Source organism: Rhizobium sp. A22-96, assembly GCF_053521805.1.
On record NZ_JBNWDQ010000001.1, the window covers coordinates 1,204,518 to 1,318,839 of the forward strand.

At 59.9% G+C, this 114,322-nt stretch carries 103 protein-coding genes (2 of these 103 only partly in view); 52 read left to right on the top strand and 51 right to left on the bottom strand.

Going from position 1 to position 114,322, the window contains the following annotated elements:
• Together ACQZ6F_RS05375 and ACQZ6F_RS05380 are read left to right on the top strand one after the other, a co-directional pair.
• Nucleotides 1–382, top strand: partial view of a sugar ABC transporter ATP-binding protein gene (locus ACQZ6F_RS05375; RefSeq protein WP_449092945.1) — the end only. The gene continues 1,100 nt to the left of window position 1, outside the view; only the last 382 of its 1,482 coding nucleotides appear in the window; the start codon falls outside the window, past its left edge; it ends in the stop codon at nt 380–382.
• A complete protein-coding gene (locus ACQZ6F_RS05380) occupies nt 382–1,416 on the top strand; it encodes an ABC transporter permease (protein ID WP_449092946.1) in 1,035 nt (344 codons plus the stop codon). The genes ACQZ6F_RS05375 and ACQZ6F_RS05380 overlap by 1 nt, the downstream gene beginning before the upstream one ends.
• A 130-nt stretch (nt 1,417–1,546) precedes the next feature.
• Here the strand turns inward: ACQZ6F_RS05380 and mgrA are convergent, their stop codons facing one another.
• Nucleotides 1,547–2,590, bottom strand: a complete 1,044-nt coding sequence (gene mgrA, locus ACQZ6F_RS05385; protein ID WP_449092947.1) for an L-glyceraldehyde 3-phosphate reductase — start codon at nt 2,588–2,590, stop codon at nt 1,547–1,549.
• Between the two features lie 403 nt (nt 2,591–2,993).
• Between mgrA and ACQZ6F_RS05390 the strand changes: the two genes are divergently transcribed.
• From ACQZ6F_RS05390 to ACQZ6F_RS05420, 7 genes are read left to right on the top strand one after another with little or no spacing between them, the layout of a single operon-like run.
• On the top strand, nt 2,994–4,028 hold the full coding sequence (locus ACQZ6F_RS05390; RefSeq protein ID WP_449092948.1) for an ABC transporter substrate-binding protein: 1,035 nt from the start codon (nt 2,994–2,996) through the stop codon (nt 4,026–4,028).
• Between the two features lie 5 nt (nt 4,029–4,033).
• Nucleotides 4,034–4,846, top strand: a complete 813-nt coding sequence (locus ACQZ6F_RS05395) for an ABC transporter ATP-binding protein (protein WP_449092949.1) — start codon at nt 4,034–4,036, stop codon at nt 4,844–4,846.
• Nucleotides 4,843–5,676, top strand: coding sequence for an ABC transporter permease (locus tag ACQZ6F_RS05400; RefSeq protein WP_449092950.1), 834 nt, complete (start codon nt 4,843–4,845; stop codon nt 5,674–5,676). Before ACQZ6F_RS05395 ends, ACQZ6F_RS05400 begins: the two co-directional genes overlap by 4 nt.
• Nucleotides 5,677–5,706: 30 nt before the next feature.
• Nucleotides 5,707–7,065, top strand: coding sequence for an FAD-dependent oxidoreductase (locus ACQZ6F_RS05405; protein WP_449092951.1), 1,359 nt, complete (start codon nt 5,707–5,709; stop codon nt 7,063–7,065).
• Nucleotides 7,062–8,219, top strand: coding sequence for a CaiB/BaiF CoA transferase family protein (locus tag ACQZ6F_RS05410; RefSeq protein ID WP_449092952.1), 1,158 nt, complete (start codon nt 7,062–7,064; stop codon nt 8,217–8,219). The genes ACQZ6F_RS05405 and ACQZ6F_RS05410 overlap by 4 nt, the downstream gene beginning before the upstream one ends.
• Entirely contained in the window at nt 8,216–8,992 is a 777-nt protein-coding gene (locus tag ACQZ6F_RS05415) for an enoyl-CoA hydratase-related protein (protein WP_449092953.1), read from the top strand. Before ACQZ6F_RS05410 ends, ACQZ6F_RS05415 begins: the two co-directional genes overlap by 4 nt.
• Nucleotides 8,993–9,027: 35 nt before the next feature.
• The gene (locus tag ACQZ6F_RS05420) at nt 9,028–9,951 is read left to right on the top strand and encodes a LysR family transcriptional regulator (RefSeq protein WP_068395504.1); all 924 of its coding nucleotides are present in this window, start codon (nt 9,028–9,030) and stop codon (nt 9,949–9,951) included.
• Between the two features lie 163 nt (nt 9,952–10,114).
• On the opposite strand, the gene ACQZ6F_RS05425 is transcribed toward ACQZ6F_RS05420, so the two are convergent.
• Nucleotides 10,115–11,668: a diguanylate cyclase domain-containing protein gene (locus ACQZ6F_RS05425; protein WP_449092954.1), complete on the bottom strand. Its 1,554-nt coding sequence runs from the start codon at nt 11,666–11,668 to the stop codon at nt 10,115–10,117.
• 224 nt (nt 11,669–11,892) lie between these two features.
• Here ACQZ6F_RS05425 and ACQZ6F_RS05430 point away from each other — a divergent pair, with 224 nt between their 5' ends.
• Nucleotides 11,893–12,135 (top strand): hypothetical protein, encoded by a 243-nt coding sequence (locus tag ACQZ6F_RS05430; RefSeq protein WP_449092955.1) that lies wholly within the window; start codon nt 11,893–11,895, stop codon nt 12,133–12,135.
• A gap of 18 nt (nt 12,136–12,153) precedes the next feature.
• On the opposite strand, the gene ACQZ6F_RS05435 is transcribed toward ACQZ6F_RS05430, so the two are convergent.
• The 6 genes from ACQZ6F_RS05435 to ACQZ6F_RS05460 all read right to left on the bottom strand — a co-directional run bounded on the left by ACQZ6F_RS05435 (nt 12,154) and on the right by ACQZ6F_RS05460 (nt 18,113).
• A complete protein-coding gene (locus ACQZ6F_RS05435; protein ID WP_449092956.1) occupies nt 12,154–13,044 on the bottom strand; it encodes a dihydrodipicolinate synthase family protein in 891 nt (296 codons plus the stop codon).
• Between the two features lie 21 nt (nt 13,045–13,065).
• Nucleotides 13,066–13,407, bottom strand: coding sequence for a ferredoxin (gene fdxA / locus ACQZ6F_RS05440; RefSeq protein WP_449092957.1), 342 nt, complete (start codon nt 13,405–13,407; stop codon nt 13,066–13,068).
• A 184-nt stretch (nt 13,408–13,591) separates the two neighbouring features.
• Nucleotides 13,592–15,880: a xanthine dehydrogenase family protein molybdopterin-binding subunit gene (locus tag ACQZ6F_RS05445; RefSeq protein WP_449092958.1), complete on the bottom strand. Its 2,289-nt coding sequence runs from the start codon at nt 15,878–15,880 to the stop codon at nt 13,592–13,594.
• Nucleotides 15,877–16,860, bottom strand: a complete 984-nt coding sequence (locus ACQZ6F_RS05450; RefSeq protein WP_449092959.1) for an FAD binding domain-containing protein — start codon at nt 16,858–16,860, stop codon at nt 15,877–15,879. The genes ACQZ6F_RS05445 and ACQZ6F_RS05450 overlap by 4 nt, the downstream gene beginning before the upstream one ends.
• Nucleotides 16,860–17,333 (bottom strand): (2Fe-2S)-binding protein, encoded by a 474-nt coding sequence (locus ACQZ6F_RS05455; RefSeq protein WP_449092960.1) that lies wholly within the window; start codon nt 17,331–17,333, stop codon nt 16,860–16,862. Before ACQZ6F_RS05455 ends, ACQZ6F_RS05450 begins: the two co-directional genes overlap by 1 nt.
• Nucleotides 17,334–17,654: 321 nt before the next feature.
• Nucleotides 17,655–18,113, bottom strand: a complete 459-nt coding sequence (locus ACQZ6F_RS05460; RefSeq protein ID WP_449092961.1) for a hypothetical protein — start codon at nt 18,111–18,113, stop codon at nt 17,655–17,657.
• 86 nt (nt 18,114–18,199) lie between these two features.
• Between ACQZ6F_RS05460 and ACQZ6F_RS05465 the strand changes: the two genes are divergently transcribed.
• From ACQZ6F_RS05465 to ACQZ6F_RS05480, 4 genes are all read left to right on the top strand, one after another.
• The gene (locus ACQZ6F_RS05465) at nt 18,200–18,919 is read left to right on the top strand and encodes a CDP-diacylglycerol diphosphatase (protein ID WP_449092962.1); all 720 of its coding nucleotides are present in this window, start codon (nt 18,200–18,202) and stop codon (nt 18,917–18,919) included.
• Nucleotides 18,920–19,211: 292 nt separating this feature from the next.
• Nucleotides 19,212–19,673 carry a (2Fe-2S)-binding protein gene (locus ACQZ6F_RS05470; protein WP_077470176.1) on the top strand — a complete coding sequence of 154 codons (462 nt, stop codon included), beginning with the start codon at nt 19,212–19,214 and terminating at the stop codon, nt 19,671–19,673.
• On the top strand, nt 19,670–21,934 hold the full coding sequence (locus ACQZ6F_RS05475; RefSeq protein ID WP_449092963.1) for a molybdopterin cofactor-binding domain-containing protein: 2,265 nt from the start codon (nt 19,670–19,672) through the stop codon (nt 21,932–21,934). The genes ACQZ6F_RS05470 and ACQZ6F_RS05475 overlap by 4 nt, the downstream gene beginning before the upstream one ends.
• Nucleotides 21,935–22,060: 126 nt before the next feature.
• Nucleotides 22,061–23,410 carry a c-type cytochrome gene (locus ACQZ6F_RS05480; protein WP_449092964.1) on the top strand — a complete coding sequence of 450 codons (1,350 nt, stop codon included), beginning with the start codon at nt 22,061–22,063 and terminating at the stop codon, nt 23,408–23,410.
• Nucleotides 23,411–23,549: 139 nt separating this feature from the next.
• Here ACQZ6F_RS05480 and ACQZ6F_RS05485 read toward each other — a convergent pair whose 3' ends face one another.
• Complete coding sequence (locus ACQZ6F_RS05485) at nt 23,550–25,040, bottom strand: ATP-binding protein (protein ID WP_449092965.1); 1,491 nt, start codon at nt 25,038–25,040, stop codon at nt 23,550–23,552.
• The gene (locus tag ACQZ6F_RS05490) at nt 25,037–25,762 is read right to left on the bottom strand and encodes a response regulator (RefSeq protein ID WP_449092966.1); all 726 of its coding nucleotides are present in this window, start codon (nt 25,760–25,762) and stop codon (nt 25,037–25,039) included. The genes ACQZ6F_RS05485 and ACQZ6F_RS05490 overlap by 4 nt, the downstream gene beginning before the upstream one ends.
• An 804-nt stretch (nt 25,763–26,566) precedes the next feature.
• Between ACQZ6F_RS05490 and ACQZ6F_RS05495 the strand changes: the two genes are divergently transcribed.
• The 6 genes from ACQZ6F_RS05495 (at nt 26,567) to ACQZ6F_RS05520 (ending at nt 33,863) form a co-directional block, all read left to right on the top strand.
• Nucleotides 26,567–27,145: a flavodoxin gene (locus tag ACQZ6F_RS05495; protein WP_449092967.1), complete on the top strand. Its 579-nt coding sequence runs from the start codon at nt 26,567–26,569 to the stop codon at nt 27,143–27,145.
• Nucleotides 27,146–27,850: 705 nt separating this feature from the next.
• Nucleotides 27,851–29,371, top strand: a complete 1,521-nt coding sequence (locus ACQZ6F_RS05500; protein WP_449092968.1) for an ABC transporter substrate-binding protein — start codon at nt 27,851–27,853, stop codon at nt 29,369–29,371.
• A 20-nt stretch (nt 29,372–29,391) separates the two neighbouring features.
• The gene (locus ACQZ6F_RS05505) at nt 29,392–30,333 is read left to right on the top strand and encodes an ABC transporter permease (protein WP_077470362.1); all 942 of its coding nucleotides are present in this window, start codon (nt 29,392–29,394) and stop codon (nt 30,331–30,333) included.
• Entirely contained in the window at nt 30,330–31,190 is an 861-nt protein-coding gene (locus ACQZ6F_RS05510) for an ABC transporter permease (RefSeq protein ID WP_068395528.1), read from the top strand. Before ACQZ6F_RS05505 ends, ACQZ6F_RS05510 begins: the two co-directional genes overlap by 4 nt.
• Before the next feature lie 2 nt (nt 31,191–31,192).
• Nucleotides 31,193–33,004, top strand: a complete 1,812-nt coding sequence (locus tag ACQZ6F_RS05515; protein ID WP_449092969.1) for an ABC transporter ATP-binding protein — start codon at nt 31,193–31,195, stop codon at nt 33,002–33,004.
• A 211-nt stretch (nt 33,005–33,215) separates the two neighbouring features.
• Nucleotides 33,216–33,863, top strand: a complete 648-nt coding sequence (locus ACQZ6F_RS05520; RefSeq protein ID WP_449092970.1) for a hypothetical protein — start codon at nt 33,216–33,218, stop codon at nt 33,861–33,863.
• A gap of 47 nt (nt 33,864–33,910) precedes the next feature.
• On the opposite strand, the gene ACQZ6F_RS05525 is transcribed toward ACQZ6F_RS05520, so the two are convergent.
• From ACQZ6F_RS05525 to ACQZ6F_RS05535, 3 genes are all read right to left on the bottom strand, one after another.
• Nucleotides 33,911–35,098, bottom strand: a complete 1,188-nt coding sequence (locus ACQZ6F_RS05525) for an arabinose transporter (RefSeq protein WP_449092971.1) — start codon at nt 35,096–35,098, stop codon at nt 33,911–33,913.
• A 196-nt stretch (nt 35,099–35,294) separates the two neighbouring features.
• Nucleotides 35,295–35,927 carry a TetR family transcriptional regulator gene (locus tag ACQZ6F_RS05530; RefSeq protein WP_449092972.1) on the bottom strand — a complete coding sequence of 211 codons (633 nt, stop codon included), beginning with the start codon at nt 35,925–35,927 and terminating at the stop codon, nt 35,295–35,297.
• 384 nt (nt 35,928–36,311) lie between these two features.
• A complete protein-coding gene (locus tag ACQZ6F_RS05535; RefSeq protein WP_077470360.1) occupies nt 36,312–37,172 on the bottom strand; it encodes a WcbI family polysaccharide biosynthesis putative acetyltransferase in 861 nt (286 codons plus the stop codon).
• Between the two features lie 709 nt (nt 37,173–37,881).
• Between ACQZ6F_RS05535 and ACQZ6F_RS05540 the strand changes: the two genes are divergently transcribed.
• The gene (locus ACQZ6F_RS05540) at nt 37,882–38,559 is read left to right on the top strand and encodes an O-methyltransferase (protein ID WP_449092973.1); all 678 of its coding nucleotides are present in this window, start codon (nt 37,882–37,884) and stop codon (nt 38,557–38,559) included.
• A gap of 77 nt (nt 38,560–38,636) precedes the next feature.
• Here the strand turns inward: ACQZ6F_RS05540 and ACQZ6F_RS05545 are convergent, their stop codons facing one another.
• From ACQZ6F_RS05545 to ACQZ6F_RS05555, 3 genes are all read right to left on the bottom strand, one after another.
• Complete coding sequence (locus tag ACQZ6F_RS05545; RefSeq protein WP_077470162.1) at nt 38,637–39,266, bottom strand: ParB-like protein; 630 nt, start codon at nt 39,264–39,266, stop codon at nt 38,637–38,639.
• Nucleotides 39,267–39,379: 113 nt separating this feature from the next.
• The gene (locus ACQZ6F_RS05550) at nt 39,380–39,547 is read right to left on the bottom strand and encodes a hypothetical protein (RefSeq protein ID WP_449096325.1); all 168 of its coding nucleotides are present in this window, start codon (nt 39,545–39,547) and stop codon (nt 39,380–39,382) included.
• 264 nt (nt 39,548–39,811) lie between these two features.
• Nucleotides 39,812–40,585 carry a phosphatase PAP2 family protein gene (locus ACQZ6F_RS05555; protein WP_449092975.1) on the bottom strand — a complete coding sequence of 258 codons (774 nt, stop codon included), beginning with the start codon at nt 40,583–40,585 and terminating at the stop codon, nt 39,812–39,814.
• Nucleotides 40,586–40,782: 197 nt separating this feature from the next.
• On the opposite strand from ACQZ6F_RS05555, the gene ACQZ6F_RS05560 reads away from it, so the two are divergent.
• Together ACQZ6F_RS05560 and ACQZ6F_RS05565 are read left to right on the top strand one after the other, a co-directional pair.
• On the top strand, nt 40,783–41,475 hold the full coding sequence (locus ACQZ6F_RS05560; protein WP_449092976.1) for a response regulator: 693 nt from the start codon (nt 40,783–40,785) through the stop codon (nt 41,473–41,475).
• Nucleotides 41,472–42,644 carry an ATP-binding protein gene (locus tag ACQZ6F_RS05565; RefSeq protein ID WP_449092977.1) on the top strand — a complete coding sequence of 391 codons (1,173 nt, stop codon included), beginning with the start codon at nt 41,472–41,474 and terminating at the stop codon, nt 42,642–42,644. Before ACQZ6F_RS05560 ends, ACQZ6F_RS05565 begins: the two co-directional genes overlap by 4 nt.
• A gap of 38 nt (nt 42,645–42,682) precedes the next feature.
• Here ACQZ6F_RS05565 and ACQZ6F_RS05570 read toward each other — a convergent pair whose 3' ends face one another.
• Nucleotides 42,683–43,633, bottom strand: coding sequence for a DUF535 family protein (locus tag ACQZ6F_RS05570; RefSeq protein ID WP_449092978.1), 951 nt, complete (start codon nt 43,631–43,633; stop codon nt 42,683–42,685).
• 183 nt (nt 43,634–43,816) lie between these two features.
• On the bottom strand, nt 43,817–45,475 hold the full coding sequence (locus tag ACQZ6F_RS05575; protein WP_449092979.1) for a chemotaxis protein: 1,659 nt from the start codon (nt 45,473–45,475) through the stop codon (nt 43,817–43,819).
• Between the two features lie 318 nt (nt 45,476–45,793).
• Here ACQZ6F_RS05575 and ACQZ6F_RS05580 point away from each other — a divergent pair, with 318 nt between their 5' ends.
• The 15 genes from ACQZ6F_RS05580 to ACQZ6F_RS05650 all read left to right on the top strand — a co-directional run bounded on the left by ACQZ6F_RS05580 (nt 45,794) and on the right by ACQZ6F_RS05650 (nt 61,965).
• A complete protein-coding gene (locus ACQZ6F_RS05580) occupies nt 45,794–46,774 on the top strand; it encodes an AraC family transcriptional regulator (RefSeq protein WP_449092980.1) in 981 nt (326 codons plus the stop codon).
• A 226-nt stretch (nt 46,775–47,000) separates the two neighbouring features.
• The gene (locus ACQZ6F_RS05585; protein WP_449092981.1) at nt 47,001–48,086 is read left to right on the top strand and encodes an HD-GYP domain-containing protein; all 1,086 of its coding nucleotides are present in this window, start codon (nt 47,001–47,003) and stop codon (nt 48,084–48,086) included.
• A complete protein-coding gene (locus tag ACQZ6F_RS05590) occupies nt 48,083–48,409 on the top strand; it encodes an STAS domain-containing protein (RefSeq protein ID WP_068395553.1) in 327 nt (108 codons plus the stop codon). The genes ACQZ6F_RS05585 and ACQZ6F_RS05590 overlap by 4 nt, the downstream gene beginning before the upstream one ends.
• Nucleotides 48,406–48,774: a response regulator gene (locus ACQZ6F_RS05595; RefSeq protein ID WP_077470156.1), complete on the top strand. Its 369-nt coding sequence runs from the start codon at nt 48,406–48,408 to the stop codon at nt 48,772–48,774. Before ACQZ6F_RS05590 ends, ACQZ6F_RS05595 begins: the two co-directional genes overlap by 4 nt.
• Nucleotides 48,771–50,795 carry a chemotaxis protein CheA gene (locus tag ACQZ6F_RS05600; protein WP_449092982.1) on the top strand — a complete coding sequence of 675 codons (2,025 nt, stop codon included), beginning with the start codon at nt 48,771–48,773 and terminating at the stop codon, nt 50,793–50,795. Before ACQZ6F_RS05595 ends, ACQZ6F_RS05600 begins: the two co-directional genes overlap by 4 nt.
• Entirely contained in the window at nt 50,792–51,304 is a 513-nt protein-coding gene (locus tag ACQZ6F_RS05605; RefSeq protein ID WP_449092983.1) for a chemotaxis protein CheW, read from the top strand. Before ACQZ6F_RS05600 ends, ACQZ6F_RS05605 begins: the two co-directional genes overlap by 4 nt.
• 27 nt (nt 51,305–51,331) lie before the next feature.
• Nucleotides 51,332–53,041: a methyl-accepting chemotaxis protein gene (locus tag ACQZ6F_RS05610; protein WP_449092984.1), complete on the top strand. Its 1,710-nt coding sequence runs from the start codon at nt 51,332–51,334 to the stop codon at nt 53,039–53,041.
• A 190-nt stretch (nt 53,042–53,231) separates the two neighbouring features.
• Complete coding sequence (locus ACQZ6F_RS05615; RefSeq protein ID WP_449092985.1) at nt 53,232–55,061, top strand: methyl-accepting chemotaxis protein; 1,830 nt, start codon at nt 53,232–53,234, stop codon at nt 55,059–55,061.
• Complete coding sequence (locus ACQZ6F_RS05620; protein ID WP_449092986.1) at nt 55,062–55,571, top strand: chemotaxis protein CheW; 510 nt, start codon at nt 55,062–55,064, stop codon at nt 55,569–55,571.
• A 12-nt stretch (nt 55,572–55,583) separates the two neighbouring features.
• Nucleotides 55,584–56,435, top strand: coding sequence for a CheR family methyltransferase (locus ACQZ6F_RS05625; RefSeq protein ID WP_449092987.1), 852 nt, complete (start codon nt 55,584–55,586; stop codon nt 56,433–56,435).
• Between the two features lie 5 nt (nt 56,436–56,440).
• Nucleotides 56,441–57,523 (top strand): protein-glutamate methylesterase/protein-glutamine glutaminase, encoded by a 1,083-nt coding sequence (locus ACQZ6F_RS05630; protein ID WP_449092988.1) that lies wholly within the window; start codon nt 56,441–56,443, stop codon nt 57,521–57,523.
• 143 nt (nt 57,524–57,666) lie between these two features.
• Nucleotides 57,667–58,386, top strand: a complete 720-nt coding sequence (locus ACQZ6F_RS05635; protein WP_449092989.1) for an AAA family ATPase — start codon at nt 57,667–57,669, stop codon at nt 58,384–58,386.
• A 130-nt stretch (nt 58,387–58,516) separates the two neighbouring features.
• Nucleotides 58,517–59,245 carry an SDR family oxidoreductase gene (locus ACQZ6F_RS05640; RefSeq protein WP_449092990.1) on the top strand — a complete coding sequence of 243 codons (729 nt, stop codon included), beginning with the start codon at nt 58,517–58,519 and terminating at the stop codon, nt 59,243–59,245.
• 3 nt (nt 59,246–59,248) lie between these two features.
• The gene (locus ACQZ6F_RS05645) at nt 59,249–60,946 is read left to right on the top strand and encodes a GMC family oxidoreductase (protein WP_449092991.1); all 1,698 of its coding nucleotides are present in this window, start codon (nt 59,249–59,251) and stop codon (nt 60,944–60,946) included.
• 125 nt (nt 60,947–61,071) lie between these two features.
• The gene (locus ACQZ6F_RS05650; RefSeq protein ID WP_449092992.1) at nt 61,072–61,965 is read left to right on the top strand and encodes a hypothetical protein; all 894 of its coding nucleotides are present in this window, start codon (nt 61,072–61,074) and stop codon (nt 61,963–61,965) included.
• Nucleotides 61,966–61,983: 18 nt separating this feature from the next.
• On the opposite strand, the gene ACQZ6F_RS05655 is transcribed toward ACQZ6F_RS05650, so the two are convergent.
• From ACQZ6F_RS05655 to ACQZ6F_RS05665, 3 genes are all read right to left on the bottom strand, one after another.
• Nucleotides 61,984–62,754: an SDR family oxidoreductase gene (locus ACQZ6F_RS05655; RefSeq protein WP_449092993.1), complete on the bottom strand. Its 771-nt coding sequence runs from the start codon at nt 62,752–62,754 to the stop codon at nt 61,984–61,986.
• Between the two features lie 80 nt (nt 62,755–62,834).
• Nucleotides 62,835–63,677, bottom strand: a complete 843-nt coding sequence (locus ACQZ6F_RS05660; RefSeq protein ID WP_449092994.1) for an alpha/beta fold hydrolase — start codon at nt 63,675–63,677, stop codon at nt 62,835–62,837.
• Between the two features lie 57 nt (nt 63,678–63,734).
• Complete coding sequence (locus tag ACQZ6F_RS05665) at nt 63,735–64,445, bottom strand: alpha/beta fold hydrolase (protein WP_449092995.1); 711 nt, start codon at nt 64,443–64,445, stop codon at nt 63,735–63,737.
• Between the two features lie 165 nt (nt 64,446–64,610).
• Here ACQZ6F_RS05665 and ACQZ6F_RS05670 point away from each other — a divergent pair, with 165 nt between their 5' ends.
• Nucleotides 64,611–65,225, top strand: a complete 615-nt coding sequence (locus tag ACQZ6F_RS05670) for a CGNR zinc finger domain-containing protein (RefSeq protein ID WP_449092996.1) — start codon at nt 64,611–64,613, stop codon at nt 65,223–65,225.
• A 100-nt stretch (nt 65,226–65,325) separates the two neighbouring features.
• Here the strand turns inward: ACQZ6F_RS05670 and ACQZ6F_RS05675 are convergent, their stop codons facing one another.
• On the bottom strand, nt 65,326–66,483 hold the full coding sequence (locus ACQZ6F_RS05675; RefSeq protein WP_077471466.1) for a patatin-like phospholipase family protein: 1,158 nt from the start codon (nt 66,481–66,483) through the stop codon (nt 65,326–65,328).
• Between the two features lie 35 nt (nt 66,484–66,518).
• The gene (locus ACQZ6F_RS05680) at nt 66,519–67,265 is read right to left on the bottom strand and encodes an acetoacetate decarboxylase (RefSeq protein ID WP_077471467.1); all 747 of its coding nucleotides are present in this window, start codon (nt 67,263–67,265) and stop codon (nt 66,519–66,521) included.
• A 208-nt stretch (nt 67,266–67,473) separates the two neighbouring features.
• On the opposite strand from ACQZ6F_RS05680, the gene ACQZ6F_RS05685 reads away from it, so the two are divergent.
• Nucleotides 67,474–68,262 (top strand): 3-hydroxybutyrate dehydrogenase, encoded by a 789-nt coding sequence (locus ACQZ6F_RS05685; protein ID WP_077471468.1) that lies wholly within the window; start codon nt 67,474–67,476, stop codon nt 68,260–68,262.
• Nucleotides 68,263–68,359: 97 nt separating this feature from the next.
• Complete coding sequence (gene ppk2, locus ACQZ6F_RS05690) at nt 68,360–69,274, top strand: polyphosphate kinase 2 (protein ID WP_077471469.1); 915 nt, start codon at nt 68,360–68,362, stop codon at nt 69,272–69,274.
• 61 nt (nt 69,275–69,335) lie between these two features.
• Here the strand turns inward: ppk2 and ACQZ6F_RS05695 are convergent, their stop codons facing one another.
• Nucleotides 69,336–70,115, bottom strand: coding sequence for a class I SAM-dependent methyltransferase (locus ACQZ6F_RS05695; protein WP_449092997.1), 780 nt, complete (start codon nt 70,113–70,115; stop codon nt 69,336–69,338).
• 344 nt (nt 70,116–70,459) lie between these two features.
• On the opposite strand from ACQZ6F_RS05695, the gene ACQZ6F_RS05700 reads away from it, so the two are divergent.
• Nucleotides 70,460–71,743 carry a cystathionine gamma-synthase family protein gene (locus ACQZ6F_RS05700; RefSeq protein WP_449092998.1) on the top strand — a complete coding sequence of 428 codons (1,284 nt, stop codon included), beginning with the start codon at nt 70,460–70,462 and terminating at the stop codon, nt 71,741–71,743.
• Nucleotides 71,744–71,804: 61 nt separating this feature from the next.
• On the opposite strand, the gene ACQZ6F_RS05705 is transcribed toward ACQZ6F_RS05700, so the two are convergent.
• From ACQZ6F_RS05705 to ACQZ6F_RS05715, 3 genes are all read right to left on the bottom strand, one after another.
• Nucleotides 71,805–72,410, bottom strand: coding sequence for a hypothetical protein (locus tag ACQZ6F_RS05705; protein WP_449092999.1), 606 nt, complete (start codon nt 72,408–72,410; stop codon nt 71,805–71,807).
• Nucleotides 72,411–72,488: 78 nt separating this feature from the next.
• Entirely contained in the window at nt 72,489–73,346 is an 858-nt protein-coding gene (locus ACQZ6F_RS05710; protein WP_449093000.1) for a MurR/RpiR family transcriptional regulator, read from the bottom strand.
• A gap of 54 nt (nt 73,347–73,400) precedes the next feature.
• Nucleotides 73,401–74,444 carry a polyamine ABC transporter substrate-binding protein gene (locus ACQZ6F_RS05715; RefSeq protein ID WP_077471472.1) on the bottom strand — a complete coding sequence of 348 codons (1,044 nt, stop codon included), beginning with the start codon at nt 74,442–74,444 and terminating at the stop codon, nt 73,401–73,403.
• 164 nt (nt 74,445–74,608) lie between these two features.
• Between ACQZ6F_RS05715 and ACQZ6F_RS05720 the strand changes: the two genes are divergently transcribed.
• The 4 genes from ACQZ6F_RS05720 to ACQZ6F_RS05735 are packed head-to-tail and all read left to right on the top strand — an operon-like array spanning nt 74,609 to nt 78,590.
• Nucleotides 74,609–75,703, top strand: a complete 1,095-nt coding sequence (locus tag ACQZ6F_RS05720; RefSeq protein ID WP_449093001.1) for an ABC transporter ATP-binding protein — start codon at nt 74,609–74,611, stop codon at nt 75,701–75,703.
• Nucleotides 75,703–76,602, top strand: a complete 900-nt coding sequence (locus ACQZ6F_RS05725; RefSeq protein ID WP_068395600.1) for an ABC transporter permease — start codon at nt 75,703–75,705, stop codon at nt 76,600–76,602. Before ACQZ6F_RS05720 ends, ACQZ6F_RS05725 begins: the two co-directional genes overlap by 1 nt.
• A 10-nt stretch (nt 76,603–76,612) precedes the next feature.
• A complete protein-coding gene (locus ACQZ6F_RS05730) occupies nt 76,613–77,443 on the top strand; it encodes an ABC transporter permease (RefSeq protein WP_449093002.1) in 831 nt (276 codons plus the stop codon).
• A 1-nt stretch (nt 77,444) separates the two neighbouring features.
• Nucleotides 77,445–78,590: a DmpA family aminopeptidase gene (locus ACQZ6F_RS05735; protein WP_449093003.1), complete on the top strand. Its 1,146-nt coding sequence runs from the start codon at nt 77,445–77,447 to the stop codon at nt 78,588–78,590.
• Between the two features lie 121 nt (nt 78,591–78,711).
• Here ACQZ6F_RS05735 and ACQZ6F_RS05740 read toward each other — a convergent pair whose 3' ends face one another.
• The 6 genes from ACQZ6F_RS05740 to ACQZ6F_RS05765 form a co-directional block, all read right to left on the bottom strand.
• Nucleotides 78,712–80,916, bottom strand: coding sequence for a DUF1217 domain-containing protein (locus tag ACQZ6F_RS05740; RefSeq protein ID WP_449093004.1), 2,205 nt, complete (start codon nt 80,914–80,916; stop codon nt 78,712–78,714).
• Nucleotides 80,917–81,099: 183 nt separating this feature from the next.
• Nucleotides 81,100–82,038: an ROK family protein gene (locus ACQZ6F_RS05745; RefSeq protein ID WP_449093005.1), complete on the bottom strand. Its 939-nt coding sequence runs from the start codon at nt 82,036–82,038 to the stop codon at nt 81,100–81,102.
• A gap of 13 nt (nt 82,039–82,051) precedes the next feature.
• Nucleotides 82,052–82,753 (bottom strand): ribulose-phosphate 3-epimerase, encoded by a 702-nt coding sequence (locus ACQZ6F_RS05750; RefSeq protein WP_449093006.1) that lies wholly within the window; start codon nt 82,751–82,753, stop codon nt 82,052–82,054.
• Nucleotides 82,746–83,567, bottom strand: a complete 822-nt coding sequence (locus tag ACQZ6F_RS05755; RefSeq protein ID WP_449093007.1) for an alpha/beta fold hydrolase — start codon at nt 83,565–83,567, stop codon at nt 82,746–82,748. Before ACQZ6F_RS05755 ends, ACQZ6F_RS05750 begins: the two co-directional genes overlap by 8 nt.
• A complete protein-coding gene (locus tag ACQZ6F_RS05760) occupies nt 83,564–84,409 on the bottom strand; it encodes a sugar phosphate isomerase/epimerase family protein (protein ID WP_449093008.1) in 846 nt (281 codons plus the stop codon). The genes ACQZ6F_RS05755 and ACQZ6F_RS05760 overlap by 4 nt, the downstream gene beginning before the upstream one ends.
• Entirely contained in the window at nt 84,409–85,485 is a 1,077-nt protein-coding gene (locus ACQZ6F_RS05765) for a Gfo/Idh/MocA family protein (protein ID WP_449093009.1), read from the bottom strand. The genes ACQZ6F_RS05760 and ACQZ6F_RS05765 overlap by 1 nt, the downstream gene beginning before the upstream one ends.
• A gap of 174 nt (nt 85,486–85,659) precedes the next feature.
• Between ACQZ6F_RS05765 and ACQZ6F_RS05770 the strand changes: the two genes are divergently transcribed.
• Nucleotides 85,660–86,859, top strand: a complete 1,200-nt coding sequence (locus ACQZ6F_RS05770; RefSeq protein ID WP_449093010.1) for an ROK family protein — start codon at nt 85,660–85,662, stop codon at nt 86,857–86,859.
• 54 nt (nt 86,860–86,913) lie between these two features.
• Here ACQZ6F_RS05770 and ACQZ6F_RS05775 read toward each other — a convergent pair whose 3' ends face one another.
• The 10 genes from ACQZ6F_RS05775 to ACQZ6F_RS05820 all read right to left on the bottom strand — a co-directional run bounded on the left by ACQZ6F_RS05775 (nt 86,914) and on the right by ACQZ6F_RS05820 (nt 100,218).
• Complete coding sequence (locus ACQZ6F_RS05775; protein ID WP_449093011.1) at nt 86,914–88,647, bottom strand: pilus assembly protein TadG-related protein; 1,734 nt, start codon at nt 88,645–88,647, stop codon at nt 86,914–86,916.
• On the bottom strand, nt 88,647–89,069 hold the full coding sequence (locus ACQZ6F_RS05780) for a TadE/TadG family type IV pilus assembly protein (RefSeq protein ID WP_068395620.1): 423 nt from the start codon (nt 89,067–89,069) through the stop codon (nt 88,647–88,649). Before ACQZ6F_RS05780 ends, ACQZ6F_RS05775 begins: the two co-directional genes overlap by 1 nt.
• Nucleotides 89,070–89,412: 343 nt before the next feature.
• Complete coding sequence (locus tag ACQZ6F_RS05785; protein ID WP_449093012.1) at nt 89,413–89,622, bottom strand: hypothetical protein; 210 nt, start codon at nt 89,620–89,622, stop codon at nt 89,413–89,415.
• Between the two features lie 73 nt (nt 89,623–89,695).
• Nucleotides 89,696–90,496: an ABC transporter permease gene (locus ACQZ6F_RS05790; protein ID WP_449093013.1), complete on the bottom strand. Its 801-nt coding sequence runs from the start codon at nt 90,494–90,496 to the stop codon at nt 89,696–89,698.
• Nucleotides 90,493–91,347, bottom strand: coding sequence for an ABC transporter permease (locus ACQZ6F_RS05795; RefSeq protein WP_449093014.1), 855 nt, complete (start codon nt 91,345–91,347; stop codon nt 90,493–90,495). Before ACQZ6F_RS05795 ends, ACQZ6F_RS05790 begins: the two co-directional genes overlap by 4 nt.
• 103 nt (nt 91,348–91,450) lie before the next feature.
• Nucleotides 91,451–92,623, bottom strand: a complete 1,173-nt coding sequence (locus ACQZ6F_RS05800; protein WP_077471583.1) for an ABC transporter substrate-binding protein — start codon at nt 92,621–92,623, stop codon at nt 91,451–91,453.
• Nucleotides 92,624–92,670: 47 nt separating this feature from the next.
• Nucleotides 92,671–93,765, bottom strand: coding sequence for an ABC transporter ATP-binding protein (locus ACQZ6F_RS05805; RefSeq protein ID WP_449093015.1), 1,095 nt, complete (start codon nt 93,763–93,765; stop codon nt 92,671–92,673).
• A gap of 1 nt (nt 93,766) precedes the next feature.
• On the bottom strand, nt 93,767–95,830 hold the full coding sequence (locus ACQZ6F_RS05810) for a hydantoinase/oxoprolinase family protein (protein WP_449093016.1): 2,064 nt from the start codon (nt 95,828–95,830) through the stop codon (nt 93,767–93,769).
• Nucleotides 95,827–97,506: a hydantoinase B/oxoprolinase family protein gene (locus tag ACQZ6F_RS05815; RefSeq protein WP_449093017.1), complete on the bottom strand. Its 1,680-nt coding sequence runs from the start codon at nt 97,504–97,506 to the stop codon at nt 95,827–95,829. Before ACQZ6F_RS05815 ends, ACQZ6F_RS05810 begins: the two co-directional genes overlap by 4 nt.
• Nucleotides 97,507–97,620: 114 nt before the next feature.
• Entirely contained in the window at nt 97,621–100,218 is a 2,598-nt protein-coding gene (locus ACQZ6F_RS05820) for a LuxR C-terminal-related transcriptional regulator (protein WP_449093018.1), read from the bottom strand.
• A 435-nt stretch (nt 100,219–100,653) separates the two neighbouring features.
• On the opposite strand from ACQZ6F_RS05820, the gene ACQZ6F_RS05825 reads away from it, so the two are divergent.
• Nucleotides 100,654–101,949, top strand: a complete 1,296-nt coding sequence (locus tag ACQZ6F_RS05825) for a DUF882 domain-containing protein (RefSeq protein WP_449093137.1) — start codon at nt 100,654–100,656, stop codon at nt 101,947–101,949.
• 132 nt (nt 101,950–102,081) lie between these two features.
• On the opposite strand, the gene ACQZ6F_RS05830 is transcribed toward ACQZ6F_RS05825, so the two are convergent.
• Nucleotides 102,082–102,570: a RidA family protein gene (locus ACQZ6F_RS05830; protein WP_449093019.1), complete on the bottom strand. Its 489-nt coding sequence runs from the start codon at nt 102,568–102,570 to the stop codon at nt 102,082–102,084.
• Nucleotides 102,564–103,289, bottom strand: a complete 726-nt coding sequence (locus tag ACQZ6F_RS05835; RefSeq protein ID WP_449093020.1) for an SDR family NAD(P)-dependent oxidoreductase — start codon at nt 103,287–103,289, stop codon at nt 102,564–102,566. The genes ACQZ6F_RS05830 and ACQZ6F_RS05835 overlap by 7 nt, the downstream gene beginning before the upstream one ends.
• Nucleotides 103,290–103,468: 179 nt before the next feature.
• On the opposite strand from ACQZ6F_RS05835, the gene ACQZ6F_RS05840 reads away from it, so the two are divergent.
• A complete protein-coding gene (locus tag ACQZ6F_RS05840; RefSeq protein WP_449093021.1) occupies nt 103,469–104,371 on the top strand; it encodes a LysR family transcriptional regulator in 903 nt (300 codons plus the stop codon).
• Nucleotides 104,372–104,439: 68 nt separating this feature from the next.
• Here ACQZ6F_RS05840 and poxB read toward each other — a convergent pair whose 3' ends face one another.
• From poxB to ACQZ6F_RS05870, 6 genes are all read right to left on the bottom strand, one after another.
• Nucleotides 104,440–106,176, bottom strand: coding sequence for a ubiquinone-dependent pyruvate dehydrogenase (gene poxB, locus ACQZ6F_RS05845; protein WP_449093022.1), 1,737 nt, complete (start codon nt 106,174–106,176; stop codon nt 104,440–104,442).
• 242 nt (nt 106,177–106,418) lie between these two features.
• Complete coding sequence (locus ACQZ6F_RS05850; RefSeq protein ID WP_449093023.1) at nt 106,419–107,123, bottom strand: ABC transporter ATP-binding protein; 705 nt, start codon at nt 107,121–107,123, stop codon at nt 106,419–106,421.
• On the bottom strand, nt 107,120–107,944 hold the full coding sequence (locus tag ACQZ6F_RS05855) for an ATP-binding cassette domain-containing protein (protein ID WP_449093024.1): 825 nt from the start codon (nt 107,942–107,944) through the stop codon (nt 107,120–107,122). The genes ACQZ6F_RS05850 and ACQZ6F_RS05855 overlap by 4 nt, the downstream gene beginning before the upstream one ends.
• Nucleotides 107,937–108,794 (bottom strand): ABC transporter permease, encoded by an 858-nt coding sequence (locus ACQZ6F_RS05860; protein ID WP_449093025.1) that lies wholly within the window; start codon nt 108,792–108,794, stop codon nt 107,937–107,939. Before ACQZ6F_RS05860 ends, ACQZ6F_RS05855 begins: the two co-directional genes overlap by 8 nt.
• A complete protein-coding gene (locus ACQZ6F_RS05865; protein WP_449093026.1) occupies nt 108,791–109,873 on the bottom strand; it encodes an ABC transporter permease in 1,083 nt (360 codons plus the stop codon). The genes ACQZ6F_RS05860 and ACQZ6F_RS05865 overlap by 4 nt, the downstream gene beginning before the upstream one ends.
• Nucleotides 109,874–111,460 carry an ABC transporter substrate-binding protein gene (locus ACQZ6F_RS05870; protein ID WP_449093027.1) on the bottom strand — a complete coding sequence of 529 codons (1,587 nt, stop codon included), beginning with the start codon at nt 111,458–111,460 and terminating at the stop codon, nt 109,874–109,876.
• A gap of 341 nt (nt 111,461–111,801) precedes the next feature.
• On the opposite strand from ACQZ6F_RS05870, the gene ACQZ6F_RS05875 reads away from it, so the two are divergent.
• From ACQZ6F_RS05875 to ACQZ6F_RS05885, 3 genes are all read left to right on the top strand, one after another.
• Nucleotides 111,802–112,902: an LLM class flavin-dependent oxidoreductase gene (locus ACQZ6F_RS05875; RefSeq protein ID WP_449093028.1), complete on the top strand. Its 1,101-nt coding sequence runs from the start codon at nt 111,802–111,804 to the stop codon at nt 112,900–112,902.
• A 140-nt stretch (nt 112,903–113,042) separates the two neighbouring features.
• Entirely contained in the window at nt 113,043–114,230 is a 1,188-nt protein-coding gene (locus ACQZ6F_RS05880) for an acyl-CoA dehydrogenase family protein (RefSeq protein WP_449093029.1), read from the top strand.
• An 84-nt stretch (nt 114,231–114,314) separates the two neighbouring features.
• Nucleotides 114,315–114,322, top strand: partial view of a DsbA family protein gene (locus ACQZ6F_RS05885; protein WP_449093030.1) — the 5' portion only. Its footprint extends 595 nt past the window's final position; the window shows 8 of its 603 coding nt (coding positions 1–8); it begins with the start codon at nt 114,315–114,317; its stop codon lies off the right edge, out of view.

Here is a 114,322-nt window from a genome sequence, read left to right on the forward strand (position 1 = left end):
ATCCGGCTTCCTCTTCTCCGGGCGAGAGACCCGCGAAGCGGAAAAGGCAATCAGGCGACTTGGCATAAAGGCGGCAGGCCCGGACGCATCGGTCTGGTCGCTTTCGGGCGGCAACCAGCAGAAGGTCGTACTGGCGCGCTGGGAGGCCGAGCCGAGCCGGCTGCTGCTCCTCGACGAGCCCTTCCAGGGCGTCGATGTCGGCGCACGTCAGGACATCATCGCGGCCATACGCGCCCATAGCGACCGCGCCACATTGATCGCTACTTCCGATCCGGAGGAAGCACTTGAGGTCGCCGACCGCGTGCTGGTGATGGAACATCATCGCCTGAAGGACGTCGCTTCCGCGACCGCCGGCGGCCGGCAGAATGAGGAATACGCCTGATGAGTGAAGGTACCGTCCAGATCGAGGAAAAAGGCAAATCTGCAAGCGCCCCGATTTCGCTGAGAGAAATCGTGCGCAAAGGCGCGGTGTTTTTCCTGCTCTTTGCCCTTTTCCTCATCTTCAGCGTCGCCCAACCGGCCTTCATCAATATCAACAATCTGATGAGCGTCCTGCAGGCGGTTTCCGTCGTTGCCATCATTGGCGCGGGTGTCACGGTGACGCTCGCTATCGGCGGTTTCGACCTATCCGTCGGAGCAGTGGCAGCTTCAAGTGTCATGGCCGCCAGCTACGCCATGATCGTGCTCGATCTCAATGCCTATCAGACCGTGCTGCTGGTGCTCACTTTCGGCGCATTGGTCGGGCTTACGAACGCCCTGCTGATCGTCAAGTTGAAGGTGCCGGATCTGCTCGCCACGCTTGCGACCATGTTCCTGTTGACCGGTCTCCAGCTCATCCCGACGGCGGGGCGCTCGATTTCCGTAGGGTTGATCCTCCCCAATGGCACAGTGGCAACGGGCAAGGTCGATCCGGCCTTCCTGACTATCGGCCGCTCGAGTCTGTTCGGCACTATTCCCGTGCCTGTCATCCTGATGCTCGTCGTCGCGATCGTCCTTTATGTCCTGACCGAGCGCACCCGGCTTGGGCGTCTGCTCTACGCAACAGGCGGCAATGAAGCCGCGACGCGGCTGGCGGGAGCCAACATTGCTCGCCTGAAGACCTTCGCCTATGTGCTCTCAGGCGTTCTTGCCTCGCTCGGCGGCATTGTCATCGCCGCCCGCGTCGGCCGTGGCGATGTGTCGTCCGGTGGCTCGCTGCTGATGGATTCCGTGGCAGCCTCTCTCATCGGCTTTGCGGTGCTTGGCCTGCGTCGGCCAAACGTTCTCGGGACGACGATCGGCGCCGTCTTCGTCGGCGTGCTCCTCAACGGGCTGACGATGCTGAACGCGCCCTACTACACGCAGGACTTCATCAAGGGTGCCGTTCTCGTTGGTGCGCTGGCGCTTACCTATGGCATCAGCCGCGCCAGGAATTGATACCAGTCCGATCGTCTATTCCAAGTCTAACGACTTACCCGCAACATGATGCGAGCAACTGGCCGCGATTGATGATCCATCGCCACCACTGCCCGAGACATCCGCCTCGGGCAGGCTTTTGCGGATCAGATCACACAATCTCGTCGTGCGCTGGTTTTTCCCAGAGATTGATACCGCCTTCCACGGCATGGCGATCGATCTCGGCCAGCTCTTCCGGACTGAATGTCAGGTCGTTGAGTGCCGCCACATTCTCCTCCACCTGACGCGCCGAGCTTGCGCCGATGAGCGCCGAGGTGACGCGCGGATCTCTCAGGACCCAGGCAATGGCAAGCTGGGCAAGCGATTGGCCGCGGCGCTTGGCGATCTCGTTGAGCGCCCGTGCGCGGTCGATATTTTCTTCCTTCAAATGCTCCGGCCGCAGGAAATCGCCGCCGGGACGATTGACGCGCGCATCCTCTGGAATGCCGTTCAGATACTTGTTCGTCAGCAATCCCTGAGCAAGCGGCGTAAAGGCAATGATACCTGCGCCAACTTCGTCGGAAGCCGCAATCAGGTCCTTCTCGATCCAGCGATTGAACAGATTATAGGCCGGCTGGTTGATCAGCAGCGGCACCTGCCGCTCCTTGAGTAGGCCGGCAATTTCGCGCGTCTTGTTGCCGGAATAGGAGGAGACGCCGACATAGAGCGCCTTGCCTTGCCGGACAGCCTGCGCCAAGGCATCGGCGGTTTCTTCCAGCGGCGTCTCGGCATCGAAGCGGTGGGAATAGAAGATATCGACATAGTCGAGGCCAAGGCGGCTGAGGCTCTGGTCGAGACTGGAGAGCAGTGCCTTCTTCGAGCCGCCGCCGCGGCCATAGGGACCCGGCCACATATCCCAACCTGCCTTGGTCGAGATGATCAGCTCATCGCGATAGGCGGCGAGGTCCTGTTTCAGGATATGGCCGAAGTTGATCTCGGCGCTTCCGGCGGGCGGACCATAATTGTTGGCAAGATCGAAATGCGTGATGCCGAGATCGAACGCCTTGAAGAGGATCGACCTTTGCGCGTCGAGCGGCGTCGTATCGCCGAAATTGTGCCAGAGGCCAAAGGAAATTGCCGGCAGCTTCAGGCCGCTCCGGCCAACCCGCCGGAAATGGGCGGAGTCATAGCGTTCCGGATCGGGATGATATGTCATGAATTGTCTTCCTGTTGGTCACACCGTGCGGACGCCGGTTCGTTTGGACGAGGTCTGCGCTTGGGAACACCTGACCCCAGTTTTTGATCGTTATCGCGATCTCGCGACGCAGGGAGAATGGCAGAGTCCAAATCGATAAGAAGCCATCCCATATTTTTTATCCGCGAAATCAGAGAAGTTTTTTCCAGTGTGGCCTGCATGGGCTACGATAGTCTCGCATCGAGGCTCAAAGCCCCCATCGCGTGCGATCATCGGTCTCTCTTGTCGGTCGCCGTTGCCTTTTTGGCAATCGATAGTGCGCATAATTGTTCTTTATTAGAACGCTGAATTCCCCCATCATCCCGGCATCGGTGGATAACGAGACGAAAAGTCCGATCGCCCGATCAACAGGGGAACTATCAGAATGTCTCAATTCATGATGAATCGCCGTCGTTTCCTGTCCAATGCTGCCCTGGTCGGAGGGCTCGCCGCGACGCAGACTTTCGTCGGTATCCGCGCCGGCAAGGCGGCCGATGTCGCCGAAGTTCGCATGCAGCTCGGCTGGCTTGCCTCGAACGGTCTGATTGGTGAAGTTGCCGCGCAGAAGAAGGGCTTCTTTACGGAACAGGGCATCAATCTGACCATCGTGCCGGGAGGCCCGAATGTCGATGGTGTTGCGGGCGTCGCGGCCGGACAATCCACCATCGGCCAGATTTCCTCCAGCCCGTCCGTGATGCTCGCCCGCTCCGCCGGCATGCCCGTCAAGGCATTCCTGTCCGGATACCGTAAGCATCCATTTACATATTTTTCGCTGAAGAAAGCGCCGATCCGCGAGCCGAAGGACATGATCGGCAAGACGATCGCCACCCAGCCCACAGCCTTCATCCTGCTGCGCGCCCTCCTCGCCCAGAACGGCATTCCCGAAGACAAGGTGAAGATGGTCAACATGGGTTCCGACATGAACCAGCTGCTCACGGGACAAGCCGATGCCGTGACCGGCTGGGTGACCAATACCAATGCGCTGAAGGTGCTGGGCGACGAGCGCGTCGACATGATGCTCTGGGATGCCGGCTTGCAGCTCTACGCCAACGTCTACTACACGACCGACGAACAGCTCGACAAGCATTCCGACGTGTTGGTGCGCTTCACGACGGCCGCTGCCAAGGGCTGGGGTTACGTCCGCGACCATCCGGAAGAAGCCGTGGACATGCTGGTCGACGCCTATCCCAATCTCGACAAGGCGAGCGAGCTCGAAGCAGTCCGCCCCGTCATCGACTTCTCCTTTGGCGACAGCACCAAGCAGACCGGCTGGGGCGCCATGAACAAGGACAACTGGGCAGCCCAGATCAAGGCCTATGCCGATTTGAAGCAATTTGCCGGCACGGTTCCGACTGTCGACGACGTCGCCACCATGGCGATCCTCGACGCGACAACCGACATCCGCAAACAGATCGGGTGAACGCCATGATGAGCGCCGCCACCATCAAACAGCCGCTGCCGGTTGCCGAAACAGCAAGGTTTGCCGTCTCCATCCGTAACCTCGACATCCGCTTCGGCGATAGGGGCAACGAGTTCACCGCGCTGTCGAATGTCTCAGTCGATATTGCCGAAGGCTCGTTCGTCACCATGCTCGGGCCGTCGGGCTGTGGGAAATCGACCCTGCTGCGCTGTATTGCCGACCTTGTCGATATCAGCGATGGCTCGGTCTCCGTGTTCGGTCGGCCGCCGCGCCAAGCGCGAGAAGGCCGCGATTTCGCCTTCGTCTTCCAGGAGGCGACGCTGCTGCCCTGGCGCAGCGTCATCGACAATGTCCGCCTGCCGCTCGAAGTCGGCAAGCATGACAAGAGCTCCTATGCCGATCCCATGGAACTGCTCGCTCTCGTCGGCCTGAAGGGGCGCGAAAACGCCCTGCCGCATGAGCTATCCGGCGGCATGCGCCAGCGTGTGGCGATTGCCCGCGCACTGGTGACCAAGCCACGCATCCTGCTGATGGACGAGCCCTTCGGCGCGCTGGACGAAATCACCCGCGACAAGCTCAACGAGGAACTGCTGCGCATCTGGCGGGAAACGGGCACGACCATCGTCTTTGTAACCCATTCCATTCCCGAAGCGGTTTTCCTCGGCCAGCATGTGCTGATGCTGCAGGCCCATCCCGGCCGGGTGAAGGAATTCATGAAGGTCGACCTACCCTATCCCCGCGCGCTTTCCATGCGCGACACGGTCGATTTCATCAAGGTGACAGCGCATCTGCGCAAGCTGCTGGAGGAATGCATATGAGCAATGCCGTGCACTCCGAAATCCAAGGGATCGCCAAGGCACCGCGCAAGGTGGCGATCCTCGATGCGACCGTTGGCGTTCTCTCCTCGAACATGCCGGCGATCCTGGCTGCCCTCGGCTGTATCGTGCTTTGGCAGGCGGTCATCTGGATCTTCAAGATCCCGACCTTCATGGCGCCGGCCCCGGTCGACGTCCTCTATGCTTTTCGCGACAATGCCGCGACACTCATGCGCAATCTCCTGCCGACACTGCTCGAAGCCGTTCTCGGTTTCATCTTCGGCAATCTCGTCGCGATCCTGCTGGCTATCTGGTTTGTTCACAGCGCCACTGCGGAAAGGGCCTTCTATCCGATCGCCGTCTTCGTCAAGGCAATCCCGATCATCGCGCTAGCACCGATCCTCGTCCTGATCTTCGGCAACGGCGTCGCCCCGAAAATCATCATTGCCGGCCTCATCTGTTTCTTTCCGACGCTGGTCAACATGGTTCAGGGACTTCGCGCGGCGAGCCCCGCAATGCTCGATCTCATGCGGGTGCTTTCGGCCAGCAATTCCGAAATCCTCTGGAAGGTCCGCCTTCCAAGCTCCCTGCCCTTCCTCTTCGCGGCCTTGAAGATCGCGGCGACCAGCAGCGTCATGGGGGCGATCGTCGCCGAATGGATCGGCTCCAGCTTCGGGCTCGGCGCGCTGATCATCGAGGCGACCTACAATTTCCGCTCGCCGCTCCTCTATGCGACGGTAGTGATTGCCGCTCTGCTCGCCGTAATCCTCTTCTTCATCGTGTCGATTGCCGAGGCGAAGATGGTCCGCTGGAAGCCGGCCGGCCAGCACTAAACACTCAAGAACAACATCAAGGAAACACCAATGACACAGGTTATTCATCAGCCTGCACGGGATATCTCTGTCGTCGATCGCTCCGATGTGGTGGTGGTCGGCGGCGGCCCGGCCGGGATCGCAGCAGCCGTATCAGCCGCAAGGAACGGCGCCAGCGTCACGCTTCTCGAACGCTATCCCTATGTCGGCGGACTTGCCGCCGGTGGCATGGTGCTGGTGCTCGACGACATGATCAACGAACTCGAAATCACCGTGCGCGGCATCTGCATGGAAATGATCGAGCGGATGAAGGTCTGGGGCCTTTGCGTGACGCCCACCGACCGTGATCGCCTGATCGAATTCAGAGAAACGCCGGAGGCCTGGCAGCGCTGGGCGCGCTGGGGTCTTTTCGATTTCCACACCCATGCGATGCCGCACCCGATCTGCTTTTCAGCCGCCTTCGATCCCGACGCCTTCAAGCGCGCCGCCTACGACATGATTGGCGAGGCCAAGATCAAGCTCAGGACCCATAGCTGGTTCTCCTCGGCCATCGTCGAGGATGGGACGATCAAGGGCGTGATCTGCCAGACGAAGGAAGGCATGCAGGCCATTCTCGGCGATGTTGTCATCGACACGACAGGCGATCTGGACGTAGCGGCCAGCGCCGGAGCCGCGCACATCGAATCCAATTTCATCCTGACCACGGTTTCGCGCTGGGGCGGCGTCGACACGGAGGCGGCCGAGCGCTTCGAACGGGAGGAGCCCGAGGCCTTCAAGCTGCTCGATCACGAGGCCAAGCGGCTGATCGGCGGTTGCTGGTCCTTCTGGTGGCTGAAGACGCCGCTGCCGGGCGTTGTCTGGCTGAATTGCCCGCATATGCCGACGCTGAGCGGCCTGAAAGTTGCCGACCTGACCAAGGCCGAAATCGAGGGTCGCTCACGCATTGCGAAATTGCTTGAATTTGCCCGTCAGAAGATGCCGGGTTTCGAGAATGCCTATGTCGTCGACTTCGCACCGCAGACCGGCGTGCGCCAGACACGGCAGCTGGAAGGCGCCTATGTCGTGACCAAGGATGACGTCATGTCACGCCGTCACTTCGCCGATACGGTCTGCCGCGGCCGCGATTATTACACGCCCTATCGGTCAATGCTGCCGAAGGAAATCGATCAGCTGATCGTCGCCGGCCGGCACTATTCGGCAACCCCGCAAGCACAGAAGGCCAGCCGCGAGATACCGCCCTGCATGGCGATGGGCGAGGCTGCGGGCGTTGCGGCAACCGTTGCCCTCAATGCCGGGACGACCGTTCGCAAGGCCGATATCAGCGCAATACAGAAGCAGATGCGAGCCCAAGGAGCCGATCCCGGCGATATCCCCTCGGAGAACGCAACATATTTGGAGGCTGCAGAATGACGACCTTACCACTCGACGGAATCCGCGTGATCGACTTCACGCAGGTCATGCTAGGCCCATCCTGCACGCAGGTTCTGGCGGATTACGGCGCCGAGGTCATCAAGATCGAGAAGGTCAAGATCGGCGATCTCTCGCGCTGGTCGCTTGGCTCCGATCCAGACGGCCTCAACAATCCCGTCTTCTGCTCGCTGAACCGCAACAAGAAGAGCCTGGCGCTGGATCTTAAAGAGCCTGGCGCCCGCAAAACCGTCCATACGCTGCTTGAGACGGCCGATGTCGTCGTCAACAATTTCCGGCCCGGCGTCATGGAGCGCATGGGCTTTGGCTACGAGGACCTGAAGAAGATCAATCCGCGCCTGATCTACGCCGTCGGCACCGGCTTCGGACTGACAGGCCCCTACCAGCACAAGGGCGGGCAGGACGTGCTGGCCCAGGCCGTCTCCGGCGTCATGCGCCGCAAGTCCGACAACAATCATCCGACATCGATCTACGCCACGCCGCTCGCCGATTATTCCGCCGGCATGCATCTCGTCCAGGGCATCCTGCTCGCCCTCCTGCAGCGCGACAAGACAGGCGAAGGCCAGCAGGTGGCCGTCAGCCTCTACAATTCCATGATCGCCATGCAGATGCAGGAAGGCACGACGCATCTGATGCGACAGAGGGATCTGAACTGGGGCGCATTCCCGCTGACCGGCGTTTTCGAAACCACGGATGGCGCCATCGTCATGGTCGGCGCTTTCAAGCCAAATCCGCTGCGTGATATCTGCGAGGCGCTTGGTATCGAGGACCTCTCGCAATATCCGCACTATAAGGATTTCGACGCCCAGATGGCGCGACGGCCGGAATTGCAGGCGATCTTCCGGGACAATTTCGCCAAAAACAGTACGGCGCACTGGATCGAGCGGCTGGAAGGCGTCGATATTCTCTGCGCGCCCGTGCGCTCGCTGCCGGAGGCACTGAAGGACGAACAGACCATCATCAACAAGATGATCCTCGAGGCGGGCGAGACAGCAGCTGGCCCGATCCGGCTGATCGGCTCGCCGATCGACATGTCCGCCGCCCAGGTTACCGTGCGTATTTCGCCGCCGCAGCTTGGCCAGCACAATGACGAAATTCTGGCTTCGCTGTCCGGGCTCCAGGGGGATGCGGCATGAGCGTTTCCTTCTCCGTAGAGGATCGCGTTGCCCGCGTCACGCTCGACCGGCCGGACCGGATGAACGCTGTCGATGCCGGGACCGAGAGAGAACTTGAGGCGATCTGGTCGGAGATCGAACGGCGCGACGACGTCAGCTGCGTCGTCCTGACCGGCGCGGGTGAAAAAGCCTTCTGCGCCGGCGCCGACCTCAAGGGCGGCAGCGGCAGTTCCGGGGTCGACTATTGGGCTGTCGGTCGCGAGAACGGCTTTGGCGGTCTCGCCTTCCGTCGCTCGCTCGACGTGCCGGTCATTGCCCGCGTCAACGGCTATGCGCTTGGCGGCGGCTTCGAAATGGTGCTCGGCTGCGATATCGTCGTGGCGGTGGAAACGGCCCGCTTCGGCCTACCTGAGGCGAGGGTCGGCCGCATGCCGCTCGATGGCGGCATGATCCTGCTGCAGCGCAAGATCGCCTTCAACCGCGCCATGGCCGTCATGCTGACCGGACGTCAATTCAGCGCACGCGAAATGGCGGACTACGGCATTGTCAACGAGGTGGTGCCGGCTGCGGAGCTGGACGCTGCAGTCGACCGCTGGGTCTCGGATATCGTCGCCTGCGCACCGCTGTCGCTCCGCGCCATCAAGCAGACAGTGAACCGCACCGCGCATCTAGGCCCCGCCGAAGCGCAGGCGCTGCGCACACCGGCCCTGATCAAGGCGCTAAAAAGCGAGGATGCCATGGAGGGGGTCGCAGCCTTCCAGGAAAAGCGTGCTCCCGTTTGGCGCGGCAGATAGGCATGTTATAGCTTCGAGATTGCCGAGGGCCATCCATGCATGCCAGCATTCTGAAGTATTTCGCCGAGGTCGCGCGTTCCGGATCAATCCGCAAGGCATCCGAGGAGCTACATGTCGCGACCTCCGCCGTCAGCCGCCAGATCAAGAAACTGGAGGACGAACTAGGCACGCCGCTGTTCGAGCGCTTCTCCGATGGCTTGCGTTTAACATCAGCCGGCGAGATCGTGCTGCGGCATGCCAAGGACACCCTGCACGAATACGAGATCATGAAATCCAATCTCGGCGATCTTCATGGCAAGAGCACGGGCCGTGTGCACATCGCCGCGCTGGACAGCCTCGCCATTCAGTTCTTGCCGGAATTCGTGTCAGGCTTCCACAAGAAGCACCCGGCCGTGGACTTTCGCATTCGCACCGACAATTACAACAATATCTTCCGCTTCCTCGCGGAGGGCGACGTCGATATCGGCGTGACCTTCGACCTTGCCCGGCCGCACGACATGAAGCTGATCCATGGCGTACGCATGCCGCTGATGGCGATCGTCGCCAAGACCCATCCGCTTGCACGGCAGAAATCCGTGACGCTGCAGGAATGCGCGCAGTTCAACATGCTGCTGCAGCTCGACAACGAAGTCATGAGCTCGATGATCGCAGTCGAGCTCGGTGCGCTCAACCGCGTCGGCCGCACCCTTGTCGCGACGAACAATCAGATGATGCTGAAACCAATGATTCTTTCAGGCGAAGGTGTGGCCTTCTTCACGCCGCTCGGCCTGCTGCGCGAACTGGAAGCTGGCGATGCCGTGGCTCTACCGATCGCCGGATCGAAGCTCCAGAATCTCGAAGTCGGCATCGTCGTCTCGCGCCGCCGCCAGCTCACCCACGCGACCGAGGTCGTCGCCCAGTCGATGGGCGAGGAACTGGCGAAATTCGGCGAGAAGATCAACGCGGTGGTCTCAAGGTAGGGGAAGCGGATTTGCCACATCCCGCCGGCATATCTCTCACCGCACGAAGGCCTATTCGAAATCGACTAATTGCCGGACCGCATGAGTAACCGTCTCGGTGGGAAAGCCGTTGCCGCAGTAAAGTCGATCCTAAAGCAGGACAGCAGTGTCATCAACGGTGCGACTATGCAGCGGCAAGCCTGCCGTTCCGCTTGTCCGCATACATAGCCTCGTCGGCAGCTCCAAGAAGAGCTTGGGCTGTCGGCCCATCGTCAGGGAATTTAGCGATCCCTACACTGGCCGAAATGGAGATAGTCAGATCTTCAAAATGATACGGAGCAGAGACAAGATGAATGATCTTGTCGGCCACCTCCCGCGCCTCGGCGGCGTTACTTTCGGTCAGCAGTATCACGAATTCGTCGCCTCCCATTCTGGCGGCAAGATCTGAGGATGCAACAATAGTACCAAGGCGCGACGCTACGGAACATAACAACCTGTCCCCGACCTCATGGCCATGACTGTCATTGACGGCCTTAAATCCATCCAGGTCGATGTACAGAACCGCCATGCTGAGTTGCTTTTGCTTGCACCAGACCAATTGCTGCTGAAGTCTTTCGTCGAGCAGCGTTCGGTTCGCCAAGCCGGTCAGTCTATCGTGCTGCGCCTCATGCCGTGCCGCGCGCAAAATTGAGGACGCCTCCACAAGCGCCTTGCCAACTTCGTCCGCCTCCCGCAGGTAGAGGGGCCGAAGCTCGATCTTTTGACCGTAGCCAAGGGCCAAGGCCGGGGTTATCAAATCGGTAATCGACTTCGCGATCGCGCCACCGACAATCCAGACGTAGATCAGCGCTATTACAGCAAAAAGCAACGGGATGAGGATCACCCATTTTAATGAGTCCCAAAGCTTTTGTGTAAAGAACGGCTGAGGAATAGTTAGATATGTAATCCAATGTGTGGCGGGTGATCGGCTGAACAACAAGATCGCCGGCGTTCCGTCGGCCATTATCGTTGGGAAATACCCCTCGTCTCGATGCGAAACCTGATCGAGAATCTCCGAAGGAACTGTTTTTCCGACGTATTGATCCTGGCCTTTCGAGCGTGCGACGATGACGCCGCTGCTGTCGAGGATGCCGGAAACTTGACCGGGGTACGTGTTCTGCCTCGGCAGGATTTCGGCGATACGCTTTGGGAATATCCCGATTGTCAGCGTATAGACAACCCGACCGCTACGGCGAACGGGCATCTGTATGGAGAAGTGAGGCTCCTTGCTGACCGCTCCGATAAATAGATCCGTGATTATGGGGCGGTCGGCCTCAAGCAATTTATCGAATCGCGGCGAGCGGCTCATAGGCAGTGCTGTTCCGTAGGGAACAAGCGTATTAATAATCTGCTGCCCAGACGGTTCGCTCAAAACCACATTGTCAGCCTGTTGCTGATCCTGCACCTCTTTGGCTTGATCGTAAAAGGTGCGATGATCGCCGGAAGTCAGAGCCGGCGAAGTTGCGAGTGCTACAAGCGCTCCCTGGGCAGCGAGCATTTGGCGATCGAGGGCTCCAGTCAGCGCGCGCGCCGTAGCCAGAGTATCGTCAAGCAGTTGTTGTTGCTCCACTCTGAAAGAATGATAAGCAAGCCCTGCTTCAGCCAATCCCGCGGGAATGATGCACGCCATTACCAAGCTGATTAAGCTGGAGCGAATGGTAGGCTTCTTGCTAAAGAACATCATCAGCTTGGATTTCATACCGTTTGTCGATAGGCAGCTACTGGATATATGCCTTTTGCACCTGGCGAGGTTGGATGGTTGCGGGCAGATCTGCAATGGTCAACATCGATCACACAGATCAGAACCCTAAGCTATCTCACAAGTGTAAATGAAATTGTGCGCTCCCAGAGACCATCAAGCACCTCGACACCTTGGATGCCAATGGAGATGCCTTTAAGACGCCGCCATCCGCGTCGGCACTCATGTCATCAACAGTAGTGCTTTTGACGCGCATGAGCGCCAGATATTTCAAGGGGCTGATCGTTTCGGGTTGTGAGGTCATGCGCGACGGCAAACTGACCGGTATCGATTTCGACGTTGCCTTGCGTGAATTGCAGGTACAGGCAAAAGCCGACCTGCCGCGACTGGAGAAGCAACGGCCTCTTGCACGCGTTTTGTCGGAAGCGACGCGCGCCTATTATGCCACGTGGCCCGGCATCTACTGATACCGGGCCACGGCCACATCACGCTTCAGTCAGCACGCCGATCCGCAAGTCATCGAGGCTCTCCAGCCTCGCCTCGTCGGTAATCTCCAATTGCGGCGGCAGCACTCTCCTCCATCCGGCATTTCCGGTGCGCTTGCCGACAAGATATTTGACCGCAGGAATAAGGGGATGAGCGGCAATGGCCTGCCGCAGGCCGCGAACCTGCTCCAGCAGCGCGACATTCTCCTGATCACGCCATAGCTGTTGCGACGAGCGAGGATCGATGTTGACGGTGGCGGAGATGCATCCGGCATAACCATCGCGGCTGGCATCGGCGAGCGCGGCCTCGGTGCTTGGGAAGACCGCGAAGCCGGTAATCTTGGCAAGTTCGCGCGCATAGGCGAGATTGCCGGAACTGTCCTTCATCCCGTCGATCCTCTCGGGAAAGGTCTCCGCAAGCCGGGCAGACAGCGCTGGCGAAAACTCGATTCCAGTCAATTGCGGGAAATTATAGAGATAGATCGCAATCGGCGTCTCGGCCGTCAGGCGGATAAGCTCTGCAAACCAGACGAATAGCCCATGCTGATCAACCGGCTTATAGTAGTAGGGCGGCAGGACGAGCGCGGCTGAGAAACCGAGATCGAAGGCCCTGCGCGTCAGCGCGACCGTGGTTTCCAGATCCGGCGTGCCCGTGCCGACCATCATTCTGGCGCCATCCAGTCCGCGAGCTGCTGTCGTCATCAGCGCGCTGCGTTGCGAGGCCGGGAGCGAATTGGCCTCGCCGGTCGTTCCCAGCACATTCAGGAAATCGCAGCCGTTTTCGAGGCACCAGCGGGCATGTTCGATGAAGGCATCGCCGTCGATGTCGCCACGATAATCAAAGGGTGTCGGCACGGCGGCAATCACGCCGGCAATCCGGGTTTTCGTCACGAGAAGGCTCCTCACATTGTCTCACAGGCGGTTTTCAGATGGCGCGCGATAGGCGGCGACGAAGGGGTGATCCTGGGTGGTTGTTCGGCTCTTGTCCCAGCCGCCGGGAGCGCCCCAGCCTGTGACCTCATCGGCAAAGAAATCGCGGTTGACGTCGCGGAGGATCAGCCGCTCCGCCGGCATCTCCTGATCCCACAGGATCGCATCGACCGGACAAACGGAAAGGCAGAGCCCACAGTTGATGCACTCTTCCGGGTGAATGTAGAACATCCGGCCGCCTTCGTAGATGCAGTCCACCGGGCAGGCGACCGTGCAATCGCCATCCTTGATATCGATGCAGGGCTCGGTAATGACGTAAGCCATGGAGTTCGCCTCACAGCGCTCTCAGGGGCGCTTTCGACAAACTATGGCAAACAATAGCGTTCTGAAGAAGCGCCGATTTTCGGCTCTTTCATTGCCAAAACGGCAACGGTATGGGCATGACATCTCTTCATGAAAAGGCGCCTGGACCGCACGCTTTCGCAATGCGGCCCAAGTCAATTCACCTCTAGAGCAGCTTTTCCAGCGTGATCGGCAGGTCCCGAATGCGCTTGCCCGTTGCATGGAACACGGCATTGGCAATCGCCGGCGCGACGCCGACGATACCGACCTCGCCGACACCCTTGCCGCCCAATGCCGAGGCATTATGGTCAGGCACGCCGACGGAGATCACCTGCAGATCCGGTATGTCCGAATTCGTCGGCACGAGGTAGTCGCCGACATTGTTGTTGACGGTCCGCCCGTTGCGCACGTCAACCAGCCCTTCCTCGAGCAATGCCTGGCCGATGCCCATGATGATGCCGCCCCGCCACTGGCTCTCGACCAGCCGCGGATTGTAGAGGCGACCGCAATCGAAGGCGGACACCATGCGGGAGACGCGCACCGTGCCGAAATCTTCATCGATCCGCACCTCGGCGAAATGGGCGCACCAGCTGTGCATGGAATAATCGCCCATCGTCGGCCCCTGCACCTTAGCCATGGTCGTCCATGCCTGCACCTGTTCCTGGGCGCTCGCGCCTTCCGGCAAGGTATTGCGCCGAACTTCGATCTCCTCGCGCTTGAGCGCAGACATCAGCGCCGCCAACGTCAACGAAGGCGTTTCGCCACGAGGTGAGGCAATGCGCCCGTCCGCGAAGTTCAGCGTGTTTGCCCCGCTATCGCGGAACGGCGAATTGGCATCGCTGAGGGCAAGGCCGATGAGTTCGTCACGCGCGGCAATTGCCGCCTTGTGTACCGCGCCCATGATCGACCCGGCCAGCATCGAACCGCCGGCAATCGCCGAACCCGGCAGCCGTGAATCGCCGAGATAGACCTCGACCTGATCCACCGGAATGCCGAAGACATCTGCGGCACTCTGGGCAAGGATCGTATAGGTCCCCTGCCCCATGTCGATGGCGCCGCTGACGACCTCGACCCTGCCGCTCGAAAGAATGCGGATCATCGCCTCGCTCGGCGCCCGAATGACCGGGAAGGTGCCGCAGCCGATGCCCCAGCCGATCAGAGTCTTGCCATCGCGCATGGAGCGCGGCGCATGGCTTCGCCGCGACCAGCCGAAGGCTTCCGCCCCTTCGGTCAATGCTTCACGCAGCCGCCGCGTCGACCAGGGTTTACCGGACTGGTAATCGTGATCGGCGTAGTTCTTCAGCCGGAGTTCGAGCGGGTCCATGCCGAGCTTGTAGGCAAGCTCTTCCATGGCGCATTCGATGCCATAGGCGCTCGGATTCTTGCCCGGCCCGCGCAGGGCTCCCGGCGTTACGCTGTTGACCGGCACGACACGATGCTGCGAGGAGAAATTCTCGACCTTGTAGAGAACGGCCGTTGCCGCCCCCGTCTGCTCCGGCCAGTCCGCGGACATGGACGTCTCGCTGGCGCCGCGATGAACGATCGCCTGCAGGATGCCATCTTCGGTCGCGCCGAGCGCGATCTTCTGCCTGGTTCCGGCGCGGCCGCCATAGCTGGTGAAATTCTGCGGGCGCGTGACCGCAAGCTTCACCGGCCGACCGAGCTTCCTCGCGGCTGCGATTGCGACCGCACCATAGGCCAGCGGCTGCCCCTTCGATCCGAAACCGCCGCCAATGAAGGGCGAGATGATACGGACGTTTTCATAGGGCATATCAAACCATTCGGAATACATTCGCGCCATGCCGTGCGACCATTGGCTCGGCTCCCAGATGGTCAGTTGGTCTCCGTCCCATTTCGCCGTCAGCCCATGCGGTTCCATCGCAACATGGTATTCCCGCGGCGTGGAGTATTCGGCTTCGATCTTGACCGGTGAGGTTGCGAATGCCGCCTCGGCATCTCCCCAGGCCGAAGAAAGGGCGTCCACAAGCTTGCCCTCGCCGGCATTTGGGTCGTTAAGATCGGCGACGTGCTGGCTCTGTTCGTAGGTGATGCGCACCAGCCTGGCCGCTTCCGCGGCCTGTTCGCGGCTTTCGGCGACGACAGCGGCAATCGACTGGCCGTTGAACTGGACTTCGCGTGGCAACGGATAATAAGGCCCCTCTGCAGGCTTGTTACCGCCCCAGTCTGCGCCGAGTTTGAGACCCAGATCATCCTCCGGTGTCAGCACCAGGAGGACGCCCGGCATTGCCAGCGCTGCCGATGTATCGACCTTCACGACACGACCGGCCGGAATCGTGCTTTGGACAAGGACGGCATAGACAAGGTTTTCGACCGGATATTCCAGCGCGTAGGTCGCAGTTCCCGTCACCTTCATGCGGCCTTCGAAGCGGGATTGACGGCCGCCGACGGTACCGTCGGATGCATCGCCGTGTTTGCGCGGTTCCATCGTGGTCATGCGAGACCTCCCATTTTCAGAATGGCGCGCGCGACGACGCGTCGCGCAAGCTCGATCTTGTAGTGGTTGCCGCCATGGGCAACCGCTCCCTCCACGGCGAAGCGGCTGGCTTTCTCCACGCTTTCGAGATTAAGAGCCTTACCGATCAGCGCCTGCTCCACGGCGCGAGCGCGCCATGGCTTGGTGGCGACACCCCCAATTGCCACGCGGATGTCGCGGACCGTCTTGCCATCGGCTTCGAGCTCGAGGCCAACGGCAGCACTTGCCGCGGCGAATTCATAGGACTGCCGGTCGCGGACCTTGATATAGGTCGAGTTGCGAGCAGCGGCGGAAGCAGGAATGGTGATGCCGGTGATCATTTCGCCCCGCTGTAACAGCGTCTCCCGATCCGGCGTATCACCGGGCGCCAGGAAGAAGTCGTCGACAGTCACCGTGCGACCTGCAAGCTCCACCACCGCATCGAATGCGACCAGGGCGACGGCAAGATCGCCGGGATAGGAGGCGATGCAGGCATCGCTTGTGCCGAGCACGGCGTGATTGCGCGTGACGCCGCCGATCGCTGCACAGCCGGAACCCGGATTGCGCTTGTTGCAGGCCGGAAAGGTCCCCGGATCGCGGAAATAGGAACAACGGGTCCGCTGCAGGAGATTGCCGCCGATCGTCGCCATGTTGCGAAGCTGGGCGGAAGCGGCAAGAGACAGCGATTCCGACACGGCAGGAAACGCCGCCTGGATATCCCTGTGGTCGGCCACCTCGCTCATCTTGGCGAGCGCACCGATCCTGGCACCCGCTGCATCGACGGCAATGCCACTCATACCGGAGAGATGGGTGATATCGATGACGGTGTCAGGCTCGCTCACCCCGCATTTGGCAAGATCAAGCAAGGTGGTGCCGCCGGCAAGCAGCATGGCGCCAGCCTGTTGCGCGGCCTGGCCGGCTTCGGCGGCCGATGTGGCGCGGAAATAGGAAAAATCTCGCATCACGCTGCCTCCGCGGCTTCGCGCACCGCCGCAACGATGCTGTTATAGGCCCCGCACCGACAGAGATTGCCGGACATATATTCGCGGATCTCCGTGTCGGAGCCGGCATGACCCTCGCGAATGCAGGCAACTGCAGACATGATCTGGCCCGGCGTGCAGTAGCCGCACTGGAAGGCATCGTGTTCGATGAAAGCGGCCTGGACAGGATGCAGATCGCCGCCTTCGCCGATGAGACCCTCGATCGTCGTTATCTCGCGTCCTTCAGCCTGTGCGGCCAGCGTCAGACAGGAAAGCACGCGCTTGCCGTCGATATGACAGGTGCAAGCGCCGCACTGTCCCTGGTCGCAGCCCTTCTTGGTGCCAGTGAGCGAGAGATGCTCGCGTAGCGCATCAAGCAGCGTGACGCGCGGTTCGAGATCGAGCTCGAACCGCTGCCCGTTGATATCGAGTGCGATGTGGATGGTTCGTGTCATGATAAGCTCCTGCTATCGTCACGAAGGTAAGACCTCCGAAATCTGGAAGAATCTGTTCGACGGCCTACCGGTTGCTATATGATTTTTCAGGAAGACGAGGCCGAAGGCTTTTCGATATAATAGCGGGCGCTCATCTGAATTAAGGCGTGGACAGCGCCTCACATAAACGGAGGAGCCTCCGTTTAAACTAATGCCTGGTTTATTTTCGTCAAGCCCGGATGCTTGAGCAAAACCGCTCTTGGCAGCGGCAACCTCATGAAAAAAGCCGGGACGATCCCGGCTTTCAAATTCGTTACGGATATGAGGACAACAGCCCAGCAGTTAGCCGTTCTGGTCGCCGCTATTTTCGGCGCTCGGCTCCTGTTCTTTTTCTTTCAGCACGTCGGTCAGTTTATTGACGCCCTCAAAGCCCGCGACCGCAGCCGCTGCTTTCGTCAGGAAACCCGCATTCGGGTCGACAGCATCAACGGCATCTTCCGCTGCGACGGCACCCGCTACTTCTTCAATCAGTTTTCCGATACCCATTTTAAGCTCCTGATGATTTTGCTCCGCGGCAGGATTGCGGCGATCGAGCATTGCGAACACCTCGTCGCAGGCATCTGAAGGATCACGGGACTGGATACGGTCGCGACCTTTCAATCCCGGAGCGAGGCATGGTTTCCCCGGCCCCTGCCATTTAGGCAACCAAACTGAAGGCGGCATTAGGCGACGATGAAGCGAAACTGATATCCGCATCTTTGCGGCGCCGATCCCGGCATTGGCTTGGGCTTTCGCCATCATGCCGTCATAACGACCTCACACGCTGACGTTATGTTTCAGCTAATTTCGAGGAATGCCCAAGCTGTTCGAACAAGGGAATTTCGTGCATGACATTGCCCCGCCGCGTCACGGCTCTTGCCGTATCCTTTCTTCCCCTTCTCTTTGCCCCTGCCTTTGCCGATTCCGATGTCCTGTGGAAAATCGTGCATGACAAGTGCGTCGTGCAAACCGCTCCATGCCTCTCGGTCAACACCACAGAACATTATGCCATATTGAAGGACCTGAGAGGCATCGCCCAAACTCTCCTCATCCCCACAGACAAGATCACCGGCATGGAAAGCCCGGCCCTCCTCGACCCCGCGACACACAACTTTTTCGCCGATGCCTGGGCTGAGCATGGCGATGTCGACGCCCGATTGCCGCATGCCGTCCCGCGCGACGGGATGAGCCTTGCCGTCAATGCAGAACAAGCCCGCTCACAGAACCAGCTACACATCCACATGGACTGCCTGAGCGCCGATGCTCGCGCGGCCTTGAAGGCAGATGCCGATCATATCGGAACCGAATGGGCGCCCCTTCCCGATACCGTCGCCGGCCATCAGTTTGCAGCTCTGCGCGTCAAGGGCGAGACATTGGGCGATTTCAATCCCTTCACGGCACTTGCCAAGACGCTGAAGGACCCGGCAAAGGAAATGGGCGACCATAATCTCGTCGTTGTCGGCGCCGACTTCACCGATGGCCCCGGCTTCATCGTGCTGACAGACGTCGCCCGGCCCGGCATGGGTGGAGAGGATGTGCAGGATCACAGCTGCACGATCATGCGTTAAACCGGTCAAATATTGACCTTGTCACAGCGGCTAGTCGCCGTTCTCGGTCATTGCGGGTTCGGCCAGGCCGGACCCGCAATGACCGATGAAACGGAGCCGAGCCCCCGACTTATGAATCAGACAGCTAAATCCTATCGAGATTCACACTCTAGTGTTTCTGACGAAGCCGCTTCAGTGTTATAGTCCCGGCTTGTGAGCCTGAGCCTAGCGTCATCCGCTTGTTGAGCATTCAGATCATCGAACAGCGCCTGACATTGAGGGTTCGCAATCAAAAAGCCTCAGGAGACGCTTGATGAATCTTCAGATCAACAGCCATTCCTACCAAGTCACGTCCGACGGCGACACGCCGCTTCTCTGGATCATTCGCGACGAACTCGGCCTGACCGGAACCAAATATGGTTGCGGGCTGGCGCAATGCGGCGCCTGTTCGGTCCTGGTCGACGGAGAAGTGGTGCGCTCATGCGTGACGCCACTCGATAGCGTCGTCGGGCGCCAGATCACCACGATCGAGGCGCTTGAGAACGACCCGATCGGCAAGCGGGTGGTCACTGCCTGGGTGAAGCACCAGGTTCCCCAATGCGGGTACTGTCAATCGGGGCAGGTCGTCGCCGCGACCGCGCTCCTGAAGCAAAGCCCCAATCCATCCGACGAAGAGATCGCCGCGGCGATGATCAACCTCTGTCGATGCGGGACTTACAATGCGATCAAGGCGGCCGTCAAAGACCTTTCCTCCAAAGAAGGAGAGACGCTATGACCGAGCCCAGCCCGAATTTTGTTCCTGAGGATGAATTCCCGACCGGGTCTCCGATCAACATCTCACGCCGTGGCTTTCTTCTCGCTTCCGCTGGAGCTGCCGTAGGTGCCTTCGTGCTCGGCTTCGGCGTCCCGGTCGGTACCGCGAGAGCACAGCAGGCCGCGGCCACGATGCCGCCGGGCACGCGCGTCCCCGCATTTCTGGAAATCCGCCCCGACAATACGGTGCGTTTCATGAGCCCCTTCGTCGAAGGCGGCCAGGGCGTTTTCACGGCGATGGCCCAGATCGTCGGTGAAGAGCTCGATGTCGATCCGAAAATGTTCGTCGTCGAAAACGCGCCGACGGGCAACGATTATCTGGTGGTGTATGGCAAGATGCGCATCACCGGCGGCAGCATGTCGGTGCGCACGAGCTACCAGACCATGCGCAAGCTCGGCGCGCTGGCGCGCAACATGATCCTGCAGGCAGCCGCCAAGCGCCTGGATGCGCCGATCGGCGAACTGACGACGGAGCCGGGCCGCGTAATCCATGCTGCTTCCGGACGCTCCCTTGCCTATGGCGATGTTGCAGCGGAGGCGTTAGATCTTCCCGTGCCGGACCCCGCCAGCGTTACCCTCAGGGATCCGAGCCAGTTCCGCTGGATCGGCAAGCCGGTCGAACGCCTGGATGTCTACGACAAGTCAACTGGCAAGGCGATCTACGCGATTGATTGCAAGGTCGACGGCATGCTGCATGCCGCGGTCCAGCATGCTCCGCGCCTCGGCCTGATCGTGGGACGGATCCGCAATGAGGACCAGCTCCGCGCAATGCCTGGCGTTCATTCCGTCCATAATCTGCAAGGCGCTGTTGGCGTGGTTGCCGAGCGGTGGTGGAATGCGAAGCGCGCGGCCGAAGCGGCCCAGGTCGATTGGAAAGAGCCTGGCCCGGATGCCAATCCGGCGTTTCGCCAGATGCCGGCGGACTTCTCGACTACGGCCTTCAGCGATCGGCTGGCAAACGAGCCGGGTCCCGGCAAGGATGCGGAGAATGTCGGCGATACCGCCGGGGTTCTCTCGGGCGCAAAGACCGTCGTCTCGGCCACCTACAAGAGCCAGTATGTGCATCACGCACAATTGGAGCCACCCTCCACCTTGGCACGCTTCAACCCGGACGGCTCTCTGGAAGTCTGGATGCCCAATCAGGCGCCGGAGCAATTCCAGGCTGATATTGCCAAGCTGACCGGCCTCGACGGATCGAAAGTCACGGTCCACAGCCCGCTTCTCGGTGGCTTTTTCGGGCGGCATTTTCTCTACCCTTCCGCCAATCCCTATCCGCAGGCCATCCAGCTTGCCAAGGCGGTCGGGCGTCCGGTCAAGCTCATCTGGAGCCGCGAGGAGGAGTTCCTGCGCGATCCGCTGCGCCCGATGGCCGCTGTCCGCTTCCGGGGCGCGCTCGACGCCTCCGGCATGCCAATTGCTCTTGAAGCCATCAGCGCCTGCGAAGGTCCGACCGAGGGCGTTTTCGGCCATAAAGAAGATTCGCTGGATCCGACGGCGCTGGAGGGATTGACCGGCAAATCCTATGCCATCCCGAACTACCGCATCGCGCAGATCTATGTGAAAAACCCGACGATGCTTGCCTATTGGCGTTCGGTCGGCAATTCCATGAATGACTTCTTTTATGAGACATTCCTGGATGAACTGGCTGACAAGGGCGGGCAGGACCCCTACGAACTGCGCGCCAAGCTGCTGGCGAAAAATGAGCGGCTGAGCAAGCTGCTGAAAGCGGTCGGCGATCTCTCCGGCGGCTGGAAGCGAGGGCCGTTCACCGCCGAAGACGGCACGCGTCGTGCGCGCGGCGTCGCCATGGCATCTCCCTTCGGCAGCCACACGGCGGCGATTACCGAAGTCTCCATCCACAACGGACAGGTCGTCGTGCACGATGTCTGGGAGGCCATCGACCCCGGCAGCATCGTCAATCCGGCGATCATCGAAGCGCAGATCAATTCGGCCTCGGCCCTTGGATTGTCGCAGGTGCTGATGGAGGAAGCGGTCTACAAGAACGGCGAGCCTGTGGCGCGAAACTACGATCTCTATCCGATCCTGCCACCCGACCGCATGGCGCGCGTGCATGTTCGCATCGTCGAAAGCGGAGCAGAGATGGGCGGCATCGGCGAACCGGGGCTTCCCGCCATTCCCCCGGCGGTGGCAAACGCGGTTTCCACGCTGACCGGCAAGCGAATACGCAGCATGCCGCTCTCCAACTACACCTTTGAAAGCTAAGGCGCGGCTAACGCTGCGCCTGGCACAGTTTCGGCTCCCGGTCCTCTCTTGGCCCGAGAGCCGGCGTGCTTGGCTCCCTTTATGGCCGAATACGAAATCCTGAAGCAAAGACATGAGGGCACACCCTTGAGGAAATTTCTTCTGGTCCTTCTCTTGATCGTCGTACTTGTCGCTGGCGGCCTTACCTGGTTCGTCACCCGCAAGCCGGCATCTCCCTTCGACAACATCGCCGAGGCGCAAGCTCCATCGGAGCAGTTGCTTCAACAAGGCGAATATGTCGCTCGCCTGGGTGACTGCGTTGCCTGCCACAGCACGCCGAAAAGCGCTCCCTTTTCCGGAGGCCTGGAGATGGGGACGCCGCTCGGCTCCATCTTCACCACGAACATAACGCCGGACAAGGAAACCGGCATCGGCAACTATACGCTCGCCGATTTCGACCGAGCCGTTCGCCACGGCGTGGCGCGTGATGGGCAGCGCCTTTATCCGGCGATGCCCTATCCCTCCTACGTGAAGATGAGCGACGACGACATTCGCGCGCTCTATGCCTATTTCATGAACCGGGTCGAGCCGGTGCATCAGGCGAGCAAGCCCTCGGACATCAAATGGCCGCTCAACATGCGCTGGCCGCTCGCACTCTGGAACGCTGTTTTCACCGAGCCAGGAACCTATCAGCCCAAGACTGCCGGCGATGAGCGCTGGAATCGCGGCGCCTATCTCGTCCAGGGACCGGGACACTGCGGCAGCTGTCATACGCCGCGCGCCATAACCATGGCGGAAAAGGCGCTTGATGAGAGCAGCCCGCTCTACCTTTCCGGCGCTCTTCTCGACGGCTGGTACGCTCCGAGCCTACGCGCCGATCCGAATACCGGCCTCGGACGGTGGAGCGAAGAGGATATCTACGCCTTCCTCAAGAACGGCAGGAACGAGCATGGTGTCGTCTTCGGCTCCATGGCAGATGCCTTCAACAATTCGACGCAGTTCATGAGCGATGACGACTTGAGGGCGATCAGCCACTATCTGAAGTCATTGCCCGGCGACCCCGCCCGCGACGGGACGCCCTGGCAATATGTCGAGGTCGCGGCAAACAGCGCGGCCATGCCTGCCGGGCAACAGAACTCCGGCGCGCAGACATTCATGGCCAAATGCAGCTTCTGTCATGGCATTGACGGTCGCGGAAAGGCGCCATGGATTCCGCCGCTCGCCGGTTCGACCTCATCGCTTGCGAAGGAAAACGCCTCGCAGATCAACGTGACCCTGAATGGGTCTGGCCGTGTCGTGGCGAGTGGCATTCCGGACGCCTACCGCATGCCTCCGTTCAGGCAGCAGCTTTCCGATCAGCAGGTCGCCGATGTCCTGACTTTCGTGCGGTCGTCTTGGGGCAATCACGGCGGACCAGTCGTCGCCGACGATGTGAAAGCCTTGCGAGCACACACCGATCCGGCAAGCAGCAGCCCCATCGTACTGCAGATGCGATAGACGATGTTGGACCGAAAGGATCGTGCGGACGTTCGGCCTGGAGCATTTCCAGGAAAAACGCGCAGCGATTTTGCGTCCGGAAGTGCGTAACAACAAAGAGCTAGAGCGCTTTCGCGATTCGAAGAAAAGCGAAAATGCTCTAGCTTTCCTGTTCCGCCAGCTTGGGCGATCGCCTTTTTCTTCGGCTCGCCCGCGAGGAGGCCTGCACATGGCCTTCCTGTGGCAGCGAGATGATGGCCTTGAGGCCTGGATTGTTCGGCTGCAGGAGAATATCGCCGCCATGCTGGCGCGCAACTGCCCGGGCGATCGAAAGACCAAGGCCGACACCACCCGTGTCCCGGTTCCTCGATGTTTCAAGCCGAAAGAACGGCACGAAGACCTTTTCCTTCATATCCTCGGGGATTCCAGGCCCATTGTCTTCGATAATGATGTCGATGGCAGCGCTCGAATGGCAGATATAGATCTTCGCATGGCCGCCGTAGCGCACGGCATTTTCTGCAAGATTGCGAACGGCGCGGCGCAGCCCGTCGGGCCGGCACCGATAGGTCGTCTTCGGTCCTTCGATGTATTCCACGGGCAAGCCAAGATCCGCAAGGTCGTCACAGATACTGCCGACAAGTGCCTCCAGCTCGATGGCGCGCGTCTCCTCGGTGGTGGATTCACCGCGCGCAAAGGAGATAGCCGCCTCGGTCATGCCTTGAAGCTCGTCGATGGTCGCCAGCATCTTCTGCTGCACATCGGCGTCCTTAACGAATTCGGCCCGCAACCTCAGCGAGGTAAGCGGCGTCCTGAGATCGTGGCCGATCGCGGCCAGCATTCTGGTGCGATCATCAACGAAGCGATGAAGACGCTGCTGCATCTTGTTGAACGCCTCGGCGGTGCGCCTGATGTCGTCTGGCCCCTCTTCAGGCAGTGGCGGAAGGTTTTCGCCCCGCCCCAAGGCTTCCGCGGAGACCGCGAGACGCCGCAATGGACGTGCAATGCGACTGGCAATGAAGACACCGATAAGCGACAGGATCAGCGCGGTGATAGCCAGGGACGTCAGCGACTTCGAATCCCACCATCCGTCCCCGATATTCTTATAGAAAGCCGTGTTCAGCCATACGCCGTCGTTGAGCCTGATGGCCAAGCCGTAGCCGTTGTGATCGTCAAAGTAGACGAACTTGGCCGGCCGCGGCAGGCTCCATAGAACCAGCGGCGGAGTGACCCAGTTCTCGGATGCGTTTGCCGTCGTCACCTCTGAGAAGCTCAGACGCTCCGTAACGGAATTCGAGCGCAGACCGTATTTCCTGCCGAGATCGATAAAATTCTCGATCGGACGCGTAAGCTCCGTTGCCGCGCGCCCGCGCCATGCATTCGCATCGATCGGCTCTTCCTTGGAGAGCCAGAACCGGGAATAACTGGTTTCACTCGCCAGAAGAGCCTGCTCGCGCAGTGGTACCGGCATGGATTCCATCAGCCGTGTCATCGAGGCACACCTGCTGAAGAACTCCCCCTTCATGGCAGCATGTAGCGCCTTGGTGCGTTCATCCCAGGAAATCATGAATGTCAGAGCCTGCGAGACCACAAGGGCAAGCAGGGTAAATCCGATCAGCTGAGCCGCAAGGCTCCTCCTCCACCAATAGATCATTCGAACCCCACATCCACCGACAGGCTGTAGCCGCCGCCCCAATGCGTTTTGATGACCGAGGGGTTCTTCGGATCGGGTTCGATTTTCTTGCGCAACCGGCTCACTTGATTGTCGATGCTTCTATCGAAAATATCAGCCGTCCTCCCGACGGTCAGATCGAGAAGCTGCTCGCGGCTGAGGACCATGCCGGGACGTTCGAGGAAGACCTTCAGAAGCCGGAATTCCGCTGTGCTCAACGGTACGCCGACGCCATCGTCCCCGGAAAGCTCCTGCCGCCCCATATTGATGCGCCAATGACCGACGCGCACGACCTTCGCCTTCTTCAATGTTTCCCGCTGCTGCTGCGGCAGGCTGTTTGCCCGGCGCAGGACGGCCCTGATCCTGGCCAGAAGCTCACGCGGATTGAACGGCTTCACCAGATAATCGTCGGCGCCGAGTTCAAGGCCGATGATGCGGTCGGTATCCTCTGTCATGGCAGTGAGAAAGATGATCGGAATCTCCGTCGTCGCGCGCAGATGGCGACAGACGGAAAGCCCATCCTCGCCGGGCATCATGATATCCAGAACAACAAGGTCCACGCCGTTGCGCTCGAGGATTCGCCGCAGGGCGGCGCCGCTGTCTGCCACGCTTATCCTGTAACCATGCTGCTCAAGATATTGGCCGACAAGGTCTCTTATGTCCGCATGGTCATCGACGACTGCGATATGTGCTGCTTTTTGCATGGGCCATTTCCAGGGTATTGATTCACCTTACAGAAGCCCAATCCGGCTCGCATCGAAAAAAGTGTATCAAAGTTTCACAACGACCGAGCAGTTGTAACCGGTGGATACCGAGCTCCGTCGGACCACCAGATTGCGCCTCAGTTGTCGTAAAAATATGCCGCGCACCACCAAATACATATCATGCTGTCGCAGCTTTGTCGCAGCCGGCAAACCTTCGCATGAGGCGGCGTAGCAGGGGCGATCCACCGATATGAGGATGACGGAAGTCGCGCGGTCCCTTGCAGAGCAGGTTGCCCCATCTCCACGGAAGACTGGCGCTGCTATCACAGGCCTGGCTGCATGCTGATGGCGCATACAACCGCCGCGCGGCGACACGCGCTTACATCTTCGGCACAAAGCTGAGACATGCTCCGCCTATCCTGCTTTTCGAGATTCACTCGCTTGGTCGACAATGTCGAACCCAACTGGAGGATATGGAATTGGCTATGGAGCTATCGCAAATCGCAACGTTACGTCGGGTGCTGGAAGCCTTCTGCTCTCACCATGAGCTGACATTTTCCGATCCACCAGCGATCTCCGCCGCACGGGAGCTGATGAGATTTGCTGACGAGGGTGAAAACGACCCCGTTGTTCTGGCACGGCGTCTCGAAGAGGTCATGCGCGCTGCGCATCACCGCCGGCCACCGGCGCAAAGGACGATGCCATTCAGCAGCGCCTCGGCCCCAAGGCAATAGATTGCGCGTGACGGATACGGATCAAACGCACTTGTCTCATCGAAGCCACTTGAGAAAAGAGAGCAAGCCGATGCAACTTTCTCGCCGCACCATGCTCACCTCGATTGTGGCAGTCGCCACTGCCCCCAAATGGAGCTTTGCCGCCGAGGCGCCAAGGACACTGGTCGTCTATTACTCCTATATGGGCCACACGAAATCCGTTGCCGAAAAGATACGGACGCTCGTCGGCGGCGGCCTTTTCGAGATCCCGATGGCACATCCTTACCCTCTCGACCTGCAGCGCATGGCGGCGCAGTCGAAATACGAACTCGAAACCGGCGAGCTTCCGCCATTGCTGGGTGATCTCCCCAGCGCATCGGACTATGATCTGATCCTGGTCGGTGGGCCGGTCTGGTGGAACACCGTCGCTCCACCGGTGATGAGCTTTCTTGAGAAAACGGACTTCATGGGACGGAAGGTCGGCCTCTTCGGCACATATGCACTCGCTCCCGCCCGCTACGAGAGAAGTTTCGCAGCGCAAACGCGCAATGCGGTCATCCTGTCGAGCCTGATGATCAGCGAATTCGATGTCGAGGAGCGGCGCGCCGACAGCGCCATATCCTCCTGGGCCTCCCAGGGCATGTCGAAAGAAGGCCCACAGGCTCTGTAAGTCCTTGGAGGCACCCCAGCACTTGGGCTGGTAAGAGCGATTTCCCATCTCACCTCCTGCGCGTCCACCGATAAAACGCACTCTCCCGCCGTTGGGTCACTACCAGCGGGACGCCGGTCGCTAGAATATCGGCCAGAGGCCGCTTGCCTCTATCGCGTCCCAGCCATCCGATTTTCCCACCACTTTGCCGAAAGCCGGCGGATTAGAAATGGTTTTCAGACACGTACCGCATGGTTGATTTCGAACCCGCGCGACATAAGGATCGCGTGTGGAGCGATGCTCCGCTGCCGCGGCGGCGCCCAGCAGATCTGCAGCCATGCCCCTAATTTACGGGCACTCCGATCCATGAAAATCCGTGTGTAAAACTGGTGATTTACGAAAATAATTTACATAGAAATGGGCGCGAGAATGAAAAACCGTTGACAAGACCGGTTGTCATGTCGTTATTAAGAAAAAAAATTACATTACTAAATATGAACGGGTGAACACGCAGTAGCGGACCTTCCGAAAATCAACCGGGTCTGAATGCTGCCCATATTCGATCACCATGAGCCGACGGAACATCGCGGCGACATGCGAGCAGCGGCCAACGCCTTAGCGAACCGCCATGCCTTGAACCTGACATCCGACCGGATGAAAGCCGGCTGGATGCATGCTGATTGACAAGAGCGACGGCCCTGAAGGGGCGGCTGACAATAAAAGGGGATGATGATGAAAAGCGCATTGGTTCTGATCACATTGGCGATGCTCGCCGGTACCAGTAATCTGGCGATCGCCCAGACCTCGGACGGCGTTCTGACCGTCGCCACCATCGGTGAATTGCCCACCCTCGATGCCATGCAGACCCCGACCGATATCGTGCTTACGGTCGACCAGCACATTTTCGAGACGCTTTACACATATGATGCGCAATGGAAGTCCGTTCCACTACTTGCGGCTGCCCAGCCGACGATTTCCGAAGATGGCCTCACCTACCGCATTCCGCTTCGCGAAGGCGTCAAGTTCCATGACGGCAGCAATTTCGGCTCCAAGGATGTCGTTGCCTCGCTGAAGCGCTGGATGAACGTCAACTCCAAGGGCAAGCAGGTCGCCACCATCGTTGACAGCCTGACGGCGGATGGTGATCACGCCGTGGTCTTCAAGTTGAAGTCGCGCTATGCGCCGCTGCTCGCTACCCTTTCGCAGTCCTCGATTATCATGCCCGCCGCCAAGGTTGCCGATACACTTACCGATTTCATCGGCACCGGCCCCTACATGCTCAAGGAACGCAAGCCGGACCAATATACGCAGCTGGTACGCTTCGATGGCTACAAGTCGCCAGAGGGTGAGCCGAACAACTATGCCGGCAAGCGCGAAGCTGTCGCCAAGGAAATCCGCTTCGTGCCGGTGCCGGACGCCAATACCCGCGTCGAAGGCCTGATTTCCGGGCAGTTCGATTTTGCCGACTCCCTGCCCGTCAGCGCCTATGACCGCATCGAAAAGAGCGGCAATGCCAAGCCCGTTATCTTCGAGAATACCGGCTGGGTGTCGCTCAACATGAACATGAAGCAGGGCCTGCTGACCAAGAAGCCGCTGCGCCAGGCCGTGCAGGCAGCGCTGAACTCTTCCGACATGATGCTCGCCGCCTTCAACGACCAGCGCTTCTTCAGCGTCGATGGCGCCTTCTTCCCGAAGGGATCCTTCTGGCACACCGATGCCGGCATCGTCCGTTACGGCGATGGCGATCCCGACACGGCGGCGAAGCTGCTGAAGGATGCCGGATATGACGGCACGCCGATCCGGCTTCTGACCAGCCGCCAGTATGAATTCCACTACAAGATCGGCGAGGTCGCCAAGGCCTATCTGGAGGCTGCCGGCTTCAAGGTCGACATGCAGGTCGTCGATTGGGCAACGCTGACGACCCGCCGCGCAGATCCGAAGGAATGGGATATCTTCATTACCCACTCCAACTTCCCCGGCGATCCGACAACGATCAACACGATCACGGACAGCTATCCCGGCTGGTATGTCTCTGACCAGAAGGCCAAGGCTGTCTCGACCTACATGGACGCGACGAGCGACGACGCGAAGCAGAAGGCGTGGGCAGGCATCCAGACCGTCATTTACGATGATGCGCCTCTCTACAAGGTCGGCAACTTCAACGCTCTTTCGGGTATTTCCGCATCGGTCACCGGCTATACGCCGACCTATTGGCCGCATTTCTGGAACGTCACCCCGAAGAAGTAAGGCTAAGGCACATGGCAAAGATCGCCCAGGCGCTTTTGCGACGTCTTGGAGGCATGGTGATCGTGCTCGCGCTTGTCGTGACGGTCGTCTTCATCATCGTCCGGGTCACCCCGGGCGATCCGGCTGCCGTCATGCTGGGCGCTGACGCCACGCCGCAGGACATCGCACAATTGCGAGCCAAGATGGGGCTCGATGCACCGCTGCTCGTTCAATACGGTCAGTTCGTGCTTGGCCTGTTCAAGGGCGACCTCGGGCAATCGATCTTTCTCAACCAGCCCGTCACGCAGGCGCTGGCGGCCCGCGCCGAGCCGACCTTCTTCCTGACGCTGTTTTCCATTCTGATCGCCACGGCGATTGCGCTTCCCGTCGGGATCATCTCGGCGGTGAAGCGGGGAACGATCTTCGATCAGATCGTCGTCGTCCTCACCATGGTCGCGGCGAGCGTTCCGAGCTTCTGGCTCGGCCTGATGCTGATCCAGATCCTGGCCGTTGGCCAGGGCTGGTTTCCGGCTTCAGGCTATGGCGGCCCGGATACCGACTTCCTCGAGCGTCTGCACCATCTCGTCCTGCCGGCGATCACTCTGGGCGTCGTCAATTCGGCGATGATCACGCGCTTCACCCGCGCTGCCATGCTCGACGTACTCGGCGACGACTATGTGCGCACAGCCCGCGCCAAGGGAGCGAGCGAAGGCCGCGTCATCCTGAAGCATGCCCTCAAAAATGCGATGATCCCGATCATCACCGTCATCGGCCTCTCCGTCGCCATGCTTGTCGCAGGCGCTGTCGTGACCGAGACCGTCTTCGGTCTGCCCGGCGTCGGCAATCTCGTCGTCTCCGCCGTTCTGCGGCGCGACTATCCGGTGATTCAGGGCGCGCTTCTGGTGGTCGCGGCCATCTATGTGCTCATCAATTTCATTGTCGACATGCTCTACATTCTCGTCGATCCGAGGGTGCGCCTATGACGCTCGGCTCCTTCACACTTCCCTTCGCTTCGAGCCTGCGGCGCCTGTTCGGCAACCGCGCGATGCTGTTCGGTGCGATCATTCTGCTCATCGTCATCGTAGCGGCCATCCTGGCGCCCTGGATCGCCCCTTACGCGCCGAACAAGCTTTCGATCATCAACAAGCTGAAGGCCCCGTCGGCAGCCCATATCTTCGGCACCGACGAATTTGGGCGTGATATCTTCTCCCGCGCGATCTTCGCGGGCCGCATCTCGCTGCTGGTCAGCCTCGGTGTCGTCTGCATCTCCACCCTGCTCGGCGTATTCCTCGGCGTCATCGCCGGATATTTCCGCAGGCTGGACGCGCCGATCTCGCGGCTGCTCGATGCGATGATGTCCTTCCCGGACATTCTCCTCGCCATCGCGCTCGTGGCGGCGCTCGGGCCATCGCTTGTCACGGTCATCCTGGCGCTCGGCATTACCTATGCACCACGTCTTGCCCGCATCGTTCGAGGCTCGACCCTGGTTCTCAGAGAACTGCCCTATATCGAAGCCGCTATCTCGATGGGCCTGCCGACCTGGCAGATCCTCGGCCGCCATGTCCTGCTCAACCTCGCATCACCCATTCTGGTGCAGGCAACCTTCGTCTTCGCCTCGGCGATGCTTGCGGAAGCGAGCCTTTCCTTCCTCGGCGTCGGCGTCTCCTCCGACATGCCGACCTGGGGAACCATGCTCGCTTCCGGCCGTGAATTCATGAACAACGCACCCTGGCTCATGGTCTTCCCCGGCCTCGCCATCGTCTTCTCGGTGCTGTCGCTGCAATTGCTCGGCGATGGCCTGCGCGATCTGGTCGATCCGCGCCTGGCAAAGGAGAGCTGATCATGGCTGACACGATCCAACCGGTTCTCTCGATCGAAAATCTGACGACCTCCTTCAAGACGGCCGAAGGCTGGCGCGCGGTCATCCGCAACATCAACCTGCAGGTCTCCGCCGGAGAAACCGTCGCCATCGTCGGTGAGTCCGGCTCGGGCAAAAGCGTGACGGCGCTGTCGACCATGCGCCTACTGCCTCCGGGCAAGGCGCGCTGCGACGGCAAGATCCTGCTTTTGGGCAAGGATCTTCTCGCTGTTTCGGAAGCCGAGATGCGTTCGGTTCGCGGCGGCTCCATCGGCATGATCTTCCAGGAGCCGATGACTTCGCTCAATCCGGTCTTCACGATAGGCAACCAGATCGCCGAAGCGCTGGTGCTGCACCAGAACCTCTCCTGGAAGGCGGCCGAGGCCGAAGCCTTGCGGCTGATGGAGCGCGTGCGCATTCCGGCGGCAAAGTCGCGGCTCAACGAATATCCGCATAAATTCTCCGGCGGCATGCGCCAGCGCGTGATGATCGCCATGGCGCTCGCCTGCCGACCAAAACTCCTGATCGCCGACGAGCCGACGACGGCGCTCGACGTCACCATCCAAGCCGAAATCCTCCACCTCATCCGCGAGCTGCAGCGCGAAGAGAATATGGCCGTCCTCTTCATCACCCATGACATGGGCGTGGTGGCGGAAGTGGCCGACGGCACAGTCGTCATGTTCCGCGGCGACATGGTCGAGACCGGTATCACGACGGATATTTTTGCGGCACCGAAGGAAATCTACACGAAGTCGCTTCTGGCCTCGATCCCGCGCCTCGGCACCATGGGCGAGACGGAATCTCCAAGGCGCTTTCCGGAGGTCGACGCCAAGACCGGCGAGGCCACGGAAGGCCGCGAGATGAAGCCGGTGGCGCAGAGCATCGCGCCGATCCTAAAAGTGGACAATCTCGCCGTGCGCTTCGATCTGCCGAACGGCCGCGTTCACGCCGTCGAAGACGTTTCCTTCGATCTTCGCCCTGGCGAAACACTCTCGCTCGTCGGCGAATCCGGCTGCGGAAAATCCACGACCGGGCGCACGATCATGCGCCTCATCGAGGCGACGGCCGGCTCCGTTGCCATCGACGGCAAGGACGTGACCAAGGCGGGAGCCAAGGAACTGCGGACCATGCGCCGCATGGCGCAGATCATTTTCCAGGATCCTTTCGCCTCGCTCAATCCACGCATGACGGTCGGCGCCGCCATCATCGAGCCCATGCTGTCGCATAAGCTCATGGGCCGGCGAGAAGCCAAGGATCGTGTCGCCGAACTGCTCGATCAGGTCGGCCTGTCGGCCACTGTCGCCAGCCGTTACCCGCATGAATTTTCCGGTGGCCAACGGCAGCGCATCTCCATCGCCCGGGCGCTGGCCCTCAACCCGAGATTCATCATCGCCGACGAGGCCGTCTCGGCCCTCGACGTTTCCGTCAAGGCGCAGGTCTCGAACCTGCTGCTCGACCTGCAGGACAAGCACGGTCTGGCCTATCTCTTCATCTCGCACGACATGGCTGTCGTCGAACGCATGAGCCATCGCGTCGCCGTGATGTATCTGGGCGAGATCGTCGAGATCGGCCCGCGTGCCGCCATTTTCGACAATCCGCAGCATCCCTATACCCGCCGCCTGATTTCGGCCGTGCCGATCCCCGACCCCACGCGGCGCGGCATGCAACCGCAAGCCCAGCGCGAAGAAATCAAAAGCGCGATCCGGCCCCACGACTATGTGCCGCCGAAGCGAAGCTATCAGGAAGTATCATCAGGCCATTTTGTACAGGATACGGCTGCGACCTGGACTGGTTGAGCCTCGACAAAGGACTGCCCTGCAGACATCTCTACCCGCATCTCATTGATGATCAGCCCTCCGGATACAACGCAGGGTCTGCAAATCTAGCCTCGTGCAAGCCAGAGAAGATATGGCTTGCACCGGGATGGCGCATGCGTCCTCTCGGGATTTGGGGGCCTACGCCAAACGAGCACTGATGTGCCATTGGCGCAGATCAGGAGATATCGGCATGGTGAACAGCATCAATTCGCTGCGGCTTTACAACACGCAGCTCGCTTTACGGACGCTGCGCGTTGGGAACGCCGTTGACGACGACACATCGCAAATAACGAGATCGACGAGCCTGCTCTCAGGCGGTTCTTCCAGTTCGGTCCATTCCAACAGCAAACTCAACACCCTCCTGGAGGGTTTGCAGCGACACAATGGCACGACGAAAACCACGACGACGCCGACCGCTGCGAAGGTAACCAACGACATCACATCGAGCGATTTCATGAAGGCCCTCACTGCGAAGCTGAAGGCCTCTGTCAACGATCCCGTCAACGGCAAACAGGCACAGGCGATGCTGACCGCCCTCAAGAACGGTACCCTGTCCGTGTCCGACCCGACCAAGGGCGTCGAGATCGATGCCTGGAACCCGGATGACAAGACCAGCAAGGCCGCCAAACCTGAAAAGATCGCAACCGATAACTGGAACGAGTTTCTGAAGGACCATCTGAAGCGAAGCGACAAGGGAAGCTTCACACGGACGGGCGACGGAAGCTACGTCGACAAGCCGACCGGGCAAAATGCCTTCTTCGGCAATCTCAACGGCAAATATTATTACGTAACCTGGCCAGCCGAGGTCACTATCAGCGTAAAGCCAGTATCAGCATGAGGTGAACCGGATGGCCCCCGGCCAGGCGGCGGGGACCATGTTTTCACTCAACTGAACGCCGTCGCCCGCGCTCGCAGCAGGGAGAGGGCGATCAGCAGGCCAGCCGATGCGGCAACCGTGCCGATCAGGAAGACGCTGTCATATCCGGCCCGGTCGGCCAGCAATCCCACCAAGGGGCCAGTCAGTCCGTAGGCAAGATCCTGGAAAGCCGAGAAACCGCCCAGAGCCGTGCCGCGCAGATTTGGCTCGACAAGACGCACGACCTCGCGCCCCATCGACGGATAGACCAGCGAGCATCCGAGACCCGTCAAAAACGCGCCGACCAGGGCAAGCATCGGATCTGTCGCGTTCCAGATCAGGAATTGCCCGACGATCTCGACAGCAAGCGATCCGGCTGCGACTGGAAGCCCGCCAATGCGATCCGGCAAATGTCCAAAGAGCAACCGCACCAGAACGAAACCGCAGCCGAAGGCCGTTAGCCCCAGCCCGGCATAGTTCCAGCCACGGTCGATAAAGTAGAGCGTGAAGAAGGCCCCGATCGCGGCAAAGCCTATGCCCTGAAGGCATACGATCGACCCGTGCAGCCAGATCTTGCCGACCACGCTCCAGAATGGCGGGCGCTCGGCGCCTGGATGGGCAGCAACGCCTGGAAGCCGCCAGATCGCCAATAGCCCGAGGCAGGGCAGGACGGCACCGATTGCCATGGAGCCGGCAAATCCAAACCGGTCGAGCAATACCAGCCCGACCGGAGCGCCAACGGCAAGGGCGCCGTAGATGGCCGCGCCGACCAAGGCCAGCACCTTACCCGAGCGCGCAGGCCCGACGAAGCCTATCCCCCAGGCAATAACCCCGACGGCAACCAGGCTTTCGCCCAGCCCCAGAAGCAGCCGGCCGGCAATAAGAAGCAGATAGGATGTCAACGGTGTTGGGATCAGCAGGCCGGCGCCCAGTGAGGTCAGCCCTCCTGCTGCATAGAAGGCCAGCCCGCGCACCACCGCCACCTTGGCGCCGTGCTGGTCCGACAGGCTGCCGGCATAGCCCCGCGTCACGATGGTCGCAAGAAAGGCGATGCCGACCCCGAGCCCGGCCCAGCCATTGCCGAGCCCAAGTTTCCCGGTGACATAGATCGGCACGATCGGAAGCGACATGCCGACACAAAGATAGGAAATGAAGAGAATGGCGCTCAGCAGCAGCAGGCGGCCGTGCGCCGGATCACGTATCGATTGGAAAGCCATGATGATCTCCAGGCTTTACTCGATCGGCGGAGGCACAAAAAAACGCACTCCGACCGACGAGGGTCGTTGAGTGCGTTGCTTGACGTCAAACGCTTACGGCCAGAATGACTGGCTGGTTTTTCCCATAGGCGCTTGCCGAGCGGGTGTCAACATGACCGCTGTCGCCGCAACGAAGGGCCATGCCTGGAACATAGCCCTATTCGCGTTTGAGGCTTTCGAGATAGGCGCAAAACATATCCGCCATCGCATCCGCATAGGCGTCGATCTCGGCTTGAGTTCGCGGCGTCTCCGAAAATTGCTTTCCGACGGTAGCAAGCGTCGTCGTGATCAAATCCGCCGCCAGAGCACGGGTTTCCCCGGACACGTCAGGCAAAGCCTCCTGCATGAAACGCAGGACGGTAACGTCACCCGATGCCTTCGCCTCATGGGCCTCCGGCGCATCGCGATAAAGGGGGGCCGCGTCGCTCAAAGCTACGCGCATTGCAGCCTCGTCGCATTCGGAGCGGATGAAGGAATGAACAAGGGCGCGCAGCCGTTCGAGCGGCGGCCTTCCGTGATCCTCAAGGATATCGCGCAGCAGGTCCGTCGTCTGCCGCCATTCATCGCTTTGCAGTCGGAAGAGGATTGCCGCCTTGTTCGGGAAATATTGATAGACCGAGCCAACGCTGACGCCGGCCTTCTCCGCTACACGCGCCGTCGTGAAACGTTGAGCCCCCTCTTTCGCCAGAACCTGAGCCGCCGCCTGCAAGATCGCGGCAACGAGTTCCGTCGAGCGTGCCTGCTTCGGCAGCTTTCGCGAAGAAATCTGGGCTCTTGGGCGATCGGTCATGTCGGCAACTGGCGATGCGAGTGGTGAAATTGACGAATTAGTCGCATTCTGAGTGCAACACAAGCATGCAGCCAGGCACGAAGCGACAAAGAGGTCTATCGTTACGACCGAGGTGGAGTACCCTGCATGCCAATCATCCAGGAAGGCTCCGGGCCGTCGGGATCGAGACCGTGAATACCGAAGAATGCAACAACCAGGAAGTGCGATCGGCCATCGAATCCGGCTCCCTGGTCAGCACGCTGCCATGAGTGACGACGATCTTGCCTTTCTTCTAAAATGACAATTTGAAGGGCTTCGAAACCTTGGGAGAACGGAAAGCAGTGGCGGCAACCCCGATCGCAGGCCATGCCGAGACGGACGTCAGCTGTAGATTGGTTCGACGGGCTATGCGGCCACGGTTGCTTCGACTATGGCCGCTTTAACCTTGGCGTAGCTCTTCTGAAACGGGGGGGCCGCAACAATGGAGCCTGGAGGGTGCTCAGCATAAGCCGCGAAACTCAATTCTATGAATTTCTCCAGCGATATCAGGCGATATTCTCCTGCAACCTTGAAAAGGTAGGAACCATTGACGCCCAGAGCTTCGCCGATTTCCGGATAAATTGGATAACAGGGGCCGTTCACCAGGTTATCGAGCGGCAACACTCTACCCTCCCGAGTGTCGACGCCGAGATGCTGCATAAACATACGGGCTAAATCGTAGAGGCATTGGATTTTTGGATGGTTCAGCGAGTACATGAACGATTCAGTGCGCGACCATCGCCGAAAGGCCGAGGAGATATCCAGACCAAACTCAGAAAAGTCCTTCAATAGACGCGTGCGGCTCGCTTCCCATCTGTCGAAGAATCCGCATTTCTCGAAAACGTCTCTTCGAAATAGCTTGCGCGTTGCTTCGATGGACAGCCCGATATGATAAGCGGCCAACACGATCGTAGAGTGGTACACGCTCATTGGGCCGTCTACTTCAGCGCCTGAATGAGCGTAGCAGAGATCGGGGTGATAAGCGTCAAAACTGATAGACGGAAGAAGACTGAGATTTTGCGCGAGCGAGAAGTCGAAGTCCAAGCCTTTGAAGTATGGATGTATGATCATCCTGGAGTATGTCGGCAACGATTCCGCGAACTTGTCGACGTTGTGCATGAATATGTAATTGTCGACGGCGTCGATCGTAATGTCCGGATTAAGCAGCTGCATCGAATTGCCGACACCATATGTTTGGCAATTATAGACGAGGAGCCATTTCTCCATTTTTTCATTCCCGCCGGTTTGATCACGCGCGTTGGATGCCTTGATAAAGAGGGCTGCCTTGTAGTGGCAATCCATTTGGCGACAACGCTACCCAATTAACGACGGTTGACGGAGTCGCTCCAAATTGCTGTGAAACAGCCGAAACACGCCATGCCGTTCAGTCGCAAGGCGTTCCCTCTCTACCAATTCTCGATGCTGTACATGAAAATGGCCCGGCCGCGCTCATCCAGTATGGAATCGACATCACGGTTTTTCTAGTTGTCGCACTTCGGGCAGTGAAAGCACGTTATCTCTTCTTTGTGGGAGGAGAGCCGCTCGATACCGTCCGGCCATTTGGACCATACTTCCATGCGAACACACACTCGGCAAAAGGTTCTCGTGTTTCGCATGCCTCACCGGCCACCCGTCCAGCTATGAGAAGGTGACACTTCTATCCTCACCTTGACCACCTACATCGCCTTCGACCAAACCTGTTTCTGTTGCCATCTGATCTTGCGCGCTACAGATGGACCCTCTCCGAAATGCGAACGCTTTCCTCAAAACCCAGAGGAACGAGCTTCGTACCGCAATTCATAACGCGAAATTTTCCCATATATTTCAATCTCATACCCGACCGCTCGCGACACTTTTCAGCAACGCGAATAGAAAATGCGACGATTTATTCGTATTTTCGCTCCGAACCAAAAACCTTTTGGAAACGGAGACATTCATGACCACCCTGACGACTGCGCCGCTTGCATCATTGCTCGATCGCCTGTTCGAGGAAGCCGACGCAGCATCACCCGCAACAACGCCTTCGGTTGCCGCCTACTGGACCGGGCTTTCCTCCGAGGAGCGCGCGCGTCTTGTGCAGAGCAAGACCGACTACCTCGATTTCTACGCCCACATGAGGGACATCCCGCTCGCCATTTCGCGAGAGACCGGCGCATTGCTCTATATGCTGGCGCGAAGCACCCAAGCCCGGACGATCGTTGAATTCGGAACCTCTTTCGGCATCTCGACGCTCTACCTCGCGGCCGCGCTGCGGGATAATGGCGGCGGCCACTTGATCACCACGGAGTTCGAGCCCTCCAAGGTAGTGCGGGCACGCAACAATCTGACGGCCGGCGGCCTCATCGATCTGGTGGAAATCCGCGAAGGGGACGCACTGCAAACGTTGAGTGCTGACCTCCCCGAGGCTATCGACCTGCTGCTGCTCGATGGCGCCAAGGCGCTCTATCCAGACATCTTAAGCCTGGTCGAAAACCGCCTCAGGCCAGGTGCGCTGATCGTTGCTGATAATGCAGACTTCTGCCCGGAATATCTCGCACGGGTGCGCTCGTCCGAGAACGGTTACACCTCGACACCTTTCGCCGAGGACATCGAACTGTCCATGTGGCTCGGCTAACCGAGCATCCGCCTGTCGCGATTTATGAGATCGCCAAATTGCCTCCGCGTTTGGGCGAGAACGCGGGGCAGACAAGATTATTCTGGAACCGTACCGCACCAACCAGGCAGGTAATCCGCATCCCTGCTTTTGGCAAGCTTGAGCGCTTTTGCCAGCGATGCATCGAAATCCCGTTCAAGATCTTTCGGCTTCACACGGCGGCGCAGGAAATCCGCCCAGAGAAATTCGCTGAACGGCGTCGTATCTTTGGCGTAGCCGCCGACGTGCCGCAATTCGCCGGCCAAAGAACGGTAGGGATCGTCGACCAAACCCTTGATGCTTTTCGGAATATCCTCATAGCCACGCCGCTTTCCTTCCGCATCGAAGGGATGCATCCAGTCATGGCAATCCATGACGAACCAGAAGGAATCGCGATCAAGCCGGGAGAGATCGGCAACAGTCGTCACCAGCACGTCCTTCACGCCCTCCTCGTGGAGCGCGAGCGAAAGGTGATGGTGATCGATGACATAGTACCGGCCGCGTGGACCGCGTACGGCGGGTATCATGTGATTCCCGAGGAATTCACCCGCCTTGTCGCCGTCGGCCTCGGCCTTGGTGCGCCAAGCCTTTCGCTTGGCCCTGACCTCGCGCATGCCGACGGTGATCTGGGTGGGTCTTAGTTCTTCGATCGGAACGGGATGCAGGATCGGTTCGCGCACCGCAATCATCTGGAAATTCTCCGCGCAGGAAATCTCCCGGCAGACTAGCACAGCGGCCGAACGCGGCAAGGCCGCCAAGGGACATTATTTAGCGATAACAGATATATGCCTGATCTGCGCACTCAGGCGGCGGTCTTGTGAACAATCTTGAACTGCGAGCGCCGGTAAAAAGCCAGCATTTCCCGCTCGAAGCCTTCCATGGCAAGCACGATCCATGGTTCGTAATGGCTTCTGCGTGTGCGCCCTCGACTTTCAATGTCGGCGAAGCCGCCCAGCGCCCAATCTACCAACCCCATCCCGTCACTCTCACCCGAAAGACCCTACCCAAGCCCATGTATCGTCAGCCCACACCGAGCCTCGGTCCTACTTGGCGGGTGGGCCAGCGATAAATAGGTAACTCCTAAACGAAGAAAAGGTGAACAAACGTTGTATTAAGGCCTGTAATATGCGTTCGGTTGGCGGCGCCCTGTGTCCTGCCGGACACAATCTGCAAGTTCGATCGCCGACTACGGAGGGGGCTATGCGGGGGCGAACCTCTGCCCCGCATATGTCTATCAAGCTTGCCCGAACACCAGCCGAGCAAAGAAGCGGTCGATCGCCCTCGCATTGCCATCCACCCACCGCCAGATCCAGATCATGGCAAACATCGTCAGCAGCCAGCCAAGCATCACATCCGACAAGAAGTGGGCGCCGAAGATGACGCGGTTGAACGCAATGAACAGAAGGCAGGGTGTCAATATCGCCGCCGCAATCCATCTATGTTTTGCGGGCACGAAAACGAGCAGCGAAAAAGCGGCCGCAGCGGCGGCGGCTTCACCCGAAGGGAAGGAGCAATTACGCGCACATGCGGCGGAAAACTGCCATACCGGCGTGAAGTCCGCCGTGCCGCCGAATTCCACAAGCTCGCGAGGACGCACGCGTCCGATAACCACTTTCAATATTTGCACGATGACCAGCGGCCCCGCAGCAAAACTCAGGAGCACGAACAGGGGCTTGTGCGGAGGGCAAATGCGAAATCGCCCCGGCAGGAAGGCACGCAGCGCGATCAGAAGTGCCATGCCGGGAAGGAGATAGGTCTGGCTCTGGCGGCTGATGTCCCTCACTCCCTTCAGAAAAGGGTTCTCCATCAGCCAGAATACCCGTCCGTGGGCGAACAGGCGTGTCACCGCGAGATCGAGCATGGGGAAGACCACGAAAATGAAACTGGTCCACACGATCAACATACCGATGACGGCGAGACCTCCATCGGTATTTGCGTATGATTGAGACTGACGCAGGCGCGCTTCATTGGAGGTGGAACTCCAAGGATGCAATGCAAATTTCCACATGCCGTATCTCCCGAGGCTGGAATGGCGGCAAGGTGAGGCTCGATTGTCAAGAATTGGCGGAGATCGGATCAAGGCCGTGTTCAGATCCGGTCTCTAGACGGTCGGGAGGCTGTTTGGAAATTGCGGAAGTCGGTTTTGTTCGCGATAGTGCGATTCCAGCGGCAAGGCCGAAAACAGAAGAAACACAGGGCACTAAGGTGGACAACAGTCTCGTTCTCATTGTGGAGGATGAACCGGCAATCGCACAGATACTGGAGGGCTATCTGAAGCGGGATGGCTTTCGAACCGTGCGTGCCGCCGATGGCGAAACCGCGCTTCAGCATCATGCTCTTCTGAAACCGGATATCGTGCTCCTCGACGTGCGCTTGCCGAAGCTGGATGGCTTCGGGGTGCTCGGACGATTGCGCCAGGCCGGCTCCACGCCGGTCATCATGGTCACCGCCATTGCCGACGACATCGACCGCCTGAGCGGCCTGAGGCTCGGTGCCGATGACTATGTTGTCAAACCTTTCAACCCGCAGGAAGTCGTCGCCCGTGTCAGGGCGGTCCTGCGCCGGACACAGGGAAACCGCTCGGAAACAGTTCGCCGCTTCGGCGACATGGAAGTCGATTTCAGCAGCTACACCGTTTTCGTCAACAAGGACGGGTCCCGCATCCCGCTATCCCTGACACTCAGCGAATTCCGGATCCTTGCCTATATGATCCGGCATCCGACCCAGGCCTTCGCCCGCGCAGACATCCTCGATGCCTGTCTGCCGGAAAGCGATGCCCTGGTGCGCACCGTCGACACGCATATCTCCAATCTCAGGCGCAAGTTCGAGGATATGGGGCAGCAGGGCTTTTTCCCTGCCGTGCGCGGCATTGGCTATCGTTTTTCGGATCCGAGATGAAGAAACTGAGATTTCCCTGCCTGCCGCTTGCCACCCTCACCGCCATCGTCACAGCCATCATGCTGCTTCTGAGCGTCGGCCTGACATATTTGGGGGTCAACTGGTATGCGAACTATCTGGAGAAGACCATCACCGACGGCCTGCCGCCCAGGGCCGCAGCCGCTTACAAGATGCTGGGCGAGAACAAGGTTCCTGACGGCGATTCTCTCAAGATCCTCTTCGATCATCTCAATACACTGGCCGAACCGACGGATTTCAAGGTTCTGATGTCCGTTCTGATCTGCGGTTTGCTTTCGGCATTGATCTGCGCGCTCATCGGTGTCTATCTGGCGCGCCGGCTCGCAAGCCCGCTTGCCGAGCTCACTTCCGCCGCCGAGGGCCTCAAATCCGGTGATTTCTCTGTCCGCGTGGCCGCATCTCATCACAGCACGCGCGAGGTCTCGAGCCTTGTCGAGACCTTCAACGCACTCGCGACAAGCCTCGACACCATGGAAAAGAGGTTGCGCTTCAACAACATGGCGGTTGCGCACGAGTTGCGGACACCGCTGACGATCCTTCAGGGGTCGTTGCAGAGCATGATTGACGGCATCTTTCCGATGGACCGCAAGATCATATCCGATCTCCTTCTTCAGGTCGAAGGCCTGGGTCGGATCGTCGAGGATCTGCGCACCCTGTCCCTGGCCATTGGCCAGAAGCTCGTCATGGAGCGTCAGCGGATCGACATATCTCAGCTCGTCGAAGGTGTCCTTGCTTCCGCCAAGCCGATGCTGGATACGAGCAAGATTCAGGTCGAGACCGACCTGCAACCTGCCTGGACATCGGCAGATTCACCGCGGATCCGTCAAGCCATTCTGGCGCTGCTAGAGAATGCCTGCCGTTATGCCGCAGGCGGCGGTTGGCTGCGATGCGAGACAAGGCAATTGCCCGATGAAAGTGTCGTCATCCGCATTCTCGATCGTGGCCCCGGATTTCCGGAGGGTATGGATGCCGTCGCCGTCAACACGTTCTGGCGCGGCGATCCCTCCCGCTCCCGCGCGACAGGCGGTACGGGACTGGGCCTCTCGGTGGTGCAGGCGATCGTCGTTGCCCATGGCGGGCGCCTCGAATTCGCCAACCGACCGGAAGGCGGAGCGATGGTCACGATCCATCTGACGAAGAAGAGCGCCTAGCGCTCGCCCAGCCTTTGATGTCGAGGCCCGCTCATCCCCTAATGGAAGAGTTCGCCGATATTGTAGAACCACAGCTTGCTACGGCTGCGCTTGTCCGCTCCGTAGATTTTGGAATGCGGAACGGTGAAGCCGTAAGTGCCTTCCGGTTGACCGCAGCGCTCCGCCCAGAAGGCATCGACATTCGAGACCATCATCGACCGACGGCTTCCGCGGCGATAGTGGATCGGATGCCTGTCCTGCGAGACCGCGAGGAAGTGCGGTGCACCGCCCTCGATCGTCAGCCCCTGCAGCACGATCAGCATCGCTTCTTTCGGACGCAGGCCTGACAGATCGCGTGTCACATCGACGATCTGCTGCTTCGCATTGCGCGGACCCTGCATGCTGCCGACGACGAATGTGTAGCGACCTTCCGTGCCCTCCCGGAGAAACATGAACCGCGCCGTGCAAAGAACGGCCTGGTCCCGCAGGCGCAGGAGCTTGATGGCAAATGCACCCTCATGGCGACCGCCGCTGCGATCGGCGAGCGCAATGAAACATGCATATGTTTCGCAGCGACCCGGGACCGTACCCATCTCCAGCCATTCGCCACGCCAAAGGCTTATCATGCTCTCGCGCGACAGGATCCGTTCGGCAATCAAGAAATGGTCCATCAGAAGCGCAAGTCGTCTCGAACTGCTCATGCCGAAGACAAGAAACTTCGACAACGGCTTCTGCAGCAATTCATCATGCGGAGGAGGAAATCCTCGCGCGGCTGTAAACGCCGCGATGAAGCGCCACCATCGAATGGTCAAAAGCGGATTGGCCGCAAAGCGAAGCCAAAGCAGAAGCGCACGCTTCCAACGCACCCGCAGACCGAACGTCAATAGTCTCCACAACAGGAAATATCGGGATTGCTGCGGTTCGCCGATAATTGGCGGCGCCGTGCCGCGAAGCTGGATGCTGGATATTGCGCCTTCTGGCGCGACTGCGATCGAGGTGTTCTGATTCATGCAAATGCCCGGCAACTATGGTTGTGCCGAACCGTCTGCACGGGAATTGTCAAGGGAGTGTCAGGACAAGGTCAGCCTATCATGGGCAGCGCCGGAAACGGGAAGTAACAGCTTACGAAGTTGGCGCACAGATGACATTTCACCCACGAGATCCGTCGATGACAGGAGTGAGCTGGACCGCGACTAGAAGAGAGCGTCTGCGAACAACTCGTCGTCATTTGCCAAAGCCGGCGCGCTTTCGGCGATCGGCGTTACCGCCCCAAAAACACCCGCATGTATCTCGCGTTCGGCAGCCATGGTGTAGATCTTGAAAATGCTCTCGGAAAGGGCCGCCAAAGGCGTTTCCAGCCCCTTCAGATCCTTGACCGCGCGGCGCGCCTGGCCGGCCTCCTGCGCGCAGGAGGCCAGTGTTTCGCCAATTCCCGCCCGGAAATCCAGGCTGTTGACGATTTCGGCGACCTGCGATGTCATGTCCTCGCCGCAGCGACGAAGCTCCCTGACATTCGTGTCCATAGAGGCCCCAGCCTCAGTGATATGCAGCAGTGCCGCGTCGATATGTGCGCCAGGGCCGGATGTCTCTTCCCGCTCCGTGGCCTGCCGCCAGTCTTTCAAACCGCTCGCCTGGGCCTCGAGCGTGCCCAGCCCGGTCAGGATTTTCTCCGCATCCTCGTCAAGCAGCGATGCAAAGGAACGCAACTCGCCGGCGACAACGTTGATGGCGCGCCCTTCCTCGCCAAGCTTGCCGCAGCGCAGATTTGTGTTGAGAGCCATATATTGAATATCGCGGCGCACGAGCTGGATGGTGAGGATGCTGGTGGTCAATTCCTTGACCATCTCCGAGGTCTTTTCGCTCAACCGGTTTGCGCCGGTCGCCGCGGCATCGATGCGATCGACCACGCCCCGGGCTGCGGAAAGATCGCCACGCAGCGCGTTGATCGGGCTTCTGCCGTCATCTCCGCTCTGCGCCATCATGGTCTGGTAGAGATCGAGCAGGGTTCGAATGTCGCCGCTGAAGCTGCGGATATTCTCGACGATCTTGACCGTCTCCCGATCGAAGCCCTTGGTCGTCTCATTGAGCAATTCGAAATTGAGCGTCATGGCCAGTTCAAAAAGGCGTTGCCGATCTGCAGCAACAAGGCCCGATGCTTCCGAGGCGAGATAGGCCTCCGTGATCGAGTGAACGGCCTGGCAATGCTCAACCCTTTGCCGCGTGATGTCGCCGATCTGCATGGCGGAGAGCGTGTGGGCGACCTTGTTCTGAATTTTCCGCGCAAGGCTGGAAACGCTATCGGCCAGTTCGGACAGATTGCGGCGCTGGACCTGAATTTCATCGGCGTTCGACATGAGGCGCTTGGCAATGGATGGAATGCCATCCAGATATTGTCCCAGCGAGCTGTCTTCGCTGGCGGCGGCGGATTCGATCTGCGCCTCCAGCGAGCGGATCTGCAGCGATAGAGCCCGAACCTCCTTGGAGGCGAATTCGATACGCTCGACGATTTCGCTCGCGAAGCTGGAGAAATCCGGAATTCTCGCGCCGGCGATTTTTGCGGTCGCGGCAAAGGTCCTCAGGTAACGCAGGGTTTCCTCCATCGAGAGGACATGCTCTGCGAGGAGCCGGCCGGTTCGACCGATGGATGCGACGCAATCCTGACGGCGCACTTCCGCGGGCGGCAATTCATGCAGCAGCTCAACCGTCTGAAGCAGACGACCGGTGGCTTCCGCGGCATTCTCTTCTTTTAGCGAATTGCCGATGTGCTCAAGCAGGCCGACCAATTTGGCCAGGGCTTCCGTCACCGTGATCAGAACCGCGCCGCCATCCAGGAAACGCTGTTCGATTTGCAATCGGGCGCCTTCCAGGCGGTCGACAAAACTATCCGCAGAAGTTGCAAATTTTCGGCTCGTCGCTGCATACGCCATACTATTTTGGACCCCACTAAGACCTTATTGGGGAAACTAAGGCGAACTAAGAAACATGGAGTTAATATCGAAGCCGAAAGAAAACCTATTCGGAAAAGACTGCTTCCGGTGCATTGCCGGCTAAAGCTCTGGGCAAGACCGGCATTCTATAGCTGACACCGGGCGCATTAACGCTGCCTGCCGAACGGCGCTCTACCTGTAATTTTATTCCCGCAATAACGCGCAAAAGTTGATTTAACAAAGATGAACATTGCCGTCGACAAATTTGGGTGGTCGTCTCGCGATCCAGTCGAGCTGCAGGAAAGGCTGACTGCTGCCGATCTCTCCGTCGAACTGGATCGCGCACCGGAGAGCCCGCATTTCCATATCGAGGTCACACTGTCGACAATCCGGGACATGGTTGCCTGGAAGACGTTTTCGGAAACGGGTTATGAAATCAATTACCTGTTTCAGCCTTCCGACCGCATCGAATTGCACTTCGTCGAGAGTGGTGTCTTTCACATCGAAACGGAGGAAGAGGAGGTCAAGGCGGCGGCAGGAACAACCTTCATGCTGCAATCTTCCAGCCGTACAAGGCTCAAGGCCTCCAGAGGCGCCCGCAAGATTGCGGTCGCCATACCCCGCATTCTTTGCCTGCCGCTGATCGACGTCGGAAACGATGATCCCGAGTCATTTTTCAAGCGCCTCGACGCAGCCGCCGATATCTCCGCAAAAGGTGTGCGCACGATCCACCGCATGACAGCCTTGCTACTGGAGCCGGGAGACCATCCCTTTGCCGCTTCCCCTCTGGGGGCATCTCTCTTTCAGGAAGCCCTGATCGCGGCCTTTATGCAATTGTGGCCACGCGCGACGCAGAAGACTGTGATCCGGACAGCTCGCCCGCGCAGCTTGAAACGGGCGCTGGACTGGATCCAAAACCATCTGGGCGACGAGTTTACGGTGCTGGATATAGCGCGGAATGCCGGACAGAGCGTGCGTAGCCTGCAGCTGTCCTTCCAGCAGAACGTTGGCATGAAGCCTCTGAATTACGTTCAGCGGCTGCGGCTTCAGCAGATCCATCACGAACTGCTTCATGGCGATCTTGACGAGAATATATCCGACATAGCCGCACGCTGGGGTTTCAGCCATATGGGATATTTCGCGGCCCGCTATCGCGCCCTTTATGGCGTTCCACCATCATCGACGCGCATCGGCCGGCGCCACCTCTCCCCCGAGAATATTTAGTATCAGAAAAACGCAGTCTTATCATTTTAGCGCAATTAATTATAGAAATAACCCTCGGTTGAGGGTGGGTTTAACGCACCGTTAGCCATTTAACGATTTCGTTACTTCAGCCAAGATTCACAATCATTGTGACGCGGCCCTTTCCTTCGAAAGGTCTCCAAAACATCCAAGCCGATAAATCGTGAGTAGATCCGCGCCTGTGCCGCGGACGCTCCGCGGGGTAGCTATGCGCGTCTTCGTACTAGATGACAGTCCTTCCGTTGTGGCCACGCTTTGCCGGGCGGTCGAAGCCATCAAAGGCAGCGAGGTACTGTCGTTCCTCCGTCCCGCCGATGCCCTCGAACAATTCGCGGACAGGACGCCGGATCTCATTCTTGTCGACTATATGATGCCCGGCATGAACGGCATCGAAGTCATTGCGCATCTGCGTAAGAATCCACTTACCACACATGTCCCCGCCATCATGATCACCTCCCGCAAGGAGGCTGATATCAAGCTGGCTGCGATGAAGGCGGGTGCTACCGAATTCCTGAACAAGCCGATCGACGAGACGGAGCTGACGATCCGCGTCCGCAACATTCTCAGCATCGGCGAGGAACGGTTGGCAATTGCAGCCAAGGCGACCGCATTGCAGCATGATTTCGACACCGCAATGAAGCGGGTCGAACGGCGCGAGGAAGAGATCATCTGGCGCCTTTCAAAGGCGATCGCCTGCCGGCACGGCGAGACGGCAGATCATCTGGACCGCGTTGCGATCATCGCCCGCATGATCGCAGAGGAAGTCGGCCTCGACGAGCGCCAATGCCGCACGATCTTTCTCGCCAGCGCCCTGCACGATGTCGGCAAGATCGGCCTCCCGGACGCCATTCTCTCGAAGCCCGGCCCCTTGAGCGCCGAAGAGCGCCGGGAGATGCAGAAACACACGGGCTTCGGCGGCGAAATCCTCGGCGACAGTTCCAGCAAACTCATTCAAACAGCCCAGAGGATCGCTGAAAGCCATCACGAGAAATGGGATGGCACCGGCTATCCGAAAGGTCTTTCGGCCGCTTCCATCCCGATCGAGGCGCGTATCGTCGCGATAGCCGACGTCTTCGACGCCCTTTGCTCGAAACGATCCTACAAGGCGGCATGGCCGATGGCAGACGCATTCCGCGAGATCGTCAACAGCAGCGGGACGCATTTCGACCCCGCCTGCGTCGCGGCCTTCTGCCGCCGCTGGACGGATATCAAGAGCCTCTTCGAACCGCAGCACGACGACAATGCATCCGTGACGGCGGCGGCCACACTTCAGCTATCGCGAGGAACAGCATGAGCGGACAGGCGGAAATTCTGCATCTTCATGGCCCCTTGACCATCAAGACCATCGCCAATGTGAGAGACATTATCCAGGTCTACCTCCAGGAGGCCGCCTCACTCAGCCGTTCGCTCACCATCGACGTCGACGGCAATGAGGACATCGATCTTACCCTACCGCAATTGCTTCTGTCCGCACGGCAAACGGCCGACCACGCGGGCGTGGCACTTGCATTGAGCAAACCCGCAGACGGCAATTTTCTCACCGTCCTGCAACGCGCGGGCCTCCTCTGCGGAGACCGGCAAAAAGACAGTTTCTGGCTAGAAGGAAAAGCAGCATGAGCGCAAATATTCTCACCGTCGATGACTCCGCCAGCATTCGGCTGACCACGCGCATTGCCCTTACCAACGCCGGATATGCCGTGACCGAAGCAGTCGACGGCGCCGATGGCCTCGGCAAGATGAAGACCGGCAATTTCGACCTGATCGTCACCGATCTCAACATGCCGAACATGGATGGCCTGACGATGATCCGCGGTCTGCGGCAGCTGCCGGCCTATATGGGAACGCCCGTGATCTTCCTGACCACGGAATCGGACGGCGATCTCAAGCAGCAGGCAAAGGCCGCCGGTGCCACCGGTTGGCTGACGAAGCCTTTCGATCCTGAAACGCTGATCAAGATCGTACGCAAGGTTCTGGGCAGATGAACGATCTCGATCCGATCGCCGTTTTCAGGACGGAGGCCGCCGAGCAGCTCGAACTGATCGAGGCCGGCCTCCTCGATCTGATGCGCGATCTGGGCGACAGGGCTCAGATCGATACCGTCTTCAGGGGTCTTCACACCCTCAAGGGGTCGGGCTCCATGTTCGGATTCGACCAGCTGGCTGCCTTCACCCATCATTGCGAGACGGCCTTCGACCGCGTCCGCAAGGGCGAGGCGCCCGCCACGAAAGAGCTGGTTGGCGCGGTTCTCGATGCACAAGGCCACATGCAGGCGTTGCTGGAAAACCCGAATGGCGATCACGAGGCCATGAGCTCCGTTCTCCTGGAAAAGCTGCGTCTTGCCGTTGGCGCCAATGGCGGCTCCACATCGTCCGTTCCGGCGCCCGCAGCGGCAGCCCCTGCCAACTCAGCCGCCGCCGTTAGTGGCGCCAAGACATGGCACCTGAAGTTCAGCTTGCCCGCCAATTCCATGGCCAACGGCACCAATCCGCTCGGGCTTCTCGATGAACTGCGCGAACTCGGCGAATGCCGCATCGAAGCCAACATCGAGAACATTCCAGCACTTCAGGATCTCGATCCGCGTGACCTTCACATCGGCTGGACGGTTCAACTGACTACCGACAAACCGCGCTCCGAGATCGAGGATGTCTTCATCTTCGTCATGGACGACATGACGATGGAGCTTCGCGAACTCCAGCCTCTGCAGCAGCAAAGCCTTGCGCCTGCGACCTCAAGCCCGCAGAAGGCAGTCACCGAGGTGCCGCCGAAGGTGGCCAGCCAGCCGAGCGATACAGGCAAGCCTCAGCCTGCAGATACGAAGGGGCAGAAGCAGGCCGACAATGTCCGCATTCCGGCCTTGCGTCTCGACGAGATGATGGATCGGGTCGGCGAGCTGGTGATTGCCCAGTCGCGTCTCAGCCAGATGGCAAATTCGGCTGCTGATCTTGGCCTGCGCTCGGTCTCGGAAGAAATAGAGCGGCTCGCAGGAGAGTTGCGCGACACGATGATGGTCCTGCGCATGATGCCGGTTACCAGCCTCTTCAGCCGCTTCCGGCGGCTGGTCCATGACCTGGCCAGGGAAACCGGCAAGGATATCGAGCTGATCACTGAAGGCGAAAGCACCGAGGTCGACAAAACCGTCATCGATCGCCTCGCCGATCCCCTCGTTCACCTCGTGCGCAATTCCATCGACCATGGGCTGGAAAGCCCGGAAGACCGTATTGCGGCCGGCAAACCCGTCAGTGGGCGCGTCACCCTCTCGGCACACCAGACCGGCAGCGAAGTGGTCATCTCCATCAAGGACGACGGACGCGGCATCGACAGGCAGAAGGTCCGCGCCAAGGCGGAAGCCAATGGCCTCATCCAGCCCGGCGCGTCGCTGTCGGACAAGGAACTATTGCAGCTGATCTTTCAGCCCGGTTTCTCGACCGCAGAGAAAGTCACCAACCTCTCCGGCCGCGGCGTCGGCATGGATGTGGTGAAGAAGACGATCGAGACTTTGCGCGGGTCGATCGATATCGCGAGCGAGTTCGGCAAGGGCTCCGATATTGCCCTGAGGATCCCGCTGACCCTTGCCATCATCGATGGCCTCCTCGTTCGCGTCGGCAACGGCCGCTACGTCATCCCGCTGACCGCCGTCGAGGAATGCCTGGAGCTTTCGGTCGAGCAGGACCTGCGCTCGCGCGGCCGCAGCTTCATCTCGTTGCGCGATGACCTCGTGCCTTTCCTTCGGCTGCGCGAGCTGTTCCGTACCGGCACCGAGCCCGACCCCTATCAGAAGGTCGTGGTCATCTCGACGGGCAGCCAGCGGGTCGGCCTCGTCGTCGATCAGATTATCGGCGACCATCAGACCGTCATCAAATCGATGTCGAAACTCCACGACCACGTCTCAACCTTTTCAGGCGCGACCATTCTTGGCGACGGCAACGTGGCCCTGATCCTCGACGTCGTCCACCTGATCGCCGCCGGACAACATCAGGAGGCGCAATTGCGGGCAGCAGGATGATCGAAACAGATGTAAAATCCGACTATCGCGCCTTTTGGAAAGACGCCGAGGAACTCTCGGTCCTGACATTCAGCCTCAATGGCGAAACCTTTGCCATCGACGCGGTTGTCGTTCAGGAAATCCTCGACCTGCTGCCTGAAACCAATGTTCCCGGCAGCCTGCCCTTTGTCGGCAGCGTCATCAATTTCCGCGGCAAGGTTATCCCGCTTGCCGATATTCGGGTGGCCTTCGGCATGGAAGCGGCCAACGTCACGATCGACAGTCGCATCGTCGTGACCGGATTGGAAATCGACGGCGAGAGAACGCTGATCGGCATTCGCACCGACAAGGTTCACGAGGTCACGCAGCTTGCACGGTCAGCGAGCGAACCGCCCCCCATCGTCGGCATGCGCTGGCGTCCCGACTACGTCCACGCCCTCGTCAAACGCGGTGGCGAATTCATCATCATCCCAAACCTGCAGGCGATCTTCTCTTCGCAACGAGCAGGCGCGGTTAGAGCAACCGCATAATTTTTCAGAACAAGAAGAGGCTACCGGATGCGTTTTACGATCAAGCTCAAGCTGCTTTTAACGTTTGCTGTCGTGATCGCCATGCTTCTTGGCACGGCCATCTACAGCATCACCACTCTCGGCCAGGTCAACGACAATTGGTCCGATACATTGACGGGGCCGGCCGAACGGCTGCGCCTGGCGCAGAACCTCGACATCTCTGTCCTGCAACAGCTGCGGCAGCAGAAAAACATCCTGTTGGCCGCATCGCTCGATGAGACCAAGGGCTATATTGCAAAGAGCGATGCCGCACGCGCGGAATTCGACGCCGATCTTGCAAAGATCCTGGCCAACACTGCCGCTCAAGACATGGCCTACTGGTCACAGATCAAGGACCTGTCCGTCAATTGGCGTACAGCGGACGACCATATTCGAAGCATGATGCTTGGCGGCAATAGCGCCGGCGCGCTTCAGATCTCGTCAAACGAGGCACGCGACATCAGCACGAAAATCGATGGCATCCTGGCGCAGGTCTTCGATGCCGAGCGCGCACGCTTGAAGCAGGCCGATCAGGATGCTGCGAATACCTATGCGAACGCACGCTCCATCCTGATCATCATTGCCGCGGCAGCATCGATCCTTGCGCTTGTTTCGGCGATCTGGATCATCGTCTCGATCAACAAGGGCATCAACCGTGCCGTCAGGACGGTCCAGACGGTCGCCGAAGGCGATCTGACGGAATTTGCCGTCATCAGCACGAAGGACGAAATCGGCGATCTGCTCGGTCACGTCAACTCGATGATCGAGCGTCTGCGTGGGGTCGTTGCGGATGCGCTGTCAGCCTCCGACAACGTCTCGTCGGGCAGCCAGCAGCTGTCGGCAGGCTCGGAGCAGCTCTCGCAAGGCGCCACCGAACAGGCCTCCTCTGCAGAAGAAGCTTCGGCCTCGATGGAGGAGATGGCGGCCAACATCAAGCAGAATGCCGACAATGCCGCCCAGACGGAAAAGATCGCCCGTCAGTCCGCCAAGGACGCGGAAGTCAGCGGCCAGGCCGTCGACCGTGCCGTCAACGCCATGCGCACCATTGCCGAGAAGATCTCCATCGTTCAGGAAATTGCACGCCAGACCGATCTGCTGGCGCTCAACGCCGCCGTCGAAGCAGCCCGCGCCGGCGAACACGGCCGTGGCTTTGCCGTCGTTGCTTCGGAAGTGCGCAAGCTTGCCGAGCGCAGCCAGGCGGCAGCAGCCGAGATCTCCAGCCTCTCGGGCGAGACCGTCACGGTCGCGACCGAAGCCGGCGACATGCTCTCGCGGCTCGTGCCCGATATCCGCAAGACTGCCGAACTGGTGGCCGAGATCTCGGCTGCCTGCCGCGAGCAGGATATCGGCGCCTCGCAGATCAACGAAGCGATCCAGCAGCTCGACAAGGTGACGCAGCAGAATGCCGGCGCATCCGAAGAGATGTCGGCGACCTCGGAAGAACTCGCCGCGCAGGCCGAGGAGCTGCAGGCCTCGATCGCCTTCTTCAAGGTCGAGCAGGCCAATGCCCGCAGGGTTCAGCCCGTCCACGCACCCGTCCATCATGCGATCAGCCCTGCCAAGTCAAAGCCCATCGCCAAGGCAGCTCCGGTCCGCGCACCGGCCGCCCGTCCCGACAACAGCCTTGCCGCACAGCAGGCCCGCCTCAAGGGTTTCTCACTCGACATGTCCATGGGTGGGCCAGACGCCGATGACAGCGACTTTCGTCAGAGCGCCTGAACGGCTGCCTGATACCAACAGGATCTGGCGCTGAAGGGCGCCAGATCAAAGGCCGGCGAATGCTACCGCAGGCCTCAAGAACCGGTTCCGGTTCGCGGAAGGGTGAATGTATCGGTCTTCGCGCATCAAGACGGCTCCCCGTCTGACTTTTCGACCTTCAAACCTCTCCATTTTCAGGAGCACTTCAGAGATGCGCTTTACTATCAAACTTAAACTGGCCCTCGCCTTCGGCTTTCTTATCCTGCTGTCGACCGGCATGTCCGTTCTTGCGATCACCAGCCTGTCCTCCCTCAATGCGGCCATTACCGATATCGTTCAGGGACCGGCCACCAACCTTCGCAATTCCGGCGATCTTTCCAGCGCCGTGCTGGATGCGATCCGCAATGAAAAGAACGCCATCCTCAATACCGATCCGCAGGCGATCGGGGGTTACATCGATGCCGTTCACGAGAAGGAAGCGGCGATCGAGCAGCTCGTGCGCACGCTGTCCCAGGACCCGGCAATCGCAGACAAGGTCGCGGAGTTCTCCAAGCAGTATCCGGCCTGGAAGCAGATCGACGATCAGATCCTGAAGCTGGCGACGGAAAATACCGATGAAAGCAACCGAAAGGCTGCGGCCCTCTCCATGGGCGATGGACGCAAGGCAAGCGACCTGCTCCAGGATGCCCTCGAGACCGTCAACAAGGCAATTCTTGAAGACCTGCACCAAACCGATCTGTCGACCAACGACCAGTATGCCTTCGCGCGAAATCTCCTGCTGACCTCGCTGGCCGTCATGTTCGTGCTCTCGACTATCATCGCCACATGGATCGCGCTCGGCATCAACCGTGGCCTGAAGAAGATCCAGACAGTCGCCGAAGCCGTAGCCGTCGGCGATCTCAATCAGAATGTCGAAATCAAGACCAACGATGAGATCAAGGATCTCGTCAACACCATCAATGTCATGACCGGAAACCTGCGCAACACCGCAACGATCGCAGATCAGATCGCCAATGGCGATTTGACGGTCAAGCCGAAGCCGATGTCGGACAAGGATACGCTCGGCCTTTCGCTGCAGTCGATGGTCGAACGCTTGCGCGGCGTTGTGACGGACGCGCTGTCTGCATCCGACAACGTCTCGTCGGGCAGCCAGCAGCTGTCGGCAGGCTCGGAGCAGCTGTCCCAGGGCGCCACCGAGCAGGCCTCTTCCGCCGAAGAAGCCTCCGCCTCAATGGAAGAGATGGCCGCCAACATCAAGCAGAATGCAGATAACGCCGCCCAGACGGAAAAGATCGCCCGTCAGTCCGCCAAGGACGCGGAGGTCAGCGGCCAGGCCGTCGACCGCGCCGTCAACGCCATGCGTACCATTGCCGAGAAGATTTCCATCGTTCAGGAGATCGCTCGACAGACCGACCTGCTCGCGCTGAACGCCGCAGTGGAAGCAGCCCGTGCCGGTGAGCATGGCAGGGGCTTTGCCGTCGTTGCTTCGGAAGTCCGCAAGCTCGCCGAGCGCAGCCAGGCGGCGGCCGCGGAAATCTCCAGCCTCTCGGGCGAGACCGTCACGGTCGCGACGGAAGCCGGCGACATGCTCTCGCGGCTGGTGCCCGATATCCGCAAGACTGCCGAACTGGTGGCCGAGATCTCGGCTGCCTGCCGCGAGCAGGATATCGGCGCCTCGCAGATCAACGAAGCGATCCAGCAGCTCGACAAGGTGACGCAGCAGAATGCCGGCGCATCCGAAGAGATGTCGGCGACCTCGGAAGAACTCGCCGCGCAGGCCGAGGAGCTACAGGCCTCGATCGCCTTCTTCAAGGTCGAGCAGGCCAATGCCCGCAGGGTCCAGCCTGTACACGCACCCGTCCATCATGCGATCAGCCCGGCCAAGGCAAAGCCTGTTGCCAAGGCAGCACCTGCCCGCGCACCGGCCGCCCGCACTGACAACAGCGTTGCCGCACAGCAGGCCCGCCTCAAGGGCTTCTCACTCGACATGTCCATGGGCGGTCCTGACGCCGATGACAATGATTTCAAGGAGAGCGCATAAATGGTTGCAACCAGCGCCGAAGCTCAATATGTGACGTTCGGCCTCGGCGATGAATGCTTCGCCGTGCCGGTCGAGGTGGTCCGGGAGATCCTGGATCACCAGGATGCCTTCCGTATCCCACATGGGCCTGACTATCTGCTCGGGCTGCGCGACGTGCGCGGCCAGGGCGTGCCGGTTATCGACCTGCGCCTGCGCCTCGGCATGTCCGGAACGACAAAGACCCCGCATACCCGCATCCTCGTCATCGATGTACCGATCGCCGACAAGATGCTGACGCTCGGGTTGGTTGCCGATCGGGTCTTCGAGGTCACCTCATTCCAGCATCAATCGGTCGAAAGCGCCCCCGATATCGGGGTGCGCTGGCCGTCCGAATACATTGCTGGCGTGGTGCGCCGGGAAAGCGGATTCGTCGTCATCATCGACCTCGCCAAGCTCTTCTCGTCGTCCGACAAAGTATCGTTGATGGGTGTTGGCGTCGGTCGAAACGCTTCAGAATTCGCGGCTGTTTGAGTGAGACATAACGTGCCAGCACAAGATGCGAGACACTACGGGGACAACGGGCTAAGCCGGCGGAACTTCGACCAGCTTGCCCGCTATATCTACGACTATAGCGGCATCAAGATGCCGCCGGGCAAGCGCACCATGCTCGAGGGACGATTGCGGCGCCGGCTGAGAGCGACTGGCATCGTCGACCTCGATGATTACTGCGACTTTCTATTCAAGCGCGGCGGCATCGATCGGGAAGCCATTCACCTCATCGACGCCGTCACGACCAACAAGACGGACTTCTTCCGCGAGCCGAAGCATTTCGAGCACATGGAACAATCCGCTCTGCCGGAACTGATCGCAGCCGGTCATAGCCGCCTGCGCGTCTGGAGCGCCGCCTGCTCGATCGGTGCCGAGCCCTATACCATCGCCATGGTCCTTGAGGATTATCGCGAAGCCCGTGGCGCACCGGATTACAGCATTCTTGCCACCGATCTTTCAACCGATGTCCTCAAAGCCGCGCGCCGGGGCGTCTATCCGAGCGGCATGATCGACCCGGTCGACCGGCAGAAACGCTCGCGCTATGTCATGGAAGCCCGTGATCCCGAACGCGACGAGGTTCGCATCCATCCGAGGCTGCGCGCCAAGATCGGTTTCGGCCGTCTCAACCTGATGGACCGTGCCTATGACATCGGCGACAAAGTCCATATCGTCTTCTGCCGCAACGTGCTGATCTATTTCGACAAGCCGACCCAGGAAAAGGTGCTGTCGAGGCTTTGCGAGAAACTGGTCACGGGCGGCTTCCTCTATGTCGGTCATTCCGAGACGATCAGCGGGCTCAATCTGCCGGTAAAGCAGGTGGCCAACACCGTTTTCAGAAAGGCCTGAAGCGTATGGTCAGGAAGATCCGCGTGCTCATCGTCGATGATTCCGCCAGTGTCCGCCAGGTCATGACGCAGGTGCTGTCGGCGGATCCGGATATCGAGATCATGGGGGTCGCCTCCGATCCCTTCATGGCGGCAAAGAAGATCCAGGAGGAAATTCCTGACGTCATCACGCTCGATGTCGAGATGCCGCGCATGGATGGCATCACCTTCCTGCGCAAACTGATGGCGCAGCGACCGATCCCTGTGGTCATGTGCTCTTCCCTGACCGAGGCCGGTTCGGAGACATTGATGCAGGCGTTGGAAGCCGGCGCCGTCGACATCATCCTGAAACCCAAGATCGCCGCTGCCGACCATCTAGCTGAGGCCGCCGCAGCGATCCGGGAAACGGTGAAGGGTGCGGCGGCAGCCCGGCTCGGCACATCCCGCCGAAGGGTAATCGTCCCGAGTGAGCCGGCAGCCAAGCTGACGGCCGATGTCGTACTTCCCCCGCCCACCGGCCGCGCCATGGCCAAGACCACTGAGATGGTCGTCTGTGTCGGCGCATCCACGGGCGGGACGGAGGCGCTACGCGAATTGCTCGTGGCGCTGCCGGCCAACACACCCGGCATGGTCATCGTCCAGCACATGCCGGAAAAATTTACCGCCGCCTTCGCCAAGCGCCTGAACAGCCTCTGCGAAGTCGAGGTCAAGGAAGCCGAACACGGCGATCCCGTCTTGCGCGGCCATGTGCTGATCGCTCCCGGAGGCAAGCACATGCTGCTGGAGCGGCAGGGCGCGCGCTATATCGTCGCCATCAAGGAAGGCCTGCTCGTTTCCCGACACCGGCCCTCCGTCGACGTTCTCTTCCGCTCGGCCGCGCGGTCAGCGGCAGGCAATGCCATGGGCGTCATCATGACCGGCATGGGAGACGACGGCGCCCGCGGCATGAAGGAGATGCATGAGGTGGGGGCCTTCACGGTTGCCCAGGACGAGGAGACATCCGTCGTCTTCGGCATGCCCAAGGAAGCCATCGCCCATGGCGGCGTCGACCGCACCGTGGCGCTGGATCAGATCGCCCGCGAAATCTTGGCCGCCGACAAGCGGCACTGATGAGTGCCCAAAGCAGCGTCGGCCTGGTTGCGGCCGCATTCAAAATGGTTTGTTAACCATAAATGCGTAACGATCTCGGCAAGCCATGACAGCCCGTCGCCCACCGCATTGCGTTGCCAAACCGATCAGCCCAGGGAGCCCTCATGGCCGTTCTGACCTTCGCCAATACCAAAGGCGGCGCCGGCAAGACCACCGCCGTCGTCATCGTTGCCTGCGAGCTTGCCAGAATGGGCTTTTCCGTCGCTGTTCTGGACGCCGATCCACAGCTCTGGATTTCCAAATGGTATGAACGGCTGGGCGACAGGGCGCCATCCGCTCTGTCGGTCATTCCCTATGTGACGGCCGGCAATCTCGGCCAGCATGCACGCAAGCTGCGCGACGAGGTCGATTTCCTGCTGATCGATCTGCCCGGTGCGCGCAGCCCGCTTCTCGCGCAGGCGCTCGGCTATTCGAACTATGTGCTCATCCCCGTACAGGGCTCCGCCATGGATGCGGAGGGCGCCACCAACGTCATCGAGCTTCTGCAATATCTGGATGATCGCGCCGAGATCCGCATTCCTCACTCGGTGGTGCTGACCCGCGTCAATCCGATGGTGACGACGCGCGCGCTGCAATCCGTGAAGGAGCTGCTATCCAGCCGGCGCGTGCATGTGCTGTCCACGCCCATCATCGAACGCGCAGCCTATCGCGAAGTCTTCGGCTACGGCCAGACCCTCTATTCGATCGACCCGGAAAGCGTCAGCAATCTCGACAGGGCGCAGCAGAATGCCCAGGCTCTCGCCCAGGAGGTCCTGCGCCGCATCCTGCCGTATAGCGGACGTGCCGATCAGACAAAGTCAGAGGACCGGAAGCTATCCGCCTGATACTCACTTCCCGGCCTCGCACAGCATAAAAATTTACGCGAGCAAACATTTTTATTGACGGGCAGAAGAGGCCTTCCTAGGCTGCCCTTCATCGGGGATTTTCCAAGATCCCGCGATGGAGGAGGACATCTTGGGGCAGAAACTTGAAGGCAAGGTGGCACTGGTCACAGGCGCGAGCTCGGGTATTGGGCGTGCTACCGCGCTGGCGCTTGGCGAGCAGGGCGTAAAACTCGCACTCGTCGGACGCTCCTCCGAAAAGCTGGCGGCAGTAGCAAACAAAGTGGGCAGCGATGCGCTTGTCGTGCCGGCAGACCTCAGCGAACCAGAAGCCGTCAAGCAGATCGTGGATGCGACGATCGCGCGCTTCGGCCGGATCGACATCGTGCTTCCCAATGCTGGCCTCTACATTCCCGGCGACGTCGCCGAAGGCGACCCGGATGCCTGGGACGAACTCATTGCCATCAATGTGAATTCGGTCTTCCGGTTGGCCCGGGCCGTGCTGCCCGGCATGATCGCCCAGGGTGGCGGCCAGATTGTCGTCACCTCCTCGGTGGCCGGACATCAGGCGATCCATTGGGAGCCGATCTATTCGGCCTCGAAACATGCAATTCAGGCCTTCGTGCATGGCCTGCGGCGGCAAACGATGAAGCACAATATCCGCGTCGGTTCCGTAGCGCCCGGCATCGTACTGAACGAACTCTGGGGCTATACGGATCCGGCCGCCATAGACGCAAAAGTCGAGGCGCGCGAAGGCTTGCGCTCAGAAGACGTCGCCGATGCTGTGCTCTACATGCTGACGCGGCCGGCCAACGTCACCATTCGCGATCTCGTCATACTCCCGCAGACACAGGACATCTGAGCCTTGGCCGCATTCGACTACATCATTGTCGGCGGCGGAGCCGCAGGCTGCGTGCTCGCCAACCGGCTGAGCGAGGATGCGGCCACGCGCGTCTGCCTTGTCGAGGCTGGATCGGACCGCAATGCGCGCAAGGCCATCGTGCGCATTCCGCTCGCCATGGTCACCTTCATGGCCCCGGCGCTCGCCTTTCTCGGCGGCCCGAAACTCATGTCCTGGTTCGAGACCGAACCCGAGCCAGGCCTGCAGGGCCGCTCCATGGCCCTACCCCGCGGCAAAGGCACGGGCGGTTCCACAAACGTCAACGGACAGATATTCATCCGCGGCCAGCGCGAGGATTTCGACCATTGGCGCGATCTCGGCAATCCCGGCTGGGGATACGACGACCTGCTGCCCTATTTCCGCAAGCTGGAGCGTTTCGAGATCCTGGCCCAGCCGGGTTCAGCCAAGCACATCCGCTTCGGTGACAGGCCGCTCGAAAGCCAGATCGATCCCGCCTATCACGGCACAAGCGGCCCGCTGAACATCGCACCGCTGCGCAGCGTCAATCCGATGGCAGAGGTGTTCCTGGAAGCTGCTCAGCAGGCAGGCCATCCCCTGAACGCCGATTTCAACGGCGCACGGCAGAACGGCGTCGGGCTTTATACCTTCACGCAGAAAGGCGGCGAGCGGGTCACCGCCGAAGGCGCCTATCTCGACCCCGTGCGCCACCGTCCAAATCTCACCGTCATGAGCGAGGCCGAGGTGACCCGTGTGATGTTCGACGGCCGGAAGGCCACCGGCATCGCCTTCCGGCGTGGCGGCCAGCAAGGTACGCTCGACGCTCGCGAAGTCATCCTCTCGGCCGGCTCCTTCGTCTCGCCGCACCTACTGATGCTGTCGGGGATCGGCAACGCCAGGGACCTCGCGCGTCATGGCATCCCGGTGATTGCGGATCTGCCAGGCGTGGGGGAGAACCTGCAGGACCATCTCGACGTCACGATCGAATATCGCGCCAAATCCATCGCGCCCTATGGCATCTCCTGGCGGGCACTGCCGCGCAACATCGGTCATGTGCTGAACTGGCTCTTCAAAAAGCGAGGTCTGTTTTCCTCGACGACGGGCGAAGGCGGCGGCTTCATCTGTACCGATCCGGCAAGCGACCGGCCCGATATCCAGCTTTTCTTCTGCACCGGCAGGGCCAACACGCAAGCCGCATCCGGCTTCACCGGCCACGGCTTTCTCCTGCATGTCTGCCAACTTCGTCCGGGCAGCATCGGCCGCCTGGCGCTGAGAAGCGGCGACCCCGCCGAGAAGCCGTCGATCCTCTACAACTTCTTTCGCGGTGATAGCACGATGGAGGTGCTTCGCAAGGGCATCAGGCTCGCTCGGAAGATCACTGCGCAAGCACCCTTTGCGCCCCACCTCGATGCCGAGATCGACCCTGGCCTGGACATTGAAAGCGACGGCGCGCTGGATGCCTTCATCCGCGAGCGCGTCGGCACGCTGTTCCACCCCGTTGGCACCTGCGCCATGGGGCGCGGCGAGCGGGCGGTGATCGATCCGGCCACCATGCGGGTGCACGGCGTAGAGGGCCTGCGCGTCGTCGATGCCTCGATCATGCCGAGCATCGTCTCGGCCAATACGGTCGCGGCGACCTATTGCCTGGCGGAAAAGGCGGCCGATCTCATCCGCGCGACAGACAAGGGACAAACGACGGCCTAGGCGACGCGGTGCCAATCCGCGGGCAAGGCCAATTATTGGGGCATCGTGACTTGACATGCGCGGCCCAGCCGCAAACATGGCGCGGCTTCGTATTTGCCCATCTTCTAAAACGGATAGACAAGAAAATGCGCCCTTTCCTCCTGTTTCCTCTCCTTCTTTCGCTCGCCCCTCTTTCCGCGATGGCGGCCGAGACGCCATGTGCCGACCTCATCGAGGGCAGCGGCGTCATCCAGCACGGGGATGGCTTTGCCGTCTCCGAATTGCGCGATGGCTGTGCGGTGACGAATGGGGTCTTCAAAACCGGCAGCAGGATCGGTTGGTCTTTCGACCGGGCAGAATTCAAGGGCGACGGCCTTGTCGATTTCGCCAAAAGCATGGGAGCCAAGCCAGCGCATGTGCCGGGCTGGGGCCGGTTTTCCATCGAGGGCGCACGTTTTACCCCACTGACGGACAACGCCTTTGCCAACTACATCAGTTCGGTTCAGCAATGGCCGATGGATGCATCCGGCTCCTTCCGCTTCGACCCAAAGGATGGCTACCTCGACATTCAGAATCTGGAACTCGTCAATCTGCGCACCGGAAAGGCGGCGCTGTCCGCCGAACTTACACTGCCGAAAGACGCCGATGCGCAAACCTTGATCCAGAATGGTTCGGCAGGGCTGACGCATCTGCGTTTCCGGCTCGACAATCAGGGCCTGTTCGAGGGCATGGCCATTCCGTCACTTGCTGCATTCCTGCAGCAGATGGCGGGATCTGAGGATCCTCAGCAAGGTATCGAGCAATTGCGCGGCACTGCCACGATTGCATTACAGGCCCTTCCGGACAGCAAGATCGATGCGGAATCGAAGAAGGCTCTGCTTCGTTTCGTGCAGGACCTGCCGCATCCGACGGGCTTCTTCACCCTCGATCTCGCTTTCGACAAGCCCTTGCAAATCGGCTCGCTCGGTCTCGACGCCACGCAGCTGGCGCAAACCGCTTTGGCAAATGCCAAGATTTCGGTCAGCTACAAGGCGCGCTGAGGTCAGTTCAACCGCTCCTCAGATCGACTTCACCTCGCCGCCATCCATGCGCAGGGTCGAGCCGGTCATCCAGCGGGCAGCCGGAGAGACGAGAAAGGCCATCAGTTCGGCAATCTCTTCCGGTTCGCCATAGCGGGCAATGCCTGCTTCCTGCGGAAAGCGGGCCGTCGCCTCCTCGACGGTCATATCATGCAGAGGCGCCCAATGGTCGAGATAGGATCGGCGGCGACCGGTCATGACGGGACCAGGCAGGACGCTGTTGACCTGAACACCATCGGTGATGCCGCGATCGGAAAAGGCCTTTGCCAAGGCGATGATGGCAGCGTTGATGGTGCCGACTGCCGCATAGGGTGCCTTCGGAAAGATCGCCGAATTTCCGGACATCAACACGACTGAACCCTTGGCCTCCTTCAAGGCGGGCCAGGCGGCGATAGTGAGCCTGCGCGCTCCATGCAGCTTCAGCGCCATACCGTTATCCCATTGCTCATCCGTCATGTCGAAGAGGTCGATCTGCGGCACGGCGCCGGCAATATTGAGCAGCGCATCAATGCGGCCGAAGGCGGCAAGCGTCTTGTCGACTACCGCCTGCGCGGCCGCTGGCTCAGCCAAATCCGCATCGATGACAAGCGTCCTGGCGCCGGCCGCCTCGGCGGCCTTGGCCGTGTCAAACAGATTGGCCTTGTTGCGCGCAACGAGCACCAGTGCCGAAAAATCTTTGGCAAGACGGATGGCGGTGGCCTGCCCGATACCTTGGCTGGCGCCGGTAATGATAGCGACTGAACTGGACATGGGGTGCCTCCTGCATCTGAAAGAGCAACGGTCTGCCCATACCCCGCCGACGGAAGCGCCGGCGGGGTAGGAGGCCGACATCAGCCAAGGAAATCGCGGATTTCAGCGGCAATTTCTGCCGCATGCGTCTCTAGCGCGAAGTGGCCGGTATCAAAGAATTTTACGACGGCATCCGGGATATCCCGCCGAAAAGCCTCTGCGCCCGGCGGCAGGAAGAACGGATCATGGTTGCCCCAGACCGCCAGGAAGCGCGGCTTGTGGGTACGGAAGTAGCTTTGGAACGTCGGATAGAGCGCTACGTTGCTCTTGTAGTCCCCAAAGAGATCGAGCTGCACCGCCTCCGAGCCCGGCTGGGCCAGATAGAAACTATCCAGCGAATAGCCGTCCGGGGAGACCTTGGATGTATCAGGAACACCGTGCGTATATTGCCACGCCGTTGCTTCCGGCGTGAAAGCCGCCTTCAGTGCATTGCGGTTTTCTTCCGAAGCTTCGCGCCAGTAAGCCTGGATCGGATTCCATTCCTCGCTGAGGCCTTCTTCATAGGCATTGCCGTTTTGCGAGATGATCGCCGTAATCCGTTCGGGATGCTTGACTGCCAGACGGAAGCCGGTCGGCGCGCCGTAGTCGAAGACGTAGACGGCATAGCGATCGAAACCGACGATCTCGGTGAAGCGGTCGATCGTTGCTGCGATGCTGTCGAATGTGTTGCTGCCCTTCGGCGCATCGGATTGTCCGAAGCCCGGCAGGTCCGGCGCGATGATATGATAGCGATCGGCCAACAGGGGGATGAGATCGCGGAACATGTGGCCGGAACTCGGGAAGCCGTGCAGCAGCAGAAGCTTTGGCGCGCCCGGCGAGCCTGCCTCACGATAGAAGACTTTGACGCCATCGACATTGATGGTGCGGTAGCTGACATTGGTCATCATAAGGTCCTTTCATTAACCTGTTAATTCGACTATTAGTGGTTACTTTATCTTCAGTCACACGCTGATCGCAGCAGCCGCTGCTTCGCGAATGAGCTCGACAACGGCCTGCGGTGCCGTCGTCATCGGCGTGTGATCGACTAGCAGCGAACGCTGCTTTGCCCGCATGCGCTCGGCCATGAAATGCTGGTTGGCAGCGCTGATCATCCGGTCCTCTTCAGCGATCAGGTACCAGGAGGGGCGATCCTTCCAGAGCGGACGCGCCAGAGGATTGGTGATGCAGGCCGATGATATCGGACGCTGGGCAGCCGCGAGAATGGCCAGATCTTCGTCCTCGGCGTTCTGCGCGTAGGCGGTCGCAAAAGCATCATGAGGCAGATAGATCAGCCCGTGGCTGTCGGGCGCCAACTTCGGCGCCTGTGGGTGTGGTTCGCCGCGATAGAACACGTCTGCGACCGTCTCACCCTCATCCGGCGCAAGCGCGGCGATGTAGACTAATGCCTTGATCTTCTCGCTTGCCACGCTGGCGATAACTGCCCCGGCATAGGCATGGCCGACCAGAACCACCGCGCCTGTCACCCGCTCCAAGGCGCGCTCCAGGGCCGCAACATCATTGGCCAGGGAAGTTAACGGCAGCGGAGCGGCCGTCACCGAGAACCCATCAGCCACTAGCGGTGCGATGACCTTCGCCCAGCCCGAGCCGTCTCCCCATGCACCGTGGACGAGGACAATATCGACATTCTCGGAGGACGCCTTCTGTTGTGACATCTGCCTTCTCCCTTTCGTTTGAATGCTGGTAACCTCTCTAAGTGTTTTTATAGGGTTACGTCCAGCACACATAACTTGTCAAGAACCTTTTGATAGGTTATGTATCGTTCATGATTTTGAGAGACAGCGCGGCGTCTGCATTCGCCCGCCGGAACAGGAGCCAGGATGGACAACCACTCTCCCGCCATTTTCGTCGGCGACACGATGGGGCTGGATTTCCTGAATTCGGTGGCGACACCCTTCGATGAGCCGATCGACTGGATCGACGGTGGTGAAGGATTGCTTCGCTGGCTGGAGCAGGCGGGATTGGTGCCGCCGGAAACGCTGAAGGCCATGCGCAAGCAGGCGCTACCGGGAGAAATCGACAAGGTCGCCGATCAGGCCCGCAGCCTGCGTGAATGGTTCAGGAATTTCGTGCGTGAGCGCAAAGGCCGGCCGCTGACGCCGGAGGCTCTGGATGAACTGGAGCCCCTGAATCGCCTGCTGGAACGGGATGAAAGCTTCAACCGCGTTCTGGCCAGAAAGGACGGCGGGGGTCTCGACTTTCAGTCCAGGCGCAAATGGCGCTCGCCCGAGGCCCTGCTGCTGCCGATCGGTGAAGCGCTGGGACGTTTCGTCTGTACCGAAGATTTCTCGGACGTGAAAGCCTGCGAAGGCCATGCCTGCACGCTGCTGTTTGTCGACCATACGCGCGGCCATCGCAGGCGCTGGTGCAGCATGGCCATGTGCGGCAACCGCGCAAAGCAGGCAGCCCATCGGCACCGGCTCAAGAAGGGATAGCTTACCGAGGCAAGTGAGCTGGCGTCTTGGAAACGCTGTTAACAATCGTGCCGGCGGAGCAGATGCGCGGCTGGCACGATTGTTATTCTAGTCGATCGCTTCAGACTGGATCTTCGCGATGCAGGTCGTGGATGGCGACGGCGTCGTCGCTGAACGGCGGCAGCAGCCATTCGGTGTGACGCAGCGTGCGCTTGGTGTCTTCCAGGCCCATGTCCCAATGCTCGCGCATCGAGGTACCGGAGAACTCATAGTCCTTGGCATGACCCTCGTAATTCTTGTGCTGATAGATCAGGTGGACGATATTGACGACGCCGGCATTGGAATAATCGGCAATCATCTCTTCCTCTTCCGGCGACAGCTGGTCTTTCGGGACACGCTTCAGCGCGCCGAGCAGCTTCATCTTCAGCCCGTGGATGCGCTTGAAATTGTCGGTATTCTGCCGGGTGCGGCTCGAATACATGATGTCCTTATGGCGTGACAGCACGTCCGGCATGCTGCGGGGCAGGACACCGCGGGCGCTGAACAGATCGACCTGGAACACCAGGGAGCTGCGATCCTCCTCCTGATCGAGCAGATATTGCAGCGGAGTGTTGGAGACAATGCCGCCATCCCAGTAATATTCGCCTTCGATGCGGATCGCCGGCAAGGCGGGCGGCAGCGCGCCGCTTGCCATGATGTGCTCCGGTTCGATACGGATATTGTCGGTATCGAAATAGACGAAATTGCCGGTCCTGACATTGACCGCGCCGACGCTGAAGCGCTTCTTGCCGTCGTTCAGAACGTCGAAATCGATCACCATCTCCAGCGTCTTCTTCAGCTCGGCGGAATCGTAGAAGCTGGTAGCGCCCTCCGCGCCAGCCAGTTCCAGCCAGGGATTGGGGAAGCGCGGCTTGAAGAAGCCGGGCTGACCCATCGTCATGGTCATCCATGAGCTGGTGCGATTGCGGATGTCGCGGAAGACGTCGCCTTCCGGCGTGTAGGCCCAGATCTTGCGACCGGAAATGATCTGCCAGAACTGTTCGAGACGCTGCAGGCGGCGGCTCGGCTCATTGCCGGCGATGATGGCTGCATTGATGGCACCGATGGAAACGCCTGAGAGCCATGTGGGCTCGCATCCCGCATCGGCCAGCGCCTGATAGACACCGGCCTGATAGGCACCAAGCGCGCCACCGCCCTGAAATACCAGGGCGACACGGTCGTATTGCGTAGCGATTTCCTGGATTGTCGGCACTGCGGCTTTGGCTTTTCGTTCGAGCACGGGTTCGTCTCCAGCAAAAGGAAAATAGGGCGCGGTTACCTGCGCTCGGCGAGGTAGTCGTGAACGACTTCGCCAAGCCCAAGCGTCAGATTGGCGGTGAAATGAACAGCCGAAACCACGTCCAGAACCGGCAGCCGCGCGACGTCAGCCATCACATGCGGTCTGAGGTCGAGGGCAGCGGGCGAGGTCCAGGCTTCCTTGATGGTGATATCAGTCAGATAGTAGCGCACCAGCTCGCAGATGCGCGGCGTGGCGTCGACATGCGGTACGATCTTGATCAGGAAATTCGGTTCGGAGAGAGCAGCCATCAGCGGCGCCTGGTCGATCTGCCTGTGCTTGTAGCCCATCGTTGCCGTCGCGCAGAGAACGCTGCCATAATGCAGCGTGCCGACGATGACCTCGCCTTCGTTGACGATCTTCGGATTGGCGAGCTTCTTCGGAAAGCCCCAGATTTCGCGGCCGCCGGTGATCGGCGCATCGTCGTCGAGATACATGGAATGGACATAGCCACCAGCCTCGCCGCGATACTTCACCGGGATGACCTGCCCCGTCTCGGTGTAATCGCCGAAGCCGGTGGAATCGGGCATGCGGATGAATTCGTATTTCACCAGCGGCTCGTCGATTTCGAGCGGCTCGGGCACGACGGCCTCCAGGGCTTCGCGCGTCGTGCGGTAGGTGATGATGATATATTCGCGATCGAAGAACCGATAGGGTCCCGGAGGATAGGAAGGATTGGTCAGCGGCATTGCATAGGCATGCTTGAGAATGTCTTCGACCTTCATCGTATTTTCCGTCTTTGGAGGAAATAGTCCGGCGCCCGCGGCGAAACTTGCACGGTTGCGTGACAGTGAAGTGTCAACCCGCCAGCCGGCTGCACCTGAGACTGGCCAACCGCTGTTATCAAAGCGACATATGACGCTGGCAGTGTGCGCCCATCTCGGCATTTTTCCATTTACTCAACCATGTCATAGAGATTGCGGGAGTAGCATTATGGGTTCGTTGACTTCGAAGAATGCGCTGGTCACCGGTTCGACGAGCGGTATCGGGCTTGCGATCGCGCGCGCTTTTGCCGCCGAAGGCGCGAATGTGACGATCAACGGCCTCGGCGATGCCGATGCGATCGAAAAAGAGCGCGCAGCAATCGAGGCCGATTTCGGTGTGAAATGCCGTTATTCCGGTGCCAATATGATGAATGGCGAGGAAGTAACGTCGATGGTACGCGAAGCCGAGGAAGCCTTCGGCAGCCTCGACGTCCTCGTCAACAATGCCGGCATCCAGTTCGTCGCTCCGATCGAGGAGTTCCCCGACGACAAATGGGAAGCGATCATCCGCATCAACCTGCTTGCAGCTTTCTACGCGATCAAGGCCGCCATCCCCGGCATGAAGGCCCGCAAATGGGGCCGCATCATCAACACGTCCTCGGCACATGCGCTGGTGGCTTCGCCGTTCAAGTCGGCCTATGTCTCGGCCAAGCACGGCATCACCGGCCTCACCAAGACGATCGCGCTTGAAGCGGCGCGGGATGGCGTCACTGTCAATTCCATCGCACCGGGCTATGTCTGGACGCCGCTCGTCGAAAAGCAGATCCCGGAGACGATGAAGGCACGCAACATGACGGAAGAGCAGGTCAAGCACGACGTACTGCTCGCCGCCCAGCCGACGAAGGAATTCGTGACCGTAGACGAAGTGGCGGCCATCGCCGTGTTTCTATGCGGCGATGCCGCCAAGCAGATCACCGGCACGACGCTTTCCGTCGACGGCGGCTGGACTGCCGAGTAGGATCGCCACTTGAGCCGGCCCACGCCCACATGGCTGTGCCGGCTCCTTGCGGTCGAAATATCTCAGCACCAACATGAAAACAGAGCAGGAGCGCGCAATGACCGACGACACCCAGGACCGGCTGAGCCGCATCAAGGACGAGATTGTCGACAGCTTCGACGAAGAACTCGAGATGCAGCTCGAGGAAGATCGGTTGGATGAACTGGTCGCCGAGGGATTGGGCGACGAAACCGACGCATCGCTCGACCGCAGGGTCTATTTCCGCGAGCTCTTTCGTCTCCAGCATGAACTCGTGCGTCTTCAGGACTGGGTGCAGTACAAGAAGCTCAAGGTCGTCGTGCTGTTTGAGGGCCGCGATTCCGCCGGCAAGGGCGGCGCCATCAAGCGCGTCACCCAGCGCCTCAATCCGCGTGTTTGCCGCGTCGTCGCACTGCCGGCGCCGACGGAGCGCGAGCGTCATCAGTGGTATTTCCAGCGTTATACGGCTCACCTGCCGACCGCAGGTGAAATGGTGCTGTTCGACCGCAGCTGGTACAACCGCGCCGGCGTCGAGCGGGTGATGGGTTTCTGCAGCTCGGAAGAGCTGGAAGAATTCTTCCGCTCCGTACCCGACTTCGAACGCATGCTGGTGCGCTCGGGCATCATTCTCATCAAATACTGGTTCTCGATCACCGACGAAGAGCAGGAATTCCGCTTCAGCATGCGCATTCAGGATCCGCTGAAGCAGTGGAAACTCTCGCCGATGGACCTTCAGAGCCGCGTTCACTGGGAAGAGTACACCAAGGCCAAGGAAGAGATGCTGGAACGCACTCATATTCCGGAAGCGCCGTGGTGGGTCGTGCATGCCGTCGACAAGAAGAGGGCGCGCCTGAACTGCATCGCGCATCTCCTGACCCAGATCCCCTATGAGAACGTGCCGAAGCCGGAAATCATCCTGCCGGAGCGCATGCGTAACGCCGACTACCACCGCACGCCGGTGCCGCCGGAAATGTACGTGCCGGAAATCTACTGACGAGGAACGATGACGGGTCCGTCTCCGGCGGACCCGTCAAAGCCCGAGGGTCGGCTCACAGTCAGCCCGGGCGGTAGGCCCATTCGGACAGGGCGCCCATGCCCAGCCGCTGCATGACCTCATAGGCGACCCTTCGGTTGAGCGGATTGTGCAGCCTGATCACCTTTGAGCCGAGAAAATCCAACTCGGCATGCTCGAACGGCTTGAGATGCAGCGCATCGCTGACCGCCGCCCGATAGACCTCATGAAAATCTCGCCGGCAGACATAGGTCTTGTACTTCGTCATGCAGAAGGCGGCGAAGGTGTCATTGTTCCTGCGCAGGAAATCCGCAACGCCGATCGTCACCTCCGGCCACGCGGGATTGAACGTATCGTCGAAAGCGATGATGCCGTGATCGGCCAGCACGCTCTTGGCCAGGCGGCTATCGGCAACGATATGACGAAGCAGATGCCCTCCATCGATGCTGAAAAAGCGAACCTGCCCAACCTTGTCGATGATCGCCTGCGGGTCGAGCATGGTACTGTCGCCGGCTATGACAAGCTCCTCGTCGACGGGAATGCCAAGCGACCGGCCATTATCGAGGAAGCGTTGATATTGTGCGCCGTCCGCTTCGATGTCGAAGAGGTCGATCGCAAGCACATTGTCGTCGGGAGCACTGATCTTGCGCAGCAGAAAATAAGATCGCCCATAATAGACCCCGATCTCGACGAGACCGCCATATAGTTTCTGTTGCCTCTGCTTCTCGATTAACGACAGGAAGACAAGCGCATCCGGCGGATCGATGTAACCGTCGATTTTCTGGAGATCGCTAAACATGAATTTTCGAACGCTTGATTTCAAAATGCAAACCTCACTGGTTTTCATTGCGCATTTCGCCGCCGGACGCCCTCGTCGATAGACGTCCGCCGGGTGAGAAATGCACCGCTCTGCTGCCCAGACTGCGCGCGCCGAAAGGTGGCGAGCTCTCGGAACCTGGGGTGAGACTGTGCCAAGACGAGCAGTGGCAGCTAATATTGCGACCTTTCTGTCGTGTTTCGGATAGCCATGCGCAGAGTGGATAATTTCAGCATCCTTCGCCCTTCATATCGACGCCGCTTCATAGACAGTGGCAGGTAGCAGGCCTGTACCCTAAGTGATGTATAATGCGATTCTAAAATTCAATATCATCGGCTGAGGAGACCGTCATGACTGCGCCGCACCCGTCGAAAACCCATATCGGCAATCACGCGCTGCATCCCGAAACGCAAATGCTGAATTACGGCTATGATCCCGAACTCTCGGAGGGTGCGGTCAAGCCTCCTGTTTTCCTGACTTCCACCTTCGTTTTCAAATCGGCCGAGGACGGGCGCGATTTCTTCAACTACATCTCCGGCCGCAACGAGCCGCCTAAGGGCACAGGCGTCGGCCTCGTCTATTCGCGCTTCAACCACCCGAACAGCGAAATCGTCGAGGATCGCCTGGCGGTCTATGAGCGGACGGAAAGCTGCGCGCTGTTTTCCTCCGGCATGTCGGCCATTGCGACGACGCTGCTCGCCTTCGTCAGCCCCGGTGACGCGATATTGCATTCGCAACCGCTCTACGGCGGCACGGAAACGCTGATCGCCAAAACATTCCTCAATCTCGGCGTTTCAGCGGTGAGTTTCGCCGATGGCGTCAGCGAAGCATCTGTCATGACGGGTGCCGAGGAAGCCATGGCAAAGGGCCGGGTCTCGGTCATTCTCGTGGAAACGCCTGCCAACCCGACGAACAGCCTGGTCGATATCGCCGTCATCCGCCGCGTGGCCGATGCCATCGGCAAGAAGCAGGGCCATACGCCGATCATCGCCTGCGACAACACACTGCTGGGTCCGGTCTTCCAGCGCCCGATTGAACACGGCGCCGATATCTCGCTCTATTCGCTGACCAAATATGTCGGCGGCCATTCTGATCTGATCGCCGGCGCGGCGCTTGGCTCGAAAGCTGTGATGAAACAGGTGAAGGCACTGCGCGGCGCGATCGGTACGCAGCTCGATCCGCACTCCTGCTGGATGCTTGGCCGCTCGCTGGAAACGCTGCAGATCCGCATGGAGCGGGCAAACAGCAACGCCCGCGCAGTGGCCGATTTCCTGCGCGACCATCCAAAGGTCGAGCAGATCCACTATCTTTCCTATGCGGATCCGGCATCGCCCACAGGCCGGACATTCGCCGCCCAGTGCAGCGGCGCCGGCTCCACCTTCTCCTTCGATATCAAGGGCGGCCAGCCAGCTTCGTTCAAATTCCTCAATGCACTGCAAATCTTCAAGCTGGCGGTCAGCCTGGGCGGCACGGAATCGCTCGCCTCCCATCCCGCAACGACAACGCATTCCGGCGTCCCCGTCGACGTACGCCACCGCATCGGCGTGCTGGACTCGACGATCCGCCTGTCGATCGGCATCGAACATCCCGATGATCTCATCGCCGACCTGGCTTCGGCGCTCGACGCTGCATGATGAGTAGCGAAGCCAGAAGATTGGTACGCGGTAGTTCGCGCTTGCGAACTACCGGCTGCCTCTAATCATCCGGCCAAACTTCGATATCCGAATCGACGACATAGTGCGCGCCGTCGTGCCAGACGTAGGCGATGATGAGGTATTTTTTGCCGTTACCAGCGACGGCCTCGTAGCGACACATCAAGCGGTACGGTCCCTCTTTGTCACGCAACACGCCGCGTTCAGCGGTGAAAGTACCCTCACCATCATCAACTTCGCCGCCAACCTGCCGCATCGCCCCCCCAGGCAATTTTCGAAGCGCAGCCGGAACAATATCAAGGGGTGGTGCACACGCTCCCTCGATTGGCAGAGGTATTCCCTCTTCATCCAGCATGACCTCCCAGCGCCCGTCGTTAAGCCGGAATGGCAGACTTTGAACGGAATCAAGCTCTTCTGCAGTCAGCGTACAGAGACGAACAGTCACCGGCTGCCCCATTGCTGGAACGCAGCCGAGGAATTCACGGATACGAGGAGAGCCCGGTTTCACCCCGTCGAGCGCTTGCTGCAACTGCTCTTTGGTCGGAGTCGGAGCCGTTTCGGATGAGGCTCGCGCTTGAGCCGAACTCATCCCCAAGGTGACCGCCATGACGAGCGGAAAAGCACGGCACAGAAAGACATGTATGTTCATGGAGCCGATCAAAGCATGTTTCGGCTCTCAAAACCATGCCGCGATCGGTGCCAGGAACAGGACGTTCACAGCCTGCTATCAGCTCTCGAAATCGCCGAACACGTCCTGCAGACGGGTCAGAAGCTCGACGCGCTCGTCCACCTTGCCACGCAGAACGACGAGGATGTTGCTCAAGAGAAGATCCATCACGGCGGTCATGGTCGCGGCTCCATCCCAGAGCGGGCCGTGCGAGCCGGGTATGACGAGCGAGATATCCGACACCTCTTCCGCCCAGGGGCAGAATTCATCGGTCAGCAGGATCACCTTGACGCCGGCGCGGCGTGCCTCTTCCGCCAAGGGCCTTGCCTTCGACGCAAAACGACGGACGTCGTGAAGGAAGAGCACGCGGCCATCCACAGAACCATCAAGCAGCTCGGAATAGGTGCCGTTGAGGCCATCCATGAAGGCGACGCGTGGCCTGGTGTAGGAAAGCTGGGCGGCAAAGTACTGCGCGATGCCCCGGACGTTCTGATAGGCCGCAACATAAACTTCGCTCGCCGAAATCAACGCATCGACTGTCTGCTGCCATTGCAGCGCAGTCGTCAGCTCATAGATCATGCCGAGATTGTCGACCTGCTGCTGCAGCAGGCCGGCGAGAAACTTGCCATCCCGCAGATCCTCCTGGAAGCGGTCCAAAGAGCCCTTGATCTGCCAGGCCGGATTGGAACGGCCACCACGACGCAGGGCCGTCTTCAACTCATCGAGACCATCGAAGCCGAGCCGCCGCAGATAGCGACCGACGGTCATCTGCGAGATCTCGAGCCTTGCTGCAATGGACTTTGCGGTCTCGAAGGGAAGTTCGGCGATGTTACGCTCGATATAGCTGGAGATCAGCTTGTCGGATTTCGACCTGCGCATGTCAGCGCTCTGCACGAGCTTCAGAATATCCTTCGACAATCTTCCCTCCGGTGAAGCTCCGCCCGAAACCGGACGGAGTATCCTTTCGCGATATTATTGGGCCGTCTTGACCTTCGTCCATGCGCGATCGAACTGGCGCAGACCGCTACCAAGATCGTCAAAGATCTGCAGGCGCTTCATGGTCTCGTCAGTCGGATTGATCTCCTTGCTATTCTTGATGTTTTCCGGCGTCAATTGCCGTGCCGGTACGTTCGGCGTGCCGTTGGTCTGCTGCGAGACGTTGAGCGCGGCAATTTCCGGACGCGTGTAGAATTGCTGGAACTTGATCGCGTTGGCCTTGTTCGGCGCGGTCTTCAGCACGCACATGTCTTCCTGATACATGGTGGCGCCCTCCTCCGGGATGACGTAGCCCAAATCCTTCGGATTGCCGAAGACGTTGATCATCGAACCGACGAAGAAATGAGCGGCGGCAATATCGCCGGACTCGACCATCGGGCGGGAATCGTAGGTAAAAGCCGCAACATAAGGCTTCATCTCGATCACGGTATCGGCCGCCTGCTGCAGCTCCTCCGGCTTGGTGGAATTGACCGAATGACCATTGAGCATCAGACCCACGCCCAATACTTCGCGCATGTCATCCAGCAGCGTGAACTTCAGGTGCTTCGCCTTGACCGTCGCGACCAGATCCTTCCAGCCGGTGATATCCTTGCCGAGCACCCTGCGGTTATAGAGAATGCCGACGGTGCCGAAGGCATAAGGCAGGCAATATTCGCCCTTCGGATCGCTCTTGGCGCGCAGGAAGCGGGGATCAATATTCTTGAAACCCTCATAGGTATCGATATCGGTCTTCTCCAGGAGATTGAGCTTGGCCATGATTTCCTGCATGTGCACCGACGGAAAAACGATGTCGTAGCCCGTCGCGCCGCCCTGGATCTTGGCAAGCATTTCCTCGTTGGAGGAATAAGTCGACAGATTGACCTTGATCTTGGTTTCCTCCTCGAACTTCTGGAGGACGGCCGGATTGATGTATTCGCCCCAGTTATAGATGTTGAGCTCTTCGGCAAGGACCGCAGTCGGCAGCAATGCCGTAAGCGCAACAAGACCCAGGCGCCTGAAGACGCCCTTCAAAATCATCATTTTTGTTCCCCTTGGTAGGATTATTGTCCCTTCGACGCGCTCGGCTCTGGCTTTGGTGGAAGCTTTAACCGATCGCGTTGAGGGCGTTGACTTCGACGAAAAAATGATATCAACATATCTAAATCACGCAAGAGTTAATTTAATAACATTTCGGGGAACGACGAATGCGAGATGCAATAGTGCGGCTGGTATCAGCCGCAAAGGTATTTCCGACTCCCGAGGGTCGGCAGGTGAAGGCACTTGACGGCATCGATCTGGAGATCGGCCGCAATGAATTCATCACACTTCTCGGACCATCCGGCTGCGGCAAGACCACGCTGCTGCAGGCGATCAGCGGTTTCGTCGAGCTGGATGCCGGGCGCATCATGATCGACGGTGACGACATGACGGATCGGCCACCCTATCGCCGGCCGGTCAACACGGTCTTCCAGAACTACGCGCTCTTCCCGCACATGAGCGTCGGCGAGAATACCGGCTATGCCCTCGAAGCCGCCGGCGTCGGCAAATCCGAACGCATGGAACGGGTGCGGGCAATATTGAAGATGGTCGGGCTGGAAGGCCTGGAAGGCCGCCTGCCGCGGCAATTGTCGGGCGGCCAACAGCAGCGCGTGGCGCTTGCTCGCGCCATCGTCGCACGCCCGAAGGTGCTTCTGCTCGATGAACCGCTCTCGGCGCTGGATCGCCACCTGCGCGAGACGATGCAGCTCGAGCTGAAAAACCTGCAGCACGAACTCGGCATCACCTTCATCTTCGTGACCCATGACCAGCAGGAAGCGCTGACCATGTCCGATCGCGTCGCGGTGCTTGCGGACGGGCGGATCCAGCAGCTCGACACGCCGCTGGAGATCTACGACCATCCGACCAATACGTTCGTGGCGAGCTTCATCGGGGCAAGCAACCTGTTCGAAGGCAGCAGCGACGGGCAGAACTTTATGACCAGCGAGGGCACGGCGATCAGGCACGCCTCCGCCGCAAAACCTGATGACAGGGAGCCTGCCGTCGCTCTGATCCGTCCGGAGAACTTCTTCCTCTCGAGCTCCGCCGACACCTGCCCGGCAATCGACGTCACCGTGGAGCAGATCGTCTATGTCGGCTCGTCCTTCGAAGTCTTCGGCAGGACGGCGGGCGGGCGCAGGCTCGTGGCGCAGATTCCAGCCGCGCAACGGGGTGCCGTTAGCTCGCTTGCCACGGGCCAACCGGCGCGCTGGCATTATGATCCCGCCAGCGTTCACCTGATCACCGCGAGGGAGGCAGCCTGATGACCATTGCCGCGCGCCGGCGCTTCCAACTCGGGCTGTTGCTCGGACCTGTGACGCTCTTCCTGCTGATCTTCTTCGTCGTGCCCCTCGGCATCATGATGGTGACGAGCTTCCTGACGCCGGGCCTCTATGGCGGCGTCGAATGGAGCTTCTACCCCGACAATTTCGGCCGCATCCTCGGCTTCGCCAATCCGCAATTCGAGGAATACGATCCGGTCTATATCGCCATCTTCCTTCGTTCGATCCGGATTGCGGCGCTGACGGTGGCGGCGACGCTTCTCGTCTGCTATCCCGCCGCCTTCTACATCAGCCGGCTACCGGACAAATGGAAGAACTTCTGCCTCTTCCTCATCACCCTGCCGTTCTTTTCCAGCCTTATCGTGCGGCTCTTCGTCTGGGTGATGATCCTGCGCCCGACCGGGCTGATCAACAACACACTGATGGCGACGGGCGTGATCTCCGCACCGCTGGAGATGATCTATACGGATGGCGCGATCATCCTCGGCATGGTCTACGTCTTCATTCCGTTCATGTTCATGCCGGTCTATGCCAGCATCGAGAAGCTCGACTGGCGGCTCATTCAGGCATCGCTCGATCTCGGTGCAGGCCCGATCCGGACCTTCTTCCGCATCATCTTGCCGCTCACCACGCCGGGCATCATCGGCGGCTCGATCATCGTCTTCATTCCCGCACTCGGCAATTTCGTCGTGCCGGCGGTTCTAGGCGGCGCCAAGGTGATGATGCTCGGCAGCCTCATCGAGGCGCAGTTCCTCTCCGCCCGCAACTGGCCGTTCGGCTCGGCGCTCGCCATGATGGTCATGGCCGTGATGCTGGTTCTGCTTGTCGCCTATGTCATCGTCTCCGGCCGCCGCAACGCGACCGCAGCATTGTCAGTATGAGGAGGGCTCAATGAAGATCGCACGCACCCTCTTCAACGGCGGCCTCGCAATCTATACGATGCTGTTCTTCGCATTCATCTATATCCCCCTCGTCCTGATCGCGGTCTATTCGTTCAATGCGAACCCGGTCAACATGATGAGCTGGAGCGGCTTTACCACGGATTGGTACGCTCAGGTCTTCGGCTTCAAGACCGCAGTTTCGGAGAGCGCCCTCTATATCGAATCGACCGATCAGCTGCTCGCGGCCGTCTTCAACAGCCTGAAGATTGCTGTCTCGACCACGGTCATCTCGACTGTGCTCGGCACGGCCATGGCAATCGCGCTTCACCGCTTCAATTTTCTCGGCAAACGCTTCTATCAGGTCGCCATGTTCATGCCGATGTTGATGCCGGATATCGTGCTCGGCATAGCGCTTCTGATCTTCTTTGTCAGTGCCGGTATCCAGCTCGGCCTGATGACTATCATCATCGGCCAATGCACCTTCCTGACCTCCTATGTGTTCATCGTCGTTGCGGCGCGTCTGTCCGGCATGGACCGGACGCTGGAGAATGCGTCTGCCGATCTCGGTGCCAATGAGTGGATGACCTTCCGCCGCGTGGTGCTGCCGCAGCTGATGCCGGGCATACTCGGCGGGGCGCTGCTTGCCTTCATCATCTCGATGGATGACCTGGTGATCACCTATTTCATAGCCGGCGTCGATGTAACGACGTTGCCGATGTTCATCTTCGCCATGCTCCGTCGCGGCATCAAGCCCGAAATCAACGCCATCGCCGTGATGATGCTGACCTTCTCCTTCCTCGTGGCTTCGCTTGGCCTCTATCTTCGCTCCCGGCAGAAATGACATGACAACAAAAACAACCATCCGCAAACCGCGCGGCCGTGAACTTGGCCTGCCCTTTTCTGGCCGCACCGGCTTGAACAATGCCATTACAGATGTCGCCGGTATCGGCGTCGGCTTTCGTACGATCATCGAAAACGAGCCGCGTCCCGGCCGCAAACGGCCGGCGCGCACTGGGGTGACGGCCATCCTGCCGCATATGGATTCGGAAACCCCCGTTCCTGTCTACGCCGGGGTGCATCGCTTCAACGGCAATGGCGAGATGACCGGCACGCACTGGATCGAGGATGGCGGCTATTTCCTCGGGCCCATCGTCATTACCAACACGCACGGCGTCGGCATGGCGCATCACGCCACCATCAAGTGGATGATCGAGCGCTATGCCTCGACCTATCAGACCGACGATTTCCTCTGGATCATGCCTGTTATCGCCGAGACCTATGACGGCGCGCTGAACGACATTAACGGGCTGCATGTCAGCGAGGCCGACGTGCAAGCCGCTCTCGACAGCGTTGCGGCCGGCCCGGTGCAGGAAGGCAACTGCGGCGGCGGCACCGGCATGATCACCTATGGCTTCAAGGGCGGCACGGGTACATCCTCCCGCATCGTCGAGTTCGACGGTCGCAGCTATACGATCGGCACGCTGGTTCAGGCAAATCACGGCCAGCGCGACTGGCTGACGATATCGGGCGTGCCGGTTGGCCGGCATATGCGGGACGGCACGCCGGAGAGCCAGCTTCAGGAGCGCGGCTCGATCATCGTCGTCATCGCCACCGACCTGCCGCTGGCGCCGCACCAGCTCAAGCGCCTCGCCCGCCGCGCATCCATCGGCATCGGCCGCAACGGCACACCAGGCGGCAATAATTCGGGAGACATCTTTCTGGCCTTCTCGACCGCGAATGCCCACCCGATGGCGCATAGGGCCAATGGCCATCTTTCCCTGGAGATCGTCAACGACGAACCTCTCGACCCTGTCTACATGGCCACGGTCGACAGCGTCGAGGAAGCCGTCGTCAATGCGATGTTGGCGGCCGAGGACATGGGTGGAACGCCCTATGATCGCTTCCGCATCCAGGCCATCCAGCACGAGCCACTAGTGGAACTGATCCGGCAATATGGACGAATGGGATCGGAAGCGCCGCCTTCGTAATTCGGCGGCCCAAGTGACAGAGTTAGCGCCGCGGCTTGCTCGCGGCGTGTATGGTTTTACGGGTGCATTCGAGGTGCGCTGAGCTTTGCCGCCGCATCACCACCGAACCTCAGCGACCGTGTTATCGCGACCTGAGTTGTGCGATCGACAGCATCAGATCCCCACTCATGCCGATCCCTGAACCGCGATTCAGGATCGCAGAAGCGGGCGACGCCGTGTTGGCGCTGTTAGCCGCATCATAAACGGCAGAGAAGCGCTTCAGGAGCGTGTTGACCTTGGCGGCGTCGTGCATATCCTTGATCGGGACAAGCTTTTCCAGATATTTCGCCTGGCGGGTCACATCCATATTGGATATGGAGGCGGGCAAGGAGAATGTGGTCTTGATCACGTTATAGAGCGCCGGGTCCGACATGATATCGTAGACGGAATTGATCTGCGGCGCCTTTCGCTGGAAGTAAAGCGCGAGCCGGACACCGTCGTTGGAAGCGCCCTGCTGCGTTTCCAAAGTCTGGTGCAGATAGAGACTGTCGGTCGCAAGGCGCGCGCCCTTGTTCTGGCTGGCCTCTATCTTGGCATTGGTCAGATTTCCCTTGACGTCAAAGTTGAAGACGCTGACCATCGCCTTGAATTGCTGACCGGCTTGCGTGTTCAAAAATCCCTTCGCATCCTCCGGATCGGCGGCAAAAGCCTTCTTCAACGTGGCTTTGTCGACTGTCTTGGGATCGATATTATTGGCAACGAGGATGAAGTCCGTCAGCTTCTTGTCCGCCAGGAGTTCGTCCACGGTTTTCACGCCGGCAATCGACTTGCTGAAATCGGTTGCTGCGTCTTTCGCGTCCTTGACAGCCTTTTCGCGCATCTGCCCTGTCAAACCAAACGTCTTTGCCTTCGAATAGGCCGAGATAAAGCTGTTGATCGACGCTTGCGGCAGAGCCTCCACCGACGAGCGGAGATTGCCTTTGCTGTCGAAATTATATGCCTTCGCCAATTCGGTAAATCGATCGTCTTTGAGGGAGTTGACGTAGCTCTTGCTGTCGTATGGATCGCTCTCCAATATCTTCCGCAGCTGATCTCTCGTCACCTCGCCTTTTTCGATCCCGTAGGCGCGGAGCGCCATGTCCTGGATCGTTGGAAGATCCTGGTTCTTGGTATCATTGGGAGCGAAGAAATCGGAAATCGTCTTGATCTTGCCGACTACCGTCTTGTAGTGGGACTCGGCATCCTTCAACAAGACCGCACGGGCATCCGCATAATGCGCCATGTATTTCGTTGAAACGGCCGCAATACCGTCGGCCGACTGCGCCGGCTGACCGGCCGGAAGCGTTCCATCGGCTGCGAAGTTGAACTTCGAAACCATTTCGGACATATCCATAATGGCCGCATAGTCTTTGTTGGTAAAGGCTAGCTTGAATTGTGTTGGCGTGAGTGTCGCGCTAAGCCCATAGGCAGTCTTGAGATAGGAAAACAGCCTGTTATCGCCGCTGATATCGCTGATCGATCCAACCTTGCCAATTTGCTGGCGATAATACTGATCATTGCTGTCAGCTGAAGCCGATGTCAGCAGGGTCGGCACCATATTGTTGTAACGGGATATCAACGCCTCTTTCTGCTGCTCAGTTTGCGCAGTTGCACCGGAAAGCGTTCCATCCGGATTGAAGCCGAATTGCGATGCGATGAGCTTGTATGTTGCCTGGGTCGAAGCAGACGAGAAATTGCTCGCGGTATTGACGAAGCTATTCGGATCATTGGGGTCGCTCGTCAGGACCGATTTCAGAAAGCTCTTTGAGACATTGTCCGGATTAACGCCGTGAGCCGTCAGGACATAGTCCCGCATCCTGGTATTGCCGACGATGTCATCGACGTTCGTCGCCTTGTCGATCCATTTGCTGTAAAAATTGCTCTCATTCTTAGCCAATGTCGTTTCGTTGGCGAAGGATCGCTCATAAAGCCCGATCGTGTCGGTTTTCTGCGTGTCGCTTTGAGCCGTTTGCTTGCTTGAATTCGCGCCGAAATTGAAGGCCGCCGCGAATTGCCGATAGCGAGGGTCCGTGAGCTTATTGGCAAAGCTGTTGCTGTTGCTGAGATCGCTCGTCAGAACCTTCTTCAGGAAAGCTTTGGCATAGGCCATATCCTCGAGACCGTAGGCCTTCACCGCATAGCTGTATAGCTTGTGATCCTTGAGGAAGTCATCGACGTTTTTGATGTTGCCGATGTGGGTGTCGTAGTACTGCTGATCGCTCTTGACAGTGGCTTGCTTAGCGATGCGCGCAAGCGTTGATGCCATGTCCTTGGTCGCAGTTACATAGCCCAGATAGGTTGAAATCATGGTTCGTCCCCCACAGACGCGCAGTTCACCAACATTAGCCCCGGCGCGTATAATCGCAACCAGACCTTGCGCGAGGCTAGATCGGCAATCTGTGGAGCCGCGCTGGTCATGGTTCCATGACGCGTCAAAATTCAATCGAATCCGTGTCCCCTTTGAAGAGCGACCGATTATGACGAGGAAGCGCTAGGCGATAAAGGCGAGGGCAGCAGCTCCAATCAATCCGGAATTTTGCCCCAACGCCGCACGAACGATTTCAACGTCGCGAAAGGCCGGCATTGCCCGTTGCGAGACATGCGACTGAATGCCCGGCCGTAAACGATCAAACTGATCCGACAGCCCTCCGCCCATGATGACGATTTCCGGGCTGAAGATATGAATGAGATTGGTAAAGCCTCGACCGAGAATTTCCGCCTCCTCGTCGACGAGGCTGTTGGCGAGCGGATCGCCAGCGGCAGCGGCGGTAAAGACACTGCGGCTGTCAACGACTTCACCATTTCTGGCGAGCGATGTCTCGCTGCATTCCATTGCCCTTGCTCGCGCCCGTTTGGCAAAGGCCGTGCCCGAGGCATAGGCTTCGAAGCAGCCCTTGTTGCCACAGGGACAGACGATGCCGTCGGGCGCGATGGACATATGGCCGACATGACCGGCCATTCCCCGGCGGCCACGGACCACGCGGCCATCCACTATTGCTCCGCCGCCGATACCTGTGCTGACCGTGACATAGACGAGGTTTGCGATGCCGCGGCCGGCACCGAATTGCCACTCGCCGATTGCCGCCGCGATACCATCATTTTCGAGGCTGACGGGAAATCGAAGGCGCTTCTGCAGTTCCCGTCGCAAAGGATAATTAGAGAAGCCGCGCAGCGTCGGAATCTCCAGCGCCGTTCCCGTCTCTGTATCCAGCGGCCCGGGCGCCGATACGCCGATCCCGACTATGGCGCCGGGATCGCAGGTCAAAAGCAACCGGTCTGTCAGGCTGCCAATCTGGCCGAGAACCGGATCCGGGCCGGCGTCCGCATCCGTCCGATCCTCGACGCGCTGCAGGACATTGCCGAGCTCATCCACCAGGGCAGCGCGGACCTGCGTCCCCCCCAAATCGATTCCGATTGCAAACCGGCTCATGGGCCGCTCCGTGTCAAAGTGCGTGCAGCCACGCCATTCTTTCCTGCAGCGATGGGGCATTGAACGCGAGAGAGCCGAGAACGACCGTCTCCGCTCCGGACTGACGCAGCAACGGAACCGTGTGCTCGCGAATACCGCCGTCGGCCGCAAGAACGATCCTGTGCGTCGCACCGCATCCATCAATAAGCCGCTTGGCCTGCTGCAGCCGTTCGCCTGCCCGCTCGTCCAGACCCTGCCCCTTGACGCCGATTGCCGTGCCGAGAAGCGTCAGGAAATCGAGGCGCGCAACGTACTTCTCCACCAGCGAGACTGGCGTCTCGACCTTGAGCACCATGCCGGCGGCGATGCCGCGACGATCCAGCAGATCCAGCGCGGCCTCGGCGACAGCCTCGTTTTCCAGATGGATACTGATCAGATCGCTGCCGGCGTCGGCAAACTGCTCGATCTGCGGCAGAAGGATATCGTTTGCCACCATGAGGTGGACATGGATCGGGCGCGAGGAAACCTTTCTCACGCCGGCGACCAGATCGGGAAAAAACAGCATGGCCGGAGCGAAGTGACCATCGGCAACGTCGATATGGAGGACATCGACATAGGGATCGACGCGTGTGAGATCATCGGCAAGGTGCACCAGATCGGCGGACCAGACGGAGAATTCACCGATCAGTCGATCGCGGGGAAGATCGGCAATCCAGCTCTTGGAGGGACTAGTCATTGTCAGTCAGTTCCTTGAAAAAATTGCTCATCGCCATCCGGAAATCGGCCAGATATTGCGAGCGGTTTTCAGCCTTGGGTGTAATTTTGACGAAGCGCGCGCTTGGGATCATTTCCGCGAGAGCCTGCGCATGGATAAGTGGATGAATGACATCACGCTCATGGCCGATGACGAGAGTCGGCACGGTGATCGCACGCACCTGAGCATCCGTGACGCCAGGCCCATCGCCGGAAATGGCCGTCAGCAAAGCTGCGGTGACGTCATGTGGCAGGCGCGAAAAGAAGCCCAGCAACGATGCGAGATTGTCCGGGGCCTCACCGGCCAGCCGCTGCCCGATCTTGCCGGCGAGAAACTCGGCTCTGGCATCCTCGGGTGACATTGTCTGCAAGAGGCACCCAACCTCCGCATTCGGCGCCATATTCTCTGGCGCCGATTGGGTTACCCATGCTGGCCGGGCAATGACGAGGGCACGCACCAGATCGGGCCGCGTGACCGCCAGACGCAGCGAAATTGCAGCCCCCATGGAGATGCCGCCAAGCACGACCGGCGCGGCGATCTGCGCCTCGATGTAGGAGGCCACGTCATCGGCAAAGGTGGCGATGGATAGCCGATCAAGATTGCCGAGCTGGGAGCCGCCGTGACCTCTCGCCTCGATGGTGATCCGGCGAAAGCCGAGATCGAGCGGAAAGACCTCCTCGGTCTGTCGGCTATCCCCGCATAATCCATGCTGAAAGATGACGGGAGCGCAAGCACCTGCCATATCGACATTGAGTAACGTGCCGTCCCTTGTTTCAAACGAAGCCGTGCGGTTCATCGTCCGTCTCCAGCCGATCCGCCCGAAAGGATGTTTTGGAGGAAGGTTGCCACGCCCGCCGCTTCATTGGCCGAGAGACCATGGGTGACCAGACTGCCATCGAAACCAACAGCCTTCAGCCTGCCCAGATAATGCGGGTAATCGAGTACGCCCTTGCCGGCAGTCGCAAAGCTGCCGTCCGGATTGCGATCCTTCGCATGGGCCATGACGATGCGGTCGGCGAGAAGATCGATGGCGCCGGATACTGTTAACCGCTGCTCCTGCAGCGTTGCGACCTCGAAGAGATTGGCCGGGTCCATGACGATCTTCAGTCGCGGACTACCAAGTTCCGTAATCAGGCGATGTGCCTTTTCCGCCGAGTTGATGACATTGGCCAGTTCCGGCTCGATACCGAGGTTGATGTCATAGCGCTCGGCAATCTCGAGCGCCGTTTCCATTGCTTCCAGCAGGTCCCGCCAGGCATCCGGCAGATCATTGTCGGGGTGCGCTCTCCATTGGTCGACGGGATCGCGCGTGCCGGTGCAGAGCGTTATCAGACCGGTCGACATCCCCGCGCAATGCCTGGCAAGTTCCTCCAGCCTCCGGTGCCCCACTTGGCGCACGGAGACATCTGGATGGATCATGTTGTAGGTGCCGGAAACCGCGACGATCTCCACGCCAGTCTTTGCGGCCGCTTCGCCAATCGACCTGACCTGTTCATCGCTGATTTCGTCAGGCATTGAGGCAAGGCCTGAGCACGCCATGTTATATTGGCTAGCCGAAAAGCCGGCATCGCCCACGGCCCCGAGAACGGTTGCGGGATCCGTGCCGTCAAAGGTCTTGGCGAAAATGCCGAGCCTCATCATACACCACCCGTCACATCGGCAAGCGCCACCGCCTTGCCGCTCTCGACCGAACGGGCAATTGCGACCATCGCCTGCACGGAGGCGAGACCGTCAATGATATCGGCGCCCTCCATTGCCGCCCCATCCAGAATGGTGCGGGCAAAGCCCTCCACCTGCCGGCGATAGAAATGGCCATCGGCGCCAAGCACGCGATGGGTCGCGCCATCGGCTTCCCGGAAAATATCGACTTCACTCGATTTGTAGTACCAGGGATTATAGGTCTTGCCGAGGACGCTGCCGTTCTTGCCATAGATCTGGAAACCTTCGTGCCAGTCCATGCGCACCTGAACGGTGAGATCGAGATGGCCGAGTGTGCCGGAGGCAAACTCCACATCAACGAACCAGCACCAGATGCCGCCGCGCTCGGATAGCCTGGCATGGACGGAAACGATGTCGCCGGCGAAATAACGCGCGGTATCGATCAGATGGCATCCATGCGCCAGCATGTAATAACGCCTGAGATCCGCCTTCGGGTTGAGAGACGGCTTCCTGGCATTGGCGCTGGTCACGATCAGCGGCTGAACCGCGTCGGTCATGGGGTAGCGATGCGTGCTGTCGCAATACCATGCCTTGAGAGCAACCATCTCGCCCATTTCGTCGTGAATGAAACTCTTGGCCGCCTGCAATCCCGCGTCGAAGCGCTTCATGTGGCCGACCTGCAGGGTCTTGCCCGAGGTCTCGACAGCGGCCTTGAGCTCCAGGCACTCTTCAACGGTGACGCCGACCGGCTTCTCGCACAACACATGCTTACCGGCCTGTAGAGCCTTGATGGAGGCGGGCACATGAAAGGCATCCGCTGTCGCGATGATGACAGCGTCGAGATCGGGATCGGCCAGCATCCTGTCATAGTCGGCGTAGGTCTTGTCAGCCCCATGGGTGATCGCCATCCGCTCGCGCAGATCGTCGGCGACATCGCAAATGGCGTAAAGGTCCGCATTTGCGGCCTTGGTGCAGCTTTCAAAATGCGCCGCCTGGGCAATCTGGCCCGCACCGAGCACGCCTATGCGAAGACGTCGTTCATTCTTAGCCGGCATCGATAACTCCTCGCTTCGATAGATCGAGCAAGCTGGCCTCCCCGCCAGCTCAACCATCCTCATTTCCCTTCTATCATTTTTTTACAAAAGAAATAAAATATTTTTGAAAAAGCACACGGAATTTCTGGATGCTGATATAGGCTGGAATCAACGGGAAAATTGGACGGTGGGGCGTTGGCAGATCAGACGATAGCGAAATATCTGAACGAGTTGACTATCCTGACCATGCTTCGGGTCCAGGGACAGGCCAGCCGGATCGAGATCGCGCGGCACCTCTCCGTCACGCCCGCCACCGTGACCCGCCTGGTCAACAACCTCATCGAACAAAACCTCGTCCAGGACATCCAGTCGCCTGTTGCCAGCCGGCAGACCAATCGTGAGCCAGGCAGGCCTGCAACCAGTGTCACCCTGAATGCTTCCGGCGCATTCTTCTTCGGTGTCGAAGTCGGCGTCGACATATTGCGTTTCGCCCTGCTGGACCTGGCAGCCACAGTCATAGACGCAAGCGAGATACCGTTTCACAACCAGATGTCTCCCGAGCAGGTCGCCGGAGAGATTGCGCGGCAAGTCAACCGGCTCAAGGCCAATCCGATCTATCGCGAGCGCCTCAAAGGAATAGGTATTGCCTTTCCCGGCATCGTCCGCTCCGACGGCTTTATCGTGAACCTGCCGATCGTCGGATGGCGCGATATCGATTTCCCCAACCTCCTTTCCGAATTGATCGACCTGCCGTTTTTCATCGAGAACGACGCCAATGCCGGAGCCTTCGGCTGCACCTACAACGATCCTTCCCTGCCCAATAGCTGCAGCCTCTTTCTGAAGCTCGATGCGGGTTGCGGCGGTGCGGTCGTCGTCGACGGCAGGCTGCTGAGGGGAGCAAACGGTACGGCCGGCGAGTTTGGTCATCTCAGGCTCTCGGATGACGGTCCGCAATGCAGCTGCGGAAACAGGGGCTGCCTGGAAAGCAAGATCGGCCTTGGCGCCATCGCCCAGCAGTTCTTGGGAGCGCATAGTCTTTCCGATATCGAGCTTGCGCATCTTCCGAAAAGAATCGTCGAAGCTGCGCGCAGCAATGATACCCCGGCCATCGAGACAATGGATTCCTTCGTGCACTGGCTCGTTCTCGGCCTCGTCTCGCTCGTCAATCTCTACAATCCGAGCATTGTTCTCTTGGGCGGGCCGGTGGCCACGCTCGCAGAAGCAAACATCGACAAGATTTCACAGGGCGTGCGCGACGGTATCGTCACCGGCATCCCCGCCCCGACGGTGATGCTTTCCACGCTGGGTTCCTACGAAGGGGCGATAGGCGCAGCTTCGATTGCGCATCATCACGTGTTCGATATCTCGCGCGTCGGGATAATAGCGGCGCGCTAGACGGAGCCCGGTGCGAGTGCACCGGTACTCGGCCCATTTCAATCACGCCTGCCTTTATTGGACGAGAACGGGCTGCAGGCAGCGTGCGTCTGTGACTTGTATGTCCGCTTGCCCGACACCGATGCCGAGAAGTCCCAGCAGGTTATAGAGCAGCTGATCGACTGGAGCCGTGATAACGGAAAGCGTATCGGCAAGAGCGGACAATATCCCGCTCGGCGTACCGATGGTGATGATGAGAATTTGGATGGTGACGTTGGTATTCTTGAGCAGCGACGAGATCAGCGACGTCACGACATCTCGGGTCGAGACCGTCTTGATGGTGCCATTGGAGATTTCCGAAGGCTGAAACGTCACCCGCGTCGGCGTCATGTTGGCGATGTCGATCTGTGCGCTTGCAAGGACCCGCAGAAGCAGGGAATCGATGATGGCTGCCTGCGTGACCCTGGGCTTGGTGCCGAAATTCACGAAGGCCGTGGGGTCCACATCTCCGAGAGCTATTTCCGCAACCCCAGGCACGGCGTCTATGCCGACGACGGCGTTGGGCATATTGCCGCCGACACAGGTGATCGAGGCGAGCTTGGCCTCGGCGGGTGCCAGTTCGATATAGAGCGGTATTCTGAGCTTCAGCCCAGCAATGATCGACAATCCCGTGACGGCAACGTCGACCATGACACGCACTTGCGGCGTGCGAACGGTAGCGCCTGGCGCGCCCACCGCGAGGGATGGCGTCTGCTGCGCGATCTCGCCGACCGCCAATGTCATTGTGGCCGTCAAGAGACCGGGAAGTGCGGCGCCAAGGTCAATAGAGATCTGCCTTTGCTGATTGGCGGCCATGGCCGTCAACGACAGGAAATTCATCACGCTCATGTTGACGGACAGATTGGGGCCTGTCCCGACGATATTTTTACCGTCAGGTCCAAGATTCAGGAGATCCTGGAGCTTGAGGGTGACCTTCGTTTTGCCGAGCGACTTACCCAAATTGTTGATGATGGTAACGACCGCAGGGGAGAGGTTCGTGGATTTGCCGAGTGCGCCCAGAATTTTGTCGTAGGTGACATCGGTGGCCAACAAATCATTATAGCTGAGTGCCGTGAGATTGAGGTCCGTCGCCAGAAGATTGAGGAAGCTCAGAAGATTGATCTTCGCGCCGATGAGCGATTGATAGTCGACGAGCTTGAGCGATATTTTCGTTCCGAGAAGGGTCCCCAGAAGCTGGTTGAGAATACCGCCATCGAGGCTCGCCAGCCGCGACCCGACGGAAAAGGCGGCCAGGCGTTCGCTTGTGGCGGTACCCGTTGCACTGAGCGTCGGCGCATCTGCAAAGGCCGATGAGAAAGGCATCAGGGCCTTCTGAGTGAGTGTCACTTTCACGGAGTCGGCTGGAGTGCTACCCGAAGAAAAGCGGTTCGCGGGCGCGATCGATGTATCTGCCTTGTAGGTTCCGAGAACCATGTTGGCCAATGTTTCATATTGCCCTGAATTGGCGGCGGCAGACGTGATGGGCCCGTTGGATGTCAGATAGTTGCTACCCGTGGCAAGAGCGGCGGTGGTGCCGTTCGACTGAAGATTGGCAAGAAGCGTGCTGTTGGCGCTGGTAATATTCGAAGCGGCCGTGATGGCGCCGATATCGCTCAGCTGCTGCAGGCGCTGCTGCTGCAGCGTCATCATGCCGTAGTCGATGCCAAGGCCGAGGCAATAAAGGATCAGAGGCGAAACGAGCGCCGTGGTGATCGCGACGTTTCCGCGTCTGTCGCGCCAGAGGGCGACCCATTCGAAAAGCTTCTTCATCACAGCCCTCCAATCCGGATCGTGGAGTAGCGGCGGATCGTCTGATCCGGCATGACGAAGGTATAGAGGTTCCAGATCGGAAGAGCGGATGCGTCGTAACTGGCGCTGACAGTGAACTGATTGGCGTTCGCCGGATCTGTCGCGACGGTAACGGTCAGCTTGTCTTTCGTCAGGAAGGCATCGTTGATGGTCGAGCGCGTGACGAAATCCTGAACGAGCTGCGTTCGCTCAGTCGCAGAAATGCCCGCGACCGCCGTGCGTGCGGCGTCGGCCGTCAGCTGCTGGAGCGAATGGGCGGCGGTGAGATAGATTGCAAAAGCAATCAGCGTCAGAAGCATAAGCAGGAAAAGCGGCGCGATCAGAGCGAACTCGACAGCGGCTGTGCCTTCTTTGGCCCTGTTGAAATCAGAAACACGAATCATGGTCCTGGCTCCTTCGATCGGCTGGTCATCTATGATGATGACGATCCAGGAAACCTTAGATTGCGCGCGTTAATTTTATATTTCTAAATATACTATTTTCTAATGTTTTTACATCTAAAAGATATTGGTTTAATTGATATAAATTGTTGTCATTGCAGTATCTTGGTCACCCTTATCGAAAGAAGCGGTCTGTAAAAGCCGGGCGGCGGCGCTCGGGTGGGTTGTTCTTTTAAACGGCTTTGGCACGGGTACCGGTCGACTTCGGCAGAGCGCGGCCTGCGGCACGACATCGCGAGACAACGGGATGGGCACGCTGAATGGCATATGCCGTCATGACGGCAGCCTACTTCTTCTTTGGCGCCAGCTCCCACCAGCCCTGCGTATTCCTCACAAAACGGCGGTTTCCCTTGTAATAGCTCACGCAACCGGTCCGATCGACCTTGATCGAGGTCGGTATAGATTGTGCACTAATCTTGAGCCGCTCGACCATATCGAGCGCCTCTTGCCTTTTTCCGGCGCGGATCAGCGCCATCAGCTTGGACTCTTGTGTCATCCTCTATACTCCCGTTTATGGAGGATTAGGGGCAGGCGGATTTTGTGGTCCGTCAGTCGCATGTTCATATCGATCAACCCGGTCTGCGTTGCATGAGCAGCGCGCGCAGTGCCACCACCACCACGCAAACGCTGGAAATAAGAAAGATGGCCCCCGACATCGCATAAATGGTCGGTGACGCCCCGGCATTCATCTTGCCGAACAACACCACCGGCAACGTGTTTTGCCGCCCCGCCAGATAGAAGGCGCGCGTGAACTCGTTGAGGGACAGCAAAAACGAAAAGATGAAGGCGCTGACGAGACCCGGTCGGATAAGCGGCAAGGTGATGTCGCGGAATTGCCGGAAACGGCTGGCGCCGAGATCGTCGGCCGCCATCAGATAGGTCCGCTTGACGGCGGCAAAGCTCGTCAGAATGACGATGAAGGCAAAGGGCATCGCCCACAAAAGATGGCCGGCAATGACAGTCAGGGCCGAAGCCTTTACGCCAACCCGGCTGATGACCGTCGAGAGCGCCAGCCCCTGTATGACGCCCGGCACGAACATCGGCAAAAGCACGGTCAGGAACCAGATGCTGCGGCCGCGATGAAGCTCGCGATATGCCAGGGCCGCACCGAGCGACAACACCGTCGCAATGACCGCCGTAGCAAGAGCAATGATGAGCGACTGGCCAAGCGCGGCAATGAGTGCGCTTTCTCCACCAAGCGCAACATACCATTGCAGGGTGAGATCCGAGAAATGCGGCAGTCCGGGCTGCAGGGACGGATTGAACGAAACGCCCAGCAGATAGAGCGGCGGCGCGTAGATCACGGCCAGGCCGGCAATGGTCAGCGTCCATATGATGATGCGCGGGTTCGTTCCCTCTCTGACGATCATTGGCTGCGATCCTCGAACAGGGAGGAAAGGCCGAATATGGCGTCTCCGATGAGCACCAATCCGAAGACGATGACGAGCATGAGGGTCGAGATCGCAAAGGCGAGCGGGAAATTGGCGACACGCATGACATCGTTGATCATGATCGAGACGATGGATGCGCCGGCACCGCCGAGCATCTGCACCTCGGTCGAGGACCCCGCGACCATGACAAAGACGAACAGGAAGCCCGCGAAGACACCGGAATAGGTAAGTGGCAGCAATACCGTGCGCGCCATGGTCCAGAAGCCGGCACCAAGGTCACGTGCAGCCGCCATCGCCACTGTATCGACGCGACGCATGGAGAGCAGAACAGGGAAGGTTGCGAACGGCAGATAGGATGCAACAAGTCCGACAATGACGGCGAAATCGCTGAACAACAGCCAATCGAGCGGCGCGTCCGTGATCCCCGCCTGCATAAGCAGCGTATTGATAACGCCGGTGCGCCCAAGCAGCAACCGCCAGGAAAAGGAACGAATGAGATAGGAGGTGAAAAAAGGAATCGTCAGAAGTGCCGCAAGCACGACGGATAGTTTACGCCCGGCCAGAAAATACATCGCATAGGCCGTAGGATAGGCGATAACGAGGCAGATGCTGGCCGTCAGAAACGCCTTGCCAAGCGTGGAAAGAAACACGCTCCACCGCCCGGCTTCGAGGATAGCGCCATAGGCAGCCAGGCTGAATTCTGGCTTGATCCAGTAGGTTGCGGAATCCCAAGCGCAGAAGCTCCAGACCACAACGAGAACCAGCGGCGCGAGGCCAAGCACAAGAATGACCGCAAGCGGGGCAGCCAGCAATAGAACTGATGTCTTCATAATCTGCCTCCACTTCTATCCAGGTTCATCAGGTCGTCTCCATCGGCTCGGGGCCGACCTACCCTCTCGGGAAAACTGGCCAGCCCCGGTCCATCGCATCACATCAAGCGTTGCGCAGCTTCTGCCACCATTCTTCGTAGAGTTGGAAATTGTCCGGGCGGCAATTCTGCCAATAGACCTTGCCGGAGAACTTGGCCTTCACATGGTCGGCAAGCTTGGCAACGTCGTCGGCCTTGTATTCGTCCGGATGTGCCTTGGCATAAGCGAGGTTGTTGTCGGTCGGCACGAGATAGCCGCGCGCCTTGCCCAGTTCGCAACCATAGAGGCCAGCAAGCAGCGCATCGACGAACTTGTGGGCGACGTCGGCCTTACCGCGTTCTGCGGCGCCCTTGAGCAGGACCGTGTTGTTGCCCCAGCCTTCGTAACCTTCGACCGGCGCGGCATACTCCACCTGAAGCCCGCGCTTGCGGCCTTCGTAGACGATCGGCTCCCAGCCGGTCATCGCATCGACTTCCTCGTTGGCGACCAGCTGCACGCCCTGCTCCCAGCCATTCCAGAAGGTACGGAACTGGCCATCCTTCTTGTGCTTGATCAGGAATTCCATGACGAGGCCGAGTTCAGACTCGGAGAGATTGCCAGGATCCTTGATCGGCTGGTTCTCCGCGCCCTTAAGGTAGATGGCGGTGAAGATGGCGCTGTTGATCCAGGCATCTTCCATCGCGACCCGGCCCTTCAGCTTCGGATCGAAGATGACGCCATAGCTGTCGACCTTGCCGAGCTTGTCGGGACGATAGATGATCGAGTCGGCGTTGACGACCGTGGGGATGCCGTACTGCTTGCCCTCATAGGTCAAGGTCGGGATATCCTTGGCCCATTGCCAGATACCAGCAAAGTTGGGGATCTTTGAGACGTCCCAAGGAGCGATCAGCCCCTGCTTGGCGAGTTCGCGCTCGGCACCACCCTGAAAACCACCAACATCGAAAAGATCATTGGCATTGCCAGCGGCAAGACGCGCGACGACCGGGCCGACATCGTTACCATTGTCGGTAAATTCGGGCGAAACACCACTCTGGCGCGTAAATTCCTGCCACTTATCGCCGATGTCAAGCGTAGCCGTGCCCCAGAACGCAACCGTCGCATCGTCAGCCATGGCGCGCGTGGCGCCAAGCCCACCGACGGATAGCGCAGCCGCACCAGCACCCATCAGCTTCAGCATATCTCGACGCTGCAGATTGCTCCTCAAAGCGGAGGAGACGGGATCATTTCCTTTATTCATCATGTCATTCCCTTCCCTTATTTTCGCGTGTTTCAGCTATTCGGGTTCTACTCATCGCCTTCACTCAGGGCAGGTATTCCGGAACGATCAATCAAGAGCGCGCCACCCGGCTTCAGACGTACGCGCACGCTTCTGCCCGGCAAGGGCGGTACTGCATCCGCGCCGGTCGTCACCACCAAACGCTGGCTATCGGCGAAAGCGAGGGTAACGTCATGGCTGAGTCCGCGATAGATACTTTCGACAACCTTAAGTTCAATTGTTTCACTCGCATCTTCCCCTGCCGGGACGAGTTCAATCCGGTCGGGACGAATGGCAACGAGAGCATTGGCGGGCGCCGTGCCGGAAAATGTTGCATTCAGGTTCTGGCCGGCAATCACCGCCACGGCCCTGTCGCCCGAAATAGAGATGCTCTCAGGCTTCAACAGCGTATCGATGCCGACAAAACGAGCGACGAACGCATTGGCAGGAGCCTCGAAGAACCGCGCCGGCGCGTCTGTCTGCTCAATGCGGCCCTTGTGCATCACCGCCATACGGTCGGAGAGGCTAAGGGCTTCGTCCTGATTGTGGGTCACCAGAATGAAGGTCGCACCTGTTCGCTTGTGGAGCCGGCCAAACTCGTCGCGCATCTGCTGGCGCAGCCGTTCGTCCAGCCCGGTCAAGGGCTCGTCCAGCAGCAGAATACCGGGCTCCATGACAAGTGCCCGGGCAAGAGCCACGCGCTGGCGCTGGCCGCCCGAGAGAAGATTGACATCCCGATCCGCGAAGCCGGAAAGCTCGACCAGCTCCAGGGCGTCTTCGACCTTTGTCTTCAGCGCACCGCCGGATAGCCCACGCAATTTCAGCCCGTAACCAACATTCTGGGCCACGTTCATATGCGGAAAGAGCCCAAGCGACTGGAACACGGTGTTGACGGGCCGACGATTGGCAGGAACGCTCGCCATATCCTTTCCGTCAAAAAGAACGCGCCCGTCGGTCGGCTTGTCAAAGCCGCCGATCAGCTTCAGGAGCGAGCTCTTGCCACAACCCGACGAGCCAAGCAGGGTGAAAAACTCCCCTGCCCTGATATCGAGTGTGACGTCATCGACAGCGCGCACCGGCCCGTAGCTCCTGACGATATGGTCGAGACCGATCGCTATCGCCATATCAGACATGTCCCCCATCAGATTCACGGATGAGCAGCAGTCCTTCGTCGGTCACTTCCAGTTCCTGTCCGGCAACGACAAGCGACGTCGCCGTTGCCTCTTCGACGATAAGCGGGCCAAAGACGCCCTTCAGCGGCGGCAGCTTCGTGCGCTCGTAAACCGGGCAGGATACCCAGCCTGTTTCTCCACCGAAATAGACTTGGCGCTCACCCTTGAAGGCAGCGTCGAGCGAGCGATCCGCCAATGTCAGCTTCGGAATGGCAATGACCGGACCATGCAACACCGCCTCGAGATGGATCATGGTGATCTCGATCGGCGAAGCCGGAAGGCGGAAGGCGTAGGCACGCTCGTGAGCCGCGTGGAAGCGCTCTGCGAAGCTTCCGACATCGTCATCGAGCTCGAAGCGAGCGAAGACGCCGTGTTCCTGGCCACGATACCGGGCTTCCACTCGGCAGGCATAGCGTATGTCGGCGCCATTACCCTTGGCGAAATAGGCAACGGCATCACGCTTCAGCTCGTCGAAGCGCCGCTTCAAATCGCTGACCGCCTGCGGCACGAGAGGCGAGAACCAGGTGCTGCGAAAATCTGCCCGCGGCTCGGCCGCAAGCATACCCCAAGCCGAGAAAATACCGGGATGTGGTGGCACCACCGTCATCTGCACGCCGAGGTCGCGCCCGAGGCGCGCAGCCAGCGCCGGCCCGGCGCCGCCGGAGATGACAAAGGCGGCATCGCGCGGATCGTGTCCGCGCTGAACGGTGACGAGCTTCAAAGCATTGATCATCGAGGCATGAGCGATCTCGACGATGGCCAGCGCTGCATCCTCGACCGAAAGCCCGAGCGGTTTGGCGACGGTCGCAATTGCGGCAGCCGCCTTGCCCTTGTCGAGCTGCATCTGGCCATCGGCAAAACTTGCCGGATCGAAGATGCCGAGCGTCAGCAGTGCGTCGGAAAGCGTCGGCTTGTCACCACCCCGACCGTAGCAGGCAGGTCCTGGCGTCGAGCCGGCACTTTCTGGGCCGACACGCAGCGCACCGCGCTCGTCGACACGGGCGATGGAGCCGCCGCCGGCGCCGATTTCGACGATATCGACGACCGGCACCTGCACGGGATAGCCCGGAACGATGCGGGTGTGTTCGAGCTTGTACTCGCTGTCTAGCGTCGGTCGGCTGTCGTGAATCAACGAGCATTTCGCCGTCGTGCCGCCGACATCGAGCGAAAGCACTTCCGACTGGCCGAGCAGCGTACCGATGCGCGCAGCACCCGCGACGCCACCGGCAGGGCCTGACTCGACCAGTGTCAGCGGGCTCATCTGCGCCTGATCGAAGGTCGAGATACCGCCGTTGGACTGCATGGCGTAGTAGGGGCAGGAGAGATCGCGCTCGGTCAACGCGCTCTCGAGCCTTGCGAAGTAACGCTTGATGATCGGCTGCACATAGGCATTGAGTACGGCGGTATTGGAGCGCTCATATTCCCGCCACTGGCGGGAGACCTCGTGGCTGGCGCAGATCGTCACGTCTGGGAGGGCCTCTGCCAGGGCCTTCGCGCAGGCAATCTCATGGCTGGGATTGACATAGCTGTGGAGGAAGATGACAGCGATAGCCTCGACATTGCGCGCCCGGCATTCGCGAATGATCGGCTCGAGATCGCCAAGCTCGATCGCGGTCAGCACCCGTCCCTTGGCGTCCAGGCGCTCGCGCACTTCGAAGCGCAGGCTACGGGGCACGAAGGGTTCCGGGCTTTTGAATTGGAGATTGTAGAGATCGGGGCGGTTGCCGCGACCTATTTCCAGAACATCGCGAAAGCCTGCCGTGGTGACAAGGGCGGTCTTGACGCCTTTGCGCTCGGTGATCGCGTTGATGACGGTCGTGCCGCCATGGGCAAAGAAGATGACGTCGCGGGTGGAAAGCCCATCCTTCCGTTCGGCAAGATCGATGGCCGAAAGCACGCCTTCGGATTGGTCATGCACGGTCGTCAGGCTTTTGGCCGTGAAAATCTCACCAGTGCGCTCGTCATAGCCGACGAGGTCGGTAAAGGTACCGCCTACATCCGTCGCCAGCCTGATCATCCCGCCATCCTCTCATCAAACCCATACAGGTTCCGCGCCGTCTCCTTGGAGATGTAACCGTCTTCGACGTCACGACGGACATGCTCGGCCTCGCGAGAACGTGCCTCGCCCCAGCCGCCACCGCCACCGGTAATGATGCGCACGAGGTCACCGCTTTTGAGCGCAATATGCGGTTCCCGGCCGAAATTGCTGACCTGGCCTGCAGAATCTTCCACCTGCAACAGATTTGGCGTGCCTGGAGCCCCGCCTTCGATCCCCCAGGGTGGTGTTTCCGTCCGCCCGAAGCTGCAATAGGCCGATGCGCCGTCCGCCAGAACTTCATAGTCGCGAATGACACCGAAACCGCCACGGCGGCGACCAGCACCCGATCCACCTTCTAGATTGAGCGCGTAGCGACGCACCATCAGCGGGAACCGTGCCTCGATGACCTCGACGGAATAGTTGTAGGTGTCACCGTCGGTGAGCGCGATCAACGCGTTTGCGCCGTCCGCGTCCTTGCTAGCCCCCCAGCCGCCATGTTGCGGTTCGATATGGATGAACGGCTGCCCCGCCGCATCCTTACCGGAGATGTAGACGACGCAGAGGCTCGTGTAGGAGCCGGCCGAGAACCGCTCCGGCATCAGCCCGGCAAGCGCCTTCCAGACGAGCTCAGAGGCATGGACGGAGCCCTCATAGTACCAACCCGTGGGAGAAGGCTTCTCTGCGGTGAAAACCGATCCCTGCGGTGCAATGACGTCCAGTGGCCGAAACCAGCCTTCGTTGGAAGGTGCCTGCGGCGCCACCAATGCCTTGAATATGGTGCGTACGGCCGATTGCAGCGCCCCTGCCGCACAATTGATCGGCCCCGCCACTGCCGGCGGGCAGCCTGTAAAGTCGGCGGTCAAACGATCGCCTGCAATGGTCACGGCCATCCGGACCTCGATAGGGTCGGTGGTAACGCCATCGCCGTCGATGATGTCTCGGGACTCATAGACCCCGTCCGGCAAAGCGGCGATGGCAGCACGCGCCTGCTTTTCGCTCATCGCAAGAAGGTGATCGAATGCAGCCTCGACGACTGCCGTACCGTATTTCCGTGCGAGTTCGCCCATCCGGCGGGCTGCGACGCGAACCGTGGCCACCTGCGCGGTCAGGTCGCCGATGGCGATATCGGGCAGACGAACATTTTCACGGATGATGCGCAGGACCTCGCCGGAGAAACGGTCGTTGCGCACGACCTTGACGCCCGGCAGCCTCAGCCCTTCCTGAAAGACCGAGGTGGCGTTGGGCGCAAGCGAGCCGGGAACCGAGCCGCCGACATCGAGATAATGGGCAACATTGATGGCATAGGCCAGGATCCGCCCATCGAAAAAGATCGGCTTGACGATGGCAAAATCGCAGGCATGCGTGCCGCCCGAATAGGGATCGTTGGTGAGCAGAATATCACCGTCTTCGAGATCGTCGCCATAAAGCGCAATCAGCGATTTGACCTGTGTGCCGAAGGTGCCGGTGAACAGCGTGATGCCGTTCATCTGTGCCACCAGCTCTCCCTCACGGGTGAGCAGACCGCAGGCGAAATCCAGCACCTCATAGATCACAGGGCTCATCGAGGTCCGGGCCATCACAACGCCCATCTCGTCGACGGTTGCAGCCAGCTTACCCTCGATAATCTCCTGGGTCACTGGATCGACGATGACCACGAATCTACCCCCGTTATTATATTCGCACGAGCGCAGATTAGGTGTTTTTTTCTTCCCCGATAGCCTTCCCGATGGGTGGGTGAGCGAATCATACCCTACCCGTTCGGGTAGGTATCAGTTCAACATGCCCTTTTGTCGTGCTGCCGTCACCGCGGCCGTGCGCGTCGAGACGTTGAGCTTGGCAAAAATATTGCGCAGGTGGAACTTGATCGTATTGTCGGAAAGCGACAGCGTGCGGCCGATTTCCTTGTTGGAAAGCCCCGCGGTGAGCAATTCCATCACCATGCGCTCGCGCCCGGTAAACGACGACAGATCCTCGTCCGGGGCAGGCTGCTGGTTTGCACCGGCGCTATTCAATAGGGCCTGAACGCGTTTGCGGGTGACAGTGGCAACGCTTGGATGATTGGCAAGCGCACGGAGCTCTTCCAGCCCGGCTGCACGATCGAGATGGAGAAGCGCGCGGTAGTCGCCGAGCGGTGTGGTCACCACAAGATCGGAAAGGCGCGCGGCTGCAATCTCACTGCGGCCCTCGGCAATCAGGATCCCGATTTCGAGGAGCGCAAGCTCGATGGTGCGCGGGACATGCGGGCGCTGGGCCTGACGCGTCGTGAGCTGATCAAACACCTCGCGCGCCTTGGCAACTTCGCCAAGCGCCAAATAGGCACGCGTCCAGAAGATAGCCGGCGTCGCCCCGCGCAAGTGGATGGACAGCATGTTGGCGCGATCCGAAGTGATCGCCTGTATGCCGAATCCGCTGGCCTCGGCATGACGGATTGCCTGGTCGAGATCACCCGACTCCATCAGAAGCATTGCCCGCTCGCGATCTATCAGGCGGGTAAGCCGGTCGAAACCGCGGCGGCGCGCCACCGCACGGATGCGATCCATGGCCGCGTGGGCAGCCAGGACATCGTCGCGCATTCGCAGCGTCCGCTGTTCGGCCATGAACCCGGCGGCGAGAAGATCGAACCATGTATCATGGCGCTCAAGATGCGGCAGCGCCCATCCCAACATGTCGGCAGCGGCTGCGGTTTCGCCGCGCATCGAAAGAATTTCGGCCTTCAACACCTGGCCGACGGCGTCCAGATCGCTGCCCGCAGCGATGTTGGTTTGCGCCTCGGCGATCAGGTCGTCATAGGCGGAGAGTGCGCTTGCACTATCCCCCGAAAGAAAGAAGGCCTGACCGATATGCGTGTAGAGATGCATGGCGCCGAAATCGGCGCCACCGTCGCGAAAGGCGCGAATGGCCAGATGGCCATAGTGCAATGCCCGATCAAGCTCGCTGCGGATCAGGAAATTGTAGGAAAGCATGTTGAGCGCCAGCGCCCGATGGATGAGTTCCATTCCGTCGGGTTGCTGCAGATCATTTTCCAGCGCGGAAAGATCGGCAGCGCTCGCCCAGTGATCGGTATAAAGCGCAAGCAGGATGCGTACCACGCGCAGATCCTTTGCCAGGATCTCATCGCCCGCGGCGGCGCGCTCTACGATGACAAGATAATGATTGGCGGCGGCAAGCTGGGCAGCCTTGGCATTGAAAATCGAAAGCCCGAGGGTAGCGAGCGGAAACCGGCTGAGATCAATCTCCGAGGCTCGCCCGCTCAACGCCTGGAAGAGCGTCGCACCGCCACGCGTCGTGGCATAGACCCGCCGCCAACCGCCGGCTCGCTCCACGATACTTGCCGCAAGATTGGCGTCACCGGCTGACAACGCGTGCTGTACTGCCCGGTCGATATCACCCTGAACCTCGAACCAGCGCGCTGCCCGGTTCAGCACGCGTTTGGCGTCAACGCCCCTGCGGCTGGCGGTTTGCTTGAGGAATTCGTTGAAGACCGGGTGGAAACGCATCCAGTTGCCCGGCCCGGCAAGCAGCGTGACAGGAAGGGCATATTCGTTCAGGCGCTCGATCCAACCTACCCTCTCCCCGCTTTCCAATACCGCCTCGAGCAGCGAATGATTGAAAGCAGGCAGCGCGGCGATCTCGGTCAGAAACTGGCGGATCTCCTCAGGCAGATGCTCGAATACCTGCTCGGAAAGATAGGATCCCATATCCGCGCCGCCGCCATCGAAAGAGGCGAGGATCGTGTCGCTTTCCTCCGATTCCGAGACAAGCAGACTCACCATCTGCAGCGCGACGGCCCAGCCTTCGGTCCGGCGGTTAAAGGAACCGACCTGCTCTTCGGTCAGGCGGGTCCCCTTGCCGGCAAACAATTCCCGCGCTTCGGCATCGGAAAAACCGAGTTCGGCGACGCCGAATTGCTTGAACTCGCCACGAAGGCGCAATGCCGACAATGGAAAACGCGGCGGACTGCGGCTTACCAGCACCAATTTCACATGTTCGAGCGAAAGATCGGCGAGGATCTTCGCCATCAGCGCCTCGGTGGCATCCGTCTGGGCGAAGTGATAATCGTCGAGGAAGATCACGAGCGGCCCCGGGATCTTGCGCAGCCTCGTCGTGAGTACGGAGAGGAGCGCCGCTGCCGGCAGATTGCCCGCATCCGCTCCGTCCTCGTCCAGAAGCGTCTGCAATGCATCGATCAGAGCCAGCAGAAAGGCTTCCTGGCTCGTGTGCTCGGCATCGAGCGACACCCAGCACAGATTGACTCCATCATCCTTCAGCAATTCGTACCATTGGACGGCGAGCGAGGTCTTGCCGTAACCCGCTGGCGCCACGATGGTCGTCAAACGGCGCAGCCCGACACGCCGGAGCTGCCGCAACAGGTCGCTTCGTTTAATGGTTTGCTGTCCGCTGGACGGAGGAGCAAATCGATTCTGTCCGTTCATGCGCGGGATGATGCTGTCTCGGCAGGCAGTTTGCAACCCACGCGAAAACGTTTGCATAGCTACGGATTTTTCTATTTCAGCCGCCATCGTAACGCCACAAGCTGCATGTTTGTCCACGGCTGCAGTTATGATCGAAGCCACTTCCCAGTACCCTCCCCAAAAGCCGGCACCAGCAGATGCGAATGCCGCTCAGGCGGGCGATATCTCGGGGCAATCGGCCGTAAACGGTCCGTTAGGGATTTATTGACCATAATTGGAGGTACAACGATGCCGCAGGCGCGGCGCCTCTGATTTCTGTGTCTATTAGCAAGGGCGAAAGTCGTATCCGTGCATCAAGCGATCTTCTCCATTCCGGCCGCAACTTTCACCATGGCTTTCTCCTTCGTCGCCTGCCGGGTGGCATTGGTTATGATGCTGGTGCTTGGTGCGCTGGCGGGATCCGCCCAGGCCGCGTCTGACGACCGCGCCCTCAAGCTGTTTTTCACGCACACGGGAGAGAGGGCGACCATCGTCTTCAAGCGCGGCGGCAAATACGATCCGCGGGGCCTCGCCCAGATCAACCGCTTCCTGCGTGACTGGCGCAAGAACGAGCCGACCAAAATGGATCCGGAACTGCTTGATCTTGTCTGGGAAGTCTATAACCGCAGCGGAGCGAAAGACACAATTCACGTCGTGTCGGCCTACCGCTCCCCATCTACCAATGGCATGCTGCGCAATCGCTCGCGCAGCTCCGGCGTCGCAAAGCACAGCCAGCACACGCTCGGCAAGGCGATGGACTTCTATATCCCCGGCGTAAAGCTTGCCACCTTGCGCGCCATTGCCATGCAGATGCAAATCGGCGGCGTTGGCTTTTATCCCAACTCCGGATCCCCTTTCGTGCATCTGGATGTCGGCAGGGTCCGCGCCTGGCCGAGAATGTCGCGCCCGGAACTGGCGCAGCTTTTTCCGAATGGCCGGACACTCCATGTCCCCGCCGATGGCAGGCCATTGCCGGGTTATGAAGTCGCTATTGCACAATCGAGAAAGCGCCCGAGCCTGACCACGAGCAAGATTGCACCCGCTGTCGATGATGATGATGACGACGCCGGATCGCCGGTGGCATCCGCTGCGGCCGCCACCAATACGAGCCTCCTGACCAGCATGTTGCCGACACCTCGAAGCCGGGCCGTCAACGGGCTGGAGCTTCAGCTCGGCAAACGCGTGGCCGAAGAAAACAAGATTGCACCTTTCACTGATCTGGCAACCTATACCGTGCCCCTGCCGGCCTCACGACCGATCAGCATCGCAGTGATTCCGACTGCCGCTCCCGATAGGCCACCGGCGATGGTTCTGGCGAGCCTGGTGGTGGGACGGAGCGATGCGGGCAATTTGCTCGTTGCCGACCACTCGAAGAATTCGAACAGCAGTGCCATCGCAAAGATGCAGCCGATCGCAGACCTGCCCAGCTCCGCCGCACAGGACGTATCGGGTGGCGTCGGCGCCATGTCCACCGGCGCTATTGTCGCCTGGGCGCTCCAGCCTCCGGGCACGGCTGTCGACATGAAGCTTCCGACCTTTGTCAGCACGCCAATCCTCTTTGAGGAAGATATGGCCGATATCCGGAATAGTGGGGCCGGCTTTGACGACGATGATTTCGACGTCGAACGGTTCGGCTTCGAAGGTTGAGTAGAGAAATCATCTGACAGTGCTTCAAAGCGCCAAGCCCAGCAAGCCGGCGCAAGTCAGCAGAACTGCCTCGGTACAGTCAAATCACGGGTAAGCCCCGACCGGCCACAATGGCCAACCGGGGCGTAAATTTCAGTCCGCAACCTCGAGAACAAGCTCGATCTCGACCGGCATGCCAAGCGGCAGGCTTGCAACCCCAAGAACCACTCGGCCCGACAGCATCTCTGCGCCGAAGACCTTGAGTAGGAGCTCAGACGCCCCATCCGCCACTTTCGGATGGTCCCGAAAATCTCCCTCGGTCGCAATATAGACCCCGAGCTTGGCGACACCCACCACCTTATCGAGCGACCCAAGATGGTCCTTGATGGCAGCCAACCCGCTCAAGGTGGCGACTTCCGCGGCCTTTCGTCCATCGTCGCCTGACAACACGCCGCCGACACGACCGATGTATTGCGGCTTGCGATCGATGACAGGCAGCATTCCACTGAGGAATAGCAACTTTCCCATCTTCACAGCCTCCACATAGGCGCCGAACGGTGTTGGGGGCGGAGGAAGCGTAATGCCGAGATCATTCAGCCGCTGCTCTGCGCCAGCGGCCGGCGCTGTGCCCGCGCTCACCATTTGCCCAAATGTGCGCCGCCGTCGACGTGCAGCACCTCCCCGGTTATGCGCGGAGCCTCGGTCAGGAAGAGGACGGCATCGGCGATTTCCTGGACATTGGAGATGCCGTGCATCGGCGACATCGTGTTCAGGAAATCCCGCGGATTATCCTTGTGAAGCGGTGTATCGACAACGCCGGGCGCCACGGTGTTCACGCGAATTCCCTCCTTTGCGTATTCAAGCGCAATATTCTTGGAGAGGGCTTCAATGCCGCCCTTGGTCGCCATTGCCACGGAGGCGTTGATGCCGAGTATCGGATGATCGACCAGCGGCGTCGTGATGCTGACGATGCTGCCGCCGCTCTTCTGCGCCAACATCTGGCGAACAACCAATTGCGACAGGTGGATGAAACCCTCCAGGTTCGTCGAGGCGAGCTTGCGGTAATCGTCGAAGGTATAATCGACGAACGGCTTGGTGAAGAAAACGCCTGCATTGTTGACCAGAGCGTCGATCGTCCCGAACTGGCCGAGCGCGGCCTCGACGACGCGTTGCGCCGTGGCAGGATCGGCAATGTCACCATCCACACGCGCCAGCCTGTCGGAGGCCCTGATTTCGTTGGTCTCAGTAACCCGCCGCGACGTCGCGACGACATTATAGCCGCGATCAAGGAAGGCGTTGGCAAGACCTGCACCAATGCCCTGCGAGGCACCGGTAATGAGTACCGTTTTTGCTGTTTGCATTGTCGTTCTCCGTTTCACAAAGCAACCTCACCGCCATGCGCCGGCCCCAAGGGCCGGATCGATCGAGAGGGGATGAGGTGGTTGGCTTGCTCTCGTGAAGGGGAATATGCCCATTTCGGCTTTATGCGATTAGATGGAAATATCTGGAATCAATTTTCCATTCATGCAAAAATAATGGCATGACCGATTTGAATGACATCGCGATCTTTGTGAAGGTAGCGCAGTTAGAAAGCTTCAGCCGGGCGGCACATGCGCTAGGAATGCCGGTCTCGACGGTCAGCCGCCGGGTGACAGCGCTTGAGGAGCAGCTAGGCGTGACGCTTCTGCAGCGGACGACGCGCAAGCTGAACCTCACGGTGCAGGGGCGCGCTTATTTCAACCAATGTAGCGAGCCGCTTGGCAATCTCTACGATGCCGAACGGGTGCTGGTTCAATCCCAGAGGAATCCCGAGGGCCTGCTGCGGATTTCGGTGCCGGTGGTTTTAAGCCAGGAACCGTTCTATGAATTCGTTTCATCGTTCCTGAAGAGCTATCCGCGCATCCAGATAGACCTCTTCATCACCAATACCTTCATTGACCTGATTGCTGAAAATGTCGATCTCGCCATCCGTTTTGGCGAACTGCAGGATTCGACGATGATCGCGCAACGCCTCGGCAAAAGCGTCCGCTATGTGGTCGCAACGCCTGATTATCTCGAGGGTCGCGCCCGGCCCATCGAACCTGAGGATCTGCGTCAGCACCAGTGCGTCCTCATGAACAGCCGCAACAACGAAGCCGAATGGCATCTCGTCAGCGGCCGCAAATCGGCGAAAGTCCAGGTTTCGGGACCAATTTCCAGCCGCGATTTCCAGTCCGTAAGCGCATTCACTTACAAGGGGCACGGTATAGGCCTGTTATCGTCGAACTATTGCGACGACCGGATCGAGCGCGGCGAACTCGTTCGCCTTCTGCCAGAATGGACATCACCCGAAATCTTCGTGCACGCGGTCTATCAGACGCGACGCTTCATCCCCTCGAAGCTGCAGGTCTTTCTCGATGAATTGAAGGCGTGGAAATCACCGCTCTGGATCCCGCTTCGCTGACTCTCGCTCAGCCAAATCGGGCCGGGTAGGACGAGGCTGATGCTTCATCCCACCACGCCCGCCTTGTCTCAACGCCAGAGATTGGTGCGAGCAAGCTCGACGAGTTCGTCGCCGCGACCGCTGAACACCGCCTTGACCATATAGAGGCTGAACCCCTTCGCCATCTCCGCGCTGATCGAAGGCGGGATCGGCAGTTCGGTGCGCGCAACGACGGCATCGACCAGAACCGGCCCATTATGAGCAAGCGCCTTGGCAATGCCGCTGTCGACATCGGCGGGATCTTCGATGCGGATGCCCTTGATGCCGATCGCCTCGGCCATCGCCGCGAAGTTCGGGTTTTTCAGCTCCGTGCCCGTCGGCAGGAAGCCCACCGACTTCTGTTCGACCTCGATAAAGCCCAATGCGCTGTTGTTGAAGACCACTATCTTTGCGGGCAGGCCGAGCTGCGCGAAGGTGAGAAAATCGCCCATCAGCATGGCAAAGCCGCCATCTCCCGAGAGCGAAATCACCTGACGTTCGGGAAAGGCGGCCTGCGCGCCGATCGCCTGCGTCATCGCATTGGCCATGGAGCCATGGCGGAACGATCCGATCAGCCGCCGCTTGCCGTTCATGGCCAGATATCGCGCCGCCCAGACAGTCGGAAGGCCAACGTCGCAAGTGAATACCGCATCTTCGGAGGCGTGATCGCTGATAGCCTTGGCGATCTGCTGAGGATGGATCGGCTTCTTGCCGGGCCTGCCCGTCGCTAATGCGTCGAGCTCCTTGCGGCTCTTCTTGTAGTGCGCGATCGACTGATCCAGATGGGCACCATCCGCCTTCTGCTGCAGGTGCGGCAACAGTGCCTCGATCGTCGCCCTGACATCGCCGACCAGCCCGAGGTCGACGGGCGCCCTGCGGCCGATATTCTCAGGCCGGATGTCGACCTGAGCGATCCGCGTGGAGGATCCCGCGGGATAGAACTGGCGATACGGAAAGTCGGTGCCGAGCATCAACAGCACATCGCAATCCATCATGGCGTAATAGCCCGACGAAAAGCCGATCAGCCCCGTCATGCCGACATCGAAGGGATTGTCCCATTCGATATGCTCCTTGCCGCCAAGCGCATGAACGATCGGCGCCTTCAGCCGTCCGGCAATCGCCACCAGCGCATCGTGAGCCCCTTCGCAACCCGCGCCGCCAAGGATAGTGATGCGCGCGTCGCTATTCAGAAGCTCGGCCAGCTTGCTCACTTCTTCTGCCGCCGGCACGACGATGGGCTTGCGCGGAAGCAGGCCGCCGACTCGCGGCCGCTCTGGTCCCTCGGCCTTCTGCAGCGCGACGTCGCCGGGCATGACGATGACGGAGACACCCGATTTCCCGATTGCCTGCCGGATTGCGATTTCGAGCACCCGCGGCATCTGCTGGACGCCGGAGACAAGCTCGCAATAATGGCTGCATTCGCGGAACAGCTCCTGCGGATGCGTCTCCTGAAAATAACCTGAGCCGATCTCAGCCGACGGGATCTGGGCAGCGATCGCCAGCACGGGAACGCGCGAGCGATGCGCATCGAACAGGCCATTGATGAGATGCAGGTTGCCCGGCCCGCAGCTTCCCGCACAAACGGCGAGAGTGCCAGTCAGGTGGGCTTCGGCTGCCGCGGCGAAAGCGGCGGCCTCCTCGTGTCGCACATGGACCCACTCGATTCCGCCATGACGCCGAACCGCATCCGTCAGACCGTTGAGGCTATCGCCGACGACGCCGTAGATACGCTTTACCCCGGCTGCGGCCAATGTTGTAACGAACTGGTCAGCGACAGTCTGTGCCATTATCGATACTCCCTTCGGGTGTGCCCGGTTTTCATCTCCGGCAATCAGCCGGAACTTCGCGGTTCGATGTCCAAATAGGGCTATGAAAGGCGGTGCCAATGGGACCGCGACGAATGCGCACGTGTTTGGTCGATGTCGTCTTGGTCAGTGATCAGGTAAAGATCGGAACAACCAGAGTATAGAGCCGCCCAACGGGGTCAACCGCCGCGCTCAATGACTTTCGCCAGACATGACTTGGCGCGCTAGCCGAGTTTTGAGAGGTCGGCGCGATCCATGATCCGCGTGATGGAGCCGGCCTCCATGATCGCGGCGCGATCGCACATATGGGCAACGACGCCGGGGTCATGGCTGACGAGCACGAAGGTCATGCCGTGCGAGGCCTTGAGATCGTTGAGAAGATTGAGAACTCCCGCCTGGACCGACACGTCGAGCGCTGAAGTCGGTTCGTCGAGCAGCAACAGTTTCGGCCGTAACAGCAAGGCACGGGCGATGGCAACGCGCTGCCGCTGGCCGCCGGAAAGCTGATGCGGAAAGCGTCGGCTCGCCGTTGCTGGAAGGCCGACCTGATCAAGGGCCGTTCGCACCTGTGCCTCAACGTCCTTTACGCCCCGTAGGGATAGCGGTTCACCGAGAATTCTTTGAATGGTGTGGCGCGGATGCAGGGAGGAATAGGGATCCTGAAATACCATCTGAATGTTGTCGCGCAGAGTGCCAACGATCTTTTTCCCGGATTGAAGCGGCTCCCCGAAAACGGAAATCGCACCTTGCCAGTTGACGTTCAACCCGGCGATGGCGCGCAGGACGGTCGTCTTACCGCAGCCGGATGGGCCGATGAGGCCGAAAGTCTCTCCGCTCGCAATATCGAAACTGACGCCGTGCACGGCCGTGAACGCCTTGCGTGCTCCGGAAAAGGTGACGGAAAGATCGGAAACCGAAAGCGCGTTCATGCACCGCCTCCATAAACCGGCAGGCGTGTACCGTATGTTTCCGCTGATGGCCGCGCCGCCCAGAGTGCGCGCGTATAGGCGGATTCGGCACTGGCCAGCTCCGTGGCGGCCAATTCCTCCTCGATACGCCCGCCGCGCATCACCATCACTCGATCGGCAAATTGCGACACTTGCTGCAGATCGTGGCTGATGAGCAGCAATCCCATGCCGAACTCTTCGGTCAACGAGCGCAGCAGCGCCAATATCTGGTTCTGAAGCTCGCGGTCGAGCGCGGATGTCGGTTCGTCGGCGATCAGCAGGCGCGGCCGGTTGATCAGCATTGCGGCAATCATGACGCGCTGCCCCATTCCGCCGGACAGGGCGGCTGGATAGCTCGCATAGATCCGCTGCGGATCAGGAAGCCCCACCTTGTGCAATATGTCCAGCGCCTGCTCATGGCGTTCTGCAGCCGAGAGCCGCGTATGCAACAGCAAGGCCTCCTCAACCTGCCGACCGACCTTGTGTGCGGGATTGAGCGAATATTTCGGATCCTGAAGAACGAGGCCGATGCCGTTGCCGCGCACCTTGTTCCAGCCGGAAGGCGGCAGCGTCAGGAGATCCCGCCCCTCGAAGGAAAGGCATTTCGCTTGAACTTGCGCCTGGCGCGGCAACAGCCCCATGATCGCCCGCCCGGTCATCGACTTGCCGGAGCCGGACTCACCGACAATGGCTACAATTTCCCGATCAACAGAGAAGCTGATGCCGTCGACGACACGCACCATTCCCGCCTCGGAAGGAAAGGAAACCGAGAGATCCTGAACGGAGAGCAGCGGATCAGACATGACGGGGATCCAGTATATCGCGCAGACCGTCCGCCAACAGATTGAAGGCAAGCGAGGTGATGAGGATCGCAAAGCCGGGCACGGCCGCCACCCACCATTGATCGAAGATGACCTGGGTGCCTTCCGACACCATCGCCCCCCACTCGGCCGTTGGCGGGCGAACGCCGAGACCGAGGAAGCCGAGGCCTGCCGCGGCAAGGATGATGCCCGAAAGATCGAGGGCAAGACGGATGATGGCGGACGGCAGCACTAAAGGCAGCACATGCCCGTAAAGCAGCCGTATGCCCTTGATCCCAACCATTTCGGCAGCGGCGAGATAATCGCTCCGACGCAACCGCTCGGTTTCGACGCGGGCCTGGCGCGCATAGGCCGGCCAGCTTGTCAGCGACAGCGCCAGAGCGCCGTTGACGAGGCCCGGCCCCATGATGGCGACGAAGGCAAAGGCGAGCAGCAGCCGCGGAAACGACATGACGACATCGGTGATGCGCATCAGAATGCGCTCGACGATCCCGCCGAAGAAGCCAGCGACGAGGCCGACCGCTATGCCAAGGGGAGCCATGATCAGAACCACGAAAAGCAGCAGCAGCAAGGTCGATCGCGCACCATAAATTATCCGCGATAGCAGATCCCGCCCGAAACCATCCGTGCCGAACCAATGCGCAGCACTCGGCGGCATCAGGCGATTGGCCGTCTCCTGCAGATTGGGATCGTAGGGTGCGATCTCCGGTGCCAGCAAGGCGAGGCACAGAATGAGAAGCACGATCGCGCTTCCCATCGCCGCCGAAGGCGACCGCAGGATACGCCGAACGAAAGAGGGGCCGTCAAGCGGGTGCTGAACGATGTCACTCACCGCTTCTTCCCCACATCGAGCCGCGCGACACCGAGATCGGTCAGCGCATTCAGGACGACGAAGGAGGCACCGACCACGAGCGTCGCCCCGAGGATCGCCGGCATGTCGCCGGCAAACATCGCCGTCGTCAGGTAGCGGCCGATGCCGGGCCAGGCGAAGACGGTTTCGGTCAGCACGGCGCCTTCCAGAAGGCTCGCATAGGAAAGGGCAATCACGATGAGAAGCGTCCCGGATATGTTCGGCATGATATGGGTAAAGACGATGCGGCCAAGGCTCGCCCCCTTGGCCCGCGCGGTCGTCACATATTCCTGCCCAAGCTCGGTCAGGATCGACGCCCGTGTCAGCCGCGAGATCGCGGCAAGCGCATGAAAGGCCAGAACGGTCGCCGGCAGTGCCAGATGCGCCAGCGCATCTCGAAAGGCCCCCTGCTTGCCTGAAATCCACGCGTCGAGCAGCGCGAAACCGGTGACGGATTTGACCGTATATTGAAAGACGACGTCGGCGCGGCCCGGTCCAGGCGCCCAATGCAGGCGCGCATAGAAGAGCAGCAGCATCAGCAGGCCGAGCCAGAAAATTGGCACGGAATAACCGAGAAGCGAGACGAGGCGTGCCAGGCTATCCAGCCACGTCCCCTGCCACATGGCCGCGGCGATGCCGAGCGCCAATCCGATGAGCGCGCCCAGGATGATGGCCGCCGTCGCAAGCTCGATCGTCGCCGGAAAAGTCCGCGCGATATCCTTGGCAACCGGCTGGCCAGTCGAGGTCGATTGCCCGAAATTCCCCGACAAGGCCGCCTCGACATAGCGAATGAATTGCACCGGCAGCGGCTGGTCGAGCCCGAGCTCGACGCGCGCCTGCTGATAGGTCGATTGGCTGGCGTGGTCGCCGACCATCTGCAGCGCCGGATCGATGGGCGACAGCCGCGTCAGCGCAAAGGTCACGAGCGCAAGCCCGAACAGCGTCAGCGCAAAGGACCAGCCCCAGGTGAAAAGCGATCTCACGAACGACAACTCCCGCCAGGTTTTCTTCTGGCGGGAGTTGGTCATGTCGGCATCGGATGGTGTGGCCGCTTGCGGCACTTACTTCTCCACCTTGTCGTAATAGACCTGGTCTGCGTTGAGACCCTGGGCATAGTTCTTCACCTTGTCGCTTAGCACGACCTGATCGTTGCCTTGAAGCATAAAGATGAACGGCGAGCTTGCCTGGATCTTCTTCTGCAGATCCTGATAGAGCGCCACGCGTTTCGCCGCATCCTGCTCCTTGACGGCGGCAAGCGTCTGGTCGGTCAGCTCGGGGATGACCCAACCGGCATATTTGGCGGCCGTGTTGGCGGAGTTGTCCTTGTTGATGGCAAAGGCGCTGGCGTTGGAGTGGGGATCGAAATAATCCGGAATCCAGTAGCGCAGCGTCATTTCGAATTTACCAGAACGACCGCGGGCGTAGATGTCGCTGGCCACGCTAGGCTGGATATCGAGCGTGATGCCGGCCTGCGCGAAGGTTGATTGCAGCGATTGCGCGATCGACAGGAAGGGCTGGTCGTTGAAGACGATGAATTCGACCTTGAGCGGCGTCTTGATGCCAGCATCGGCCAGGATTTTCTTGGCCTTCTCGACATCGAGCTTGAACGGCGTATCCGTCAGCGCGCCGGGGAAGCCGACGGGCAGGAAGGCCTGATGCACGGTGCTCTGGCCACGAAGCAGGTTCTTGGCAATACCATCATAATCCACGAGGTAGCGCGCCGCTTCCCAGAAGGCCGGATTGCCGAGCGTCCGATTGGCCTTGGTGTTCAGCAGGATATAATCGGTGCGCGCCGACGGCACCGAGAGAACCTTGACGCCGCTCTTGGTCTTCAGCGCTTCGATCTGGTCGGCCGAAAGGCCGCGCGCAATATCGGCATCGCCCTGCTCGACCAGCAGCCGGCGAGCGCCGACATCGGGAACATTGCGGATGATGACGCTGTCGAGCTTCGGCTTGTCAGATGAGTTGGCGTTTGCCTGCAGCACCAGCGCCTCGTGCGGCGTGTAGGTGGCGATCGTATAGGCACCGCTTCCGGCCGAATTCGTCTTCAGCCAGGCATTGCCGAAATCTCCCTCCTTCGCCTGCGGCTCGACGGTCTTCTCATCAACGATCGAGGCGATCGGCGCCGTCAGCAGCGACAGAGCAAAACCGGAGCCGACATCGGCAGACCAAGTGAGCTTCACATGCTTATCATCAACCTTGGTGATGGCGGCATCGACATTGTCGGGCTTCCAGCCCAGCTCATTCAGAATGAAGGCCGGCGATTTATTGAGCTTCACCGCCCGGGTCAGCGAGAAGATCACGTCTTCCGCGCGGACCGGATTGCCGGAGGAGAACTTGGCATCAGCCAGCTCAAATGTCAGGCTGCGGCCATCGCTACCCGCTGCCCAAGAAGCGGCAAGCGCCGGCTCGATCTTCGTGCCATCTTCGCGGTTCGACTGTACGAGACGCTGGTAGAGATTGTTGAAGGACTGCACGGTCGTCAATTCGAAGCCTTCGGCAGGATCGAAGCTGACGGCATCGTCGATCGACTGGGCGACCACAAGCACATTCGGCGGCGTTTCAGCCCGAACGGCTGATGCGCCGAACAGCAGCGCCAGGCTGATGGCTGTCCCCAATAGCCGGGAACGAGAGGCAATGATCGACATGGACGAACTCCCTTAAATGTCTTTTTGCGCGGCGGTCGCGCTCGTTTTTCATTGTGCCCGATGCGGCTCAACTAGATGGAAGCATGTAGCAATCTCTTTGTCTGTAGGCAGGCTAAATCGATCCTGCTTTTCACGATTCTTTCGAAAAAAATTCCGGGATTTGCAGCTCTTCACATGGCGGCGATATGCCGGGCTCCCTCGCCTGACAGCATATGCGGCGCAATTTCAGAAAATAATTTCTATAAAATTAGTAGACTAAAGAAAGACAGGTCTTTCTCTTTCATGGTGCCGGCCCCTAAGGTTTAGACATTAGCGCCGGATAGCGCACGAGAGGAAAAACAATGCCGACCGAATTCATCAGCGTGACGTTCCCCAATGCCTCGACCGAGCTCAATCCCTTGCCGAGCCCGGCAATCGATCCGCGGTTTCTGGTTCGCTATGCCCGATCGCTCGATGACTACGGCTTCAACTACACCTTGGTCCCATACGATTCCTCGTCCTTCGACCCCTTCACCATCGGCGCGACGATCGCGGCCAATACGAAGAACATAAAGATCATCATCGCGCTGCGTCCCAACACGCTCTACCCGACCGTGGCGGCAAAGGCGCTCGCCACGCTCGACCAGCTGAGCGAGGGGCGCGCCGTCGTCCACTTCATCGCCGGCGGCAGCGACGAGGAGCAGGCACGGGAAGGCGATTTCCTGACAAAAGAACAACGCTATGAGCGGCTGGAGGAATATATCCACATCCTGCGCCGCGCCTGGCAATCGCCCGAGCCCTTCGATTTCGACGGGAAATATTACCAGTTCAAGCAGTTCCGCAACGCGGTGCGTCCGGTCAACGGCACCATTCCCGTGTCGGTCGGTGGATCGTCGGATGATGCCTATCGCATCGGTGGCGCACTTGCCGACATCTTCGGCCTGTGGGGCGAGCCGCTGGCGGAAACGAGAGAGCAGATCGACCGCATCCATGCCGAAGCCAAGCGGGCCGGGCGCAGCGATCGGCCGCGGATCTGGGTAACCTTCCGGCCGATCGTCGCGGAAACGGATGAACTGGCCTGGACGAAAGCCAAGCAGGTGCTGGTCGCATTGCAGGACAACCGCGCCAAGGGTCTCGGCAAAGTGCCGGCCTCGGCGCCAGCGCCGCAAAATGTCGGCTCGCAGCGACTGCTGGAAATTGCGGCGCGCGGTGACGTGCATGACCGGGCGCTGTGGTATCCGACGGTCAGCGCCACCAATGCCCGCGGCGCTTCGACCGCGCTTGTCGGATCGCCGCAGACCATCGCCGACTCCATCCTGGATTATGTCGATCTCGGCGCCGAACTGATCTCGATCCGCGGTTATGACAATCTCAATGATGCGATCGACTATGGCCGCTATGTGCTGCCGTTGGTCAGGGCCGGCCTGCAGGAGCGGGCGGAAGGCCAACGGAACGTCGCCTGACGAGGCGGAAATCCCTTAGGTAAGCCCGTCATCCCTATGGTGGCGGGCTCACTCTCTTCAAGACAATAAAACCGACGCCAAAACATGGTGAAACCCACGCCGAGGTTGCCGGACGGCTCTCACCGGAAAGGCCAAACCAAGTGTCCCAGAACAGGTCCGATCTGACCGATATCGTCCAGAAACTGACCGATGCCGCACCGGCCGCCGATGCTACCGGCGAGTTTCCATGGGTCGGGATCAGGGCCGTCCATGAAAGCGGCCTTCTCGAAAGCACCGTCGGCAAGCGCTTTGGCGGCGCGGGAGCTTCGCTGCCGGAGGTGGCGCGCATCCTCGCCGACCTCGGACGCGGCGACCCATCCGTAGCGCTGATCAGCGCCATGACGATTTTCACGCATTTGGGCGAGGCTGGCCGTAACCGATGGCCGGAAGGTCTCTATCGAGGATTGCTGGCGGAGGCCAAGCACCGCCCCATCCTGCTCAACGCGGCCCGCGTCGAGCCCGACCTTGGCTCGCCGGCGCGCGGCGGCCTGCCTGAAACCGTGGCGCGCCGCACGGGAAACGGCTGGTCGATCACCGGTCGCAAGCGCTTCGTCACCGGCGCGCTCGGGCTCACGCATTTTCTCGTCTGGGCATGCACGGATGAGAAGCCGCAACGTGTCGGCACCTTCGTCGTGCCGGCTGGCCTGCCGGGCATCGACGTCATCCACACATGGAAGAGCCTCGGCATGCGCGCCAGCGGTTCTCATGACGTGCATTTCACCGATGTGGAAGTGCCCCGCGAAGATGTGCTCGATCTCGTCGATGCCGGCAGCGGTGCGCAGGACAATCGCGCCCATGCCAGCATGACGCTGGCGCTGAGCGCAATCTATGTCGGTGCCGCCGAGGCGGCTCAGGCAGCTTTCGTGCGCTTCGCCCATGAACGCGTCCCTTCCAATCTGGGCTATCCCATCGCCCGCACCGAGCGCTTCATTTCGCTGGCCGGCGAAATCGATCTTCTCATTGGCGGAGCGCGCGCGCTCATCTTCAATGCGCTGGACTACAGCCTCGACGATCCCGAGGCTCTCATCCGCGCCCGCCTTCTGGCCGGACGCCAGCTTCTGAAGGCGGCGCGCCTCGCCGTCGGTGCGCTCGGCAATCCCGGCCTCAGCGCCGATCTCGGCATCGAACGGCATTTTCGCGATATCCAATCCGTTCTCGTGCACGCGCCGCAGGAAGACACGGCAATCGCCATTCTCGGCCGCGCCGCGCTGGGTCGCGGACATCCAGCATCGCAATCGCCTGCAAGCGTGCCGACATCCGCCGCCAATTCCATTCTCAAAGCCGGTTGACCCGGAAGAACCAAAAGACTGAGATGCACTGACATTGCCCGACGGGGTCGCGAGACCTCATCAAATTCAAAACGGAAATGGAAAATGACAAA

Excerpts from the sequence above, each read along its gene's own strand:
- ACQZ6F_RS05380 (WP_449092946.1), top strand. The coding sequence starts at position 382 with ATGAGTGAAGGTACCGTCCAGATCGAGGAAAAAGGCAAATCTGCAAGC.
- mgrA (WP_449092947.1), bottom strand. The coding sequence starts at position 2,590 with ATGACATATCATCCCGATCCGGAACGCTATGACTCCGCCCATTTCCGG.
- ACQZ6F_RS05390 (WP_449092948.1), top strand. The coding sequence starts at position 2,994 with ATGTCTCAATTCATGATGAATCGCCGTCGTTTCCTGTCCAATGCTGCC.
- ACQZ6F_RS05395 (WP_449092949.1), top strand. The coding sequence starts at position 4,034 with ATGATGAGCGCCGCCACCATCAAACAGCCGCTGCCGGTTGCCGAAACA.
- ACQZ6F_RS05400 (WP_449092950.1), top strand. The coding sequence starts at position 4,843 with ATGAGCAATGCCGTGCACTCCGAAATCCAAGGGATCGCCAAGGCACCG.
- ACQZ6F_RS05405 (WP_449092951.1), top strand. The coding sequence starts at position 5,707 with ATGACACAGGTTATTCATCAGCCTGCACGGGATATCTCTGTCGTCGAT.
- ACQZ6F_RS05410 (WP_449092952.1), top strand. The coding sequence starts at position 7,062 with ATGACGACCTTACCACTCGACGGAATCCGCGTGATCGACTTCACGCAG.
- ACQZ6F_RS05415 (WP_449092953.1), top strand. The coding sequence starts at position 8,216 with ATGAGCGTTTCCTTCTCCGTAGAGGATCGCGTTGCCCGCGTCACGCTC.
- ACQZ6F_RS05420 (WP_068395504.1), top strand. The coding sequence starts at position 9,028 with ATGCATGCCAGCATTCTGAAGTATTTCGCCGAGGTCGCGCGTTCCGGA.
- ACQZ6F_RS05425 (WP_449092954.1), bottom strand. The coding sequence starts at position 11,668 with ATGAAATCCAAGCTGATGATGTTCTTTAGCAAGAAGCCTACCATTCGC.
- ACQZ6F_RS05430 (WP_449092955.1), top strand. The coding sequence starts at position 11,893 with ATGTCATCAACAGTAGTGCTTTTGACGCGCATGAGCGCCAGATATTTC.
- fdxA (WP_449092957.1), bottom strand. The coding sequence starts at position 13,407 with ATGGCTTACGTCATTACCGAGCCCTGCATCGATATCAAGGATGGCGAT.
- ACQZ6F_RS05445 (WP_449092958.1), bottom strand. The coding sequence starts at position 15,880 with ATGACCACGATGGAACCGCGCAAACACGGCGATGCATCCGACGGTACC.
- ACQZ6F_RS05450 (WP_449092959.1), bottom strand. The coding sequence starts at position 16,860 with ATGCGAGATTTTTCCTATTTCCGCGCCACATCGGCCGCCGAAGCCGGC.
- ACQZ6F_RS05455 (WP_449092960.1), bottom strand. The coding sequence starts at position 17,333 with ATGACACGAACCATCCACATCGCACTCGATATCAACGGGCAGCGGTTC.
- ACQZ6F_RS05460 (WP_449092961.1), bottom strand. The coding sequence starts at position 18,113 with ATGATGGCGAAAGCCCAAGCCAATGCCGGGATCGGCGCCGCAAAGATG.
- ACQZ6F_RS05465 (WP_449092962.1), top strand. The coding sequence starts at position 18,200 with ATGACATTGCCCCGCCGCGTCACGGCTCTTGCCGTATCCTTTCTTCCC.
- ACQZ6F_RS05470 (WP_077470176.1), top strand. The coding sequence starts at position 19,212 with ATGAATCTTCAGATCAACAGCCATTCCTACCAAGTCACGTCCGACGGC.
- ACQZ6F_RS05475 (WP_449092963.1), top strand. The coding sequence starts at position 19,670 with ATGACCGAGCCCAGCCCGAATTTTGTTCCTGAGGATGAATTCCCGACC.
- ACQZ6F_RS05485 (WP_449092965.1), bottom strand. The coding sequence starts at position 25,040 with ATGATCTATTGGTGGAGGAGGAGCCTTGCGGCTCAGCTGATCGGATTT.
- ACQZ6F_RS05490 (WP_449092966.1), bottom strand. The coding sequence starts at position 25,762 with ATGCAAAAAGCAGCACATATCGCAGTCGTCGATGACCATGCGGACATA.
- ACQZ6F_RS05495 (WP_449092967.1), top strand. The coding sequence starts at position 26,567 with ATGCAACTTTCTCGCCGCACCATGCTCACCTCGATTGTGGCAGTCGCC.
- ACQZ6F_RS05500 (WP_449092968.1), top strand. The coding sequence starts at position 27,851 with ATGATGATGAAAAGCGCATTGGTTCTGATCACATTGGCGATGCTCGCC.
- ACQZ6F_RS05510 (WP_068395528.1), top strand. The coding sequence starts at position 30,330 with ATGACGCTCGGCTCCTTCACACTTCCCTTCGCTTCGAGCCTGCGGCGC.
- ACQZ6F_RS05515 (WP_449092969.1), top strand. The coding sequence starts at position 31,193 with ATGGCTGACACGATCCAACCGGTTCTCTCGATCGAAAATCTGACGACC.
- ACQZ6F_RS05520 (WP_449092970.1), top strand. The coding sequence starts at position 33,216 with ATGGTGAACAGCATCAATTCGCTGCGGCTTTACAACACGCAGCTCGCT.
- ACQZ6F_RS05525 (WP_449092971.1), bottom strand. The coding sequence starts at position 35,098 with ATGGCTTTCCAATCGATACGTGATCCGGCGCACGGCCGCCTGCTGCTG.
- ACQZ6F_RS05530 (WP_449092972.1), bottom strand. The coding sequence starts at position 35,927 with ATGACCGATCGCCCAAGAGCCCAGATTTCTTCGCGAAAGCTGCCGAAG.
- ACQZ6F_RS05535 (WP_077470360.1), bottom strand. The coding sequence starts at position 37,172 with ATGGAGAAATGGCTCCTCGTCTATAATTGCCAAACATATGGTGTCGGC.
- ACQZ6F_RS05540 (WP_449092973.1), top strand. The coding sequence starts at position 37,882 with ATGACCACCCTGACGACTGCGCCGCTTGCATCATTGCTCGATCGCCTG.
- ACQZ6F_RS05545 (WP_077470162.1), bottom strand. The coding sequence starts at position 39,266 with ATGATTGCGGTGCGCGAACCGATCCTGCATCCCGTTCCGATCGAAGAA.
- ACQZ6F_RS05555 (WP_449092975.1), bottom strand. The coding sequence starts at position 40,585 with ATGTGGAAATTTGCATTGCATCCTTGGAGTTCCACCTCCAATGAAGCG.
- ACQZ6F_RS05565 (WP_449092977.1), top strand. The coding sequence starts at position 41,472 with ATGAAGAAACTGAGATTTCCCTGCCTGCCGCTTGCCACCCTCACCGCC.
- ACQZ6F_RS05570 (WP_449092978.1), bottom strand. The coding sequence starts at position 43,633 with ATGAATCAGAACACCTCGATCGCAGTCGCGCCAGAAGGCGCAATATCC.
- ACQZ6F_RS05580 (WP_449092980.1), top strand. The coding sequence starts at position 45,794 with ATGAACATTGCCGTCGACAAATTTGGGTGGTCGTCTCGCGATCCAGTC.
- ACQZ6F_RS05585 (WP_449092981.1), top strand. The coding sequence starts at position 47,001 with ATGCGCGTCTTCGTACTAGATGACAGTCCTTCCGTTGTGGCCACGCTT.
- ACQZ6F_RS05590 (WP_068395553.1), top strand. The coding sequence starts at position 48,083 with ATGAGCGGACAGGCGGAAATTCTGCATCTTCATGGCCCCTTGACCATC.
- ACQZ6F_RS05595 (WP_077470156.1), top strand. The coding sequence starts at position 48,406 with ATGAGCGCAAATATTCTCACCGTCGATGACTCCGCCAGCATTCGGCTG.
- ACQZ6F_RS05600 (WP_449092982.1), top strand. The coding sequence starts at position 48,771 with ATGAACGATCTCGATCCGATCGCCGTTTTCAGGACGGAGGCCGCCGAG.
- ACQZ6F_RS05605 (WP_449092983.1), top strand. The coding sequence starts at position 50,792 with ATGATCGAAACAGATGTAAAATCCGACTATCGCGCCTTTTGGAAAGAC.
- ACQZ6F_RS05610 (WP_449092984.1), top strand. The coding sequence starts at position 51,332 with ATGCGTTTTACGATCAAGCTCAAGCTGCTTTTAACGTTTGCTGTCGTG.
- ACQZ6F_RS05615 (WP_449092985.1), top strand. The coding sequence starts at position 53,232 with ATGCGCTTTACTATCAAACTTAAACTGGCCCTCGCCTTCGGCTTTCTT.
- ACQZ6F_RS05620 (WP_449092986.1), top strand. The coding sequence starts at position 55,062 with ATGGTTGCAACCAGCGCCGAAGCTCAATATGTGACGTTCGGCCTCGGC.
- ACQZ6F_RS05630 (WP_449092988.1), top strand. The coding sequence starts at position 56,441 with ATGGTCAGGAAGATCCGCGTGCTCATCGTCGATGATTCCGCCAGTGTC.
- ACQZ6F_RS05635 (WP_449092989.1), top strand. The coding sequence starts at position 57,667 with ATGGCCGTTCTGACCTTCGCCAATACCAAAGGCGGCGCCGGCAAGACC.
- ACQZ6F_RS05650 (WP_449092992.1), top strand. The coding sequence starts at position 61,072 with ATGCGCCCTTTCCTCCTGTTTCCTCTCCTTCTTTCGCTCGCCCCTCTT.
- ACQZ6F_RS05655 (WP_449092993.1), bottom strand. The coding sequence starts at position 62,754 with ATGTCCAGTTCAGTCGCTATCATTACCGGCGCCAGCCAAGGTATCGGG.
- ACQZ6F_RS05660 (WP_449092994.1), bottom strand. The coding sequence starts at position 63,677 with ATGACCAATGTCAGCTACCGCACCATCAATGTCGATGGCGTCAAAGTC.
- ACQZ6F_RS05665 (WP_449092995.1), bottom strand. The coding sequence starts at position 64,445 with ATGTCACAACAGAAGGCGTCCTCCGAGAATGTCGATATTGTCCTCGTC.
- ACQZ6F_RS05670 (WP_449092996.1), top strand. The coding sequence starts at position 64,611 with ATGGACAACCACTCTCCCGCCATTTTCGTCGGCGACACGATGGGGCTG.
- ACQZ6F_RS05680 (WP_077471467.1), bottom strand. The coding sequence starts at position 67,265 with ATGAAGGTCGAAGACATTCTCAAGCATGCCTATGCAATGCCGCTGACC.
- ACQZ6F_RS05685 (WP_077471468.1), top strand. The coding sequence starts at position 67,474 with ATGGGTTCGTTGACTTCGAAGAATGCGCTGGTCACCGGTTCGACGAGC.
- ppk2 (WP_077471469.1), top strand. The coding sequence starts at position 68,360 with ATGACCGACGACACCCAGGACCGGCTGAGCCGCATCAAGGACGAGATT.
- ACQZ6F_RS05700 (WP_449092998.1), top strand. The coding sequence starts at position 70,460 with ATGACTGCGCCGCACCCGTCGAAAACCCATATCGGCAATCACGCGCTG.
- ACQZ6F_RS05705 (WP_449092999.1), bottom strand. The coding sequence starts at position 72,410 with ATGAACATACATGTCTTTCTGTGCCGTGCTTTTCCGCTCGTCATGGCG.
- ACQZ6F_RS05715 (WP_077471472.1), bottom strand. The coding sequence starts at position 74,444 with ATGATGATTTTGAAGGGCGTCTTCAGGCGCCTGGGTCTTGTTGCGCTT.
- ACQZ6F_RS05720 (WP_449093001.1), top strand. The coding sequence starts at position 74,609 with ATGCGAGATGCAATAGTGCGGCTGGTATCAGCCGCAAAGGTATTTCCG.
- ACQZ6F_RS05725 (WP_068395600.1), top strand. The coding sequence starts at position 75,703 with ATGACCATTGCCGCGCGCCGGCGCTTCCAACTCGGGCTGTTGCTCGGA.
- ACQZ6F_RS05730 (WP_449093002.1), top strand. The coding sequence starts at position 76,613 with ATGAAGATCGCACGCACCCTCTTCAACGGCGGCCTCGCAATCTATACG.
- ACQZ6F_RS05735 (WP_449093003.1), top strand. The coding sequence starts at position 77,445 with ATGACAACAAAAACAACCATCCGCAAACCGCGCGGCCGTGAACTTGGC.
- ACQZ6F_RS05740 (WP_449093004.1), bottom strand. The coding sequence starts at position 80,916 with ATGATTTCAACCTATCTGGGCTATGTAACTGCGACCAAGGACATGGCA.
- ACQZ6F_RS05745 (WP_449093005.1), bottom strand. The coding sequence starts at position 82,038 with ATGAGCCGGTTTGCAATCGGAATCGATTTGGGGGGGACGCAGGTCCGC.
- ACQZ6F_RS05750 (WP_449093006.1), bottom strand. The coding sequence starts at position 82,753 with ATGACTAGTCCCTCCAAGAGCTGGATTGCCGATCTTCCCCGCGATCGA.
- ACQZ6F_RS05755 (WP_449093007.1), bottom strand. The coding sequence starts at position 83,567 with ATGAACCGCACGGCTTCGTTTGAAACAAGGGACGGCACGTTACTCAAT.
- ACQZ6F_RS05760 (WP_449093008.1), bottom strand. The coding sequence starts at position 84,409 with ATGAGGCTCGGCATTTTCGCCAAGACCTTTGACGGCACGGATCCCGCA.
- ACQZ6F_RS05765 (WP_449093009.1), bottom strand. The coding sequence starts at position 85,485 with ATGCCGGCTAAGAATGAACGACGTCTTCGCATAGGCGTGCTCGGTGCG.
- ACQZ6F_RS05775 (WP_449093011.1), bottom strand. The coding sequence starts at position 88,647 with ATGAAGAAGCTTTTCGAATGGGTCGCCCTCTGGCGCGACAGACGCGGA.
- ACQZ6F_RS05780 (WP_068395620.1), bottom strand. The coding sequence starts at position 89,069 with ATGATTCGTGTTTCTGATTTCAACAGGGCCAAAGAAGGCACAGCCGCT.
- ACQZ6F_RS05785 (WP_449093012.1), bottom strand. The coding sequence starts at position 89,622 with ATGACACAAGAGTCCAAGCTGATGGCGCTGATCCGCGCCGGAAAAAGG.
- ACQZ6F_RS05790 (WP_449093013.1), bottom strand. The coding sequence starts at position 90,496 with ATGATCGTCAGAGAGGGAACGAACCCGCGCATCATCATATGGACGCTG.
- ACQZ6F_RS05795 (WP_449093014.1), bottom strand. The coding sequence starts at position 91,347 with ATGAAGACATCAGTTCTATTGCTGGCTGCCCCGCTTGCGGTCATTCTT.
- ACQZ6F_RS05800 (WP_077471583.1), bottom strand. The coding sequence starts at position 92,623 with ATGAATAAAGGAAATGATCCCGTCTCCTCCGCTTTGAGGAGCAATCTG.
- ACQZ6F_RS05805 (WP_449093015.1), bottom strand. The coding sequence starts at position 93,765 with ATGGCGATAGCGATCGGTCTCGACCATATCGTCAGGAGCTACGGGCCG.
- ACQZ6F_RS05810 (WP_449093016.1), bottom strand. The coding sequence starts at position 95,830 with ATGATCAGGCTGGCGACGGATGTAGGCGGTACCTTTACCGACCTCGTC.
- ACQZ6F_RS05825 (WP_449093137.1), top strand. The coding sequence starts at position 100,654 with ATGGCTTTCTCCTTCGTCGCCTGCCGGGTGGCATTGGTTATGATGCTG.
- ACQZ6F_RS05830 (WP_449093019.1), bottom strand. The coding sequence starts at position 102,570 with ATGGTGAGCGCGGGCACAGCGCCGGCCGCTGGCGCAGAGCAGCGGCTG.
- ACQZ6F_RS05835 (WP_449093020.1), bottom strand. The coding sequence starts at position 103,289 with ATGCAAACAGCAAAAACGGTACTCATTACCGGTGCCTCGCAGGGCATT.
- ACQZ6F_RS05840 (WP_449093021.1), top strand. The coding sequence starts at position 103,469 with ATGACCGATTTGAATGACATCGCGATCTTTGTGAAGGTAGCGCAGTTA.
- poxB (WP_449093022.1), bottom strand. The coding sequence starts at position 106,176 with ATGGCACAGACTGTCGCTGACCAGTTCGTTACAACATTGGCCGCAGCC.
- ACQZ6F_RS05850 (WP_449093023.1), bottom strand. The coding sequence starts at position 107,123 with ATGAACGCGCTTTCGGTTTCCGATCTTTCCGTCACCTTTTCCGGAGCA.
- ACQZ6F_RS05855 (WP_449093024.1), bottom strand. The coding sequence starts at position 107,944 with ATGTCTGATCCGCTGCTCTCCGTTCAGGATCTCTCGGTTTCCTTTCCT.
- ACQZ6F_RS05870 (WP_449093027.1), bottom strand. The coding sequence starts at position 111,460 with ATGTCGATCATTGCCTCTCGTTCCCGGCTATTGGGGACAGCCATCAGC.
- ACQZ6F_RS05875 (WP_449093028.1), top strand. The coding sequence starts at position 111,802 with ATGCCGACCGAATTCATCAGCGTGACGTTCCCCAATGCCTCGACCGAG.